Consider the following 93,898-nt stretch of genomic DNA (forward strand, 5'->3'; position numbering starts at 1 on the left):
AAGGGGCTTGCTGGAGCCCAAGAACCGTTCAGCATCTGTTTCGATCCCATCCTACGAAACGATATTGACCCTGAACTCGTCGCCACGAACGAGTGGGCGGGGTAGTGCAGAGGTTCCCTAACGTGTTATAGGGAGCAAAACTGCTGCATAACACCGACGGCTGTCTCCCTAACACCGGCGGCTCGATCGGGCGTAAAGCCGCGCCCAGCCTGCGTTTCCAGGCATTGACTGGATGTTTGTACAGTACTAAATTTCATGCAAATTGGCGCAACGTTCGTACCACGCACTTTGCCTGTGCGCGCGGGCGTGGGCAATCCCCCCCGAAAGGGGGCCCCAAGGGAGAGAACAAGATGCATGAAACCCATCCGGCGGCGGGCAGGCCGCCACGGCGCGGTGAGGCACTGCCGCCGTTGAAATCGACGCGGCTGCTCGATCAACTGCGGGAGCGCATCCGCGCCCTGCATTACAGCCTGCGCACCGAAGAGGCCTATGTGTACTGGTGCCGCGCCTTCATCCGGTTTCACCGGCTGCGCCACCCGGCCGAGATGGGTGGGCCGGAGGTTGAAGCCTTTCTCACCTGGCTGGCGAGCGAGCGGGGGGTGTCGGTCAGCACCCACCGGCAGGCGTTGTCGGCGCTGCTGTTCTTGTACGGGAAGGTGCTGGGCGTGCAACTGCCCTGGATGGACACCATCGCCCGGCCGCAGCCGCGGCGGCGGCTGCCGGTGGTGTTGTCGGCGCAGGAGGTGGCCGCCGTGCTGGCGTTGATGGAGGGCGAGCACCGTTTGCTGGCCCAGGTGCTCTATGGCACCGGCATGCGGTTGACCGAGGGCTTGCGCCTGCGGGTGAAAGACCTCGACTTTGCCCACCGGGCCATCGTGGTGCGCGACGGCAAGGGCGGCAAGGACCGCGTGCTGATGCTGCCGCGCACGCTGGAGCAACCGTTGCGCGAGCAATTGGCCCGGGCCCATGCCCTGTGGGTGGCCGACCGGCAGGCCGGCCGCGGCGGGGTGGAAATGCCTGATGCGCTCGCCCGGAAGTACCCCCGGGCCGGCGCCTCGTGGCCCTGGTTCTGGGTGTTTCCGCAGGCACAGCACGCGGTGGACCCGCGCAGCGGCGTGGTGCGGCGCCACCACCTGTACGACCAGACTTTCCAGCGCGCCTTCAAACGCGCATTGCAGGCAGCAGGTATCCACAAGGCGGCCACACCCCACACCCTGCGCCACAGTTTCGCCACACACCTGCTGCAGGCCGGCTACGACATCCGCACCGTGCAGGAACTGCTGGGCCATTCGGACGTGAGCACCACCATGATCTACACCCATGTGCTGAAGGTGGGCGGGGGCGGTGTGCACAGCCCCCTCGACCGCCTGGACACCCTGCTGACACACTGAGCCACCTGCCTCGGCTACGCTTGGCCCGCCGTATCCGCCGTCCCCATGCCCCGCTACATCGCCCACCTCGACATGGACGCTTTCTATGCGTCGGTGGAGCTGTTGCGCTACCCCGAGCTGCGCGGGCGGCCGGTGGTGATTGGCGGGGGGCGGCGGCACCCGCCCGAGGTGCTGGCCGACGGCACGCGGCGGTTCGCGGTGTTGCGCGACTACGCCGGGCGCGGGGTGGTCACCACGGCGACCTACGAGGCGCGGGCGCTGGGCGTGCACTCGGGCATGGGGTTGATGAAGGCCGCAGCGCTGGCGCCGCAGGCCGTGCTGCTGCCCACCGACTTCGACGCCTACCGCCATTACTCGCGCCTGTTCAAGGCCGCGGTGGCCGAGGTGGCGCCGGTGATCGAGGACCGGGGCATCGACGAGATCTACATCGACCTGACCGACGTGCCCGGCGCGCAGGAGGCCGTGGGCCACGACCCGATGGGGGGCGTGCGGGCGGTGGCGCTGGCCATCAAAAACAACGTGAAGCGCGCCACGGGGCTGAGTTGCTCCATTGGCGTGACGCCGAACAAGCTGCTGTCGAAGTTGTGTTCCGATCTGGACAAGCCCGACGGGCTGACGCTGCTGCGCCCCGGCGAGTTGGCCACGCGCATCTGGCCGCTGCCGGCCAAGCGCATCAATGGCATCGGGCCGAAGGCGAACGAGAAGCTGCGGGGCCTGGGCATCCACACCATCGGCGAGTTGGCCGCAGCGGACCCGGCCTGGCTGGTGCAGCACTTCGGGCCGCGCTACGGCACCTGGCTGCACGAGGCCGCTCACGGGCGCGACGATCGCCCGGTGGTGACGCACAGCGAGCCGGTGAGCATGAGCCGCGAGACCACCTTCGAGCGTGACTTGCATGCGCGGCACGACCGCGAGTTGCTGGGCAGCATCTTCACACGGCTGTGCGAGCAGGTGGCAGCCGATCTGGCCCGCAAGGGCTATGTGGGCAAGACGATCGGGGTCAAGCTGCGCTTCGACGACTTCAAGACCGTGACGCGCGACCACACGCTGGCCCACCCCACCGCGGACGCCCAGGCCATCCGCCAGGCGGCCGGGCAGTGCCTGAAGCGAGTGGATCTGACGCGGCGGCTTCGGCTGCTGGGGGTGCGGGTGGGTTCGCTATGCAAGGCGGGCGAGGCCCTGCCAAAGGCGCCAACACGGGGCACGCAGCCCCTGCCCCCTCGCGCGCAGGAGCCTGCACCGGCCTACACATTGCCGCTGTTTGGCGAGCCGGGCGGTGACTGATCCGCCGGGGGGCTTGCGCGGGTGCATCCAATTTGCGGCGGGGCGCGTAAGACACGGGCACAGGCGCCGCAAGGGTGCGGCGCCTCTAATGTGGAGACCCCCGATGCACCGAGTTTCTCGATTGTGGGCTGCGGCGGCGCTGTTGGCGCCGACCCTGGCCATGGCTCAAACCCCGATGGATTCTCCTGCTGGCCCCGGTCGGCAAGGCAAGCTGCTGCTGACGGGCGGCGTGAGCAGCATCGACGGTGTCGCCGGTGGCGGCCTCACGCCCTGGGCCGTGATCGCCGGCCCGGGCACGGAGGGTCAGTGGGGTGCCACAGCCCATGTGTCGCGACTGAAAACCCAGAAGTATGGGCTCACCACCTACGGCGCTGCCTTCGGCTGGGACGACCGGCTGGAGCTGTCGCTGGCCCGCCAGAACTTCGACGCCGGCGTGGTGGTGCCGGACACGACGCTCAAGCTCGACATCGTGGGTGTGAAGCTGCGGGTGGCGGGCGAAGCTATTTTGGATGCCGACACCTGGAGGCCCCAGGTCGCCGTGGGCCTGGAGTACAAGCATCTGGAGCCGGGCGCCGCCGTGGGTGGCGTACTCGACGCGGTAGGGGCCAAACGCCACGGGGTGGACGCCTATGTGAGCGCGACCAAGCTCTTCCTGGCGCAGGGGGTGCTCGTGAACGGCACCTTGCGCGCCACGCGGGCCAACCAGAATGGTCTGCTGGGCTTCGGCAGCGTTGAACACCCCAACTACAAGGTCCGTCCGGAAGTGTCGGTGGCCTGGCTGCTGCGCCGCGACCTGGCCGTGGGCGCCGAGTACCGCGCCAAACCCGACAACCTGGCTTTTGCCGGCCGCGCTTTCCGTGAAGAGGCTTGGCGCGATGTGTTCGTGGCCTGGGCGCCGACCAAGCACGCCTCGCTCACCTTGGCCTACGTGGAATTGGGCAACGTGGTGGGCCAGAAGAACCAGCGCGGAGCGTATGCCTCGCTGCAACTGGCCTATTGATCCAACGGACGCACTTCATTCCAAAGGACTATCCATGAAATTCATGCTCTCTTGTGCGGCTGCAGTGGCCGCCCTGGTTCTGACACCTCAGGCCTTGGCCCAAGCTGCGCCCGTGGCCGCGGCGTCGGCCGATGCGAGCCTGTACCACGATCTGGGCGGCCAGGCCGGCCTCACGCGGCTCGTGGACCGTTTCTGGGACGACCTGAAGGCCGACGCCCGCATGGCGCCCTTCTTCGTGAACGTGAACCCCACGCCTTTCAAGCAGCGCCTGGCCGAGCAACTTTGCGAGGTCTCGGGCGGCCCCTGCACCTATGGCGGCGCCGACATGAAGACGGCCCACAGCGGCATCGACGTGACACGCGCGGACTTCAATGCACTGGTGGAGGTGCTGCAGCGTTCGATGGATGCCCAGGGCATTGCCTTTCGGGTGCAAAACCGGTTGCTGGCCCGCTTGGCGCCGATGCATCGCGATGTGGTGAACGTGCGATGAGCCGATCCGCCCTGCTTCCCCTGCGCGCCGCGCTGGCGCTGGCTCTGGGCCTGGGCGGCGTGGCCTGCGCCGCCACGCTGCGTGTGACAGTGACTGACCGCCAAGGTGAACCCGCGGCGAACGTGGCGGTGGTGGTGCTGCCTGCCCGCCCCGCCCCCTTGCCCCCGCCCGCGGCCGCCACGACGGTGGTGACGCAGGAGCGGATGCAGTTCTTGCCGATGGTCACCATGGTGCATCCGGGCACCACGGTGCGCTTCACCAACCGCGACAGCTTCGACCACCACGTGCGCGGGGTGGGCCCGGCCCACAGCTTCGAGCTGCGCACCAACGCACGACCCGCACCGGGCGAGCCGGCACCGGAGGTCACGCTCACCCAGCCCGGGCCGGTTCGCTTGTCATGCCACTTGCACTCGACGATGCGCGGCGGGCTGTATGTGAGCGAATCGCCCTGGTTCGGTGTGACGGACGAGAACGGCCTGGCCGTGATCGCCGCCGTGCCCCCGGGGCCCTATCGCGTGAAGCTGTGGCACCCCGAGCAGTTCCTCGACCAGGCCGAGGTGCCGGGCGAGCTGCCGGCCGATGCCGCCACCCACACGCAGGCCGCCCAACTCAACTTTGCCCCGCGCAAACGTCGTCCGCGCTGAAGCGGCGCAAGGGGCGGCCGCGGTAGCATCCCGCCATGCCACCGTTGCCCCCCCGCTTTCCCTCGATCGAAGGGCTGCGCGCCTTCGAGGCGGTCGCACGCCTGGGCAGCTTCGAACGCGCAGCCGACGAGCTTCACATCACCGCCAGTGCGGTGAGCAAGCGCGTGGCCACGCTGGAGGAATTGCTCGACGCCCATTTGTTGCAGCGTACGACCAAGCCCTTGACTCTGACGACGACGGGCAAGGAGTACCTGGAACAGGTGCGAGCTGCGTTGGGCTTGTTGGCGGCCGTGCCGCTGCACCAACGCGCCAGGCGGGCTCAGACGCGGCTGCGGGTGTGCGCGCCGCCCACGTTTGCGCGACAGATCCTCGTGCCGCACCTGCAGGACTACACCGCGGCCCACCCCGAGGTGGAGCTGGAAGTGGTGCTGTCCATTCCCTACCTCGACCCGGGCACGATGGACGCCGACGTGCAGGTGCGCAACGGCGATGCCGCCGCCGCCGGGGGCACGCTGCTGATGGACGACGTGGTGACGCCGATGGCGGCCCCGGCCCTGCTGCAACGCCTGCCGCCGCTGCGCACCCCGGCCGACCTGCTGGGCGCGCCGCTGTTGCGCACCCCGCTGGAGCCTTGGGCGCCGTGGTTTGCCGCGGCCGCTGTGGAGGCCCCCGAACCTACTCAGGGCCCCAAGCTCGTGGACCTGGGTCTGCTGCTGGAAGCAGCCGTGAGCGGCCAGGGCATCGCCCTGGGCCGACCGAGCCTGGCGCGCCACTGGCTGGCCTGCGGAGCGCTGGTGCCGCCGTTCGCGCTCACGGCACGGCCGGCTCACCACTACTACCTGATGCCGCACGCGCGCAGCGGGGCCCCGGCCGAGTTTGCGGATTGGCTGCGCTCGGTGTGCGCGCAGGTCGCGCAAGAAGCGGCGGCGCTGCTGAGGCCAGCCGAACTTCCTTCGGGCAAGCCCTGAAGGAATTTCCGCGACAGGGGCCGCCGGCCGGGCTTAGCATCGGTCCGCCCCCCGAAAGGAGACTGCATGCCCACCATCACCCACATCGAAGACCTGCGCGTCCTGGCCCAAAAGCGCGTGCCGCGCATGTTCTACGACTATGCCGATTCCGGCTCGTGGACGGAGAGCACCTACCGCGCCAACGAGACCGACTTCCAGAAGATCAAGCTGCGCCAGCGCGTGGCGGTGAACATGGAAGGCCGCAGCCTGCGCACGCAGATGATCGGCCAGGACGTGGCAATGCCAGTGGCCCTGGCGCCCACGGGGTTGACCGGGATGCAGCATGCCGACGGCGAGATCCTGGCCGCCCGCGCGGCCAAGGCCTTCGGGGTGCCTTTCACACTGTCGACGATGAGCATCTGCTCGATCGAAGACGTGGCGCAGGCCACCGGGCGCCACCCGTTCTGGTTCCAGCTTTATGTGATGAAGGACCGTGACTTCATCGAGCGCCTCATCGACCGCGCCAAGGCAGCGAACTGCTCGGCACTGATGCTCACGCTGGACCTGCAGATCCTGGGCCAGCGCCACAAGGATCTGAAGAATGGCCTGTCGGCCCCGCCCAAGCCCACACTGCGCAACCTGATCAACCTGGCCACCAAGCCGCGCTGGTGCTTCGGCATGCTGGGCACGAAACGCCGCACCTTCGGCAACATCGTGGGCCATGCCAAGGGTGTGGGCGACCTGTCCTCGCTGTCGTCGTGGACGGCCGAGCAGTTCGACCCCAAGCTCAACTGGGGCGACGTGGAGTGGATCAAGAAGCGCTGGGGCGGCAAGCTCATCCTCAAGGGCATCCTCGACGAGGAGGATGCACGCCTGGCCGCCGATAGCGGGGCCGATGCGCTGATCGTGTCAAACCATGGCGGACGCCAGCTCGACGGAGCGCCTTCGTCCATCGAGGCGCTGCCGCCCATCGTGCAGGCCGTGGGCGATCGCATCGAGGTGTGGCTCGACGGCGGCATCCGCAGCGGCCAAGACGTGCTCAAGGCCATCGCACTGGGCGCACGGGGCACGCTGATCGGCCGGGCTTTCCTCTACGGCCTGGGCGCGATGGGCGAGGCCGGGGTGACCCGCTGCCTGGAAATCATCGCCAAGGAGTTGGACCTGACCATGGCGTTTTGCGGACGCACCGACATCCGCACCGTGGATCGCAGCATCCTGTGGCCCGGCACGTATCCGGTGGCACGCTGAGGTCTGGCCATCAGCCCTTGACGGCCTGCATTGCAGCTTGCACCAGCGCTCGCACCAGGGCCGTGTCCACGGGCTGGCGATGGCGGCACTTCAGATGTCGAAGGCCCTTGCTCGTGCCTTCGAGCTGCGGGAACTGTGCCGCCAACGCCGCCCCATTGAAAAACTGAAGATTGACGTGACCCTTGTGCGCCACGATGGCCAGCAGGTTGTGCCGCTCAACCATGAAGACCAGGTTGCCCCACTTGACCGACTGGGACAACTCAGGAGCCGCCTCGAGCACGGCGCGCTGCAAGGCCTGGGCCGTCTCCCGCTGCTCGGGACTGAGGGTGTCGAAATAGGCCGCCACGAGGGCGTTGGGGCGCACCGTCCCTCTCATCGCACTGCTCCTCGCGCGCAAGGCCTGAGCATCCCGGGTTCCCCCTGAGCATCGTTCCCCCTGCCTGCCTGTTCTTGTCGGCCCATGGTCGATCCATGGTAGCGCCGCACCCGATCAGGCGCCAGGTGGGCCGGCCCCCTCAGTGCGGGGTGACCGGGGCATCGAAGGCGTACCGCGCGAACAGGGCATCGGCCCGCGCCCGCAGCTGCGGGTTGCTCGACCGCAGACCACGCGCCAGACATTGCGCAGCATAGCGTCGGTCGAAAAGCATGCGCGCGGTCGACACCTCGTGCCCGGCCTCGGCCATCAAGGCCTTGAAGCAGGCCAGCTCCAGCAGGTCGTGAGGCCCGACGCCGCTCTGGGCCTGGGGCGTGAGCGGACGCACGAGCGCCTCGCGCAGCTCGTCGGGGGAACCCTCGAAATGCTTGAGCACCTCGAAGGCCGTCGTGCGGAACTCGGTGGGCAGTTCCTCGTAATGTTCGACCACCTCGGGCAAAGGCAGGAGCATGATGCGGGACTCCCTTGGCCGGCACCGAAATGCCGATGGATGGGACATGCCCGCACTGTAGAGCCGCCCGGGCAGGCGCAAAGCGCAAAAAAAGCGGCCAAACCCCAGGCTTCAAGTCTTGGGCAGCGTCACGCCGGTCTGGCCTTGGTACTTGCCGCCGCGGTCCTTGTAACTCGTCTCGCAGACCTCGTCGCTCTCGAAGAAGAGTACCTGCGCGCAGCCCTCGCCCGCGTAGATCTTCGCCGGCAGCGGCGTAGTGTTGCTGAACTCCAGCGTCACATAGCCTTCCCACTCGGGCTCGAAGGGGGTCACATTGACGATGATGCCGCAGCGCGCATAGGTGCTCTTGCCCAGGCAGATGGTCAGCACGTTGCGCGGGATGCGAAAGTACTCCACCGTGCGTGCCAGCGCGAAGCTGTTGGGCGGGATGATGCACACGTCGCCGTGGAAGTCGACGAAGCTCTTCTCGTCGAAGTTCTTCGGGTCCACCACGGTACTGTGCACATTGGTGAAGATCTTGAACTCGGGTGCGCAGCGGATGTCGTAGCCGTAGCTGCTGGTGCCGTAGCTGACGATGCGCCGCCCGTCGGCCGCCTGGCGCACCTGAGCCGGCTCGAACGGCTCGATCATCCCGTGCTGCTCAGCCATGCGGCGGATCCACTTATCGCTCTTGATGCTCATGTCGCTTCCCGGTGAGGTGCGGGGATTGTAGGCGGGTGGATTGCGGATTCCGGCCGCGACGCCATCAGATGTTCATACATCGCCCGCGCCGCCACCGAGAGTCCTCGGTCACGACGGCGCACGAGGAAAATCTGGCGTTTCAGGCCGCGCGCATGCAGGGGGCGCGTCACGAGATCAGGGTGTTCGAAATGGAACAGTGTGAGCTCGGGCACGACGCTAACACCCAGTCCTGCACGCACCATCCCGGCCACGGTGCTGAGCTGGTCAAGCTCCATCACCGTCTGCAACTGCTGCGGGTGGACCGCGGCCTCCACATACTGGCGCACGCTGCTGTTGCGAGCAAGCTGGATCATGGGGTGGGCAGCGAGGTCGGACAGGCGCAGCGCCGGTTTGGTGGCCAGTGGGTGGTCGCGCCGGCACACGAGGTGAAACCCATCGCTGCAGAAGGGCTCGGTGCGCAGCTCGGGAGTATCCACGCGGGTGGCCGCCAGCGCGAGGTCCGCGCGGCCCGTGCGCAGGCGTTCGATGCAGTCCTCCGACAGCACATCGGCAACGTCGAGCTCAATGCCCGGGTAGTCGGCATGGAAGCGTGCCAGCACACCGGGCAGCCAGCCCGCCGCAAGGGCGGGCAGCACGGCCAGAGACACGCGCCCGCGACGCCTGGCGGCCAGTTCGCGCATGTCGGCCAGGGCTTCGTGGGCTTCGCGAAGCACCCGCCGCGCCGATGATTCGAACACCGCGCCTTCGGCGGTGAGTTCCACGCTGCGCGTGGTGCGGTCGAACAGCCTCGTGCCAACCTCTTCCTCCAGCGAGCGGATCAGCGCACTGAAGGCGGGTTGCGACAGGTGCACCTGTGCAGCGGCCCGAGTGAAGCTGCGTTCTTCGGCCAGGGCCACGAAGGCGCGCAACTGGCGGAGGGACAGATTCATTTGCATAGTGGTTCAATCTATATCAATTTTCGAATTCACAGATCAAAAGCCACAGCCTAGAGTCACCGCCATGGCTTCCTCTCCTTTGCCCCTGCTGCGAGTCGGATCTGCTGCTGGCTTCTCCGGCGACCGCGTCGATGCCGCCGGCCCGGTGGTGCAGGCGCTGGCCGACAGCGCAGGCCCGTCCGTGCTGATCTTTGAGACCTTGGCCGAGCGCACGCTGGCCCTGGCCCAGCTCGCACGCCGTCAGGATCCGAACGCCGGCTACGAGCCGCTGCTGGATCTGATGCTGCGCCCGGTGCTGGGATCCTGCCTGGAGGCCGGCATCCGGATCGTCAGCAACTTCGGTGCGGCCCACCCCATGGGGGCGGCCCGCCGCATCCAGGCCCTGGCACGGGCGCTGGGGCTGCGCGTGCCGCGCATCGCGGTGATTGAAGGTGATGATCTCAGCGACCCAGCGCATCTCCCCATGCTGATGCGCGCTCTGGGCAAAGCCATCCCGCACGCACCGCTGGTGAGCGCAAACGCCTATCTGGGCGCCGAAGCCATTGCCGGCGCCTTGCGCGCCGGCGCCGAGATCGTGGTGGCCGGGCGCGTGGCCGACCCCTCGCTCACCGTGGGCCCAGCGCTGGCCCACTACGGCTGGGCCGCCGACGACTGGGACCGCATCGCCCGCGCCACCATGGCCGGGCACCTGCTGGAGTGTGGGGCGCAAGTCACGGGCGGCTACTTTGCCGACCCCGGCTACAAGGACGTGCCTGACCTGGCCCACGTGGGTTACCCCATCGCCGAGATCGACGCCAATGGGGACTGCGTCATCACCAAACCCGCCGGTACGGGCGGCTGCGTGGACGAGCGCACGGTGAAGGAGCAGCTGCTCTACGAGGTCCACGACCCAGCGGCCTACCTCACCCCCGACGTGGTGGTCGACCTGACCCATGCGCGCGTGGACACCCTGGGGCCCGACCGCGTGTGGCTCACCGGCGTGCGGGGCCATGCCCGACCCACGCACCTGAAGGTGAATGCCTGCTTCGAGAACGGCTGGCTGGCCGAGGGCGAGATCTCGTATGCCGGCCCGCGGGCCGAAGCGCGCGCACGGCTGGCGGCTGATGTGCTGCGCCAGCGCCTGGCCGGCCTGGGCCCGCTGCGCTTCGACTTCATCGGCGTGGCCAGCCTCTTCGCCGACGATGAAGGGCGCTGGCTCGCGACACAGCCCCCCGGCGAAGCCCGCGACGTGCGGCTGCGCGTGGCGCTCAACCATGCCGACCGCAACGCGGCCGAAGCCTTGACCCGTGAGGTGACGGCTCTGTACACCTGCGGCCCCGCCGGTGGCGGGGGGGTGCGCACTTCGCTGCGCCCACGCCTCGGTACGGCCTCGTGCCTGGTGCCCCGCGAGGCCGTACAGGCACGCTTCGTGATGGTTGACGAAAGGGGTGCCGCATGACGGACACCGTGCAGATCCCGCTTTACCGCCTGGCCCACGGCCGCGCCGGCGACAAGGGCGACCGCTCCAACATCAGTGTGATCGCGTGGCATCCGGCCCTGTGGCCCGTGCTCCTTGACCAGCTCACCGAGGCCGTGGTGGCCGAACGCTTTGCCCACCGCCGGCCCAGCACCGTGAAACGCTACGTGCTACCCGAGTTGCAGGCGATGAACTTCGTGCTCGACCACGTGCTCGATGGCGGCGTCAACGACGCGCTCAACCTCGACACCCATGGCAAGGCCCTGTCGTTCTGGCTGCTGGACCTGCGAGTGGACGTGCCGCTCGAGTTGCTGCCCCACCTGGCCGGGCCCGCGTCCCCGGTGCCCTGACGCTTCCCCCCAACCACACAAGGAGACAACACCATGACCCGACTATCCCGCCGCCGATGCATCGCCACCGCCGCCCTGCTGGCACTGGGCCTGGCTGGCACCGCCGCGAGGGCCTTTCCCGACAAGCCCGTGACCTTTATCGTGCCCTTCGCCGCCGGCAGCGCCACCGACCAGCTTGCCCGCGCCCTGGGCCAGTCGTTCACGGCCGACACGAAACAGCCGGTGGTAGTGGAAAACCGCGCCGGCGCCAGCGGCATGCTGGCCGCGCAGGCGGCTGCGCGCGCACCCGCCGATGGTTACACCGTGCTCATCACCACCAACACCACGCATGCGGCCAACGAGCACCTGTACAAGAAGCTCAGCTACGACCCGGTGAAGGACTTCGCACCCGTCACCGCGCTGGGCAAGGGCGGCCAGGTGATGGTCGTCAATCCGGCTTCACCGTTCAAGACCGTGTCCGACGTGATCGAGCACGCCCGCAAGAACCCCGGCAAGCTCAGCTTCGGCAGCGGCAGCTCGTCCAGCCGCATCGCTGGCGAGCTTTTCCAGCAGATGGCCAAGGTGCAGATCCTGCACGTGCCCTACAAGAGCAACCCCAACGCCATCACCGACCTGCTAGGCGGACAGATCGACCTGATGTTCGCAGATATGTCGACCGGCGTGCCGCAGATCCAGGCCGGTAAGCTGCGCGCCCTGGGTGTGACCGCTGCCAAGCGCTCGCCGCTACTGCCGCAGGCGCCCACCATCGCCGAAGCCGGTGTGCCTGGTTACGAGATGGGTTACTGGTTTGCGGCCTACGTGCCTGCCGGCACGCCGACCCCTGCGATCCAGAAGCTCAACGAGCTGCTCACCCGCGCGACGGCCAGTGCAGGCGCCAAAGCCTTCTTCGAAGCCAGCGGCTCTGAGGCCTTCACCACTACGCCCGAAGGTCTGGCCCAGTTCCAGGCCGCCGAGACGCGCAAGTGGGGCCAGATCATCAAGGCAGCCGGGATCGAGCCCGAGTAAAGCCTTGGCCGCTTCGGCCCGCTGCGCGGGCTGAGGCGCCCCTTCATCGAACCGTACAGAGGCGGAACGACCGCACCTGGGGCAGCGCTTTGCCTTTGCAAAGCAGGGCGCCGCCCCACAGACACAGGAGACAGACATGACACGACCGTTGGCATGGGCGCCGCCCTTTGCAGCCTATCTCCGGCAGGCCGTCTACAGCGGTTCGGGCGACACCACCTTGGCAACCAGCTATCGCTGTGAGTAAACGTCGAAGCGGCCTGCAGCACAACACGTGACGCAGGCCTCACAACCCTAGGGAAAACCAGCAGCCCCATCCATGGCCGTTCTCGGGATATTGAAGCCTGTGGCGGAGTCCAACCGCCAGGCGTTCGGCTTCCAGGGATATCTCCATGCGCACCGCTCTCGACCTCTTGACGCAATATGCCGCCTATCATCGCGACCGCCGCAACATCGCCACTCATTTCGTCGGCGTGCCCCTGATCGTGTTCGCGGTGGGCACTTTGCTGGCGCGCCCCGGCTTCGAGCTGGCGGGCTGGACATTCTCGCCAGCCTGGGTGCTGTTCGCGCTGACGGCCGCTTGGTATGTCAGCCGCCACCTGGTGCTGGGCCTGGTCACCAGCGCCGCCGTGGCGGGGCTGATCTGGCTGGGCCACCTGGCCGCCGCCGGCAGCACCAGCGCCTGGCTCGCCACCGGCATCGGCGCCTTCGTCGTGGGCTGGATCATCCAGTTCGTGGGTCACTACTACGAGGGTCGCAAGCCCGCCTTCGTGGACGATCTCATCGGCCTGCTGGTGGGGCCGATGTTCGTCGTGGCCGAGGCCATGTTCGCCGCCGGTTGGAACCGCGAAATGCTCGCGCGCATCGAGCAGCAGGCCGGGCCCACCGTGGTGCGCGACCTGGCCAACGCCCGGCCCTGACGGTCAGCCGCCTCGCCCTGGGGGGGGCGTCCAGGGCTGCGGCGGTGGCGGGGCCAGTTCGGGCTCGGCGATGAAGCGCTCGTGCCCGCTGTAGAGCAGAAAGTGGCGCTGCGTGCAGCGTGCGAACAGCGCCATGCCCAGTTGGACGGCCAGGCGGTGCCCCATCTCGGTAATGCCCGAGCGCGACACCACGATGGCCACGCCCATCTGGGCGGCCTTGATGACCATCTCGCTGGTCAGACGGCCGGTCGTGTAGAGGGTCTTGCCCTGCCCCTGCACGCCGTGCAACCACATCCAGCCAGCGATGGCGTCGAGCGCGTTGTGGCGACCCACGTCCTCGGTGAAGAGCAGGAGTTCGCTGCCGGCGAACAGGGCGCAGCCATGCACCGAGCCGGCGCTCTTGTAGATGGTGTCGTGCCGACGCATCGCGTCGAGCAGTTCGTACAGCGTGCCTTGGGAGATGCGTGTGTCGCTCAGATGGATGCGGTCGAGCTCGTCCATCAGGCCGCCGAACACCGTGCCCTGGCCGCAGCCCGTGGTGACGATACGCCGCGCGGTGCGCGCCTCGATGTCGGGCACGCCGCCGCGGGTGGTGATCGCGCAGGCGTTCACCTCCCAGTCCACTTGCACGCTGGCGATGTGCTCGATGCCGGGCACCAGACGCTGATTCTTCAGGTACCCCAGCGCCAGCAACTCGGGATGGGCACCCATGGTCATCAGCGTGACCAGTTCGCGCCGGTCGAGGTAGAGCGTGAGATCGCGTTCGGCGGGCATCTCCACCTCGCGCGGCTGGCCATGCTCGTCGACGACGGTGACCCGGTGCGTGAAACGGGTGGCCGCCTGGCTGAGCTCAGGGCGCAGGTCGGGACGGGCGGTCATGGACGGAAGCATACAGGGAAGGCTCCGCCGCGGCGCCGGCCCGGGCCGCACGGTGGCGCAGTCCGGACGCACATCAGGCCTGGGCGGCCGGCTTGCCGGGGGCTTCGCGGGTGCCGGAACGCTGAGCCGGGATCTTGCCGGCCTTGATGTCGTCGTACCACAGCTCGTGGTGCTCCTTGGCCCAGGCCTCGTCGACATAGCCGGTCTTCATGGCCTGGAAGGCGCCCTTCATGCCCAGCGTGCCCATGTAGATGTGCCCGAGGAAGGCGGCCATCATCAGCACCGCGGCACTGGCGTGGATCATGTGGGCGATCTGCATCTCGCCGCGCGTGTACAGCAGCCCCGGCACGAGCTTGTCGAGCACCAGCCCCGAGGCCACCACGATCAGGCCCAGCAGGAACACCCCGGCCCAGAACAGGAGCTTCTCGCCGGCGTTGAAGCGATGCGAGGGCACGTGGGCGCCGCTGAACAGTCCGCCGCCCTTGGCCAGCCAGGCAAGATCGTCCTTGCTGGGCAGGTTGTCCTTGATGAAGGTGAGGATGACCACGAGCAGGGAGACGGCGAACAGTGGCCCGGCGAAGTTGTGGATGTTTTTCATCGCATAGGCGAGCCAGCCGAACAGCGTGCCGCCCAGGATGGGCAGCAGGAAGAACTTGCCAAAGGCCATCACGATGCCCGAAACCGCCAGCGCGACGAAGGCGATGGCGTTGGTCCAGTGGGCCGCGCGCTCGAAATAGGTGAAGCGCTCGATCCGGCGGCCGGTCTCGGCCTCGCGCAGCCCGATGCTGCCCTTGGCGAAGTAGAACAGCGCGATGGCCAGCAGCACGATGAGCAGGAGCGAGCCGCCGTAGGGCAGGATCCACTTGTTGCGCACCTGCCGCCAAGCCTCGCCGGCGGTGGTGTACATCGACCCGGGATACTGCACGAAGGACTGGATCAGGACGCCGTTTTCCGTACCGGGCAGGCTGGTGTAGCCGCTTTGCTGCCCCGACTCGCGCACCGCGCGCCAGAAGGGCGCATTGTTGCCGGGTTGCGAGACTGCGCGCTGTGCGTTGGTGTCTTCGGGCTTGGGGTCGGCCGGAGCGACGAAGCCCTCGGGTGCGCCGCCGGGGGCCGCCGGCGCGGTGCCCTGGGCCGAGACGCCCAGCGACAAGGCCAGCATGGCGGCAATCGTCAGGCCCTGGAGGATGCGGAACATGGCGTCTCCTCTGTCGCGTGCACGCGGCCCGCTAGTTGATGCGCGTGTATTCGTTCTGCCCGGCCGCACGGCGGCGCATCTGTTCCTGCCAGGCCGCCTGGTCACCGGGCTTCCAGTCCGGGGCGACATAGGGATTGGCCGCCCCCTGCCAGGCCGGGGTGTCGCCGCGCTTGTAGGGTGCCTTGGCGGTCTGTTCGGTCTCGCCGCAGGCGCCCAGGCCCACGGCCAGCAACAGGCCCAGCGCGGTGATGTGCAGCCGGCTCATGACTTGGTCCCTTCCTTGGCGGGCGACTGGCCGCTGTGCGCGGGACGACCGTAGGCCGTGCCCCAGCCCCAGACCTCGCTGCCCTTGCCACGGTGCAGCACCCGGGTGCGGAAAATATCGGCCACCACGTCGCCGTCGCCGCCCAGCAGGGCCTTGGTCGAACACATCTCGGCGCAGGCCGGCAGCTTGCCTTCGGCCAGGCGGTTGCGGCCGTACTTCTCGTTCTCGGCCGCGCTGCCGCTGGCCTCGGGGCCGCCGGCGCAGAAGGTGCACTTGTCCATCTTGCCGCGCAGACCGAAGGTGCCGTTGGCGGGGAACTGCGGTGCACCGAAGGGGCAGGCGTACGAGCAGTAGCCGCAGCCGATGCAGATATCCTTGTCGTGCAGCACCACCCCTTCCTCGGTGCGGTAGAAGCAGTCCACCGGACACACCGCCATGCAAGGCGCGTCGCTGCAATGCATGCAGGCCACCGAGATGCTGCGCTCGCCGGGCAGGCCGTCGTTCATCGTGACCACACGGCGGCGGTTCACACCCCAGGGCAGGTCATGCTCGGCCTTGCAGGCGGTGACGCAGCCGTTGCACTCGATGCAGCGCTCGGCATCGCAGATGAATTTCATACGGGCCATGTGATTCTCCTGTCAGCCGGCCATCGCTCAGGCGCTCGCCCGTTCGATCTGGCAGACCGTGGTCTTGGTCTCCTGCATCATCGTCACGCTGTCGTAGCCGTAGGTCGTGGCCGTGTTGACGGCCTCGCCGCGCACGACCGGCGCCGCGCCCTCGGGGTAGTAGCGCAGCAGGTCCTGGCCCTGCCAGTGCCCTGAGAAGTGGAAAGGCAGGAAGACCGTGTTGCGATCGACCCGCTCGGTGACCAGCGCCTTGACCCGCAGCCGCGCGCCGGTGGGCGTGGACACCCACACCATCTCGCCCGGACGGATGCCGCGATCGTTGGCCGTGGCCGGGTTGATCTCGACGAACATGTCCTGCTGCAGCTCGGCCAGCCAGGGGTTGGAGCGGGTTTCCTCGCCGCCGCCCTCGTACTCGACCAGCCGGCCCGAGGTCATGATCAGCGGGAAGCGCTGGCCGATGTCCTTGTTCTGGTCCTGCAGGGTCTTGAACAGCGTGGGCAGGCGCCAGAAGGTCTTGTCGGCATGGGTGGGGTACTTCTCGACGAGGTCGGGCCGCGTCGAGTAGATCGGCTCGCGGTGCTGCGGGATGCCGTCGGGGAAGTTCCAGACGATGGCCCGGGCGCGGGCGTTGCCGAAGGGGTGGCAGCCGTGGTTCTTCATCACCACGCGGATGATCCCGCCCGACAGGTCGGTCTTCCAGTTCTTGCCTTCGGCAGCCTGCTGCTCTTCGGGGGTGAGCTCGCCCCACCAACCCAGCTTCTTGAGCAGCACGTCGTCGAACTCGGGGTAGCCGGTGGTGATGTCGGCGCCCAGGGAGTGGGAGCCGTCGCCCGCCAGCAGCGACACGCCATCGCGCTCGACGCCGAAGTTGGCGCGGAAGTTGCCTCCGCCGTCCATCACGTGCTTGGAGGTGTCGTAGAGATTCGGCGAGCCGGGGTGCTTCAGTTCGGGTGTGCCGTAGCAGGGCCAGGGCAGGCCGAAGTAGTCGCCGTCCAGCACGTAGCCGGTCTCCTTGTCGACCCCGCCCTTGGCCTTGAGCGTCTTGACGTCGAAGACGTTCATGTTGCGCATGTGGGCCTTCAGGCGCTCGGGGCTCTGGCCGGTGTAGCCGATGGTCCACACGCCGCGGTTGATCTCGCGCAGGATGGACTCGGGTTCGGGCTCCATCATGCCGCCCTTGCCCGCGACCATCTTGTAGTTCTTCACCAGCTCCTTGCCGAAGCCGAGCTTCTCGGCGAGCTGGTACATGATCATGTGGTCGGTGCGCGACTCCCACAGCGGCTCGATGACCTTCTCGCGCCACTGGATGGATCGGTTGGAAGCCGTGCACGAGCCCGAGGTCTCGAATTGGGTGGTGGCCGGCAGCAGGTAGACGGCCCGATTGGGATTGAGATCCTCGGGCTTGCCGGGCATGGCGGCCATGGCGGCCGTGGCCGACGGGAAGGGATCGATCACGACCAGCAGGTCGAGCTTGTCCATCGCACGCTTCATCTCCAGCCCACGGGACTGCGAGTTCGGCGCGTGGCCCCAGAATAAGAGCGCCTTCAGATTGCCGGCCTGCTCGATCAGCTCGGGCTTTTCCAGGACGCCGTCGATCCAACGCGACACCGTCATGCCCGACTTGGTCATCATGTTGGGCGCGTAGCGGGACTTCAGCCACTCGTAGTCGAGGCCCCAGACCTTGGCGAAGTGCTTCCAGGAGCCCTCGGCCAGGCCGTAGTAGCCCGGCAGCGAGTCGGGGTTGGGCCCGACGTCGGTGGCGCCTTGCACGTTGTCATGGCCGCGGAAGATGTTCGCGCCGCCGCCGGACACCCCGATGTTGCCCAGGGCGAGCTGCAGGATGCACGAGGCACGCACCATCGCGTTGCCGATGGAGTGCTGCGTCTGGCCCATGCACCACACGATGGTCGAGGGCCGGTTCTCGGCCATGGTCTTGGCCACCTGGAAGACCTCGGCCTCGGGCACCCCGCAGACCTCCTCGACCTTGTCGGGCGTCCACTTCGTCATCACCTCCTCGCGCACCTTGTCCATGCCGTAGACGCGGTCGGCGATGTACTTCTTGTCCTCCCAGCCATTCTGGAAGACGTGGTAAAGCACGCCGAAGAGGAAGGCGATGTCCGTGCCCGAGCGGATGCGCACGTACTGGTCGGCCTTGGCCGCCGTGCGCGTGAAGCGCGGATCCACCACGATCATCTTGCAGCCGTTCTCCTTGGCATGCAGCATGTGCAGCATCGACACCGGATGCGCCTCGGCGGCGTTGGAGCCGATGTAGAGCGCCGCCTTGGCGTTCTGCATGTCGTTGTAGGAGTTGGTCATCGCACCATACCCCCACGTGTTGGCCACACCGGCCACCGTGGTGGAGTGGCAGATGCGCGCCTGGTGGTCGCAGTTGTTGCTACCCCACAGGCTCATCCACTTGCGCAGCAGGTAGGCCTGCTCGTTGTTGTGCTTGCTCGAGCCCACCACGAAGAGCGCGTCGGGCGTGCTGCTTTCGCGCAGCTTGAGCAGCTTGGCCGCGATCTCGTCGAGGGCCTGATCCCAGCTGATGCGCTGATACTTGCCATTGACCAGCTTCATCGGGTACTTGAGGCGGTACTCGCCATGACCGTGCTCACGCACGGCGGCCCCCTTGGCACAGTGGGCGCCCAGGTTGATGGGAGAGTCGAACACCGGCTCTTGGCGCACCCACACACCGTTCTCCACCACCGCGTCGATGGCACAGCCCACCGAGCAATGTCCGCACACCGTGCGCCGGACCTCGACCTTGCGGCCCGACGCTCCCGTGGCCTGGCCCGGATCGGCGGCCTGTGCCTTTTTGACCAGGGTGAGCTGCGAAGCGGCCAGTCCCACACCCAGCCCAAGGCCGGAGCGGCGCAGGAAGGCCCGGCGATCCATCGTCGGCACGGCACGTGCAACGCCGCGGGCGAGGCTGGCCACGAGCGAGGACGAGCCGCGAACGGCCGGCGTGGCACTGGAGGATTTGCGGGTGAGCAGCATGGTGGCTCCTGACACAACGACTGGAGACGGCGACGAGACGGACGACGGAGCCCAGGCCACAGCCGGCCCCGCACCGCTCAGACGCGGGCGGTCTGGTAGTAGCGCTGAATGTGTTCCGTCAGCCGGTAGCCCGCTCGCTTGTCGGGTGGGGTGTCGGCTTGGGCCGCCGCGGGCGGATCCTCACGCGCGGGGATGACGGAAGCCACCGCGGCCACCGCGGCGATCGAGCCGGCCCCTGCAAACAGGCGGCGTCGGCTCATGGGTGCATGAGACGCTTTCATCGTGGTCTCCTGTCGGCGACCGGCTCGGCCCCAGAACGGGGATCGGCGGTCTTTGCAATGTGCACCCTATGTTATTCCTCTCACCCCCCGTGTAATGCGGGTTTGCGAGCATACGGGCCGCTTTTCGCACCAATAGCGCTCCATCGCAGGCTCTCATGTGCGCTGCTCGTGCATGCGGCGGTGCAGCACTTGCAGCAGGCTGAACATGCTGTCGTTGGACACACCGGGCTCGCACCGGCGCCGAGCATCTCGCGAGCATCTCAAAACGTGCCGGGGTAGGCCCCACCGTCGAGCAGCCAGTTCTGGCCCGTGATGTAGCCGGCCTGCTGGCTGCACAAGAAGGCGCACACGGCACCGAACTCTTCGGCCGTGCCGAAGCGTCGGGCCGGGATGCCTTGCAGGCGGCGCTGCAGGGCCTGGTCCGCATCGAGGCCGGCTTTGGCCGCACCGGCGGCCAGGGTCTTGCGCAGGCGATCGGTGTCGAAGGCTCCGGGCAGCAGGTTGTTGATCGTCACGTTGCGCGCCGCGATGCTGCTGCGCGCCAGCCCCGCCACGAAGCCTGTGAGGCCGCTGCGCGCGCCATTGGACAGCCCCAGCACGTCGATGGGCGCTTTCACGGCCCCCGAGGTGATGTTGACGATGCGCCCGAAGCCGCGCGCGGCCATGCCGTCCACGGTGGCTTTGATGAGCTCGATGGGCGTGAGCATGTTGGCCTCCAGGGCCTTCACCCACTCGTCGCGGCCCCAGTCGCGGAAGTCACCCGGCGGCGGCCCGCCAGCGTTGTTCACGAGAATGTCTACCTGCGGGCAGGCGGCCAGCGCTGCAGCGCGGCCTTCGGGCGTGGTGATGTCGCCCGCCACGGCCCGCACCTCGGCGCGGCCCAGCTTGCGCAGTTCAGCTGCGGCCGCCTCCAAATCGGCCGCCGTGCGGGCGGTCATCACCACGTTCACGCCTTCGGCGACCAACGCCGCGGCGCAGCCCTTGCCCAGCCCCTTGCTCGAAGCGCACACCAGCGCCCACTTGCCTGCAATGCCGAGATCCATCGTTTCCTATCTCCATTTCGTCAACAGCCACACACCCGCCAGCACCAGCACGGTGCCCACGGCAATCCAGGGAGTGAAGGGTTCGCCCAGCACCATCACGCCCAATGCCAGGGTGGACAGCGGTCCGATCATGCCGGTCTGAGCCGTGGCCGCTGCGCCGATGCGCTCGATGGCCATCATCACCATCAGCACCGGCGCCACGGTGCACAACGTGGCATTGAGCACGGCCAGCCAGAGCACCTCCACGGGCACGGCCGCAGCCGAGAGCGGGCGCAGCAGCAGGAACTGCACGATACACAGCGCGCAGGCCACCATGCTGGCCCAGCCCACCAGGCGCATCGATCCCAAGCGCTGCACCATCTCGCCGCTGTAGACCAGGTACACGGCGTAGGACACCGCGCTGGCGAAGACCAGCACGCCGCCCAACAGCACATTGGGCCCTTCGAAGTTGACTTCCTGGCCGAACACCAGCAGCACGCCGGCGTAGCTCACCCCCACGGCCGCTAGCTGGCGCGCACCGACCTTCTTCTTGAACAGCACCACGCCAAGCGCCAGCACCAGCGTGGGGTTGAGGTAGAGGATGAGACGCTCCAGGCTGGCGCTGATGTACTGCAGGCCCAGGAAGTCGAGGAAGCTGGCGAGGTAATAGCCGCAAAAGCCCAGCCCCAGGAGCCCCCACCAGTCACGCCTCGTGAAGGGCGGCTGGCCGCGTCCCGACCACCAGGCCAGCAGCGCGAACATCGGCAGCGCAAAGAGCATGCGGTACATGATCACCGTCACCGCATCCACTCCGTAGCGATAGGACAGTTTGACGATGATGGCCTTGCCCGAGAAGGCCACGGCGCCGGCCGCAGCCAGCAGCAAGCCTGCGGCCATCGGGGGCCGCGGTGTCGCGCCTTGCGCGTTGTCGCTCAAAACCCAACCGCCTGGCCGTCGCGCCGCGGGTCGCTGGCAGCGACGTAGCCTTCGACCGAGGGATCGCCCAGGCGCCAGATGAACTGGCCCGCCCCAAAGTCCTGGTAGGGATCTTGCAGCACCTCGATGCGGTGGCCGAGTTCGACCAAGCCTTGCACCGCGGCCGGATCCATCGTGGCCTCGACGTTGAGCGACAGACCTTCGTTATAGCGCCAGCGCGGCGCATCGCAGGCCGCCTGCGGGTTCTGCCCGTAGTCGAGCATGCGCACGAGGGTCTGCACATGCCCCTGGGGTTGCATGTTGGCGCCCATCACGCCGAAGCTCATCACCGGCTCCCCCTCGCGGGTGAGGAAGCCTGGGATGATGGTGTGGAAGGGCCGCTTGCCGGGCGCCACCACGTTGGGGCTGGCGGCCTCCAGCGAAAAGCCGTGGCCGCGATTTTGCAGTGAGATGCCGTAGCCCGGCACCACCACGCCCGAGCCGAAACCCATGTAGTTGCTCTGGATCCAACTCACCATCATGCCTTGCTCGTCGGCCGCGGTCAGGTAAATGGTGCCGCCGGTGGGCGGGTTGCCGGCGCCGAAGTCCTGCGCACGGTTCGGATCGATCAGCCGGGCGCGGCGGGCGAGGTAGGCATCATCGAGCATCTGCTCGACAGTGACTTCCATGTACTCGCGCTCGGCCACGTAGCGGTAGGTGTCGGCGAAGGCGAGCTTCATCGCCTCGATCTGCAGGTGCTGCGAAGCCGCCGAGTCGCGCGGCAGCGCGGCCACGTCAAAGTGCGACAGCAGCCCCAAGGCAATCAGCGCGGCGATGCCCTGGCCCGAGGGCGGGATCTCGTGCAGGGTGTAGCCACGGTAATGGCGCGCGATCGGCGTGACCCACTCGGCTTGCTGGGCAGCGAGATCGGACTCGGTGAGCGCAGCTCCGTGTTCGCGCGCAAAAGCCGCGATGGCCGCGGCGATTTCGCCGTGGTAGTAGGCCTCGCCGCGGGTCTGAGCGATCAGCCGAAGGCTGCGTGCGGCATCCTTGAACGTGAAATGCTCGCCCACCTCGGGAGCACGGCCGTGGGGCATGAAGACCTGTGCGAAGCCCGGCTGGCCTTCCAGCTCAGGCACGGCGGCGGCCCATTTGGCAGCCACCACCGCAGGCACGCAGTAGCCACGCTCGGCATAGTCGATCGCCGGCTCCAGCAAGTCGGCAAAGGGCAGCTTGCCGAAACGCTCGTGCAGGGCCACCCAGCCGGCCACCATGCCGGGCACGGTGACCGAGTCCCAACCGCGCTTGGGCGGGCGCAAGGCCTGTCCGCCGTGGCGGGCCGCGAAGTACTCGCGCGTCCAGGCCGCCGGCGCGCGACCGGCCGCGTTCAAACCATGCAACTGCCGGCCGTCCCAAACGATGGCAAAGGCATCGCTGCCCAGGCCGTTGCTCACGGGCTCGAGGATGGTCATCGCCGCCGCCGCCGCGATGGCGGCATCCACCGCATTGCCGCCTTTCCAGAGCATGCGCAGGCCCGCGCTGGCCGCTGCCGGATGGGACGTGGCCACCAGGTTGCGGGCAAAGACAGGCAGGCGCAAAGAGGGGTAGGGGGTGTCGTACAGGAAAGGTTTCATGGCAGGCCTCGGCCGAATCATCGGATGATTATGCGCGGCCTTGCCACACTGCGTCTATTGCGCTGCGCGCTGAGCCGCCGCATGCAGGCGGCGCAGCCCCACCCAGACGGTGGCGGCGATCAGCGGAATGGCCGCTGCGACGACGAGATCGACGCTGAGGGGCCAGCCCGCATCCTTGATCCCTTTGGCCACATAGCCAACCAGGCCAGCGCCGTAGTAGGTGATCGCCGCAATCGACAGACCTTCCACCGCCGATTGCAGCATGAGTTGGGCCTTCTGGCGGCGGTTCATCGCGTCCAGCAGGGCCTGGCTGCTTTGCTGTTGCTCGATTTCCACGCGCGTGCGCAGCAGGTTGCTGGTGCGCGAGATGCGCTCGGAGAGCTGCTGCTGGCGGCGCGCCGCCCAGGCGCAGGTCTGCATCGCCGGCCCCAGGCGCCGATCCATGAACTCGCCCATGGTCTGCAGGCCGGCCAGCCGGTGCTCGGCCAGCTCGTCGATGCGCCGCTGTACCAGCTCGAAGTAGGCGCCACTGGCCGAGAAGCGAGCATGGGTGCTGGCGTACAGGCTCTCCACCCGGCCAGCCAGGCGGGTGAGTTGGCGCAGCAGCTCGGGTTCGTGCGAGCGCTCGGCGCTGCGGATCTGGTCGGCGATCTGCGCCAGCTCACGCTCTGCGTCGGCCAGGGTGGAGGCGACTTGGCGCGCCGCCGGCAGCCCCAGCAGGGCCATCATGCGGTACGTTTCCACCTCCAGCAGGCGCTGGACGGTGCGGCCCAGGCGTCGGGGGTGCATGCTGGCAGCCACCACCACCACGCGCGCGAAGCCGTCGGCATGCAGTCGGAAATCCGTGTAGACCTCGGCCTGGCCGTCCATCACGATCGAGCCGACCAGGCTCTCCTCGGACAGCGCGCCGCGCACCAGGGGGTCGGAGCCGTCGTCGCGGGTGCGCGTGACCAGCACGTGCATGCCCACCAGCCATTGCCCCGGGATGCCGCGCAGCCAGTCCTGAGGCACCAAGCCCACGGCCGGCTCGTCGAAGCTCGTGGGCCGCTCGGTCAGGGCCCGCCAAAAGGTGTAGGTCTGAAACTCGGTGTGCTGCTCCCAGCGCAGGTGCACGCCCCCGATGTCCAGGCTGAGGTGGCTGGCGTCCTCGGCCGGCAGCGGCAGGTGGCGCGCGCGCAGCAGCGCGTGCAGGTGCTCGCGCGAGGCCGTCTGCCCCGGGGGCGTGAGCAGCGCCAGGTGCGACAGCGCCAGCGGCGCACACATCCGCTCATAAGGGCGCGCATGGACCTCGTTGTGCAAAACCTCCCGCAGGGGATGGGGCGTGAGCATCGGGCTTTTTCCTCCTGGGGCTGCATTATCGCGGCCCCGCACACGCACAAAGGCCGCCCTAAGGCGGCCTTTGCGGTGGACGGACCGACTGCTCCCGCGTCAGTCGGCTTCCTGGAAGGCTTCTTCGCGCTTGCGCCGGATCGCGGGCAGCAGCACGATCACCACCATGGCCAGGGCCGCCAGCAGCAGACCCGCCGACAGCGGACGGGTGACGAAGGCCGTCCAGTCGCCGCGCGACAGCAGCAACGCGCGACGCAGGTTCTCTTCCATCATGGGCCCGAGGATGAAGCCCAGCAGCAGCGGGGCGGGCTCGCACCCCAGCTTGTAGAAGGCATAGCCGATGATGCCGAACAGGGCGCCCATGTAGACATCGAAGCTGTTGTTGTTCAGCGTGTACAAGCCGATGCAGCAGAAGGTCAGGATCGCGGGGAACAAGAAGCGGTAAGGCACCGTCAGCAGCTTGATCCAAATGCCGATCAGCGGCAGGTTGAGCACCACGAGCATCAGGTTACCGATCCACATCGAGGCGATCAGGCCCCAGAACAAGCTGGGGTTGCTGGTCATGACCTGCGGGCCGGGTTGGATGCCCTTGATCGTCATCGCCCCCACCATCAGCGCCATCACGACGTTGGACGGAATGCCCAGCGTGAGCATGGGGATGAACGAGGTCTGGGCGCCAGCATTGTTGGCCGCCTCGGGGCCGGCCACGCCCTGGATAGCCCCTTTGCCGAACTGGCTGGGATCATTGGAGAGCTTCTTCTCGAGGGTATAGGCCGCGAACGAGGACAGCAGCGCGCCGCCGCCGGGCAAGATGCCCAAGATGGAGCCCAGCGCCGTGCCGCGCAACACCGCGGGCGCAGCCTCCCGGAAGTCTTTCTTGGTGGGCCACAAGCCGGTGACGTTCTTCGTGAAAACCTCCCGCTTGGACGAGTGCACCGACAGGTTGGCAATGATCTCGCCGAAGCCGAAGATGCCCATGGCGATGACGACGAAGTTGATGCCGTCGGACAGCTCGGGGATGTCGAAGGAGTAGCGCGGCACGCCCGAGATCACGTCGGTGTTGATCTGCCCGATCAGCAGCCCCAGCAGGATCATCGCAATGGCTTTGATGAGCGAGCCCGAGGCCAGCACCACCGAGCCGATCAGGCCCAACACCATCAACGAGAAGTATTCCGCCGGGCCGAACTTGAAGGCCAGCTCGGTGAGCGGCGGGGCGAAGGCGGCAATCACCAAGGTCCCCACCGTGCCCGCGAAGAACGACCCTAGCGCCGCCGACGACAGCGCGGCGCCAGCGCGGCCCTGACGGGCCATCTGGTAGCCGTCGAGGGCCGTGACCACCGAGGATGATTCACCCGGCACATTGATGAGGATGGCCGTGGTCGAGCCCCCATACTGCGCACCGTAATAGATGCCGGCCAGCATGATCAGCGCCGGCGTGGCGTCCAGCGCATAGATCGACGGCAGCAGCATCGCAATGCTGGCCGCCGGGCCGAGGCCGGGCAGCACGCCCACCAGGGTCCCGAACAGGGCCCCAATGAAAGCGTAGCCAAGGTTCTGGAGCGTCAGCGCGGTTTCGAAGCCCAGCGCCAGGTTCGCAAGCAGATCCATGGTGCGTGCTCCTCGAACTTATTGCGTGAGCCAGACCGGCCACAGGGGGATGACCAGGTTCAGCGCCCAAGAGAACACGAACCACGACAGCGCTGTCAACACGGCAGCGGCCAGGATGCTGTCGCGCCAGTTGAATTCATCACTGGCCAAGCTGGCTACGATGACCAGCAGCGGCAGGGACACCAACATGCCCAGACGTGGCAGCGCCGCCCCGAACAGCACCACCGATCCGACGATGATGAACAATTGCTTCCAGCCGATGTGCCCGATGGGTTCGCCGTCCTCGGTCTCGACGGTCAGCGAGCCGAAGGTGACCAGGGCGCCCAAGATGGCCAGCAAGATGCCCAGACCAAAGGGGAAATAGCCGGGGCCCGGGCGGGCGGAATTGCCGAAGCTGTAGTCGGTGGCGCCCCAGGCGAACGCGATGCCCACGACGATGAACATCAGTCCGGACACGAAGTCCTTCTGACTCTTGATCTTCACGATCGCTCCTCAGACGGTTATGGTGGTATTGGCAGGACTGCCGGCGATTCTAGGGAGCGGCCCGCAAACCGTTCCTGTGGAATACACGTAGCGGCGGGAGGCCTCCCGCCGACCCGGGCGCCGTGAAGCAGGCAGCTCGGGGCTGCGCGATCCGTGCCCTGCGTCTCAGGCTTCCCAGGCCGGGGTGGCGCGCAACACTTCGTCCAGCGTCGTCAGGCCCTCGGCCACCTTCATGGCGCCGGCCAGGCGCAGCGGGCGCATGCCGTCCTGGGTGGCCTGCTGTCGCAGGCGTGACAGGTCCGGCGTCTGTGTGAGGTGGGGCTTGAGGGCCTCGGTGACGGTGAGCAGCTCGTACAGGCCCGCCCGCCCCTGGAACCCGGTCATGCGGCACTCGATGCAGCCCACCGGCCGGTAGGGGCGGAAGGCCCCGCTCATGCGCCAGGGGGCGATGGCCGCGGCCAGGGTGTCGCGGCTGAAATCCTCGTCGGGCTGCTTGCAGTGCGGGCACAGGGTGCGCACCAGGCGCTGCGCCAGCACGCCCAGCACGGTGGCGCTGATCAGGTAGGACGGCACGCCCAGATCGAGCAGCCGGGTGATGGCCGAGGCGGCGTCGTTGGTGTGCAGCGTGGTGAACACCAGGTGCCCGGTGAGCGCCGCCTGGATGGCCATCTCGGCGGTTTCGAGGTCGCGCACCTCGCCCACCATGATGATGTCCGGGTCCTGGCGCATCAGGGCGCGCAGACCGCTGGCGAAGTGCAGGTCGAGCTGGGGCTGCACCTGGGTCTGGTTGAAGGCCGGCTCGATCATCTCGATCGGGTCTTCGATGGTGCAGACATTGACCTCGTCGGTGGCCAGGCGCTTGAGCGTGGCGTACAGCGTGGTGGTCTTGCCCGAGCCGGTGGGGCCGGTCACCAGGATCACGCCGTGCGGCCGGGTGACGAGCTGCTCCCAGCGCTGCGCGTCGTGGCTGGAAAAGCCCAGGGCGTCGAGGCTCTTGACCGTGGTGTCCGGGTCGAAGATGCGCATCACCAGCTTCTCGCCGAAGGCGGTGGGCAGGGTGGACAGACGCATCTCGACCTCATCGCCGCGCGGGTTGCGCGTCTTGATCCGGCCGTCGAGCGGGCGCCGCTTTTCCACCACGTCCATGCGGCCCAGCAGCTTGATGCGGCTGGTCATCGCAGCCATCACGGTCAGCGGCAACTGGTAGACGGTGTGCATCACGCCGTCGATGCGAAACCGCACCGCGCCCATGTCGCGGCGGGGCTCGAGGTGGATGTCCGAGGCGCGCTGGTCGAAGGCGTACTGCCACAACCAGTCGACCACCTGCACGATGCCCTGGTCGTTGGCATCGAGGTTCTTGGCCTTGCCCAGTTCGACGAGCTGCTCGAAGTTGGCCGGGCCGCTGACCTGGCCGTTCTTCGTGGCGGCCTTGACCGACTTGGCCAGGGTGTAGAACTCGGTGGTGTAGCGCGCCAGCTCGTTCGGGCTGGACACGACCAGCCGGATCTTCTTGCGCGTGTGCGCCTCGATCTCGGCCACCCAGTCGGTGTCGAAGGGCTCGCAGGTGGCCATCGTGATCTCGGCCAGACCCACCTGCACCGGCAGGCAGCGGCGCCGCTCGGCATAGTTGATCGACATCACGTCGGCCACACGGCCCACATCGACCTTGAGCGGGTCGATGCGCAGGTAGTCCAGCCCCGCGCGGCCGGCGAGCCATTCGGTGAGGGTCTCGGTGTCCAGCGGCTTGCCGGTGCCGCCATGCACCAGGCCCACGCTGGCCAGCCGCACCAGCGGATGCTGGGCGCTGGCGCCGGCGGCCAGGCGCTGCTGGGTGCGCTGGGCGTCACCAGGGGTGATCAGCCCGTCCTCGCGCAGCCAGTCGACGAGGATGCGCCAGTCCAGACGGCCCTGGTGAGGGGCCTTGCGGGGACGCTGGGCAGTGGCTGGGTCGGGCTTGGCGGTCATGCAGGAGACACGAGTTTCATCATGCGCGGCCATTTGCGGGCCGGCAGGCCGAATCGAGTTTCGAGGTTTTCGGCACGCTCGGCAAGCACGACCCGGGTCACGGGCGGCACACCGCGGCAGGCCAGCACGATGGTGTTGCCTTCGCGCGTCGGCCGCAGGCTCCACAGGGTCTCGCCGGCAAAGGCCGCGGCGATGTGCGCCAGGCTGCGCTCGAAGCTGGCGTGACGGCCAAAGAGGTTGACGCTCATCACGCCGCCGCTGGCCAGCAGGCGGTGGCATGCCCGGTAGAACGCCTCGTCGTCGAGCACCGGGCTGGCGGCCTCGTGGTCGTACAGGTCCACGCACAGTGCGTCGGCCGTGCCCGCATGCGCCGGGTCGGTCACGTAGGCGGCGGCATCGGCCTCGATCACATTCAGACGCCCGTCGTCGGGCGGCAGGCGGAACCACTGGCGGCACACGGCGATGACCTCGGGGTTGAGCTCCACCGCCGTGGTGCGCCAGCGCAGCTTCCTGTGGCAGAACTTGGTGATCGCCGCCGCGCCCAGGCCCAGTTGCACGGCGTGGCCCTCATCCAGGGCGTCGGTCGGGCGCAGCAGCATCCAGGCCATCATGCGCTGCACGTAGGCCAGCTCGATATCGTAGGGCTTCTTCACCCGCATCGCCCCCTGCACCCAGGGCGTGTCCAGGTGCAGATAGCGCACGCCGTCGGATTCGGACAGCGTGACGCTCGGGTGGTGCGGGGCGCTCGTGCGCTTCTTGGTGAGACTCATGCCAGTTGGTGCAGTTCAAAAACGGCCCGCCAGGCCGCCAGCTTGCGCTCGAAGCTCCAGGAGGCGTTGGCCGGGCTGGTGGAAGGCAGGCGGTGCACCGCCAGGCCCAGGCGGCGCGTGATGCGCATCGCCCGGGCGGATTCGCCGCCGTGGTGGGCCAGCGCCTGCAGGCCCGGGGCCCATTCGCGCAGGCGCGCCAGCGGGTTGAGTTCGGCCTCCTCGATGGCGCTGTCCAGACTGCCCTCGCGCCGGCAGCTCGCGTACACGTCCCAGATGCCCAGCCCCCGCTCGCGCACCACGTCCAGCCGCTGCGCATAGGGCAAGGCCCGCAGGTCCACCCCCCACAGGGCCGACAGCAGGGGCCAGAAATGATTCCGCGGATGCGCGTAGTACTGCTGCTCGCGCAACGACGCCACGCTGGGGAAACTGCCCAGCACCACGAGGCGGGTGTGGGGCGCCACCACCGGCGCCAGGCCCCGCAGGCGATCGGGAGCATTCATGCCTGCGCCAACCCCAGCACCTCGCGCGCATTGGCCGAGGTGGCCGCAGCCACCACCTCCAGGCTCAGACCGCGCAGCTCGGCCAGTGTACGGGCGATGCGCGGCAGCTCCGCCGGCTCGTTGCGGCTGGTGTGGCCGGCCGCACGCTGCTCGGCGGTGCGGTAGAGCCATTGCGGCGGGATGTCGGGTGCATCGGTCTCCAGCACCAGCGCTTCCAGCGGCAGCTCACGGGCCAGGGTGCGGATCTGCAGCGCACGCTCGAAAGTCATCGCACCGCCAAAGCCCAGCTTGAAACCCAGGTCGATGAAGGCACGTGCCTGCTGGACGCTGCCGTTGAAGGCATGGGCGATGCCGCCCTTCACGCGCAGGCGCCGCAGGTGCTTGAGCAGGGCGTCGGCCGAGCGGCGCACATGCAGGATCACCGGCAGATCGAACTCGCGGGCCAGTTGGAGCTGGGCCACGTACCCGCGCTCCTGCACGGTCCGGTCCAGGCCCGGCACGAAGTGGTCCAGGCCGATCTCGCCCACGGCCACCAGACGGGCGTCGCCGCGATGGCGCTGCAGCGCCGCACGCAGCATGTCCAGCGCATCGGCCGGCTCAGCCTGCACATACAGGGGATGCAGGCCCAGCGCATAGACGAAGCCGTGGCGATGGGCAAGCTCGCGCACGGCGTCGAGGTTGGCGGTGCTCACGGCCGGCAGGACCATGCCGTCCACGCCTTGCGAGCGCGCACGCGCGACCACCGCATCGCGGTCGCCGTCGAATTCGGCCGCATCGAGGTGGCAGTGGGTGTCGATCCACATGGCGCGTCTTCGTTCAGACGAGCACGCCCGCCTTCAGCCTGAGCCGGCGGTCGCAGCGCGCGGCGAGCTCCTCGTCGTGGGTGACCACGACGAAGGCCGTGCCCTGGTCGCGCGCCAGCGAGAGCATCAGCTCGAAGATGGTGTTGGCCGTCTCGCGGTCCAGGTTGCCGGTGGGCTCGTCGGCCAGCACGCAGGCCGGCTGCGCCACCAGGGCCCGGGCGATGGCCACACGCTGGCGCTCGCCACCGGATAGTTCGGCCGGACGGTGCTGCGTGCGCTCGCGCAGGCCCACGCGCGAGAGCATCGCCAGGGCCTGGTCTTGCGCCGGCGCCACCGGCATGCGCCGGATGCGCAGCGGCATGGCCACGTTGTCCAGCGCCGTGAACTCGGGCAGCAAGTGGTGGAACTGGTAGACGAAGCCCAGCTGCCGGTTGCGCCACTCCCCCTGGGCGGAAGGCCCCAGGCTGGCGAAATCGCGCCCCTGCAGCACCACGCGCCCCTGCGTGGGTGCATCCAGACCGCCCAGCAGGTGCAGCAGCGTGCTCTTGCCCGAGCCCGAGGCGCCGACGATGGCCAGCGTCTCACCCGAGCGCACCTGCAGGCTCACGCCGCGCAGCACGTGCACGTCCAGCGGGCCCTCGTGGAAGCGCTTGTGCAGGTCCTCGGCCTGCAGCACGGTCTCATTCATAGCGCAGCGCCTCCGCCGGTTGCACGCGGCTGGCGCGCCAACTGGGATACAGCGTGGCCACGAAGGCCAGCACGAGCGAGATCACGCCGATGGGCACGATGTCGCCCATCTGCGGGTCGCTGGGCATGCGGCTGATGAGGTAGATGCTGCCGGGCAGGAAGCTCGCGTTGAACAGCCGCTCGATGGCCGGCACGATCACGTCGATGTTGAAGGCCACCAGCAGCCCCAGCAGCAGGCCGCCCAGGGTGCCGATGACGCCGCTGGCCGCCCCCTGCACCATGAAGATGCCCATGATGGAGCGCGGCGTGGCGCCCAGGGTGCGCAAGATGGCGATGTCGGCGCGCTTGTCGGTCACCGTCATCACCAGCATCGACACCAGGTTGAAGGCCGCCACCGCCACGATCAGCGTGAGGATGATGAACATCATGCGCTTTTCCAGCTGCACGGCGTCGAACCAGTTGCGGTTGGTGCGCGTCCAGTCGCGAAGATAGAGGTCGCCGCTCAGTTGCAGGGCCAGCTCCTGCGCCACCTCGCGGGCGCGGTGCAGGTCGGCCAGGCGCAACTGCACGCCCGTGGGCCCGGCCACGCGGAACAGCCGGGCCGCATCGTCCAGGTGCATCAGCACCAGGCCGCTGTCGTATTCGTAGTGGCCGGCCTCGAAGGTGCCCACCACCGTCATCTGCTTCAGGCGCGGCACCACGCCGGCCGGCGTCACCTGCCCGCTGGGCGAGACGATGGTGACGCGGTCGCCCTCGCGCACGCCCAGCGAGCGCGCCAGCTCGGCCCCCAGCACCACACCCCAGCCGTCGGGCTGCAGGCGGGCCAGCACGGTGTCCTTGAGCTGGGCGGCCAGCGGCGTCACCGCGGGCTCGTGCTCGGGCGAGATGCCGCGGATGATCGCGCCGCGCATGTCCTCGCCGCGGGCCACCAGCGCCTGGGCGGCCACGTAAGGCGCCGCCCCCAGCACCTGCGGGTTCGCCAGGGCTTCGTTGGCCGTCTGTTCCCAGTTGGGCAGGGCCTGACCGTCGGCGGAGAACACCTCGATGTGCGCAATCACCGACAGCATGCGGTCGCGCACCTCCTTCTGGAAGCCGTTCATCACCGACAGCACGATGATGAGCGCGGCCACTCCCAGCGCGATGCCCAGCATCGACACGCCGGAGATGAAGGAAATGAAACCGTTGCGCCGGGTGGCGCGGCCGGCGCGCGTGTAGCGCCAGCCGATCTGCAGTTCGTAGGGCCAGTTCATGGGTCGCATGGGGGGTTCACCCGCGGGCAGGCGCCCGATGCTACCCGAGCCGGCCAGGGCGCCGATAATGGCGGGCCATGCATGTGCTGATTCCCTATGCCTCGGCGCTGGCCGAGGCGGCCCGCGCGGTGATGCGCGACCTTTCCCTGCCCCACCTGGGCCGCCTGCTGGCCCGCCTCGGGCCGGTCTGGCGCAGCGAGGGCGACGAGTACAGCCTGTCCATGCCGCATGAGCGCGCCCTGGCCCTGGCCTGGGGCTATGCCGGCCCCGACGGCGGCCTGCCCTGGGCGGCCCACGCCGCCGCGTCCGACGGCATCGCCACCGACGACCTGTCCTGGGGCCTGCTCACACCCGCCCACTGGCACGCCGGCGCCGACGAGGTGACCATGCTGCCGCCCGAGTCGCTGCAGCTCGACGAGGCCGGCTCGCGCGAGGCGCTCGAAGCCGTGCGTGAACTCTTCGAGGCCGAGGGCTGGGTGCTGGTCTACGGCGCCCCGTTGCGCTGGTACGTCGCCCACGAAAGCCTGGCCGAGCTGCCCACGGCCTCGATCGACCGCGTGGTGGGCCGCAACGTGGACCTGTGGATGCCCGACCACCCCCAGGCGCGTCTGGTGCGCCGGCTGCAGCAGGAGGTGCAGATGCTGCTCTACACCCATCCGCTGAACGAACGCCGCGAGGCGGCCGGCCTGCTGCCCATCAACAGCTTCTGGCTGAGCGGCTGCGGGGTGCGCCAGGAGGCGCGGCCTGTCGCCGACCTGATCGTGGACACCCGCCTGCGCGAAGCCCTCCTCCACGGCGACTGGGCCACCTGGGCGCAGGCCTGGCAGGCCCTGGACGCCGGCCCCCTGCGCGAAGCCTGGCAGCGCCTGCGCGCCGGACAGCCCGTGCAACTGACCTTGTGCGGCGAGCGCCACGCGCAGACCTGGGCTCCGGCGGCACGCTCGTGGTGGCAGGTGCTGCGGGCACGCTGGACACCGGCCTCGCCGGCCGACGTGCTGCAGTCCCTGTGAGCCGGAGCCGGCCATGAGGATCACCACGCGCGACGTCCCTCCCCGCACGGCCTGGGCACTGGAACAGGCCGGGGTGCACCCGCTGCTGGCTCGTTTGTATGCCGCCCGCGGCATCCGCAGTGCCGACGAACTCGACGACTCGCTGGCCCGGCTGCTGCCGCCGGAGCAGCTCAAGGGTGCGGCCCAGGCCGCCGCCTGCCTGGCCGATGCCCTGGCGGCCGGCCAGCGCATCTGCGTGGTGGCCGACTACGACTGCGACGGCGCCACCGCCTGCGCCGTGGCCCTGCGCGGCCTGAAACTGCTGGGCGCGCGGCCCGACACGCTCAGCTACGTCGTGCCCGACCGCGCCGTGCACGGCTACGGCCTCACGCCGGCCATCGTCGACCTGGCCCTGGCCCAGCGCCCCGACGTGCTCGTCACCGTGGACAACGGCATCGCCAGCCTGGAGGGCGTGGCCCATGCCCGTGCGCGGGGCCTGCGCGTGGTGGTGACCGACCACCATCTGCCGGCCCTGGTGAACGGCGAAGTCGTGCTGCCGGACGCCGACGTGATCGTGAACCCCAACCAGCCCGGCTGCCCCTTCGAGAGCAAGCACCTGGCCGGCGTGGGCGTGATGTTCTACGTGCTGCTGGCGCTGCGCGCCGAACTGCGCCGGCGCGGCGCCTTCGACGGCGCATCGCAGCCGCGCCTGGACACCCTGCTCGACCTCGTCGCCCTGGGCACCGTGGCCGACGTGGTCAAGCTCGACGCCAACAACCGGCGCCTCGTGGCCCAGGGCCTCAAGCGCATCCGCGCCGGGCGCATGCAGCCCGGCGTGGCCGCGCTCTTTGCCGCTGCGGGCCGCCGCGCCGAACGTGCCGGCGCCTTCGACTTCGGCTTTGCCCTGGGCCCGCGCATCAACGCCGCCGGCCGCCTGGCCGAGATGACCCTGGGCATCGAATGCCTGCTCACCGACGACCCCGGCCGCGCGACCGAACTGGCGCAGCTGCTCGACGGCATCAACCGCGAGCGCCGCAGCGTGGAAGCCGGCATGCGTGAGCAGGCCGAGGCCCTGCTGGAGCGCCTGATGCCCGCCGGCGACCCACCGCCCGCCGTGGCCCTCTACGACGCCGAGTTCCACGAAGGCGTGGTGGGCATCGTGGCCTCGCGGGTCAAGGACCGCGTGCACCGCCCCACCTTCGTCTTCGCCCGCGGCCAGGACGGCCTGCTCAAAGGCTCGGGCCGCTCCATCCCCGGCTTCCACCTGCGCGATGCGCTCGACCTGGTGAGCAAGCGCCATCCTGGTGTGCTGCGCAAGTTCGGCGGCCACGCCATGGCCGCCGGCTGCACCGTGGGCGAGGATGATTTCGTCACCTTCGCCCAGGCCTTCGCCACCGTGGCCAGCGAATGGCTGGACGACACGCTGCTCGCCCGCACCGTGGCCACCGACGGCCCGCTGGAGCCGCAATGGTTCCGCCCCGAGGTGGTGCAGATCCTGGAGCAGGAAGTCTGGGGCCAGGCCTTCGAGGCGCCGGTCTTTTGCGACGAGGTGGAGGTGGTGTCGCAGCGCATCGTCGGCGAACGCCATCTCAAGCTCACCGTGCGCCATGGCGGCAGCCTGCGCGACGCGATCTGGTTCGGCCACAGCGAGCCCCTGCCCGAACGCAGCCGACTGGCTTACCGTTTGTCCTTGGACGAATACAACGGTCAGCAGCGAGTGCAGATGGTGGTGGAAGCCCTGGCCTGACCCCTCGGTCAGGGGGCGTGTTGCGACTTGTCACGCCTGGACCCGGCGTGAGGCACTAGGCTGATGGGCTCCATTCGAAGGAGTCCCCGTGGCCCCCTTCCCGCGACCGCCTGACGCCCCCCTCGAAGATGCCGACCGGCGCCGCCTTCTGCTGCGTGCTGGGCGCTGCGCGGCTGCCGTGGCCGCCCTGTCGGCCTGCGGCGGCGGTGGCGATGCCGGATCTTCTGGTCCCCCACCGCCGCCCCCGCCTCCACCGGGTCCGCCGCCTCAAATCAGGAGCTTTGCCACCGGGCTCCAACAGCCCTGGGGGCTCGCCTTCCTGCCTGACGGCAGCGCGCTCGTGACGGAAAAGCCCGGGCGATTGCGCCGCGTCAGCCCCCAAGGCGAGCTGTCCGCCCCCCTGCTGGGCGTGCCGTCCGTGTACTACGGAGCCGGCACGCAAGGCGGCCTGCTCGATGTGGTCATCGACCCCAACTTCTCGAGCAACCGACGGATATATCTGTCCTATGCCGAGCCCGACCAAGGCGGCGCCGTCACCGGGATCGGCACCGCCGTGGCACGCGCCGTGCTGAGCGAAGACCATACCCAGCTCAGCCTGGTCGCGGTCATCTATCGACAAACGCCGCGCTTCAACGGCGACGGCCATTTCGGCTCCCGGCTCGCCTTTCGAGCCGATGGCACCCTCTTCGTCACCCTGGGCGACCGGCAGGTCCAAACCGATGCTCCCCAGCGCACCGACAATCACCTCGGCAAGGTGGTGCGCATCGACACCAACGGCGGCAACCCCGGCAACAACTTCAGCGGCCTGACTTGGAGCCTGGGCCACCGCAACCCGCAAGGCGCCGCCGTCCACCCTGGCACCGGCGAGCTGTGGATCAGCGAACACGGCCCGCTGGGCGGCGACGAAATCAACCGCGTGGTGCAAGGTGGCAACTACGGCTGGCCTCTGGTGAGCTACGGCTGCGACTATGACCAGACCCCGGACCCCTCGTGCCGCATCGGCGGCGGCACCCATGCCCCGTCCTTCGTCGAACCTGTTCATTACTGGGTCCCCATCTCCTGCGCCCCCTCGGGCATGTGCTTCTACACCGGCGACCGCTTCCCCGAATGGCGCGGCAACCTCTTCGTCGGCACGATGGCCGACCAGCGCAGCCTGCGACGGCTCACCCTCAGCGGCAACACCGTCACCGCCGAGGAACAACTGTTCCGCTCGCTCGACGTGCGCGTACGCGACATCAAGCAAGGCCCCGACGGCTGGCTCTACATGCTGGAAGAAACCAACGGTCGCATCCTGCGCATCGAACGCTGAAGCCCCCGACGGCCGCAGGGAACCCGCGCCCGGTGGCAGACTCCGACGGGAATCGTCCCGCTCGGAGCCGTCCATGACCTTCCAACACCTGCTCCTGGCCGCCGCGCTCGGCCTGGCCACCGTCGCGGCCCAGGCCCAAACCCTCAAGCCCGTCAGCGTGGCCCGCGGCCTGCAGCACCCCTGGGGCCTGGCTTTCCTGCCCGATGGCCGCATGCTCGTCACCGAACGGCCGGGCCGGCTGCGCATCGTCTCGCCCGACGGAGCGCTCAGCCCCCCTGTGAGCGGCGTGCCCCAGGTCGATGCGCGAGGCCAGGGCGGCCTGCTCGACGTGGCGGTCGATCCCGAGTTCGCCAGCAACCGCCTCGTCTACCTGAGCTACAGCGAACCCGGCGAAGGCGGCAACAGCACCGCCGTGGCCCGCGGGCGCCTGGAAGGCCATGCGCTCACCGACGTGCAGGTGATCTTCCGCCAGCAGCCCAAGATCAACAGCGCCGCCCATTTCGGCTCGCGCCTCGTGTTCGCGCGGGACGGGCGCCTCTTCATCACCCTGGGCGACCGCTTCGGCCAGCGCGACGAGGCGCAAAACCTCGCCAACCACATCGGCAAGGTGGTGCGCATCGAGCGCGACGGCCGCGTGCCCGCCGACAACCCCTTCGTGGGCCGCAACGACGCCCGCCCCGAAATCTGGAGCTACGGCCACCGCAACGTGCAAGGCGCCGCGCTGCACCCGGCCACCGGCCAACTCTGGACCCACGAACACGGCCCCCAAGGCGGCGACGAACTCAACCTCACCCTGGCCGGCCGCAACTATGGCTGGCCCGTGGTCACCTATGGGCGCGAATACGGCACCGGCTTCAAGATCGGCGAAGGCACCAGCAAGAGCGGCATGGAAGACCCGCTGCGCCACTGGCTGCCCCGCTCCGTGGCCCCCAGCGGCATGGTCTTCTACACCGGCGAGCGCTACCCGCAGTGGAAAGGCAACCTCTTCATCGGCACCCTGCGCGAACAGGCCCTCATCCGCCTCGAACTCGACGGCACGCGCGTGGTGCGCGAAGAACGCCTGCTCACCAACCTGCGCGAACGCATCCGCGACGTGCGCCAGGGGCCCGATGGGTGGCTCTATGTCCTGACGGACAACAACGATGGGCAGGTGCTGAGGTTGGAGAACTGAGCGCCGAGGCGACTTCTAGTTCTCCACTCGCCCGTCAGCTCTCGTGTATTGACCCAGCAGAACCTGCTCAGGTCAGACCGGCAGCAGGCCAGCTTGACGAACCCAGTGTCACGCCAACAGCGGCAACGGCGGCGAGTGAATGGGGCCCTGCTAAGCGGTTGATACTTGCGCCCGCACCGAAGCCCGAGTGCAACAAGGCCGCCTGTCGATGTGCAGTCTGTTCTCTGTGGCGCTGTCACCAAGGCACTGCGCCGACTGGTGAGTGTCGGCCACCGGCTGCTCATCGTCTACGAGGCCGGCCCCTGCGGGTTCTGCAGGATCGAAGCAGCTCATTGGAACTGCTCGTCAAGGTCTCTCGAACCATGCAGAACCCGGACAACATCGATCCCGTCAGGTCGCGGCTCGAAGAAAACGACGTATCTCCCGAACGGCAGACTACGCATTCCAGGTGACAGCTCGTCGCGAGGACGTCCCATCTTGGGCTGCGTGGCCCAGAGCATGAAGCATTCGTCCAGCCGATCGATCCAGCGATCCGCGTCAACGGGGCTGTCCTCGGCAATGTAGGCCCAGATCTCAAGGATGTCGGCTTCGGCCTGCGGTCGGAGCGTGACACGCGCCATCTACGCAGCGCTCGACTTGGCTGCCTTGCGGGCCCGCGCCTTCTGCTTCAGCACAGAGGCATCCCAAGCGGCGCTTGGCCCACTGTCCAAGCCTTTGCGGACCTCACGACGCAGCTCTTCCAGCTTCACCTGCCGGAGGCGGTCTCGCTCTTCCATCAGACGAAGTGCCTCTCGCACGACCTCGCTGGCCGAGGTGTACAGGCCCGAACTGACCTTTGCGCGCACCATCTCCTCAAGCTGAGGGGTGAGGTTGACGTTCATGCCCATGGTTCATCTCTTGTGGCCGGGAGCATTGATGCTATCAGGATATGTCAAAGATTGACATCGTTCCGAATCGTCAATCTGCAGCTGCATAACCGCGCCGAGACTGCGCAAGGCCGTCTGTCGAATGTCGTTCTGTGCTCTGTTCAGGCCTTCTACATGTCGTCATGCGTGATGCCCGCGAAGCCAGCCTTGAAGAACCTCACTTGCCCCCGTTTGCTCGACGTAGCGGGAAGTTCCAGGCGTACAACCCATTTGTATCTAGACAATGACTGAGCGCTTGCCAAGCGTTCAGCCCGTTCGCGCAGCGTCCGCAAGCCGCACTTTGCCTGCGCCCACGGGTGCGGGCAATACCCCTCCAAAAGGGGGCACGAGCGACGTCATTGGCCAGGCTGGCCCGGCTTTTTTCCGCGCAGCTCTTGGCACGCCGGCCGTCTGTGGATGCCCCCTGGCGCGTCTCGGCGGCCCCGGCTTCCTACAATGCAGATGTGAATTTCTCGCCTGCCGGCGTGCTCAACGCCGATCTTCATTGCCATTCCAACGTCTCCGACGGCACGCTCAGTCCAGAGGATCTGGCCGCGCGGGCACGGGCCAATGGGGTGCAGTTGTGGGCCTTGACCGACCACGATGAGGTCGGCGGGCAGCACCGGGCGCGGGCAGCGGCCTTGAGTTTGGGGCTGCCCTATCTCACAGGCACCGAGATTTCCGTGACCTTCGCGGGTGAAACCGTGCACATCGTGGGCCTGGGGTTCGATCCGGACGATGCGGCTGTGGTGGAGGGTCTGGCGCGAACGCGCGCAGGGCGTCGGGCCCGGGCGCAGGAGATGGCCGAAGGGCTGGCAAGGGTGGGCATCCACGGAGCCTATGAGGGAGCGCTGAAGTACGTGGGCAACCCCGAGCTGATCTCGCGCACGCACTTTGCGCGCTTCCTGGTGGAGGTGGGCGCCTGCCGCGACACGCAGGAGGTGTTTCGCAAGTACCTCACCGAGGGCAAGCCCGGCTATGTGCCGCACCGCTGGGCCAGCTTGCGCGATGCCGTGGGTTGGATCGTGAACGCCGGCGGCGTGGCCGTGGTGGCGCACCCGGGGCGCTATAAGTTCACGGTCAATGAGGAATACGCGCTGTTCAGCGAGTTCCGCGAGTTCGGCGGGCGCGGCGTGGAGGTCGTCACCGGCAGCCACACTCAGCAAGACTACGTGAAGTACGCGGCGCTGGCCGAGGAATTCGGTTTGTACGCCTCGCGCGGCTCCGACTTCCACTCGCCCGACGAGAGCCACACCGACCTGGGCGCCTTGCCCTACCTGAGTGGCACGCTGCGCCCGGTATGGGAAGCGCTGGCCGATCGCATCCAATGGCCTTCTTGAAGGCCCGCCGTTGGGGGTGGGGCGCGCGCTGCGCTCAGGCCGCCGAGCGCTGCCCGCTGCGCCGCGGCGCCAGCGTGGACCGCAGGCGCTGGTCCACGGCCTGGCAGGCTTCGCCGCTGAACTGGCGCTCCAGCGCGTCGAGCAACGCGCGCGTGCGCGCCGGCATCAGGCGCCGGCCCGGAAACACCGCCCAGGCCACCGTGGCGGGCAGGTGCCAGTCGGCCAGCAGGGGCTGGAGTTCACCGCTGCGCACATAGGGTTCGGCAAAATCGTCAGGCACGGCAGCGATGCCCGCCCCGGCGCGGGCCAGGCGCATCAGGAGTTCGGGCGAGTTGATGGTGGCCCGCCCCGGAGGGATGCCCTCCCAGCGCATCTCGCCGCGGCTGAGCACCCAGGGCGCCGGATCGCCATGGCGGCTGAGCAAGTGCAAGGCCTCGTGCTCCATCAGGGCCTCCGGCTCGGTGGGCGCCCCTTGTCGAGCGATGTAGGCCGGCGAGGCGTACAGACCCACCGACAGCACCGCCAAGCGGCGCGCGGCCAGCGAGCCTTCTTCGGCCAGGTCGCCCATGCGGATGGCCAGATCGAAGTTCTCGCCGATGAGATCCACGCGCCGGGGGGTGATATCCACCTCCAGTGTGATGGCCGGGTAGCGGGCGATGAAATCGGCCAGCATCCGGCTGAGCACCAGGTTGGCGAAGTCGCCCGGCATGGACACGCGCAGGCGGCCGCTGGGCTCGGCCTGGCGATGTTGGGCGAGCAGGGCCGCGGCCTCGACCTCTTCGGCCACTTGGCGGGCATGGGCCAGCACATGGTGGCCGAAGTCGGTGAGGGTGAGTTTGCGGGTCGTGCGCAGCAGCAGCCGCTCGCCGAGTTGGGCTTCCAGCGCCGCCAGCCGCCGCGACACGGTGGACTTGGGCAGGCCAGTGCGCTCGGCGGCGCGGCTGAAGCTGCCCTCGTCGGCCACGCGGGCGAACAGCAGCAGATCGTCGGCCTGAAGCTTCATGCCGCCCTCATTGTTCCATCAATGGTTCAATATTATCCGCAAAATGGTCTTCCGGACAGATTTTGGGACAACTAGAGTTCAGGACATTGCCCCATGACCCATCTCAAGGAGCTTCGTCATGAACATCTTGCAAGTGAATTCCAGCGCCCGCATCGAGGGCTCATATTCGACCCGGCTGGCCAGCGCGCTGGTCGAGCGGCTGCGTGAGCGCCACCCGCAGGCGCGCGTGACCGTGCGTGACCTGGCCCGCACGCCCCATCCCGTGCTGGACGAGGCGGCTCTGGGCGCCCTGTTTACCCCCGCCGAGCAGCGCACGCCCGAGCAGGCCGCCCGTGTGGCCCTGGACGATGCGCTGATTGCCGAAATCCAGGCGGCCGACGTGGTGGTGCTGGGAGTGCCGATGTACAACTTCGGGGTGCCGGCCCAGTTGAAGAACTGGATCGACGCGATCTCGCGCGCCAAGGTGACTTTCCAGTACACCGAGAACGGCCCCGAAGGTTTGCTCAAGGGCAAGAAGGTGTATGTCGTGCTCACGCGCGGCGGCATTTATCGCAACCAGCCTTCGGACAGCCAGGTGCCTTATCTGCGGACCGTGCTGGGCTTTCTGGGCATGACCGACGTGGAATTCATCTACGCCGAGGGTCTGGCGATGGGCCCCGAGGCCGAGCAGAAGGCGCTGGCGAACGCACAGGCCGAGATCGACGCCGCGCTGGCCTGACCCGGCCCCGCCCTGACGGCCTTTTCGAGAGGAGCCTGTCATGACCGTCATCACACCGACCGAGCGCCGCGGCGTGGTCGAGCACCCCCGCAGTGTGGAGCGGCTGGTGGCTGGCGTGCCCACCTCCGACGGTGCGGGGGTGAAGCTCACGCGCGTGCTGACCCAGTCGCTGCAGCGCCGGCTCGACCCCTTCCTGATGCTCGATGCCTTCGGCACCGACCGGCCCGAGGATTACATCGGCGGCTTTCCGGATCACCCGCACCGCGGTTTCGAAACGGTGACCTACATGATCGCCGGACGCATGCGCCATCGCGACAGCGCCGGCCACGAAGGCCTGCTCAGCCACGGTGACGTGCAATGGATGACCGCCGGGCGCGGCGTGATCCATTCGGAGCTGCCCGAGCAGGAGGAAGGCCGCATGGAGGGCTTCCAGCTCTGGCTGAACCTGCCCGCGCGCGACAAGATGTGCGACCCGTGGTACCGCGACATCCGCAGCCAGGACATCCCCGAGCACACCGCACCGGGGTTGAGGGTGCGAGTGATCGCTGGGCACAGCCATGGCGTGGCCGGCGCCGTGCAGCGCGAGGCCACCGAGCCGCTGTACCTGGACGTGCACCTGGCGGCCGGCACACGCTTCGCGCAGCCCGTGCCGGACGGGCACAACGCCTTCGTTTACGTCTACCGCGGCCAAGTGGCGATCGGGGACACGCAGGTGAGCGCCGGCCACATGGCCCTGCTGCGCAACGAGGGCGATGGCGTGGCCCTGCGGGCCACGACCGACAGCCGTGCCTTGCTGCTGGCCGGCAAGCCCCTGCATGAACCCATCGTGCAGTACGGACCGTTCGTAATGAACAGCCAGGAGCAGATCTTCCAGGCGGTGCAGGACTTCCGCGCCGGACGCTTCGGCGGCTGACCTCGCGGGTCAGGCCGTGTCGGTCACCGCCGGATCGTCGCAGGCCTTGGCGGCGAGCTTGCGCCGCACCGGCAGCTTCACCGGCGCCGGGACGGCCGGATCGGGCAAGGCTGCAACCTGCTCGAGCAAGGCGTGCAAGGCGTCGAGCGCCTGGGGCCCGAGATGGGCCTCGATGGCCCGGTAGCGCTCGTCGATGCGGCCGAGCATGCGTTGGACCAGGCGCCGCGCCTTGGGCGTGAGTTCGACGATGATCTTGCGCTGGTCCGTCGAGATGCGAAAGCGCCGCACCCAGTCGTCTCGCTCCATGCGCTCGAGCACCCCGGTGAGGCTGGGCCCCGGAATGCAGGCCGCCGCAGCAATCTGGCCCACCTCCAGTTCGCCCCGGTCGGACAGCACGCGGATCACCCGCCATTGCTGCTCGGTCACACCCGCCACCTTGAGGTTGGGGCGGAAATAGCGCATCACCGACTCTCGCGCGCGCAGCAGCGCATCGGGCAGGTTGCGGTGGCCGATGGCGGGGGGCATGGGCATCCTTGGTGGGTCAGTGTGAAGCAGATACTTCACTTATTCTAAGGATCGCCCTCGGTCATAAACAAATGCTTCACAGCCCCAAAGGGCCTCGGCTCGTTTGGCGGCCTGCAGCCAGGCCGGTGCGTCGCTGCGCGCCAAGGTCACAGGCGCGCCGCCAGGCGCGTGCCCTGCTCGATGGCGCGCTTGGCGTCCAGTTCGGCCGCCTCGTCGGCCCCGCCGATCAGGTGCACGCGCACGCCGGCCGCGCGCAGCGGCTCGGCGAGGTCGCGCAGCGGCTCCTGGCCCGCGCACAGCACGATGTGATCCACCTCCAGCCAGGTGGGATCCTCGCGCTTATCGCCGTGGCTGATGAGCAGGCCGCGGTCGTCGATGCGCTCGTAGTGGACGCCGCCGATCATGCGAACGCCCTTGTGCTTGAGCGTGGTGCGGTGGATCCAGCCGGTGGTCTTGCCCAGGCGGTCGCCCAGCTTGCCGGCACGGCGCTGCAAGAGTGTCACTTCCCGCACGGGCGCAGAGATGCGCGGCTGCACGCCCTCGACGCCGCCGCGGGCCAGCGCCGGGTCGCCCACGCCCCATTCGGCGAGCCATTCGTGCAGGTCCAGCGTGGGCGAACGGCCGTCGTGCACCAGATGCTCGGCCACATCGAAGCCGATGCCCCCGGCCCCGACGATGGCCACGCGCCGCCCCACGGTGGCGCCATGGCGCAGCACGTCGATGTAGCTGAGCACCTTGGGATGGTCCTGCCCGGGGATGCGCGGGTCTCGCGGACGCACGCCTGTGGCCAGCACCACCTCGTCGTAACCGGCCCGCGCCAGGGTGTCGGCTTGGACCACGGTGTTCAAGTGCAGCCGCACGCCGCTCAGCTCGACCCGGCGGCGGAAGTAGCGCAGCATCTCGTGGAACTCCTCCTTGCTCGGCACGACCTTGGCCATGTTGAGCTGGCCGCCGATCTCGCCGGCGGCGTCGAAGAGATCCACCTCGTGCCCGCGCTCGGCCAGGGTGGTGGCGGCCGACAGCCCGGCTGGGCCGGCGCCCACCACCGCCACACGCTTGCGTGCCGCCGTGGGACGGATCACGAGCTCGGTCTCGCGGCAGGCGCGCGGGTTGACCAGGCAGCTGCTGAGCTTGTTGACGAAGACATGGTCCAGGCAGGCCTGGTTGCAGGCGATGCAGGTGTTGATCTCATCGGCACGGCCCTCGCGCGCCTTCTTCACGAACTCGGGGTCGGCCAGCAAAGGCCGCGCCATCGACACCATGTCGGCGCACCCTTCGGCCAGGATCCGCTCGGCCACCTCGGGCGCGTTGATGCGGTTGGTCGCCACCAGCGGCAGCCTCACCGCGCCACGCAGCTTCTTCGTCACCCAGGCGAAGGCGCCGCGAGGCACGCTGGTGGCGATGGTGGGAATGCGCGCCTCATGCCAGCCGATGCCGGTATTGATGATCGTGGCGCCGGCGCGTTCGACCGCCTGGGCGAGCATCACCACCTCGTCCCAGGTGCTGCCGCCGGGCACGAGGTCGAGCATCGACAAGCGGTAGATGAGGATGAAGTCGGGCCCCACGGCCTCACGGCAGCGTTGCACGATCTCCACCGCCAGGCGCATGCGGTTCTCATAGGGGCCGCCCCACTCGTCTTCACGGTGGTTGGTGGCCGCGGCGAGGAACTGGTTGATGAAGTAGCCCTCGCTGCCCATGATCTCCACGCCGTCGTAGCCGGCCTCGCGGGCCAGCACCGTGCAGCGCACGAAGGCGCGGATCTGACGCTCCACGCCTCGCGCGCTCAGCTCGCGTGGGGTGAACGGCGAGATCGGCGACTTCAGCCGCGAGGGCGCCACCGCCAGCGGGTGGTAGGCGTAGCGGCCGGTGTGCAGGATCTGCAGCGCGATCTTGCCGCCTTCGGCGTGCACGGCCTCGGTCACCGCCCGGTGGCGCCGCGCCGCGCCGTGCGTGGCCAGCCGGCCGGCAAAGGGCTTGGCCCAGCCCTCCACATTCGGCGCAAAGCCGCCGGTGACGATGAGCCCTACCTCACCGCGCGCCCGCTCGGCGAAGTAGGCCGCAAGCTTGTGGAATTGCCGCCCGTCCTCCAGGCCGGTGTGCATCGAGCCCATCAGCACACGGTTGCGCAGGGTCGTGAAGCCCAGATCCAGGGGCTGCAGGAGGTGGGGATAGGCAGGCGAGGTGGCGCTCAAGACGGGCTCCATGACTCAGTGAGACGAGCGCAATTATCGAACGATCGTTCGATGGTGAAACGGCAGGAATCCGCGGCTCGTCCGCCCGCCAAGGTCGGCGGCATTCCGGGGCCCTTGCGGGCGGTATGATGGGAGTCGAGGCTGCCTTGCCGCAGCTGCGCCCTTTCATGCTCAAAACGCTTCGCGCCCAACTGATCTTTGCCAGCGCTGCCATCTTGGTGCTGATGTCGGGCCTGTTGCTTTGGGCGGCGCAAACGGCCCTGCGGTCCACGCTGCAAGATCAGTTTGCTCAGCAGCTCCAGGTGGCTCGGCCCCTGCTGGTCGCGGCATTGTCCCCCTTGATGGCAGCGCGCGACTACGCTGCGGTGCACGAGGTGGTCCGGCAGAGCGTGTCCCACCAAGGTCTGGCGTTCCTGGAGGTGCTGGACGCCGACGCCCGGGTCGTCGCGGGCTCGCCCCGACCACCGGACACCCCGGAGCTGGGCGCATCGGAGGCACCGCTCGAAATCGAGGGGCAGGTCTACGGCCACGTGCGATTCGGCGTGCACACCGAGGGCCTGCAGACGGGCTTGCTCCAAGTGACCCGTGACAGCGTGCTGATCGGTGCGCTGGTATTGGCACTGGGGGTGGTGCTCATGGTGGGACTGACGACCTGGCTGACCCAGCATTTGCGCTCGCTGGCCCAGGCCAGTCATCGAATGGCGCGGGGCGAGTCGGTGGACCGCATCCCCGCAGGCGCGGGTCCGCGGGAATTGCGCCAGCTCGCCCAGGCGTTCAATCAGATGACCGGGGCTTTGCAGCAGCGCATGCAGGCCCTGGGAGACAGCGAGCGGCGCCAGCGCTCGCTGGTGGATGACCTGGAAGGGCTCAATGCCGAGCTCGAAGCCCGGGTGGCGCGCCGCACGGCCGAGCTCCAGGCCGCACGAGATGCCGCCGAACAGGCCAACCGGGCCAAGTCGGAGTTCCTCTCGCGCATGAGCCACGAACTGCGCACCCCGCTCAACGCCATTCTCGGCTTCGCCCAGGTGCTGCGTGCCCGTGCGAACGAACTGCCGCCGCTGGCCGCCGAGCCGCTGCGCCACATCGAGGCGGCCGGCTGGCACCTGCTGCAGATGATCAACGAAGTGCTCGACCTGGCACGCATCGAATCGGGCCGCATGAGCGTCTCGCTGGAAAGTGTGGATCTGGCCGAGCTGCTGCAGCAGGCCCTCCAAGCCATCGAGCCCCTGGCGCAGCGCAAGGGCGTGGAGCTGCACACCGCCGCGACGCTGCCGGCGCCGTGCTGGGTACGGGCAGACCGCACGCGTGCGCGCCAGGTGCTCGACAACCTGCTGTCCAACGCGGTGAAGTACAACCGTCCACAGGGCCGGGTCACGGCCCGGGTGGATGCCGGCACCGAGGGTTGGGTGGTCGTGTCGATCATCGACACCGGACGGGGCATGGATGCGCAACAGCTGGCCCACCTGTTCGAGCCTTTCACCCGCTTCGTGCCCCCCGGCGAAGGCATCGAGGGCACGGGCATCGGACTGCTCATCACCCGGCGACTGCTCGAGGCCATGGGGGGCGGCTCGATGTGCAGTCCGAGCCTGGCGTGGGATCGTGCTTCCGCTTCGAGCTGCCGGCGGCCCAGGCCCCGCAGGCACCGGCCCCCACCTCGGACGACAAACTGGCCGACGCCGCCACGGCGCCCCAGGTGAGTCTGCGCACCGTGGCCTATGTGGAGGACAACCCCTCCAACGTCGAAGTGTTCCGGCAGGTGCTGGGGCTGCGCCCGGGTCTGACCCTGGTGACGGCGGGCGACGGCATCTCCGGACTGGCCCTGGTGCGCGCACACCGCCCCGACCTGGTCGTGATCGACATCGACCTGCCCGGCATGGACGGCCTGGAGCTGTGCCGGCGCCTGCGCGCCGACCCGCAAACGGCCCACATCCCCAAAGTGGCGCTCAGCGCCAATGCCATGCCGCGCGATGTCGAGCAGGCCCACGAAGCAGGTTTCGAGGCCTATCTCACCAAACCCATGGACGTGCCGGCACTGATCGCGCTGCTCGACCGGCTGCTGCCGGGGCCTGCGTCTCCCACAGGGAGCCCGGCGTGACCCGGCGTAAGTGTGTTCACCCCCCTATGCACCGCCGCCGCTGGCTGGGTGTCATGGCCGCCGCGGCCTGCGGATGGGCTTGTCCGGCCGCGGCCACCCCGGGAGGACCGCCCCTGCGCATCGGCCTGGCGCCCTATCTGCCGGCGCCCCGGCTGATGCTCTTGTTCCGCCCCTTGCGCGAACACCTGGAGGCCCAGCTGGCCCGAGCGGTGCAGTTCTACACGGCCCGCGACTTCCGCCAGCTGGCCGCAGACACCCGGGCTCGCGTCTTCGACGCGGCGATGCTGCCGGCCCACCTGGCAGCGCTGGCCATGAGCGACTGGGGCTACCTCCCCTTGTCGGGCACTCTGGCCCATACGCAGGTGATCCTGCTCGTGCGCAAGGACAGCCCCGTCCAGACCGCGCAGGATCTGCGCGGGCAGGCCATCGGCACGCTCGACCCGCTGTCCCTGGTGGCCGCCGTGGCCCTGCGCTGGCTGACCGAACAGGGCCTGGCGCTGGGCACGGGGGCGCAGGCGGTGCGGGTCGCGGTGCAGCCCACCGTCAGCAGTGCGTTGCATGCCCTGGCACGCGGGGAGGTGGCCGCCGTGGCGGTGGCCGAGGCCCAGTTGCACAACCTCAGCGCCGACACGCCGATCGATCACCGCCGACTGGTGGAGCTACGCGACATCCCCGGGCCCGTCTTCGTGGCCTCGCCCACCCTGCCCGACGTCCAGCGGCTCGCGCTGGTCCGGGCGCTGCTGAGCTTCCAGCCCGATCCTGCCGCCGCGCTGACCGCGGCCAACACTCGCCACCATGCGTTGGAGCCGACGGCCCTGGCCAACCTGCAGGCCTATGTGCAGGTGGCGCGGCGCCTGATGAGCGAGCCGACCGGCACCGCACGCTGACACAGCGGTGCCCGCACACAGCCCGCCGGCTCGCAAGGCAGGCCAACGCCGGGCTCACGTGCTGGCACGCACCACCACCTCGTAGCCCAGGCGCACGCACGCCGGCGCAGGCACCTCGCCACGAATGAGCTGCAACAGCATGCGCGCCCCCGCCGTGCCCACCTCGGAACGCGGCGTGCGCACGGTGGTCAGCGCCGGCAGCATCTGGTCGCTGCCGGCCAAATCGTTGAAGCCGGCCACGGCCAGCTGGGTGGGCACCTTCACCCCCAGGCGTTGGGCGGCCAGCAGCCCCCCTTGGGCCAGGTCGTCGTTGTTGAAAAAGACTGCCTGCGTGTCCGGCCGCAAGCGCAGCAGCTGCTCGAGCAAGCGCGCGCCCAACGCGATGGACGAGCGCTCGGGGCTGAGCAGCTCCAGCGACGGGTCGTAGCACTGCGCCTGCCGCAGCGCGCGGCGGTAGCCCTCGGCCCGTTGCATCGTGCGCGGGTCGAGCTGGGCGGCGATGAAGGCGATGCGCCGGTGCCCGCGGGACAGCAGGTGACGCGTCAGGTCGGCCCCCGCGTCCGTCTGCGAAAAGCCCACGCAGAACACGCCCGGAGCGTCGGTGGTTTCCATCAAGTGCACACAGGGCACGCCGCTGGCCGCGATCAGCCGCCGCGCGGCCTCGGTGCGGTCGAAGCCGGTCACCAGCAGCCCCGCCGGCCGATGGGCCAGATAGCTGCGCAGCAACTGCTCTTCTTCCAGGGCATCGTAGTGCGTGACCCCGATCAACGGCTGGTAGCCGGCCGGGAACAGCACCCGGTGCACCGCCTCCAGCAGGTCCACGAACAGCGTGTTGGACAGCATGGGCACCAGCACGGGCACCTGTGTGCTGCGCTGCGAGGCCAGGGCCCGCGCCGCCGGATCGGGCACATAGCCCAGGCGCTCGACGGCCGAACGCACCCGCGCCACCAGCTCGGGCGCCACGCCCCGCTCGCCGCGCAGCGCCCGCGACGCGGTGATGGGGCTGACCTCCGCCTCGCGGGCGACGTCCTGCAGGGTGACACGACCGCTGGAGCGGCGCTTGCGCGAAGAAAGATCCAAGGGTTAACCCTAGGTGTGGGATTGTGATCTTCATCTAGGATAGCGCTACCAAACTGCCTGCACAAGCCCTTCGACGTCCCTTCCCCAGTCCGTCGTCCCTTTGCGGCACTTTCTCCCGCCTTCAGCGCCCTTGCTCACTGTTACGCACTTGATGGATAGCGCTACCAAATCGTTCTCTTCCCCAACTGCATCCGCCTTGGTGGTGATGGGCGTGGCCGGTTGCGGCAAGTCCAGCCTCGGCCGGGCCTGTGCCGAAGCGCTGGGCTGGCCCTTGCTGGAGGGTGACGACTACCACTCCCACGAGAGCGTGGCGAAGATGAAGGCCGGCATCGCCCTCACCGATGCCGACCGGGAAGGCTGGCTCGCCCGGCTGGGACAGATGCTGGCGGACCGGCCGCAAGGCGCAGTGCTGACCTGCTCGGCGCTCAGACAGCGCTACCGTGACCAGCTCCGCGCCGCCCGGCCGGGGCTGCACTTTGCCTTCCTCGATCTGGACGAGGCCACCGCCCGCGAGCGCGTGGCCGCCCGGGCGGGCCACCTCTTCCCGCCCAGCCTGGTGGCCAGCCAGTTCGCCACGCTGGAGTCCCCCGTGGGCGAACCCGGGGTGCTGCACCTGGATGCCACCTTGCCGCTGGAGCGCTTGCGCGACCAGGTGCTCGCCTGGCTGCGCCACCCGACGGAGACCTCTGCATGACCTCTGCCTCCTCCTCGCCCTCGTCGCGGCCGCCCCACTGGGCTGCCACGACCCTGCGCCGACTGGCCGAGGCGGCCATGGCCCTGAGCCTGCTCGGCATGGTCCTGGCCGTCTTCTTCAACGTGGTGCTGCGCTACTTCTTCAACACCGGGCTGGCCATCTCGGAGGAGCTGTCACGGCTGCTCTTCGTGTGGCTGGTGTGCATCGGCGCGGTCCTGGCCATGGCCGAAGGCAAGCATTTGGGCTTCGACATGGTGACCAGCCGCCTGCGAGGCCGAGCGGCCGCGGCCTGCCGCTGGCTCACCCGCGCGCTCATCGCCGTGGCGCTGTACCACCTCGTGACCGGCTCGTGGCAGCAGGTGCTCGCCGGCATGGACTCGCGCAGCCCCGTCATGAACTATCCGCTGGCGCTGGCGGCCGCCGGCACGCTGGTGATGGGGGCGTGCATGGCCGCTTTGCTGGCCGTGGACTGCGCGCAAGCCCTGCGCCGCGGTGAAGCCCCGGAGGAACAGGCATGACCATCGCCATCTTCCTGGCCGTGCTGTTCGCCAGCATGACGGTGGGCGTGCCCATCGCGTTTGCGCTGATGCTCACCGCGCTGGCGCTGATGGTCCACCTGGACTTCTTCGACGCCCAATTGCTCGCTCAAAACGTGCAGGCCGGCTTCGACAGCTTTCCGCTGCTGGCCGTGCCCTTCTTCATCCTGGCCGGCGAGCTGATGAACGCCGGGGGCCTGAGCCGGCGCATCATCGATCTGGCGCGCGTCTTCGTGGGCCACATCCAGGGCGGCCTGGGCTATGTGGCGATTGCCGCCTCGGTGATGCTGGCCTCGATGAGCGGCTCGGCCATCGCCGACACCGCCGCCCTGGCCACGCTGCTGCTGCCGATGATGCGCAGGCAGCACTACCCCGACGGCTCCAGCGCCGGCCTGATCGCCTCGGGCGGCATCATCGCGCCCATCATCCCGCCGTCGATGCCCATGGTGATCTATGGCGTCACCACCAACACCTCGATCAGCAAGCTCTTCCTGGCCGGCATCGTGCCCGGCGTGCTGATGGCCGCGGCCCTGGTGCTGGTGTGGCGGCGCATCTCGGGCCGCTGCGCGCTGCCGGTGGCCGAGAAGGCCCCCTGGAGCGAACGCTGGCGCGCGCTGGCACGCAGCGTGTGGGCCCTGATGCTGCCGGTCATCATCATTGGTGGCCTGCGCTTCGGCCTGTTCACCCCCACCGAGGCCGCGGTGGTGGCGGCGGTCTACGCCCTGCTGGTGGCCACGCTGGTGTACCGCGAACTCACGCTCGCGGGCCTATACCCGGTGTTCGTGTCGGCAGCCAAGACCACCGGGGTGGTGATGTTCCTGTGCGGCGCGGCCACGGCGGCGTCGTACATGATCACCCTGGCCGACCTGCCCGGCGACTTGGCGCGCAGCTTCGGCCCGCTGCTGGAGCACCGCGTGCTGTTCATGCTGGTGGTGGCCGTCTTCCTGCTGGCCATCGGCATGGTGATGGACCTCACGCCCACCATCCTGATCCTCGGCCCGGTGCTGGCGCCCTTGGCTGCGCGGGCCGGCATCGACCCGGTGTACTTCGGCTTCATCTTCATCTTCATCGGCAGTCTGGGCCTGCTCACGCCGCCGGTGGGCACGGTGCTCAACGTGGTGGCCGGCGTGGGCCGGCTGCGCATGGAACCGGTGGTGCGCGGCGTGCTGCCCTTCCTGGTCGTGTACGGCGCCCTGCTGCTGCTGATGATCCTTTTCCCGCAGATCGTGCTGGCGCCGCTGCGCTGGCTCACCTGATTTTTCCTGGCGACCCCGGTCGCGTTCCCGACCTTTCCTCAGAAGGAGACCTCGCATGAAACTCAAACTCGCTGTCGCCGCCCTCGGTGTGGCCCTGCTGGCCGCCGGCCAGGCCTGGGCCCAGGACATCAAGCCGCGCATGATCCGTTTTGGCTACGGCCTCAATGAAGACTCCAACCAGGGTCGCGCCGTCAAGCTCTTCGCCCAGGAGGTGGAGAAGGCCTCGGGCGGCAAGATGCGTGTGCGCGCCATCGGTGCCGCGGCGCTGGGCTCGGACGTGCAAATGCAGCAGGCCCTGATCGGCGGCGCCCAGGAGATGATGGTGGGCTCCACCGCCACGCTGGTAGGCATCACGAAGGAAATGGCCATCTGGGACACGCCCTTCCTGTTCAACAACAGCGCCGAAGCCGATGCCGTGCTCGACGGCCCGGTGGGCCAGAAGGTGATGGACAAGCTGCAGGAAAAGGGCCTGGTGGGCCTGGTGTACTGGGAGAACGGCTTCCGCAACCTCACGAACAACAAGCAGCCGGTCACCAAGCTGGAGGATCTCAACGGCATCAAGCTGCGCGTGATGCAGAACAACGTCTTCCTCGACAGCTTCAAGAGCCTGGGGGCCAACGCCATTCCCCTGCCCTTCTCGGAACTGTTCACCGCGCTCGAGACCCGCGCGGTGGATGGCCAGGAGAACCCGTACAACACCATCCTGTCCAGCAAGTTCTACGAGGTGCAGAAGTACCTCACCGTCACGAACCACGTCTACAGCCCCTGGATCGTGCTGGCCAGCAAGAAGTGGTGGGACGGCCTGAGCCAGGCCGAGCGCAAGGTGCTGCTCGACGCGGCCGTGAAGAGCCGCGACTTCGAGCGCAAGGACACGCGCGAGGAAGCCGCCAAAGCCCTGGCCGAGTTGCGCGCCAAGGGCATGCAGGTCAACGAGCTGTCGCCCGCGGAAGCCAACCGCATGCGCGAGAAGCTGACCGCCGTGCACGCCAGCATCGCCGAACAGGTCGGCCGCGACCTGTGGGCCGAGACCCAGGCCGCGCTGGCCAAGGTGCGCGGCGGCAAGTAAGCGGCGACCCCCCCCTGCACGACGCCCGCGGCCCGCGCCGCGGGCGTCGTCGTTTCCACAGCATCAGCCAGGTGTCAGCACTCGCTGCTATCCTGACGGGCTCGCGGTTTCGCCCCTGTCACCACTGTGATGAACCCCCTGATCAAGCGCTGGACCCAGTACTTCGTGCGGGGTCTGCTGGCCGTGCTGCCCCTGGCCCTGACGGTCTACGTGCTCTACGTCTTCCTGGCTTGGACGGACAGCATGGCGCGATGGCTCACCTATCCCTTCTTCGGCGACACCTACATCCCCGGCCTGGGCCTGCTGCTGGCGGTGGTGGCCATCGGGGGGCTGGGCTTCGTGATCTCGCTGCCTTCCGTGCGCAGTCTGGCCTCTCTGATCGAGTTTCCCTTCACCAATCTGCCGGTGGTCAAGAGCATTTACTCCTCGCTCAAGAGCTTCGCCGACTACTTCGCGCCGCAGCACAAGCAGGCCGCCCAGCAGGTCGTGGTGGTGCGTTTTCCGGGCGGCGGACTCGAAATCATCGGCCTGGTCACGCGCAACAGCCTGGACGGCCTGCCCGAGGGCGTCAGCAAGGACGACCGCGTGGCCGTCTACCTGCCCATGGGTTACATGATCGGCGGCTACACGGTCTTCGTGCCGCGTGCCTGGATCACGCCGATCGCGATGACGGTGGAAGAGGCGATGCGCTCGGCGCTGATCGCCTGGATGGCGCGCTCCGGCCAGCCCCCGATACCAGCCCCACCGCCGCGCTGACCGGCCGGTCCGATGCCCAGGCCGATGCATCCTCCTTTGAGCCTGGCCTTGATGATGGCTGCCGGCCCACTGGCCGCCTGGCCCCAAACGGCCGAGGCCGATCGCCTCCCGCCCCAGGCCCTCGAGCCGGTCGTCGTCACCGGCTCGCGCGAGCCGACACCGCGGCGTGCCTTGCCCGCGGCCGTCGATACGGTGGAGGCCGGCACGATCCAGGAGGGTCAGTGGCGCGTGAACGTCTCGGATGCGCTGGTGCGCGTGCCCGGCGTGGTCGCCAACAACCGCCAGAACTACGCCCAGGATTTGCAGGTGTCGATGCGCGGCTTCGGCGCCCGCGCCAGCTTCGGCGTGCGCGGCGTGCGCCTGATCCAAGACGGCATCCCGCTGACCATGCCGGACGGTCAGGGACAGACCGGCCTGTTCGACCTGGACGGCGCCCGGCGCATCGAGGTGCTGCGCGGCCCCCTGTCGGTGCTGTACGGCAACGGCGCCGGCGGCGTGATCCAGGCGGTGTCCGACCTGGACCCGGGGCAGACCTTCGCCGGCGGCGGCCTGTGGGTGGGTGAGGATGCCAGCCTGCGTACGATGGTGGAGGCCCGCAGCGACCTGCCCGAGGGCCGCGGCGTGGTGGCCGGCCACCTCAGCCGCTTCCAGACCGACGGCTACCGTGAGCACAGCCGCACACGCCGCGATGCGCTGAACCTGCGCGCCCGCACCGTGCTGGGCGAGCGCAGCAGCCTCACGCTCATCGTCAACCACCTGGACCAGCCCGACACGCTCGACCCCCTGGGCCTGACCGCCGAACAACTGGCGCAGAACCGGCGTCAGCCCGGCAACAACGCGCTGGCCTTCGACACCCGCAAGTCGGTGCGGCATTCACAGGCGGGCCTGACCTGGCGGCTCGACCTGTCCGACACCCAGAACCTGCGAGTCTCCGCCTACGGTGGCACCCGTCAGGTCGAACAGTACCTCGCCTTCGCCGGTGCCGGCCCCACGTCCTCGGGCGGGGTGGTCGACCTGGACCGGCAGTTCGCCGGCGCGGGGTTGGAATGGCAGGGCCGATTCGGCCCGGTGCTGTGGATCGCCGGGCTCGACCACGACCGCAGCCAGGAACACCGGCGGGGCTTCGTCAACGACGGCGGCACGGCCGGCGACACGCGCCGCGACGAGGACAACGATGCCTCGAACACCGATGCGCGCGTGCAGGCCCGCTGGACGCCGCGCCCGGGCTGGACGGTGGTGGGCGGGGTGCGCCATTCACGGGTGCGCTTCGGGATCGAGGACCGCTACATCACCGGCACCAACCCTGACGACAGCGGCTCGCGCACCTTTCGTCGCGACAGCGCGATGCTGGGCCTGAACGTGGAAGTCCGCCCCGGCTGGCATGTCCACGCCAGCACGGGACGCGGCTTCGAGACCCCCACCCTGGCCGAGATCGCCTACCGGCCCGACGGCCAACCAGGCCCCAACCTGGCCCTGCAGCCCGCCCGCCACGATACCTGGGAGCTGGGGCTCAAGGCGCGTCTCGCGCCGGGCCACGAGGCGGCACTCACCGGCTTTCGCACCCGGGTGCGCGACGAGATCGTGATCTTCGGCAACGTCGGCGGGCGCAGCAGCTTTGCCAACGCCGGCCGGACTTGGCGGCGCGGATGGGAAGCCTCGTGGCAGGCACGGTGGTCGGCACGCTGGGAGAGCACCCTGGCGCTCACGTGGCTGCAGGCGCGGTTCGACCAGTACGTCTCGGCCGGCCAGGATCTGAGCGGCAACCGCCTGCCCGGCGTGCCGCAACGCTCGGCCTTCGCCGAACTCGTATGGCGGGCGGCCCCGGCCTGGCACCTGGGCTTGGAATGGCGGGCCGTGGACGCCATCCCCGCCAACGATGCGAACTCGGCCTTCGCGGGGGGCTACGGCGTGGCCCATCTGCGGCTGGGTTACGAGGCCGACCACGGTCCCTGGCGGCTGCACGCCTTCGCACGTGTGGACAACATGGCCGACCGACGCTACGTCGGCTCGGTCATCGTCAACGCCACCAACGCCCAGTTCTACGAACCCGCGGCCACCCGGCGGTTCAGCGCCGGCCTGAGCCTGCAGCGCCACTGGCCCTGAGCGTCGCCGACACCGGCCCGGCGAGGGCGCGGGCCACGTCTCAGGCGGCCACGCCGTCGGGCGGCACCATCGCCGGCGCCGAGCGCAAGGCCGCGTCGATGAGGCGGTGCATCTCCTCGGCATCGTCTGCATGGCGTGCGGCCACGGCGCGGATCGCTTCGTGGTCCTGCTCGAAGGCCTCCACCAGCTGCGGGTCGAAATGGGTGCCCCGGCAGCCGCACACCACCGCCACGGCGGTGTCGTGCGGCAAGGCCTCCTTGTAGCTGCGCACGCTGATGAGCGCGTCATACACGGTGGCCAGAGCCACGATGCGCCCGGCCAAGGGAATCGCCTCGCCCGCCAGTCCGCGCGGGTAGCCCGTGCCGTCCCAGCGCTCCTGGTGCGTCAGCGCGATCTCCTGGGCCATCGTGAGCAAGGGGCAAGGCTCTTCGAGCTGCGCCTGCGCGCTGGCCAGGGCCGCATGGCCACGCAGCGTGTGGGTCTTGACGATCGCAAACTCCTCGGGCGTCAGGCGGCCGGGCTTGCGCAGCAGGTGGGCGGGCACCTCGAGCTTGCCGATGTCGTGCAGGGGCGTGGCACGCACCATCAACTCCAGCCGCTCGTCGTCCAGCTCGGCCGCCCGGCCGGTGACCCGCCGCCAGCCCCGCCCCAGAACACGCACATAGCCCTGCATGCGCAGCAGGTGGCGGGCGGTCTCGTGGTCGCGCCTTTCGGCCAGGAGGGCCAGCGTCCACAGCAGCGCGTCGCGCTCGTGCGCCACGGCCTGGCTGCGTTGCTGCAACGCCGCCTCGAAATGCCGGTGGCCTTCGCGCAACAACGCGGCCAGCTGGTGAAGCTGCAAATGCGGGCGCAGGCGCGAACGCAGGCGCGTCTCGGTCCACGGTGGCTGGAGCACATCGGCCACCCCGAGCGCCAGCCAGTCCTCCACCGGAGGGTCCGGCGCCTGAGCGGCCAATGCGATGACGGGAGCCCCCCGGCACGAAGGCTCCGCACGCAGCACCTCGAGCCGGCCGACCAGACGCTCGGGGTGTTGCGTCGCATCGATCATCACCAGCGCCGGCAGCACATCGACAGGCAAGGCATCGACCAATCGCGCCTGCGGCTCCAGCGCTGCCTGCAGCGCCGGCCAATCTTTGGCCGGTCGGCCCACGATCAGAACCCAGGCTGGGTGCGGTGCGTCTTGCGGCATGGATCCCCCGGATGCGCCGCATCGTGCGCCGCGCACGCCGTCTTGACAACCCCGGTTCCGGGGCTGGACAGCCTCGACCACCGCCCCGCTCCTTCGACCATCGGCTGTGACGCATTACTCGGGCGAAGCTTGCCAGATCAACGCCCCCCCCTGCGGGGGGGTCACTGCGCAGCGGCCGCGACCGATAACCAGATCAACATCCCGACGAACGAGGCCCCATCATGCGCGTCAATCTGCCCGTCACCCAACAGGAATATCCCATCCCGCCCGGCTCCACGCTGGTGCCCACCACCGACCTGCAAGGCCGCATCCTCTACTGCAACCCCGCGTTCATCGAGGTCAGCGGTTACTCCCGCGAAGAACTGTTGGGGCAAGCTCACAACCTGATCCGGCACCCGGACATGCCCGAGGAGGCCTTTCGGGATCTGTGGGCCACCATTCAACAAGGGCTGCCCTGGCGGGCGGTGGTCAAAAACCGCCGCAAAGACGGCTCGCACTACTGGGTGATGGCCAACGTGACGCCGCTGATCGAGGACGGACGACCCGTGGGCTACATGTCGGTGCGCACCGTCCCCAGCCGCGACGAGGTTCAAGCCGCTCAAGCCCTGTACGAGCGCATGCGAGCCGAGCAAAAGGCCGGCCAGCGCGTGCACGTGCTGCATCGAGGTCGGGTGCTGCGCAACACCCTGGGCGGCCGGATGCGGCGGTGGACCGAATGGGGCCCGGCATCCAAGCTGTGCGCGGCGGTCGCCGCGAGCGCCGGCGGCGCATTCATGCTGGGCACGCATTTCGGGCCCTCGCTGGGCGGCAGCGCCGGCGGCCCCGCATGGGCCGCCGGTGCCGTGCTCGCATCCGTGCTGGCGGCCACACTGCACCCTTACCTGCAGCGCGTGCTCATCGGTCCTCTGAACGATCTGCTGACCATCGCCAACCGCATGGCCGCCGGCGATCTGACCCAACGCATCGACCTGCGGCGTCATGATCTGTTGGGTCAATTCGGACAGGCCCTCAACCAGCTCAATGTCAACCTGATGTCCATCGTGCGCGACGCCCGCAACGAAGTCGATCGCATCCAAGCGGCGGCCACCGAAATCGCTGCCGGCAGCCAGGAGCTTTCGGCGCGCACCGAGTCTCAAGCCAGCAGCCTGGAGGAAACGGCCTCATCGATGGAGGAAATCACCGGCACGGTACGGCAAAGTGCCGACGCCACAGGACAGGCGGTGGAGCTGGCCAGCGAGGCCCAGCGCATCACCGAGCACAGCAGCGGCGCGCTGGACGAGGTGACGCGCACCATGCGCGCCATCAGCCAGTCGTCGCACCGAATCGCCGAAATCCTCCAGGTCATCGACAGCATTTCGTTCCAAACGAATCTCCTGGCGCTCAACGCCGCCGTCGAGGCCGCCCGGGCCGCCGACCATGGACGCGGCTTTGCCGTCGTGGCCGGCGAGGTGCGCGCGCTGGCCCAACGCACCAGCATGGCCGCCAAGGAAATCAAGTCCTTGATCGACGAGTCGGCCCAGCAAGTCCGCGCAGGTGAGCAGCAAGTCGGCACCGCACGTGTCACCATGGACGAAGCCTTGCATGCCGTGCAACGGGTGCGCTCGCTCATCGCCGAGGTCAGCACCGGGGCCCAGGAGCAGCTCAACGGGATCTCCCAGGTCAACGAGGCCGTGGCCCACATGGACACCATCACTCAACAAAACGCCGCCATGGCCGAGGAGCTGTCTTCGGCGGCGGCCGGTTTGAAAGCCCAAGCCCACACGGTGGCCGCCGCTGTGGGGGTCTTCCGGCTCGAAGGCACCGCGCGCATGCCCAGCGCCGACGCGGTCAGCCTGCGCAAGCAGATGAAGCTTCAGGCCCAGGCCTCGCTGAAGCCCGCTTGAGACCCATTACACTGCGGTGAGCGTCGCAGGGCCCGTCCGTCCCGGCGGGCTTGCGTGTTCGCTGGTTCGAGGAGAGCGCATGTCCACTGCTTCTGACGCATCCCCCTGCTTTGGCCTGCGCGGCCGCGTCACCCTCGTCACCGGCGCTGCCCAAGGCATCGGCCAAGCCTGCGCCGAACGTTTTGCGCGCGAGGGGGCGCCGCTGGTCCTGCTCGATGTCGATGACGCCCGCGGCGAGGCCCTGGCTGCGCACTTGTCCGCGCAAGGCGCAGCGGCCCTGTACCGACACTGCGACGTGGGCGACAAGGCCCAGGTCGATGCCGCCGTGGCCGCCGCCGTCGAACGCTTCGGGCGCATCGACGTGCTGGTCAACAATGCCGGCATCTTTCGCGCCGCGGACTTCCTCGACATCACCGAGGCCGACTTCGATGCCGTGCTGCGCGTCAACCTCAAAGGTGCCTTCCTGATGGGGCAGGCCTGCGCGCGCGCGATGGTGCGCCAGGGCCAAGGCGGAGCCATCGTCAACATGAGTTCGGTCAACGGCGTGATGGCCATCCCCAGCATCGCCAGCTACAACGTCAGCAAGGGCGGAATCGACCAGCTCACGCGGGCGATGTCCCTGGCCCTGGTGGACCACGGCATCCGCGTCAATGCGGTGGCCCCCGGCACGATCGCCACCGAACTCGCTCGCCAGGCGGTGCTGGGCAGCGAGGAGGCCCGCTCGCGCATTCTCAGCCGCACGCCGATGAAGCGCCTGGGCGAGCCGGCCGAGGTCGCCGACGCCGTGGCCTATCTCGCCAGCGACGCCGCCAGCTACATCACCGGCGAGATCCTCTATGTCGACGGGGGCCGGCGCGCACTGAACTACACCGTGCCGGTGAGGCCGGGCGCGTCCTGATCCTGTCGAACGCCGACACCGCCAGCGTCGCTCCTCGCACAAGCCCCACGACGGGGTGGGCCCATCCGGGGTGAGACGTGCACGCGGGGCGGTGTCGGGGCACACTGTGCTGAATCTGCGTCCTCGACGGCGCGCCCGACCCGAACCGCACGATGAGAATCCTTCACACCATGCTGCGCGTGGGAAACCTGCAACGCTCGATCGACTTCTACACGAAGGTGATGGGCATGCAGTTGCTGCGCACCACCGACCGTCCTGAACAGCAATACTCGCTGGCCTTCGTCGGCTATGGCTCCAACCCCGAGCATGCCGAAATCGAGCTCACCTACAACTACGGCGTCGAACGTTACGAGCTGGGCACGGCCTATGGCCACATCGCCATCGAGGTGCCCGACGCCTACGCCGCCTGCGAGAAGATCCGCGCCCACGGAGGCCAGATCACGCGCGAGCCCGGCCCCGTCAAAGGCGGCAGCACCGTGATCGCCTTTGTGACCGACCCCGACGGCTACAAGATCGAGTTGATCGAGCGCAAGCCCGCGGCCTGATCACGGGCGCAAGGTCAGGCTTTCTCGCGCCAGCTGGGTGATGCGCGCCCAGTCGCCGGTGCGAATCGCCTCGGGCGGCGTGAGCCAAGAGCCGCCGCACACCTTCACGTTGGGCAGGGCCAGGAACTGCGGCGCCGTCTGCGGCGTGATCCCGCCCGTGGGACAGAACACCACGTCATGAAAGGGGCTGGCCCAGGCCTTCAGCAGCGGCACGCCCCCCGCCGCGGTGGCCGGGAAGAACTTCAGGAAGTGCAGGCCGTCGGCGTTGGCGGCCATCACCTCGCTGCTGGTGGCCACGCCGGGCAGCAGCGGCAAGCCGGCCTCGCGGCAGGCGCGGCCGATCTCGGGCGTGTAGCCCGGGCTCACCGCAAAGCGCGCCCCCGCCTCCACCGAAGCCCGCACGTCCTGCGGCCGGCGCACCGTGCCCACGCCCACGATGGCCTCGGGCACGTCCCGCGCGATGGCCTGCACGCACTGCAGCGCCACCGGGGTGCGCAGCGTCACCTCCAGCACCTTCACGCCGCCGTCCACGAGGGCACGCGCCAGCGGCACGGCATCCTCGACACGGTCGAGCACGATCACGGGAATGACGGGGCCGTGGTCGGCCAGTTCCAAGGGGTCGAGCATCATGTTCATCGCCAAGTGCACGCGCCTTCCTCGGCGCTCAAGACATTGCGCCGCATACCGGCAAAGAGTTCACGGCCCAGGCCGCGGCCATGGGCATGGGCCAGCTCGGCGGGTTGCGAGGCCCCCTCGCGCGCGGCCCAGGTGGCCTCATCGACCAGCGCATCCAGCGTGCCCGCCACGGCATCGAGACGGATGAGGTCGCCGTCGCGCACCTTGCCCAGCGGTCCGCCGGCCACCACCTCGGGGCTCACATGGATGGCCGCCGGCACCTTGCCCGAAGCACCGCTCATGCGACCGTCGGTCACCAACGCCACCTTGTAGCCCTTGCCTTGCAGCACCGCCAGTGGCGGCGTGAGCTTGTGCAGCTCGGGCATGCCATTGGCGCGAGGGCCCTGGAAGCGCACCACCGCGACCACGTCGCGTTCGAGCTCGCCACGGTTGAAGGCCGCCAACAGATCCTCTTGACTGTCGAACACGCGCGCGGGGGCCTCGACGACGTGCCGGTCTTCGGGCACGGCCGAGGTCTTGATCACCGAACGGCCCAGGTTGCCGCGCAGCAGCTTCAGGCCGCCCGTGGGACTGAAAGGCCGGTCGGCGCGGCGCAGCACCGTGTCGTCGCCGCTGTCGCCCGGCAGATCCTGCCAAGCCAGACCATCGGGGGTGCGCACGGGCACGCGGGTGTAGGCCGCCAGGCCGCCCTCGGCGACGGTGGCCACGTCGGCATGCAGGCAGCCGTGGTCGATCAGCTCGCGAATCACGAAGCCCGGGCCGCCGGCGGCCTGAAACTGGTTCACATCGGCGCTGCCGTTGGGGTACACGCGCGCCAGCAGCGGCACCTCGGCGGAGAGGTCGGAAAAATCGTTCCAGTCGATCAGGATCCCCGCGGCCCGCGCCACCGCCACCCAGTGGATCAGGTGATTGGTGGAGCCGCCCGTGGCCAGCAACGCCACCATGGCATTGACGATGACGCGCTCGTCCACCAGCCGGCCGATGGCCGTGTGCTCGGCCCGCTCGATGTTGCGCAAGGCGGTACGCACCGCCTCGCGGGTGAGTTCCTCGCGCAACTGGGCATGCGGATGAATGAAAGCCGCGCCCGGCACATGCAGGCCCATGGCCTCCAGCAGCATCTGGTTGCTGTTGGCCGTGCCGTAGAAGGTGCAGGTGCCCGGGCCGTGGTAGGCGGCCGATTCGGCGGCAAGCAAGGCCTCGCGGCCGACCAAACCCTGGGCGAACTGCTCGCGCACCTTGGCCTTGTCGTTGTTGGATAGGCCCGAGCTCATCGGGCCGGCCGGCACGAACACGCAGGGCAGGTGGCCGAAGTGCAACGCCCCGATCAGCAGGCCCGGCACGATCTTGTCGCACACCCCCAGCAGCAGCGCGGCGTCGAACACATCATGCGACAGCGCCACGGCCGTACCCATCGCGATGGTGTCGCGCGAGAACAGGCTCAGTTCCATGCCGGGCTGGCCCTGGGTGACCCCATCGCACATGGCCGGCACGCCGCCGGCCACCTGGACGGTGGCGCCCCGGCGGCGCGCCTCGTCGCGGATCACGGCCGGAAAGCCCTCATAGGGCTGGTGCGCCGAGAGCATGTCGTTGTAGGCCGTGACGACGCCGAGGTGGGGCACCCTCTCGGCCACGACACGCAGCTTGTCCGACGCTGGCAGCGCCGCAAAGGCATGCGCCACATTGGCACACCCCATGCGGTCGGCCCCCCGAGGGCGGCGGGCCATGCCTTCGACCACCTCGAGGTAGGCGCGCCGCGTGGCGGTGCTGCGCTCGGCGATGCGCTGAGTGACTTCTTGAATGACGGATTTCATCGCAGGGATGGCACGCCTGAAGCGTGCGGTTGTAACCAATGCCTCAATTCTTAGGTAACTTGGTTACAGCGTCAAATCAAGACGCACTTCCCCTACGCTGGGGTGGACTTGCGCAATGCGCCGCCGCGCCTGCCGAGCCCCGCCGTTGTCCGGATCCCACAGGACGCCTGCGGGACGTCGGGACTTGCGGTACAACCATCGCTGGCCGGCCGCTGCATCGTCGTTCTGGCCCGCCACACGCCCGTGAACGCCCTCTTCGCCCACCCTCCCGACCTCGGCAGCGTGCCCATCCTGCGCGATCCGCAGGTGATGCTGGAACAGACCCTGTCGCAGTGGCCTGGCGGCGCCGATCTGTGGGTGTTCGGCTATGCCTCGCTGATTTGGAATCCGCAGATCGAGCACGACCAGCGCCTGCCAGCCCGCGTGCACGGCTACCACCGGCGGCTGAGCATGTGGTCGCGCATCAACCGGGGCACGCCGCTCGAGCCTGGCCTCGTCTTCGCGCTGATGCCCGGCGGGGCCTGCCGAGGCATGGTGTTTCGGGTTCCCCGCGCCGTGGCGCGGCGCGAGCTGGACAAGCTATGGCAGCGCGAGATGCCCACCGGGGTCTACGATCCGCGCTGGCTGCCTTGTCGCACCCCGCAGGGTACCGTGCGCGCCCTGGCCTTCACGCTCAGCCGCGACAGCCCCAACCACACCGGCGAGCTCGACGAGGCGCGCTTGCTGCACATCCTGCGTCACGCCCGCGGCCGCTATGGCACGACGCTGGATTACGTGGTGCGCACGGAGCGCTGCCTGCGCGAGCACGGCATCCATGACCGCGCCCTGGCCGGCCTGCTGGCGCTGGCCCGCCGGCACGGGTTGATCGACGATTGACGCCCAGCCGACGGCCGCGCCTTCAGAGCGAGCGCAGTTGCCGCTGAGCCGCCGGCACCCCACCGGACACCGGCAGACGGGTCTGGACCGACAGCAGGTCCTCGCGGGTGTCGATGTCCACCAGCACACCGGGATCGTCCACCTCCACCGCTGCGGCCGGATAGCGCGCCAGGATACGGCGGGCGCCCTGGTCTCCGTCCAGCACGGCCAGCTCGGAGTACAGCTCGGCCGAGAACGCCACCGGGTGGCCGCGCTGCCCCTGGAACTGGGCATAGGCCACGGGGTGGCCTGCCAGCGCCGCCGCCACGGCCCGCAAGGTCGTCGGGCGCACCAGGGGCATGTCGCCGGGCATCACCAACCATCCGGCAGCATCGCCGCGCGCGCGCACGCCCGCAGCGATCGAATAGCCCATGCCCAGATGCTCGCCCGCCCCATCCGAGCCCGAAGGCACCACGACGACATCCTGCGTGGCCACCCAGCCCTTGACCATGTCCCGCAGGTCGCGAGTGGTCACCACCACCAGCCTCAGGCTGCTGGCCAGCACCTGCTGCAGTGTGGCTCCCAGCACCGTGGTGGGGCCCAAGGCCTGTGTGAGCTTGTGCCCCGGTCCCTCGAAGCGCGACCCGGCCCCCGCCGCCAAGACGATGACCACGGGCGCAGACGGCATGAAAATCCTCCTGATGTTGATGGGGTGGCGCACCGCAACGGCACACCGGCCCTATGGAAGCCCAGTCGGCGCGCCGGCGCCACTGGGGACAGCCCGGTTGGGGTCAAGCCCTAGGGACCGACCCGCTTGGGGTCGTTGCCAATGGTCGCAGCGCCGCACGCAGGCGGTGCCTATACTGCCCGACATGGACAAACGCCTGGCCGATCTGCGCAAGAGTTATGAACGCGCTGAACTCGATGAACGCAGCGCCGACCCCGATCCGCTGCGCCAGTTCCGCCGCTGGCTCGACGAGGCCCTGGCCGCGCAACTGCCAGAGCCCAATGCCATGACGCTGGCCACCGTCGGCGAGGACGGCCGGCCATCGACCCGCATCGTGCTGATCAAGGGCTGCGACGAGCGCGGCATCGTCTGGTTCACCAACTACCACAGCCGCAAAGGCCGCGAGCTGGCGGTCCATCCGTATGCAGCCCTGCAGTTCCACTGGGTGGAGCTCGAGCGGGTGGTGCGTATCGAGGGGCGGGTCGAGAAAGTGGCCGAGGCCGAATCGGACGAATACTTCCGCTCGCGCCCGCTGGACTCGCGCATCGGCGCCTGGGCCTCGCCTCAGAGCGAGGTGATCGAATCCCGCGCCGTGCTGGTGGCCCATGCGGCGCGCTACGCAGCGCAGTTCGCCCTCGACCCCCCACGGCCGCCGCACTGGGGCGGCTACCGGCTGGTGCCCGACCGCTGGGAGTTCTGGCAGGGCCGCAAGTCCCGTCTGCACGACCGGCTGCGCTACCGGCTGGACGAGCGCGGACAGTGGGTGCGCGAGCGCCTCGCCCCCTGAAAAGGGCAGCACGACGCCGCCCCCTCCTCACACGGCCGCGCGCCTGTCCAACATGCGGTCGATGGCAGCCAGGAATCGCGCCACATCGATGGGTTTCGTCCAGTAGTCCACGAAACCCGCGGCCCGGGCCCGCTGCACGTCTTCGGGCATCGCATTGGCCGACAGCGCAATGCATGGCAAGGCAGCGGTGCGCGGCTCGGCTTGCAAGCGGCGCAATACCTCGTGCCCGTCCATGTCGGGCAGGTGCATGTCCACCAGCACGGCATCGGGACGCAGCGTGTGCGCCAGCGCCACGCCGCCCGCGCCGTCACCGGCCACGCTGAGCCTCACCGCCGGGCGCAAGGCCAGCACCTCGCGCACCAGCGTGACGTTGACCTCGTTGTCCTCGATGTAAAGCAGCTCGAGCGCCGGCTGCGCAGGCTCGGCCTGCGGCCGTGGCGCCACCGGCGGGGCAGGTGTCGGCGCCTGGTCGGCCGCTGCCGAGGCCGCTTGCAGAGCCCGCGGCAACCACACCTCGAACTCGCTGCCCTCGCCCAAGCGGCTGCGCACTTCGATGCGCCCGCCCATGTGGATCACGAGCTGCCGGGCGATCGACAGGCCGATGCCGGTGCCCTCGATCCCCTCTCGCTCCACCCCCAGGCGGTTGAAGGGTTCGAACAGTCCCTGCACCTGCTCGGGGCTCATGCCCCGGCCGGTGTCGCGCACGACCAGCGTCAGCCAGTCCGCCCCTGCGCGCGCCATCACCTCCACGCGCCCACCCACCCGGTTGTACTTGATGGCGTTGGACAGCAGATTCATCAGCACCTGGCGCAGACGTTGCCGGTCGGCCCACACCCAGCCGACCAGCGTCCCGGTAAGCAGCTCGATGCCGTGCGCGCGGGCCATGGGAGCCACCAGCCCCAGTGCGTCGGCCACCACCGCCGACACCTCCAGCGCCTCGGGGCGCAGGGCCACGGCGCCCGACTCGATGCGCGCCAGGTCGAGCATGTCATCGATCAGGGCCAGCAAGTGTCGGCCAGCCGCATGGATGTGGTCCACCCGCTGCCGCTGAGCCGAGCTGAGGGCCTGCACCGCATCGGCCTGCAGCACCTGCGCAAACCCCAGCACCGCATTGAGCGGGGTGCGCAGTTCGTGGCTCATGCGGGCCAGGAATTCCGACTTGGCCCGGCTCGCCTGTTCGGCCGCGGCCTTCTCCCGCAGGGCCTGCTCGGTGCGCTTGAGTTCGGTGATGTCCCAGTTGACCCCGAGCATGCGCACCGGCTGGCCGCTCTCGTCGCGCAGCACATGCCCGCGCGTGGCCAGCCAGTGCTCGCTGCCGTCGGGCCAGACCACACGGAACTCGAAAGCCGTGCGGTCCAAGGCGCCTGCACGCACCTGGTCGTAACGGGCCCACATCGCCGAGCGGTCGTCCGGGTGCACGCACAGCTCGCGCAGCATCTCCACCGGCCGCGGATCGTTGGGAGACAGGCCGCGCAGCAGGTACATCTGAGCGTCCCAATGACTGGTGCCGCTGCGCAAGTCACGCTCCCAGGTGCCGATGCCGGCCTCGCGGGTGGCCAGGGCCGCACGCGCCTGCGCCTGCTGCAGCGCCAGCTCGGTACTGCGACGCTCGGTGATGTCCATGGCCACCCCCAGCACGGCCACGACGCGGCCGGACTCGTCGCGCTGCGCCGCGCGGCGCGTCAGCAGCGTGCGGTAGTCCCCCCGAGCATCGCGGTAACGGGCGATGACGTCGACCGCATCCTCGCCGTCGAGCACCCTCTGCAGCCCTTCGGCCAAGGCTTCGCGGTCGTCCTCATGAACCAGCGAGCGCACTTCCTGCAGCGGCAGCCTCACCCGCCCCGGCTTGCCCATCAACGCCGCCGCCCGCTCGTTGACGATCAGTTCGTCCGTGGCCGGGTCATGCACCCAAATGATCAACTGGGCCAACTCGACGGCCAGCTGAAACTGGGTGCTGAGCTGGCGCATCTGCGCCCCCCGCTCGAAGCTTTCGGTGTCGTCGACGACCACGCCCAGAACGCGCTCGGGACGCCCCTCTCCGTCGGCCAGCACCCTCCAGAGCGAATGTACGAACCGGATCCCACCGTTGCGGGGCAAGATGCGGTAATGCGCATGGTAGACACCCGGCGATTGCACGCTGGTGAGCCAACTCTGCAACAGAGCATCGCGATCGTCGGGATGGATGAAAGCCGCCAGGTTCTCCAGCGCCGGCACCGGTTGGTCTGGAGCAAGCCCCATGAGGCGGTACATGTGCTCATCCCACCGGGCCGACCGACCGTCCAAGCTGCGTTCCCAAAACGCGATGCGGCCAGAATCCTGGGTCATCTCCAGGCGCTGCACCAAGCTGCGCTGCGGCTCGGCGCCGGCCTCGGCGACCGCCTCGAGGCGCCCCAGCCAGCACGCCGGGCCCTGCGGCCCACGCCAGACCCTCAGATGCAAGCGCGCCCCGTCGAGCACCTCCAGCACGTTTTCCGCAGGGTCTGGTTCCAGCCACAAGCGTTGGAGCCGCTCTCGGTCGCGAGGCAGCAAGAGGGCCCCCAGATCGACCCGATCCCCCTGAGAGTCGCCATGCCGGTGCAGCCAGTCCCGCCACGCGGCATTGCTGGTCAGAATGGACCCACGCGGGTCAGCAATGAACAAAGGCTCGCGCGCCATGTCCAGCACGGCCTGGACAGCCGGGCCCAGGGCCAAAGGATCAGAACCGCAATCGGAAGCAGGACCGGACGACATGCAAGTCCCAAGGGCGTTTCGCGCTGCGTCTCAGTGTAATGGGCCCGTCGTCGCTGTCGCTCGGCGCGACGGCGCTTGAGGCGCCAGCATGGTCAATTGTTGGCAATGTCACCCCTCAGCGCGCCGGTTGCGCCTCGGTGAGACGGTAGAACAGTCCGTAGGGGTCGTTGTCCAGCACGGACAGCCGTCCCTCGACCACCACTGGATCCACGCTGTAGCGCACAGGCGTCTTGGCGCGCACCTCGACCAGGCCCTCCGGGCCGGCCGGGATGCAGAACGAACAGGTGGTGGGCACGGCCGACAGCAGGAAGTGGTGCTGACGCTCGCTGGCGTCCAGCGGCATCATGAACCCCTGCACCTTCACGATCTGCCGGTCCAGGGCCCTCACGTCGGCCGGGAAGATCGGTCGCAGCCGCTGGCGTTCAGCCCGGGTCTTGACCGACCCGAGCAGCTTCCACGACAGCACGCCTTCGCGCTCCTGCAACGGCGGAATCGGGCTGTCCGGGCTGTGGTAGCCCGGGCCGCTGCCCAAGGGCGGCGCCGGCGCGGCGCCTCCCAGCGGGGCGGCGAGCTGAGCCCAGGCCCCCGGGGCCGCCAGGGCCGCCAGGCTGCAGACGAAACGGCGACGGTCGGTCATGGGGCGGCGCTCAGTGGACGTGGCGCATGCCGCAGTGCTTGCCGATGCCCAGGCCCTTGCAGGCCGCCTGCAGCTCCTTCAGGCAGGCGTCCTCGCTCTTGCCGGACTCCAGGCACCGCGCAGCCGCCTCGTGGGCGGCCGCCATGGCGCGGTGGCGCTCGATGTCCTTCTTCACATGGTCGGACAAGGCCGGCGACGGCTGGGCCCAGGCCCCTGCAGCGCCCAGCATGAGGGGGAGGGTCAGCATCAGCGAGGACAGAACACGAGCAATCATGACGGAAGACTCTCCATGACAAAGACCAGACATTCGACGTCGATCCGCCGCCCGTCATCGCGGGGCTTGCAGCAACCGCATCACGTCGAGCCGGTAGGCTTGCCAGGCGGGCAGGGCCGCGCTCAGCACGGCCACGCCCAAGGCCCCGGCCACCACCGCCCATTCGGCGCCCAGCCAGGTCCAGCCGCTCAGCGCCACCGACTGCCGCTGCGCCAACGCCCAGCCTAACAGAGCCGTCAAGCCATGGCCCAAGGCCAGGCCCAGCAGCAAGCCTCCCGCGGCCAGCCACAAGGCCTGGGCCAGCACCACCGCAGCCACCTTGTGCGGCGGCGCCCCCAGCATGCGCAGCATGGCCAGGTCGTTGGCGCGTTCCCGCACGGCATGGTACAGCCCGATGAACACCGACAGCGCCGCCACGGCCAGCAGCACCAGCCCGAACCCGCGCAGCACCTCGGCCCCCACCCCCACGATGCGCAGCAGGCGGGCCGTCTCCAGCGCGGGCGAAGCCGCCTGCAGCGCCGTCTCGGCATTGATCAGCCGTGGCAGGCTCACGGCCGCCAGCGGGCTGCGGTAGCGCAGCAGCAACAAGGTGACCTCGCGCTCGGCCTCGAGGTAGCGCCGGTCCTCCTCGTCCAGCGCAGTCTCGGCCTCGTGCACCTCCCACACCGACTCGGTGGAAGTGAGGATCAGCCGGTCGAGCACCCTGCCGCTGCGTTCGAGCACCCCCACCACGGTGTAGGGGGTGTCACCATGGGCCTCGCCCTCGCGGCCCAGCCCGTGCACGCCCACGAAGCGATCGCCCAGGCGCAGGCCCGTGCGCGCCGCCACCTCGGCCCCGAGCAACGCCTCCAGCGTCCCCGCCCAAAGCCGGCCCTGGGCAAGCGTCGCCCCGTAGTGCTCCAGGTAGGCCGGTTCGGTACCCACGATGCGAAACCCCCGGTAGCTGTCGCCCAGCGAGACCGGGATGACCGTCTCGACCAGCGGATGCGACCGCCAGCGCTGCACCGCCTCGGCCGGGATGTTGCCGGTGGGCACGTCCAGGTGGAACACCCCGGACAGGATAAGCTGCAGCGGGCTGCCCTTGGCGCCCACCACCAGGTCGATGCCGGCCAGATCGCGCCGCAGGCCCTGCTCGACCTGCTCGCTGACCAGCAGCACCACACTGATGGCCGCCAGCCCCAGACTCAGCAGCAGCAGGTGCAGCAGCGTCGCCAGCGGACGGGCCCAGAGGTAGGTCCACGACAGGCGTGCGAGGTTCACAGGCGCAGCTCCACGGGATCGTCGCCCGCCAGCGCCTGCACCACGCGGCGGTCGTGGGTGGCAATCACCAGGGTCGCGCCTGGATCGCTGCGCAGCTCGCGCAGCAGCGCCAGCACGCTGGCGGCCGCCTCGTCGTCCAGGCTGGCCGTGGGTTCGTCGGCCAGCAGCACGCGGGGCTCGCGCAGCACCGCGCGGGCCAGGGCCACCCGCTGGGCTTGCCCCCCACTGAGCTCATGGGGGCGGCGCCCGGCCAGGTCGGCCACGCCCAGGCGCCGCAGTACCTGCGGCACCCGCACACCCGCCTCGGTGGCCGCCCCCCCGGCCCACAGGGCCAGAGCCAGGTTGTCGGCCACGCTCAGGCTCTCGCTCAGATGCAGCCGCTGCGGCAACACACCCAGCCGCGCTGCGCGCCAGGCATCGCGCTGGCGAGGCGACAGGCGGTGCAGCGGCGTGCCGTCGACCTCGATCTCGCCGGTGGCGGGCGTCAGCAGCCCGGCCAGCAGGCCCAGCAAGCTGGACTTGCCCGTGCCCGACGCCCCGCGCAGCAACAGCACGCGGCCACCGTCCAGCCGCAGGTCGGGAAAGCGCAGCAGCGGGCCGCGCGGATGCTGCAGGCTCAGGTCGCGCCAAACGATCATCCCGAGCGCACCTTGTCAGCGAAGGTCCGGCGGAACTTCTCGACCTTGGGCGCGACGACATGGGCGCAATAGCCCTGCTCGGGATGCTTCAGAAAATAATCCTGGTGGTAGGGCTCGGCCGGCCAGTAGTTGTCCACCGGGGCGACCTCGGTCACGATGGGATCCTTCCAGGCCCCGGCCGCCGTCAGCTCGGCGATCATCGCGCGCGCCACCCGTTCCTGTTCGGCGTCGTGGAAGTAGATTCCCGAACGGTACTGGGGCCCCACATCGTGGCCCTGGCGGTTCGGCGTCGTGGGGTCGTGGATGGTGAAGAAGATCTCGAGGATCTCCCGCAGGCTGATGCGTTGCGGATCGAAGCGCACGCGCACGACCTCGGCATGGCCGGTCTGTCCCGAGCACACCTGTTCGTAGCTGGGGCTGTGCCAACTCCCGTTCGAATAGCCCGACTCCACGTCGAGCACGCCCTCGACGCGGTCGTACACCGCCTCCAGGCACCAGAAACAGCCTCCGGCCAGGGTGATCTCTTGCTCTTGCGCTTGGGACATCGCCAGGCTCCAAAGCCGCCAAGCTTACCCAAGCTCGCCGCCGGCCTCGGCTTGGGGGGACGAGCCGCGGGGGCTTTCCTGCACAATCCCGGCGTCACGCTCTTGCCTCGATTGCGGCCCATGTCCGACAGCCTCGCGCCCTACCTGCCCTACCTGCTGGCCCTGATCCTGCCCCCGGGGGTGTTCATCGTGCTGCTGCTGGTCGGCCTGCGACAGTTGCGTCCGCGCCGTGCGTTGGGCATCGCACTGGTGCTGCTAGCCTGTACCGGACTCTGGCTGGGCTCGACCACCGGCTGGGCCTGGGTCACCCAATCCTTCGTGCTCAGGGTGCCGCCGGCGCTCGGCCCCCTCGACCTCGACGAGCTGAAGACGCAGGCCAAGGCCCAGGCCAAGGGCGAGCCCTCCGTGGCCATCGTCGTGCTAGGCGGCGGCGTGGTGCCTCGTTCTCCGGACTACCGCCTGTCGGACTTGTCGTTCATCGGCCTGCAACGCTTGCGCTACGGCCTGTGGCTGGCGCGTCAGACCGGTCTGCCGGTCGCTTACAGCGGCGGCCTGCCCCACGGGATGCCCGCCTCCGTCACCCCGGAGGCGCGGGTGGCCGAACGCATCGCGCGGGAAGAGTACGGCATCACTTTGCGCTGGGTGGAGGACAGCTCGCGCGACACCCGCGAAAACGCCGGCCGCACGGCGGCGCTGCTGCGCCAGGCCGGCGTGCGCAAGATCGTGCTCGTGACCCATGCCTGGCACATGCCCCGCGCGCAGCGAGCCTTCGCCGAAGCCCTGGGCGGCAGCGGCCTGCACATCCAGCCGGCGCCGATGGGCCTGCTGCTGCCCGACACCTCCCCTCTGGCCCGCTGGACCCCGAGCCTGGACGGCCTGATCGAGAACCGTCACGCCTGGCGCGAATGGTTGGCACGGCTGCTGGGCCGCTGAGACGGCGCTCAAGGAGCGCCCATGAAGAAACCCCTCCGAACCTGTCCGGCCGGAGGGGTGGTGGCGTGACGCCACGTTTCGGGGCTCCGGAGGGAAGAAGTCCGGGGCTCCTTACGCGCAGAGACTGCGCATCGGAAACACCTGCAACCGTGCAGGCCATTCAACGATACCGAAGCCGCCCGCCACACGCCAGTACGCAATTCCAATGAGCGCGAAGGTCTCCATTACCGCACCCCATGGCCTGCCGGGGGAGGCCTTATGAGAACAGACGGTCGTACAGCGCGTCCATGCGAGAACGCACCTGCGCGTCCATCGTGATCGGCCGCCCCCATTCGCGGTCCGTCTCGCCCGGCCACTTGTTGGTCGCATCGATGCCCATTTTGCCGCCCAGCCCCGACACCGGGGAGGCGAAGTCCAGGTAGTCGATCGGCGTGTGTTCCACCAGCGTGGTGTCGCGCACCGGATCGGCCCGGGTGGTGAGGGCCCAGATCACGTCAGTCCACGAGCGGATGTCCACGTCCTCGTCGGTGACCACGATGAACTTGGTGTACATGAACTGGCGCAGGAAGCTCCACACCCCGAACATCAGGCGCTTGGCGTGGCCCGCATAGGCCTTGCGCATGCTGATGATCGCCATGCGGTAGCTGCAGCCTTCGGGCGGCAGGTAAAAGTCCACGATCTCGGGAAACTGCTTGCGCAGGATGGGCACGAAGACCTCGTTGAGCGCCACCCCCAGCACCGCCGGCTCGTCGGGTGGCTTGCCGGTATAGGTGGAGTGGTAGATCGGCGATTCGCGCATCGTGATGCGCGACAGCTCGAACACCGGGAACCAGTCCTGCTCGTTGTAATAACCGGTGTGGTCGCCGTAAGGCCCTTCCAGCGCGTGCAGATATCCCCCTCTTTCCTTCAGAGGGACACCATGGGGCGACGTGCCCGTGTACCCCGCGGCTGCCGCCGGAATGTGCCCCTCCAACACGATCTCGGCGCTGGCGGGCACCTGCAGTCGGGTAGAGCCCTCGCCCACGGTCGTGTCCACCACCTCGGTGCGCGAACCGCGCAGCAGGCCGGCGAACTGGTATTCCGACAAGGTGTCCGGCACCGGCGTGACCGCACCCAGGATGGTGGCCGGGTCCGCTCCCAGGGCCACCGCGATCGGGAAGGGCCGGCCCGGGTGGGCCAGCGCGAACTCCCGGAAATCCAGCGCCCCGCCCCGGTGGGCGAGCCAACGCATGATGAGCTGCCGCGGCCCGATCACCTGCTGGCGGTAGATGCCCAGGTTCTGGCGCGCCCGCGGTTGCGGCACCGACTGCGGCCCGCGCGTCACCACCAGCCCCCAGGTGATCAGCGGCGCCACGTCACCCGGCCAGCAATGCTGGATGGGCAGGCGCGAGAGATCCAGCTCCGCCCCTTCCCAGACCACCGACTGGCACGGCGCCTGCCGCACCACGGCCGGCTTCATGTCCCACAGTGCCTTGGCCATCTGCACCAGCCGGCCGGCATCCCTGAGCCCGCGCGGCGGCTCGGGCTCCTTCAGCCGGGCCAGCAGTTCACCGATGCCCCGCAGGGCCTGCACGTCCTCCTCCCCCATCCCGAGGGCCACACGTTTGGGGGTGCCGAAGAGATTGCCCAGAACGGGGATGCGGTGACCCACCGGCTGTTCGAACCACAGTGCCGGCCCACCCGACTGGAGGACACGGTCGCACAAGGCTGTCATTTCCAGGTGAGTGGACACTGGCTCGTGAACGCGCCGCAGCTCGCCCATGGCCTCCAGCTTGCCAAGAAAGTCACGCAAATCACGGTACTTCATAACTTTGTATAATTAACAAGCGGATTCAAAGGCTTGACTGGTTATTTCGAGGCTTCCTAGAATCCGGCCGTCTCCCATCAGGGATAACCCGCACCGGCTGCCGGTGCACTTCACGCTGCCAATGCCATCAACCGCCCACCCGGGCCTTGCATCCTGCAGGGGCCTCACTTTCTAAGGTGGCGGGGCATTATCTCCGCGGGCCAGGCCGAGCCACGACACCGGTCGTCCGGTCCCCGCGGACGGAAAGGAGTGACATGACAGCGACCCACACCCTGCGGCACCGCGTGTCGCAGACGACGCAGTCGATGGCCCGCTGCTTCTCGGTCTTCGTCCGGGACGTCGGCCAGGGCCTGCTCGACATCAGCCACAACGGCCTGGCGCTGCTGGGCCTGCTCGTGCTGGGCGCGGCCCTCTTCGGCCTGGGCCGGCCCGACCTACGCCACCAGTTGGAACAGCACGCCCTGGGCTGGCTGCTCCAGCGCCAGGAAGCGCGTCTGAGCGAAGACGAGAGCCTCGTGGCGGCGTTGGCCGAACCCGAGGCCATCCGGCGCGTCACGGCCGCAGACCCCCGCGAACTAGGCAAGGAGCAAGCCGCAATCGTCCAGTGGATCTCGCGGCGCTACCGTGTGGCGCCCGAGCCGGTGGCCCGGCTGGTCCAGGAGTCCTGGGAGGTCGGTGAGCGCACCGGCCTGGACCCGACCCTGCTGCTGGCCGTGATCGCCATCGAATCGAGCTTCAACCCCTTTGCTCAGAGCCCGGTGGGCGCCCAAGGGCTGATGCAGGTCATGACCCGCGTCCACGACGACAAGTACGAGGCCTTCGGCGGCACCCATGCGGCCTTCGACCCCGTGAGCAACCTGCGCGTGGGCGCCCAGATCCTGCGCGAATACATCAGCCGCGCCGGCAGCCTGGAAGGTGGCCTGAAGTGGTACGCGGGCGCGGCCAACTTGCCCCACGACGGCGGTTACGCCGCCAAGGTGCTGTCCGAGCGCAACCACCTGCGCAATGTGGCCCAGGGCCGCCCAGTGCCCATCACGGTACCCCAGCTCGTGCGCACCAGCGCTCCGGCCGCGGCGCCGGCCGCCGCCTCCTCACCCGAGGCCAACGCGGCCCACCAGCCCGACACCGACACCCGCGTGGCCCAAGCCTCCTGAATCTCCAGCCCGGGGCGCTGCGGCACCGAAGCCCACAGGCGCCCCGCCCGGACCCGGGGGAGGGTCTCCAGTACATCCAGTACACTCAGGGCGCTGCACGACTGGCGATAAGGCCCGCCCCATCTGGAGCGAGCGCCTGAGGTGGTGAACCACCGGGAAGTGCAGCCGGCGGTCGCACCCAGCACCGCCGTTTCGCCGTTCGCCTGGGCAGCCCTCCGATCCAGCACACGGTGTGCGGGTGCGTTCTCGCGGCCGCCGCCAGTGCGACGAGGGACTTCATCGCACTGAAGAGGACTGCCATGTTCGACCGCTCCATCTCTACCGTTGCCAACGTCGATCCCGACGTCTGGGCCGCCATCCAGCAGGAAAACCAGCGCCAAGAAGAACACATCGAGCTGATCGCCTCCGAGAACTACGCCTCCCCGGCCGTGATGGCCGCCCAGGGCAGCCAGCTCACCAACAAGTACGCCGAGGGCTACCCAGGCAAGCGCTACTACGGCGGTTGCGACTACGTCGACATCGTCGAGCAGCTCGCCATCGACCGCCTGAAACAGCTGTTCGGCGCCGAACATGCCAACGTCCAGCCCAACTCCGGCTCCCAGGCCAACCAGGGTGTGTTCTTTGGGCTGCTGCAGCCGGGCGACACCATCATGGGCATGAGCCTGGCCGAGGGAGGCCACCTGACCCACGGCATGCCGCTGAACATGTCGGGCAAGTGGTTCAAAGTCGTCAGCTACGGCCTGAACGAGAAAGAAGAGATCGACTACGACGCGATGGAGCGTCTGGCCCACGAGCACCGACCCAAGCTCATCATCGCCGGGGCCTCCGCCTACAGCCTGCGCATCGACTTCGAGCGCTTTGCCCGGGTCGCCAAGGCCGTCGGGGCCTACTTCATGGTGGACATGGCCCACTACGCCGGACTGATCGCCGGCGGCGTCTACCCCAACCCCGTGCCCTTCGCCGACGTGGTGACCTCCACCACCCACAAGAGCCTGCGCGGCCCGCGTGGCGGCATCATCCTGATGAAAGACCATGTGGCCAAGCAGATCAACAGCGCCATCTTCCCCGGCATCCAGGGTGGCCCGCTGATGCACGTCATCGCGGCCAAGGCCGTGGCCTTCAAGGAAGCCCTGTCGCCCGAGTTCAAGGCCTACCAGCAGCAGGTGGTCAAGAACGCCCAGGCCCTGGCCGAAACCCTGATGGCCCGCGGCCTGCGCATCGTCAGCGGCCGCACCGAAAGCCATGTGATGCTGGTCGACCTGCGCCCCAAGGGCCTGACCGGCAAGGAAGCAGAAGCCGTGCTCGGCCGCGCGCACATCACCTGCAACAAGAACGGCATCCCCAACGACCCGCAAAAGCCCATGGTCACCAGCGGCATCCGCCTGGGTTCGCCGGCCATGACCACCCGCGGCTTCACCGAGGTCGAGGCCGTGGCCACCGCCCACCTGATCGCCGACGTGCTGGACAAGCCCCAGGACGAGGCCAACATCGCCGCGGTGCGTGCCAAGGTCCACGAACTGACCCGCCGCTTCCCGGTCTACCGCTGAACCCGACCCGCCGCCTGCCATGCGCTGCCCCTTCTGCGGCCACGAGGAAACCCAGGTCGTCGAGACCCGCGAGTCCGACGAGGGGGACGTGATCCGGCGGCGGCGGCGCTGCATGGGGTGCGACAAGCGCTTCACCACCTACGAGCGCGCGGAGATCGAATACCCATCCATCGTCAAGAAGGACGGCCGGCGCACCGAGTTCGACCCGGCCAAGCTGCGCGCCTCGATGACGCTGGCTCTGCGCAAGCGCCCCGTCAGCGCCGAAGCGCTCGACCAGGCCGTCTCGCGCATCGAGACCTCGCTGCTGCACAGCGGCGAGCGCGAGGTCAGCAGCACCCGCGTGGGCGAATGGGTCATGCGCGAGCTCAAGCGCCTGGACAAGGTGGCCTACATCCGCTTTGCCTCCGTCTACCGCAGTTTCGATGACGTCAGCGAGTTCATGAACGCGGTGAGAGAAACTTCACGGCGCGGTCGCTGAGGCCGCACTCGCCGCTCCGTACGTCGGGATCGGGCCGCCATTCGTCGGCACGACCCGCCTCCCCCGACCCATCGCTGCTAGCCTACAGGGACGCCATCGGGTCCGGCCTCGCCCGCGTCGGGCCCGGCCGGTGGCCTACGCACACGACAGGTGGCATCTTGAGGCTGCAGCTTTCCACACGATCCTCGGCAAACCGGCAAACTGCGCGGGGTTTCACGCTGGTCGAACTGATGGTCGCCCTCGTGGTCATGGCCATCGTGCTGGGAATCGGCGTCCCCAGCTTCCAGAACATCATGGAACGCAATCGAGCCGCCTCCCAGACCAACGAACTCCTCGGAGCGCTGCAGACTGCCCGTAGCGAAGCCATTCGCCGCAATGCCACGCACCGGTTTTGCACCTCGTCCAGCGGCTGGGTCGTCCGCACTCCCGCATCGACCACCGCGATCCGTGAGGGCAACCTGCAGGCAGGCACCACCGTCACCGAATACTGCGCCGACTTCCGTGCCGACGGCCTGTCCTATGAATGCACCTGCTCCAGCAACACGACGGGCACCACCCTCATCACGGCCGGCCAGCTCACGGTGACCACCGACTCGCAGACCCGAAGCATCCGCATCCGCACGGGATCCATCCATGTCGAATAAGCGCATCGAGCCCCCGGTGGTGCGCCACCGCCCCTCCGTCTCCCCCGCTCATGGCGTCGGCCTGATCGAGGTGCTCATCGCCGTGCTGGTGCTTTCCATTGGTCTGCTCGGGATTGCGGGCCTGCAGGCACGTGCCTTGAAGAACAACCAGAGCGCCTTCGAGCGCAGCCAGGCCGTGACTTTGACCTACTTCATGCTCGACGCCATGCGGGCCAATGTCGATGCCGCGCGGGCCGGGAACTACGACCTGTCACGCACCTGCACCGTCCTGGCCGGAGGAACGCTGATCGCGAACGATCACAGAGCCTGGTTGCAGGCCCTGAAAAACACGCTCGGCGATCACGACTCCACCTGCGGCCAGATCAGTTGCCAGGGTGGTGCCTGCACGGTGCGGGTCTTCTGGGATGACAGCCGCGGTACGGGCGGCGGAAGCACGCAGACCGTCGAAACCACCAGCGTGCTCTGATGGAACACACCATGATCTCCACCAATAACATCACACGAGGTCATCCATATCGCCGTTACCGCGGCATCGGTCTGGTGGAACTGATGATCGCATTGACACTAGGCCTGTTCCTCATGGCCGGCGTCATCAGCATCTTCATCACCAACCGCCAGGCGTTCCGTACAACGGAGCAGTTATCGCGCATGCAGGAAAGCGCCCGCACCGCGTTCGAGCTAATGGCACGCAGCCTGCGCGAGGCAGGCGGAACCCCCTGCGGTCGTGGAGTGCCCACTGGCAATGTCGTCAACGGCGCGGGCACCACCTGGTGGGCCAACTGGGCCGACGGCCTGCGAGGCTATGACGACGCCGTCGCCGCGGGCGGTGTCGCTTTCGGGACCGGCACCGGCCAGCGCATCAACGGCACCGACGCGTTCTTCTCCATCTATGCCAACGCCAACACAGGCAATCCGATCACGAATCACAACCCCACCGCCGCCTCGTTCCAACTGAATTCCGCGGGACATGATCTGGTCGACGGGGACATCGTGCTGGCTTGCGACTACCGGCAGGCTGCCATCTTCCAGCTCACCAACGTCAACGCATCAAATGCCACCGTTGTGCACAACACGGGCGTTTCGGGTGTGGCCCCCGGCAACTGCAGCAAGGGGCTCGGCGTCCCCACCGACTGCTCGAGCGTGAACGGCACGGCCTACACCTTCCAGGGAGGCCATCTGGTCAAGCTTTCCAGCGAGATCTGGTATGTGGGCGCCAATGGACGTGGTGGCCGCTCGTTGTATCGCGCCCGGCTGTTCAACAACGCGGGAACGGCCAGCGTGCGCAACGAAGAAATCGCAGAAGGCGTGACGAACATGCAGATCGTCTACTTGGAGGCGAACAACGCCGGAGTGCTGCCCGATGACTATGTCGCCGCCAGCAGCGTCACGTCCTGGCCCCGCGTGGTGGCCGCCCGCATCACCCTGACCCTCCAGAGCCGTGAAGCCGTGGGCACCGATGGCGCCGCCCTGACACGCCAGATGGTCCACGTCGTCAGTTTGCGCAACCGCCTGCCATGAAACCGCAACCTTCACTTCTCCTCCAGCCGGCCACCCGCCCTCGAGGGGCAGCTCTGATCATCTCACTCGTGATCCTGGTCGTGATCACCTTGCTCGGCGTTGCCAGTCTGCGCAATGTGGTGCTCGAAGAGAAGATGGTCACCAACTACTACGACCGCAGCCTGGCCTTCCAGGCTGCGGAAGCCGGTCTGCGCGCAGGCGAGGCGCTGGCGCTGGCCCAATCGCAGCAGATTCCCCCTCACCCGATCGCCATGACTCTGACCACACCGACATCGGCGTCGCAGTGCAGCTCATCGTGCAACGGTGGGGTGTGCTCGGCTCCGGGTCAGTACTGTCATGAGCGGTGGAACATGAGTGGCTTCACCGGCTGGGTCAATCTCACCGGCACCACGCTGACGGCACAGGCCGGCAGTGCGCCTCAGTACTTCATCGAATTCCTGGGTAGCAATTTCCCCTGCGACCCGACCGACCCGGTGAACAACCTGAGCTGCACCCGCTACCGCGTGACGGCCCGCAGCAACGCCGGCGACGGGCGAGCCGTCGTGATGTTGCAGTCGGTCTACGCAACCCAATGAGTCTAAACAAGGGATTCCGATCATGAGCAACCGGCCCTTCCCCCTTCAGCAAGGCCCGAACTGGCGTCAGCGGTTCGCCGTGTCGATCCTCACGGCCTGTGCGGTCGCCACCCCCGCGCTGGCCACCGTGGACTTTCCGCTGACGCCCTTGCAGATCGGCTCGACTGTCCCACCGAACATCATGTTTCAGTTGGACGACTCCGGCTCGATGCAGTTCGAGATCATGCCGGATGAGCGCATCCCTGGCGGAAGCCGGAACGTCTACTACCTGTTTCCTCCACCGACGAACCTCTACGGGGCAGCGACTTATGTGGTCAGCTCCACCAACCAAAGATCGCGGGTGCTCGCGTTCGATTCTGATGCGGTGCATAACGTGCTCTTGCGCTCGAGCACTCATAACACCACCTTCTACAACCCCACCATCACCTACACCCCCTGGCGCCGCGCCGATGGAACGAGTTTCGGCAACAGCCCCCCTCACGCGGCTGCCTGGAACCCTACGAATGCCGCCGCGGGAACAGTCGATCTTCGATCCCAGCAAACGGCAAACGCGCGGTGGTTCACCTGTAGCGACGCGAGCGACACCTCGTGCACGGCAGCAGATGAATCTCAGTCCTACTATCCAATCACCTATTACGTCGAAACGTCGCGAAACTTTGCAAATACCGATCGCCGCAAGTTCGATCAGTATCAGTATCGAAACGGGCGCCTGTGGCGCAAAAACCTGCGTAACGATAATGAATCTGCTGTGGACTCCGTTACCTGGGGGACGGGCGACAATGCCGTCACTCGTACGGCTACCGAGGAAATCCAGAACTTCGCCAACTGGTTCACGTACTACCGTTCGCGCATTCTGGCGGCCCGTGCAGGGGCCTCTCAGGCCTTTGTGAACCTCGGCTCGGGATACCGGGTGGGCTTCATCACCATCAATGAAGCCACGCGCACCGACGTTTCCAGCAACACCCGAACGCGTGCTTACATGCCCATTCCGACGACGGGAGGATTTGAAGGTACGAACAAGGCTGACTTCTACCAGCGCCTGCTGGAAACCCCCATTCCCGCTCAAGGCACGCCTCTGCGCACGGCCTTGGATTGGGCCGGGCGCTACTTCCAGCGCACTGATGACAGCGGCCCGTGGGGGTCTGGTTCGGGCACTAGCCAGGTGACTTGCCGGCGCAACTACAACATCCTGACCACCGACGGCTACTGGAATGACAACCCGGACCTGAGCCACATCGGCAACTCCGACAACACCAATGGCGCGGTCCATCGGTCGGCGCTGCCCAACCGAAGCGACGGCGGCTACACGGCGGCCCGGCCCTATCGCGACGACCATTCCAACACGCTGGCGGACATCGCGATGCACTATTGGAAGAACGACCTGCGGACCGACATGGATAACAACGTGCCAGGCGTGACCGGAGATGCCTTCTGGCAACACATGGTCACCTTCGGCCTGTCCATCGGTGTGCAGGGGTCGCTCGACCCCAACAGCGACCTGCCTTCGCTCACATCTGGCGCCCGAAGCTGGCCCAATCCCACGACGAACGACAGACACAAGATCGACGATCTCTGGCACGCCACCGTCAACTCCCGTGGCGCCTTCACAGCCGCCCGCAACCCGGACGAGTTCCGTCGGGGCCTGGTCACTGCCCTGGCCAACATCCAGGACCGCACCGCATCGGCGTCCAACGTGTCGGCCAACAGCACCCAGCTCAATGAAGGCTCCAGGGTCTACCAGGCCAGTTTCGAGGTCCGCGATAACGAATGGATGGGGGATTTGAAGGCTTTTGCCATCTCCACGTCCGGGCTGAATCCCACCCCGCTCTGGCAAGCGAAAGAGCTCCTGAGAAGCCGAACGCCATCGAGCCGTCGCATCTACACCCACAATGGGTCGGCAGGTACCGAGTTCATCTGGGGCAACCTGAACGCCGCACAGCAAAGCGCGCTCGGCAGTGAGTCGATCGTGAACTACCTGCGGGGCGATCGGTCCCTCGAGTATGACGGCATCGATGCCACAGCCCGCCCCCTGCGGCCCAGGACACAGCTGCTGGGAGACATCATCAATTCGTCCCCGGTCTACAGCACGGACAGCCGAACACTCTTCGTGGGGGCCAACGACGGCATGCTACATGCCTTCAATGCGGACAACGGCTCCGAAGTCTTTGCGTATGCCCCGGGCATGATCGTGCCGCGCCTGCGCGCCTTGTCACAGCGCACATACCTGCATCAGTACTTCGTCGATGGTGAGATCGCGATATCCGAGCGGTCCCAGACGTCAGGACGCAACCTCCTGATCGGCGCCTTGGGCCGAGGGGGGCGGGGGCTTTTCGGACTCGACGTCACCGATCCGGCGAGTTTCTCGGCCAGCAACGTACTGTGGGAGCTGTCGGAGAGCAGCGAGCCCGATCTGGGCCATGTATTGGGCAAACCGATCATCGCGCGAACCAACTCGGGCGACTGGGTGGCATTGGTCGGCAATGGTTACAACAGCGCGAATCTGCGCGCCGTCCTACTGGTCATCCGCCTGTCCGACGGCAGGGTGCTCTCGAAGCTGGATACGGGCATCGGATCCAGCGCCAGCACCAACGGTCTGTCCACCCCTGCAGTCTTCGATGCCGACGGCAACGGCACGGTGGACTATGTCTATGCCGGCGATCTGCTAGGCAATCTTTGGAAATTCGACCTGAGTGGATCTTCCTCCAGCAGTTGGTCGATCGCCAACAGCGGTCTGCCGATGTTCACCGCCATCGGCCCGGATCTTCGACCGCAACCCATCACGTCGAAGCCGGCCGTGGTCGTCAACCGTACCACGACGAGCAGCACATATGGCCGTCGATACGTGCTCTTTGGAACCGGGCGATTCCTGACCGCGGACGACACGACCTCGATGTATGTGCAGTCCATCTATGGTCTGATCGACGAAGACTCGACCATCTCTGGGCGCAGCCAGTTGCGGCAACGCACCATCACCGCCACTGGCATGATCAATGACCGCGCTGTACGCACCTTCTCCACGGCCTCGGCCGGAGACATGAATGGCTTGCGGGGGTGGTACATGGATCTTGTCGCGCCGCCCAGTACACCCGAGGGCGAGCGTGTGGTGTCGGGAGCCGTGGTGGCCAACTTGGCCTACCCCACCTTGCTCGTGGCCTCGATCATTCCCGAGCCCAGTGAATGCAGCAACACCGGGCGGGGCTATCTGAATGCCATTGATCCGTTCAACGGTGGGGCACCGCCGGTGACCATCTTCGATGCCAACCGCGACAATGCCTTCAATGCGTCGGACATGCTCAATGGAGGCATCGTCGGCTCGGTGGACCTGGGCGTCGGTATGGGGACGGAGCCGGTCATCGTGGGCAATCGCGCAGTGCAAGGGGGATCGAATGTGGCCAGTGGCCCCAGGGAAATCGGTCTCAACCTGGGAGGTCCCTCACGGGTCGGCCGCATCTCCTGGCGTGAGATCGTCCGATGAGTCTCGTCGATTCATCCTTGTCGTCTCGGGTCCGAGGAATCATCATGCAACCGTCCCATCCTGAGCCGCAGCCACGCGGCTTCACGCTCATCGAGGTGATGATCGTCGTGGCCATCATCGGCATCCTGGCCGCGATCGCCTACCCCAGCTACCAGCAGCATGTGGTCAGCACGCGCAGGGCAACCGCGCAGAGCTGCCTGGTCGAGTTCGCTCAGTTCATGGAGCGCTTCTACACCACCAACATGCGCTACGACCAAACTGCCGCAACCCCCGCTGTGGCTGTCACGCTGCCCGCGACTCAATGCAGCACCGACTTGACCAACTTTTACTCCTTCGTTTTTGCCGACGGCCAGCCGACGGCCACGACCTACACCCTGGAAGCCCGGCCGCAGGGAGCTCAGGCAGCCGGGGATGCCGGGTGCGGCACGCTGACGCTCACGCATACGGGTGCCAAAGGGCGGACGGGCAGCGCCAATCTGGGTTCGTGCTGGCGCTGACCGGCCGGCACGCCCTCAATCGCATCCCGAGCGGTCAGCCCGTTCCTGCCTGACGCGGCCGGTGGCGCTCATCACCAGTTGCATGGAGGCTCCCGACGATGGCGCACATATCGTGAATGTGCCGGCCAGAAATGCCCCATGGGCCTGAACGGGACGGCCACTGGGGTCGAACAGCACATATCGCTGCATCACACCGTTCACCCGAACCAAGAGGTCTGGTGGCAATTCATGCCATGCCAGGATCTCCTCCCCCTCGTCCCATCGGCCGTTGGAATTCGAGTCCAGGTGAAGCCGCCAGCCCTGATCCCATCGGCCTTCCAAGGGGGTCAGTGCGGTGCGCCGACCCCTGGAAATGGCGGCAGCGCGGGCCAAGGCCAGGTGGGCTTCGAGCTGAGAAAGCGCAGCCTGCACACGTTGGCGGTGCCACCATTGCGCAACAGGGGAGGCGGCCGTGATGGTCAGGATGGCCATCACCGCCATCCCCACAATCAATTCGATCATGGACCCTCCCCGCCCCACGCGGCGCGGTCTCGGATAAGCTTTCATCCTTTCCCCCCTGAGGAAATGGCCAATGTCCGGTCTGTGCCGGTCGTCCCGATGGGGCGCCTTGTCGTGGGCGCTGCCAGCGGTGCATGAAGCTCGGGCGGGAGTCTATGTGGATGCTTCGGTGAGTTCTCTCCCCCAGACAGGTGATCCCGGCGATGCGCGGCACATGCGCGAGGCCCTGGCCCAGGCGGCGCAGGCGCTGCGGGTGTGCCCGCCCAACCCCGCAGTGGGCTGTGTCATCGTGCTGCCCGACGGCCAGCGGGTGGCCGCCCACACGCAGGCCACCGGCCAAGCCCATGCCGAGGCCCAGGCCCTGGCCTTGCTACGTGCGCGCGGGCTGTCGGCCCGGGGGGCGACGGTCTATGTGACCCTGGAGCCTTGCTCCCACCACGGCCGCACCCCCCCGTGTGCCGACGCGCTGATCCGCGAAGGCGTGGCCCGGGTGGTGGTGGCTGTCCAGGATCCCAACCCCTTGGTGGCCGGCCAGGGGATCGAGCGGCTGCGAGCCGCGGGCGTGCAGGTGGACGTCGGCTTGATGGGCGAGCAAGCGCGCGAGCTGAACCTCGGCTTTTTCTCCCGCATGCTGCGCGGCCGCCCGTGGGTGCGCCTGAAGGTCGCGGCCTCGCTGGACGGGCGCACGGCCCTGGACGACGGGCGCAGCCAGTGGATCACCAGCCCCTCGGCCCGTGCCGACGGCCATGCCTGGCGTGCCCGTGCCGGCGCGGTGCTCACCGGCATCGGCACGGTGCTGGACGACGACCCGCGCCTGGACGTGCGCGAGGTGGACACGCCCCGCCAGCCGCTGCGGGTGGTCGTTGACTCCCGGCTGGAGACCCCGCCGACGGCCCGCATCCTGCCGCCACCGGGAGAGGCGCTGATTTACCACGCCGAGGACCACCCGGCCCGGCGCGCCGCCCTGGAGGCGGCCGGTGCCCGGTGCACCCGCTTGAGCGGCCCAGGCGGCAAGGTGGACCTGGGCGCGATGCTGGCCGATCTGGCGCACCGCGGCATCAACGAACTGCACGTGGAGGCCGGGCACAAGCTCAACGGCTCGTTCGTGCGCGAGGATCTGGTCGACGAGTACCTGGTCTACCTGGCGCCCCGGCTCATCGGCCAAGGGCGGGAGATGATGCGCTTTGGCCCGCTGGCTTCGCTGGACGACGCCCCGGCGTTGGCCTTCCTCGACATCGAGCGGGTCGGCCCGGACCTGCGCCTGCGCGCTCGGCCGCCGGGGCGCGATCGTTTCTGAGCAGGCTTGACCCGCCAGACGGCATGCCGACCGGCTCCCTGCGACAATGGGGCCCATGTTCACCGGCATCATCAACGGCATCGGCCGCATCCTCGAGGTCACGCCCCTGGGCGACAGCCCCGCCCATGGCAAGCGCCTGCTCATCGAAGCCCCGCGGGGCTACCTGGACGATGTTCAGCTCGGCGACAGCATCGCGCTCAACGGCGCGTGCATGACCGTCACGAGCTTCGACACCGGCGCTGCGCGGTTCACGATCGACATCTCGGCCGAAAGCTTGGCCAAGACGGCGGGACTGGATGCGCCGGGTTGGGTCAACTTGGAAAAGGCCCTGCGCGCCTGCGACCGCCTGGGCGGGCACCTGGTGAGCGGCCATGTGGACGGCCTGGGCACGGTGACGCACTTTGCGCGCGTGGGCGAGTCCTGGGAGCTGCGCCTGCTCGTTCCGGCCGAGTTGGCCCGGTTCCTGGCCTACAAGGGCTCGGTCACGGTCAACGGCGTGAGCCTGACGGTCAATCGCGTCAACGACCGCCCGGACGGTGCCGAGATCAGCATCAATCTCATTCCGCACACGGTCGAGCACACTACGCTGGGGCGGCTCGCCCCTGGCGCGCGCGTCAACCTGGAGATCGACCTGATCGCGCGCTATGTCGAGCGCATGTTGGGTGCTGCCCAGCCGGCGCTCGACTGAACCCGGCCCCTACAATCCCACCCCTATGCCCATCTCCCCCATTCCTGAGCTTGTCGCCGAGCTGGCCGCCGGCCGCATGGTCATCCTGGTCGACGAGGAGGACCGCGAGAACGAAGGCGACCTGGTGCTCGCCGCCGACCATGTCACGCCCGAGGCCATCAACTTCATGGCCAAGTACGGACGTGGCCTGATCTGCCTGACCCTCACGCGCGAGCGTTGCGAACGGCTGCAGCTGCCGCCGATGGCCACGCGCAACGGCACCAAGCACGGCACGGCGTTTACGGTGTCGATCGAGGCCGCCACCGGCGTGACCACTGGCATTTCGGCGGCCGACCGGGCCCGAACCGTCCAGGTGGCCGTGGCCCGAGACGCCAAACCCTCCGACCTCGTGCAGCCCGGGCACATCTTCCCGCTGCAGGCCCAGGACGGCGGCGTGCTCATGCGTGCCGGCCACACCGAGGCTGGCTGCGACTTGGCGGGCATGGCCGGCCTGACGCCGGCCGCGGTGATCTGCGAGATCATGAACGACGATGGCAGCATGGCCCGGCTGCCCGACCTCGAGGTTTTCGCGCAAACGCATGGCCTGAAGATCGGCACCATCGCCGACCTGATCGAGTACCGCAGCCGTAATGAATCGCTGATCGAGCGGCTGGGCCAGCGATGGCTCAACACGCCGCACGGCGGCTTCGACTGCACCGTCTACCGTGACCGATCGGGTGGATTGCACCTGGCCCTGGTCAAGGGGCGATGGACGCCGCAAGACGAGGTGGTGGTGCGGGTGCATGAACCGCTGTCGGTGCTGGACCTGCTCGATGTGGGCGAATGCACGCATTCTTGGCCGCTGGGCCGGGCCTTGGCCAGGCTGCAGCAAGAGGAACGTGCCGTGGCCGTGCTGCTCAACTGCGGTGAAGGCACCGAGGAGCTGCTGCGCCACCTTGCGCCCGGCCAGACGACCCCGCCGCCGCGCTCGCCGGCGCAGATGGACCTGCGCACCTACGGCGTGGGAGCCCAAATTCTGCGCGACCTGCAGGTCACGAAGATGAAGCTGCTGGGCAGCCCGCGACGCATGCCCAGCATGGTGGGCTACGGCCTGGAAGTGACGGCCTTCATCGGCCCGGATCAGTGAACGACTGCGAAGAAGAAAGGCTCAGGCATGCAAGGCGCTGACAAGGGCCGCCCGGCCCGATTGGAAGGTGAGGATCTGTGCATCGGCATCGTGCAGGCCCGCTTCAATGAATCCATCACAAACCTGCTGGCCCTGCACTGCCGCAATGAACTCGCCGCGCTGGGTGTGGCTGACAAGCATATCGAGCATGTCACCGTGCCTGGCGCGCTGGAAGTGCCGGTGGCCCTGCAGGCGCTGGCCGAGAGCGACCGCTTCGACGCCCTGATCGCCCTGGGCTGCATCATCCGCGGCGAGACTTACCATTTCGAGCTCGTGGCCAACGAAAGCGGTGCGGGCGTCACGCGCGTCTCGCTCGACTACGAGCTGCCCATCGCCAACGCCATCCTCACGGTGGAGAACGAGGCCCAGGCCTGGGCGCGGGCCGCCGAAAAGGGGCGCGACGCGGCCCGCGTGGCCGTGGAAATGGCCAACCTGCTGGAAGACCTGTCGTGACTGCAAGCTCCTCGAAGACCCGCCGTGCACCAGCCAAGTCGGCACGCCGCCGATCGCGCGAATTCGCGCTCCAAGGGCTGTATGAATGGCTGCTCTCGGGTAGCGACCCCGGGGTGATCGACGCTCACGTGCGCGAGCAGGATGGTTTTCCCAAGTGCGACACGGCCCACTTCGACGCCTTGCTGCATGGCTGCATCGTGGAAGCAGCCGACCTGGACACCGTACTGGCGCGCCATGTGGACCGCAAGACCAGCGAGCTCTCGCCGGTGGAGCACGCGGTGCTGCTGATCGGCTGCTACGAACTGCGCCATTGCCTGGACATCCCCTACAAGGTGGTCATCAACGAAGCCGTCGAACTGGCCAAGAGCTTCGGTGGCACCGATGGCCACAAGTACGTCAACGGTGTGCTCGACAAGGCCGCGACCGATCTGCGCCCGGCCGAGGTGCAAGCCGCACGCCCCCCGCGTGCCTGAGGCCTGCCGCCCATGAAGTTCGCCTCGCGCACCGCGCACATCGCGCCCTTTTACGTGATGGAATGCGCCAAGGCCGCCGCGGAACTCGCGCGCAGCCCGGCCTGCCGCGACGAGCCGATGATCTACCTGAACATCGGCGAACCCGACTTCACCGCCCCACCCCTGGTGCGCGAAGCTGCCGAGCGCTGCCTGCGTGATGGCCGCACCCAGTACACCGATGCCCTGGGCCTGCTGCCCTTGCGCGAACGCATCAGCGCCTGGTATGCGCAACGCTTTGGCGTGGATGTGCCCGCACGGCGCATCGTGCTGACGGCCGGGGCCTCCGGCGCACTGCAGCTCGCCTGCCTGGCCCTGGTGGAGCCCGGCGACGAGATCCTGATGCCCGACCCGAGCTACCCGTGCAACCGGCATTTCGTGTCGGCCGCGGAAGGCCGGGCGGTGATGCTGCCCAGCGGCCCCGAACAGCGCTTCCAGCTCAGTGCCGCGGCCGTCGAGGCCGCCTGGACCGAACGCACCCGTGGCGTGCTGCTGGCCTCGCCGTCCAACCCCACGGGCACGTCCATCGCCCCGGACGAGATGCATCGCATCGTCGCCCAGGTGCGCAGCCGCGGCGGGGTCACGATCGTCGACGAGATCTACCTCGGCCTGAGTTACGACGAGGCCTTCGGCGTGAGCGCACTCACGCAGGGCGACGATGTCGTCACGATCAACAGCTTCTCGAAGTACTTCAGCATGACCGGCTGGCGCCTGGGCTGGATGGTGGTGCCCGAGCCCATGGTCGCCGTGGTCGAGAAGCTCGCGCAGAACCTTTACATCTGCCCGTCCGCCGTGGCGCAGCATGCGGCATTGGCCTGCTTCGAGCCCGAGAGCCTGGCCGAGTATGAACGCCGCCGTGCCGAGTTCCGCGCCCGGCGCGACTTCCTCGTGCCCGCCCTCAACCGCCTGGGGCTGACCGTGCCGGTGATGCCCGATGGTGCCTTCTACGCCTGGGCCGACTGCTCGGCCTTCGCGCCCGACAGCTGGGACCACGCCTTCGAGCTGATGCACCGCGCCCACCTGGCCATCACCCCGGGGCGGGATTTCGGCCAGGCCGACACGAAGCGCTACCTGCGCCTGTCCTATGCCACGGCCATGGCCCAGCTCGAGGAAGCCGTCGCCCGGCTGCAACGCTGCCTGTGAGGCCCCCCGGGGCCGGGCTTCGCCCAGACCGGGACACACAACTTACCGCCGGAAGCACTTTTCGCGGGCATTTCTCACACTGGGCTCGCGCGACTCGCCTCGGGCTTGGTCTAAGCTGCGCACGTGGATTTCCAGAAGACCATCTTCGCCTTGACCCCGGAGCAAGCCCGGTCGCGGCGCTCGCGCGCCGGGCAGGATTCGTCGCAGTCTTTCGATTCCACCCAGCAGCTCGACACTGCCCACGGTTCACTGTTTGGCGAACCCGAGGGGCCCATGGGAGGCCCTGGATCGAGCCGGGCCGGCCCGGCATCGATCCCCCCTGACGAGCTGCCCACGATCGGCCACATTGGGCGCTACGCGCTGAAGTACCGCCTGGGCGAAGGCGGGCTCGGCACGGTCTATGCCGCCCAGGATCCGCTGCTGTCGCGTCTGGTGGCCATCAAGACCCTGGGGCTGGAGCTATCTGCCGAGGCCCGCGAGCGCTTCCACAGCCTCTTCCTGAACGAGGCCCGCGCGGTGGCCAGCCTCAACCATCCGCACATCGTCACCGTCTTCGATGCCGGCACCAGCCCGCAAGGGGCCTACATCGCGATGGAGCTGCTCAAGGGCAAGGATCTGCGTCAGCTCCTCAAAGAAGGCTGGCGGCCGCGGCCGGTGGAGGCGGCGCTGATCGTGCGCCGAGCCGCCGACGCCCTGGCTTACGCCCATGCCAAAGGCATCGTCCACCGCGACGTGAAGCCAGCCAACATCTTCATGACCGGCCGCACCCAGCCGAAGGTGCTGGACTTCGGCATCGCGCGCGTGGCCAGCCAGCAGGAGTCAGGCACCGAAGACGACTTCGCGGCCGGCTCGCCCTACTACATGGCCCCCGAACAGGTGCGCCACGACCCGGTGGACCGCCGTTGCGACGTCTACTCGCTCGGGGTGGTGCTGTACGAGCTGCTGTCCGGCGTGCGTCCCTTCCAGGGAGCGACGCTGTCGGAGATCGCCGAGGCGGTGCTGCATCACCAGCCGGCGCCGCTGCACGAACTCAACCCGGCGGTGCCGCCGGCGCTGTCGCAGATCGTCGCGCGGGCGATGGCCAAGGATCCGGAACACCGCTACCGCTCGGCACGGGCGCTGTCGCGCGAACTGCGGCACTGGATCGAGGAACAAGCCGACGCCGAGGAGCACGACGACACCTTGGCCCGCGAACACCACCGCCGGCGCCTGGGCCGGCTGGCGCTGGCCGTGGCGGCCGGCGTGTCTGCCGGTGCGGCCTTGTGGCTGAGCCTGGCCTGGTGGACCGACGAGCCAGTCGCAGCCACCCCGCCCGCCGCGACCCTGCCCGCACCGGCCCCGTTGCCCGACCCGGCAGCCAGTGCCGCCCTGGCCGCCGTGGCCGAGACCCCACCCCCCGGGCCTGCGGCCGACATGGCCAGGCCCGAGGACGCGGCCGCCCCCGCCCAGGCGCCTTCGGCTCCGGCCGCGGTCCCGGCAGCGGTTCGTCCCGCGGCGGCCCGCGAGCGCCCGTCCTCCTCCGGGTCTGCCGCCCCCCGCCAGGCCAGCCGCAGTCCGGCCGCCGCGGCAACGACAGGGGCGCCACTGGCCACCGGCGAGGTGGTGCTGGCCATCAGCCCTTGGGGCCAAGTCGAGGTGAACGGAGCCCCGGCCGGCATCGCCCCGCCGCTGAACCGCCTGACCTTGACCGAAGGGCGGCACACGATCACCATCCGCAACGACGCCTTCCCGCCGCACCGGGTGACCGTGACCGTGAGCCCCGGCCAGCCCGTGACCCTGCGGCACAAGTTCGAATCCGCCTCCGGTCCCTGACGTGATGAAAGCCCTGACGAGTACGTTGTTGGCTGCGCTGGCCCTGGCAGGCTGCGCCCCCCTGTCCGTGACACCTTCCGTGGTGGGGGTGACCGAGCTGGCCGCCCGGCCGGCCGAAGGCGCCTTGCTGGCTGGGCTGAGGGCCTACGACGATGCCCAATATGCCGAAGCCGAGCGCCGGCTGAACCAGGCCCTGCAGGCGGGGCTGGCCTCGCCCAAGGACCAGGCCGCCGCCCACAAGCACCTGGCCTTCATCTATTGCACCACCCAGCGCCAGGCCCAGTGCGAGCAAGCCTTCCGGGCCGCGCGAGCCGCCGACCCCAGCTTCGATCTGAGCAAGTCCGAGGCAGGCCACCCGCTGTGGGGGCCGGTCTTCCTCAAGAGCCGGCAGTAAGCCGCGGCCCTTACCGCGCGCGGCGATAATAGCGGTTTTGCCGGCCCGCCCCCGCCGGGCCAGGGCCTGCCCCGTCCATGCCAGCCTCCATCGCCGACCCTGCCTGCGTCGTCCATCGCCATCCGGTGCGCGTTTACTGGGAAGATACCGACGCTGGCGGTGTGGTCTTCTACGCCAACTACCTCAAGTTCTTCGAGCGTGCGCGCACCGAATGGCTGCGCGCGCGGGGGTACTCGCAAGAGGCGATGCGGCGGGAAACGGGTGTGATGTTCGTGGTCACCCACACGGCCGTGCGCTACCTGCAACCCGCCCGTCTGGACGACTTGCTCGAGGTGAGCGTGGCCGTCTCCTCGGTCAAGGCCGCCTCGATGGTGATCTGGCAGCAGGCGTTACGTCATGGAACCTTGCTGGCCGAAGGTGAGATCAGAATCGGGTGCGTCGATGCGCAGACCCTGCGCCCGCAACGCATCCCCAAGGAACTGCTTCAGGAACTCGAATGACCCACCAGGATCTGTCGATCATCCAACTCATCGCGCAGGCCAGCCTCATCGTGCAACTGGTCATGCTGCTGCTCATGTTCCTCTCGCTGGCCAGTTGGACGGTGATCTTCGGCAAGTTCTTCGGCCTGGGTCGCGTGCGCGGGCTCAACGAGGAGTTCGAACGCGAGTTCTGGTCCGGTCGCAACCTGCACGACTTGTACCACCTGGCCAGCGACAACCCGCGCAAGGGCGGGCCGATGGAACGCATCTTCGCCTCCGGCATGCGTGAATTCCTGAAGCTGCGCGAACGGCGCGTCACCGATGCGGGGGCGCTGCTCGACGGCGCCCGCCGCGCCATGCGCGCCAGCTTCCAGCGCGAGATGGACGCCATCGAGCACCACCTGTCCTTCCTGGCCACCGTGGGCTCGGTGGCGCCCTACATCGGCCTGTTCGGCACGGTGTGGGGCATCATGCATGCCTTCACCGGCTTGGCCAACCTGCAGCAGGTGACGCTGGCCACCGTGGCCCCCGGCATCGCCGAGGCCCTGGTGGCCACCGCGATCGGCCTGTTCGCCGCGATCCCCGCGGTGATGGCCTACAACCGCTTCGCGCGTCAGATCGACCAGGTGGCCATCCGCATGGAGACCTTCATCGAGGAGTTCTCCAACATCCTGCAGCGCAACGTGGGCCAGTGGCCCCAGGGGCAGCCCACGGGCGCGCCCGCCCACTGACCGGGAGTCAGCGATGCCTGCCGTTGCCTCCCGTTCCGGTGCCCGCCGCCGCACCATCAGCGAGATGAACATGGTGCCCTTCATCGACGTGATGCTGGTGCTGCTGATCATCTTCATGGTCAGCGCACCGCTGATCACCACCGCCGTGGTGGACCTGCCCACCGTGGGCCGTGCGGCCGCACCGCCGCAGCGGGTGGTCGAGGTGGTGGTGGGCACCGACGAGGCACTGCGGCTGCGCGTGGACGGCAAGGAGACGGGCCGCACCACCCTGCCCCGCCTTGAGCAGGACGTGCGTGCCGCGATCCAGGGAGTGGACCATGCCCCCATCGTGATCTCGGCCGACCGCAGCGTACGCTACGAAGCGGTGGTCAACGTGATGTCGCGGCTGCGCGCCGGCGGCTTCGAGCGCGTGGGCCTGCTCGTGCGCCAGCAAGGCGGCTGACCCTGCCTTAGGAGCCGTACCGTCCATGACGTCTTCCAGCGAACGCGACGACCTGCTGCCTCCCTCGCCAGACGCCCGCGGCCGTGGTCTGGCGATCGCGCTGGGCATGCACGCGGCCCTGATCGGGGCCCTGGCACTGGGCGTGAACTGGAAGTCCAGCGCCCCCGATGCCGTGGAAGCCGAGCTGTGGGCCGCCGTGCCGCAGGCCGCAGCGCCGCCGCCCGCCCCGGCTCCCGCGCCCCCTCCCCCCCCGCCGGAGCCGGCGCCGGCGCCGGCTCCGGCCCCCCCGCCCCCCGCGCCCGACCGCGAGGCCGAGCTGGCCATCGAAAAGCAGCGCAAGGAGGCCGAGGTCAAGCGCCAGCGCGAGCTGCAGGAAGCCGAACGCAGGAAGCGCGAGGAGGCCCAGCGCCGCGAAGCCGAACGCAAGAAGCAGGAAGAAGCCGAGCGGCTCAAGCGCGAACTGGCCGAGAAGCAGCGGCTCGAGCAGCAACGCAAGGCCGAGGCCGAAAAGCGCC

At 68.5% G+C, this 93,898-nt stretch carries 93 protein-coding genes, 1 pseudogene and 1 riboswitch; of the genes and pseudogenes, 54 read left to right on the forward strand and 40 right to left on the reverse strand.

Annotation, left to right across the window (positions count from 1 at the left end; genetic code table 11):
* Nucleotides 1–350 precede the first annotated feature (350 nt).
* The 7 genes from ACK4ZD_RS05645 (at nucleotide 351) to ACK4ZD_RS05675 (ending at nucleotide 7,004) form a co-directional block, all read left to right on the forward strand.
* On the forward strand, nucleotides 351–1,391 hold the full coding sequence (locus ACK4ZD_RS05645; protein WP_265135566.1) for an integron integrase: 1,041 nt from the start codon (nucleotides 351–353) through the stop codon (nucleotides 1,389–1,391).
* Between the two features lie 45 nt (nucleotides 1,392–1,436).
* Nucleotides 1,437–2,675: a DNA polymerase IV gene (dinB, locus tag ACK4ZD_RS05650; RefSeq protein WP_409659548.1), complete on the forward strand. Its 1,239-nt coding sequence runs from the start codon at nucleotides 1,437–1,439 to the stop codon at nucleotides 2,673–2,675.
* A 103-nt stretch (nucleotides 2,676–2,778) separates the two neighbouring features.
* Complete coding sequence (locus tag ACK4ZD_RS05655) at nucleotides 2,779–3,675, forward strand: DUF3034 family protein (RefSeq protein ID WP_409659549.1); 897 nt, start codon at nucleotides 2,779–2,781, stop codon at nucleotides 3,673–3,675.
* Nucleotides 3,676–3,709: 34 nt separating this feature from the next.
* Nucleotides 3,710–4,165, forward strand: coding sequence for a group I truncated hemoglobin (locus ACK4ZD_RS05660; protein WP_409659550.1), 456 nt, complete (start codon nucleotides 3,710–3,712; stop codon nucleotides 4,163–4,165).
* Nucleotides 4,162–4,809: a plastocyanin gene (locus ACK4ZD_RS05665; RefSeq protein ID WP_409659551.1), complete on the forward strand. Its 648-nt coding sequence runs from the start codon at nucleotides 4,162–4,164 to the stop codon at nucleotides 4,807–4,809. Before ACK4ZD_RS05660 ends, ACK4ZD_RS05665 begins: the two co-directional genes overlap by 4 nt.
* A gap of 35 nt (nucleotides 4,810–4,844) precedes the next feature.
* Nucleotides 4,845–5,777, forward strand: coding sequence for a LysR family transcriptional regulator (locus ACK4ZD_RS05670; protein WP_409659552.1), 933 nt, complete (start codon nucleotides 4,845–4,847; stop codon nucleotides 5,775–5,777).
* A 66-nt stretch (nucleotides 5,778–5,843) separates the two neighbouring features.
* Nucleotides 5,844–7,004: an L-lactate dehydrogenase gene (locus ACK4ZD_RS05675; protein ID WP_409659553.1), complete on the forward strand. Its 1,161-nt coding sequence runs from the start codon at nucleotides 5,844–5,846 to the stop codon at nucleotides 7,002–7,004.
* A gap of 10 nt (nucleotides 7,005–7,014) precedes the next feature.
* Here ACK4ZD_RS05675 and ACK4ZD_RS05680 read toward each other — a convergent pair whose 3' ends face one another.
* The 4 genes from ACK4ZD_RS05680 to ACK4ZD_RS05695 form a co-directional block, all read right to left on the reverse strand.
* A complete protein-coding gene (locus ACK4ZD_RS05680; RefSeq protein ID WP_409659554.1) occupies nucleotides 7,015–7,380 on the reverse strand; it encodes a DUF1801 domain-containing protein in 366 nt (121 codons plus the stop codon).
* Nucleotides 7,381–7,519: 139 nt separating this feature from the next.
* Nucleotides 7,520–7,888 carry a hypothetical protein gene (locus ACK4ZD_RS05685; protein ID WP_409659555.1) on the reverse strand — a complete coding sequence of 123 codons (369 nt, stop codon included), beginning with the start codon at nucleotides 7,886–7,888 and terminating at the stop codon, nucleotides 7,520–7,522.
* A 111-nt stretch (nucleotides 7,889–7,999) separates the two neighbouring features.
* On the reverse strand, nucleotides 8,000–8,569 hold the full coding sequence (gene dcd / locus ACK4ZD_RS05690; RefSeq protein ID WP_409659556.1) for a dCTP deaminase: 570 nt from the start codon (nucleotides 8,567–8,569) through the stop codon (nucleotides 8,000–8,002).
* Entirely contained in the window at nucleotides 8,566–9,498 is a 933-nt protein-coding gene (locus ACK4ZD_RS05695; protein WP_409659557.1) for a LysR family transcriptional regulator, read from the reverse strand. Before ACK4ZD_RS05695 ends, dcd begins: the two co-directional genes overlap by 4 nt.
* 70 nt (nucleotides 9,499–9,568) lie before the next feature.
* Here ACK4ZD_RS05695 and ACK4ZD_RS05700 point away from each other — a divergent pair, with 70 nt between their 5' ends.
* The 4 genes from ACK4ZD_RS05700 to ACK4ZD_RS05715 all read left to right on the forward strand — a co-directional run bounded on the left by ACK4ZD_RS05700 (nucleotide 9,569) and on the right by ACK4ZD_RS05715 (nucleotide 13,232).
* The gene (locus ACK4ZD_RS05700; RefSeq protein ID WP_409659558.1) at nucleotides 9,569–10,942 is read left to right on the forward strand and encodes an acyclic terpene utilization AtuA family protein; all 1,374 of its coding nucleotides are present in this window, start codon (nucleotides 9,569–9,571) and stop codon (nucleotides 10,940–10,942) included.
* A complete protein-coding gene (locus ACK4ZD_RS05705; RefSeq protein WP_409659559.1) occupies nucleotides 10,939–11,310 on the forward strand; it encodes a hypothetical protein in 372 nt (123 codons plus the stop codon). Before ACK4ZD_RS05700 ends, ACK4ZD_RS05705 begins: the two co-directional genes overlap by 4 nt.
* 33 nt (nucleotides 11,311–11,343) lie before the next feature.
* Nucleotides 11,344–12,315 (forward strand): Bug family tripartite tricarboxylate transporter substrate binding protein, encoded by a 972-nt coding sequence (locus tag ACK4ZD_RS05710; protein ID WP_409659560.1) that lies wholly within the window; start codon nucleotides 11,344–11,346, stop codon nucleotides 12,313–12,315.
* Nucleotides 12,316–12,704: 389 nt separating this feature from the next.
* Nucleotides 12,705–13,232, forward strand: coding sequence for a DUF962 domain-containing protein (locus ACK4ZD_RS05715; protein WP_409659561.1), 528 nt, complete (start codon nucleotides 12,705–12,707; stop codon nucleotides 13,230–13,232).
* Between the two features lie 3 nt (nucleotides 13,233–13,235).
* Here the strand turns inward: ACK4ZD_RS05715 and ACK4ZD_RS05720 are convergent, their stop codons facing one another.
* The 18 genes from ACK4ZD_RS05720 to ACK4ZD_RS05805 form a co-directional block, all read right to left on the reverse strand.
* Complete coding sequence (locus ACK4ZD_RS05720; protein WP_409659562.1) at nucleotides 13,236–14,111, reverse strand: formate dehydrogenase accessory sulfurtransferase FdhD; 876 nt, start codon at nucleotides 14,109–14,111, stop codon at nucleotides 13,236–13,238.
* Nucleotides 14,112–14,184: 73 nt separating this feature from the next.
* A complete protein-coding gene (locus ACK4ZD_RS05725) occupies nucleotides 14,185–15,309 on the reverse strand; it encodes a formate dehydrogenase subunit gamma (RefSeq protein ID WP_409659563.1) in 1,125 nt (374 codons plus the stop codon).
* Between the two features lie 31 nt (nucleotides 15,310–15,340).
* On the reverse strand, nucleotides 15,341–15,574 hold the full coding sequence (locus ACK4ZD_RS05730) for a hypothetical protein (protein ID WP_409659564.1): 234 nt from the start codon (nucleotides 15,572–15,574) through the stop codon (nucleotides 15,341–15,343).
* On the reverse strand, nucleotides 15,571–16,200 hold the full coding sequence (fdh3B, locus tag ACK4ZD_RS05735; protein WP_409659565.1) for a formate dehydrogenase FDH3 subunit beta: 630 nt from the start codon (nucleotides 16,198–16,200) through the stop codon (nucleotides 15,571–15,573). Before fdh3B ends, ACK4ZD_RS05730 begins: the two co-directional genes overlap by 4 nt.
* Nucleotides 16,201–16,227: 27 nt before the next feature.
* Nucleotides 16,228–19,197 (reverse strand): formate dehydrogenase subunit alpha, encoded by a 2,970-nt coding sequence (locus tag ACK4ZD_RS05740; protein ID WP_409659566.1) that lies wholly within the window; start codon nucleotides 19,195–19,197, stop codon nucleotides 16,228–16,230.
* Nucleotides 19,198–19,274: 77 nt separating this feature from the next.
* Complete coding sequence (locus tag ACK4ZD_RS05745; protein ID WP_409659567.1) at nucleotides 19,275–19,457, reverse strand: formate dehydrogenase; 183 nt, start codon at nucleotides 19,455–19,457, stop codon at nucleotides 19,275–19,277.
* A 281-nt stretch (nucleotides 19,458–19,738) separates the two neighbouring features.
* Entirely contained in the window at nucleotides 19,739–20,521 is a 783-nt protein-coding gene (locus tag ACK4ZD_RS05750; protein ID WP_409659568.1) for an SDR family oxidoreductase, read from the reverse strand.
* A 6-nt stretch (nucleotides 20,522–20,527) separates the two neighbouring features.
* Nucleotides 20,528–21,397 (reverse strand): DMT family transporter, encoded by an 870-nt coding sequence (locus tag ACK4ZD_RS05755; RefSeq protein ID WP_409659569.1) that lies wholly within the window; start codon nucleotides 21,395–21,397, stop codon nucleotides 20,528–20,530.
* Between the two features lie 35 nt (nucleotides 21,398–21,432).
* Nucleotides 21,433–23,049, reverse strand: coding sequence for a gamma-glutamyltransferase family protein (locus ACK4ZD_RS05760; RefSeq protein ID WP_409659570.1), 1,617 nt, complete (start codon nucleotides 23,047–23,049; stop codon nucleotides 21,433–21,435).
* A gap of 54 nt (nucleotides 23,050–23,103) precedes the next feature.
* The gene (locus ACK4ZD_RS05765) at nucleotides 23,104–24,378 is read right to left on the reverse strand and encodes a DUF3422 family protein (protein ID WP_409659571.1); all 1,275 of its coding nucleotides are present in this window, start codon (nucleotides 24,376–24,378) and stop codon (nucleotides 23,104–23,106) included.
* Nucleotides 24,379–24,477: 99 nt separating this feature from the next.
* On the reverse strand, nucleotides 24,478–25,986 hold the full coding sequence (locus ACK4ZD_RS05770) for a tripartite tricarboxylate transporter permease (RefSeq protein WP_409659572.1): 1,509 nt from the start codon (nucleotides 25,984–25,986) through the stop codon (nucleotides 24,478–24,480).
* A gap of 18 nt (nucleotides 25,987–26,004) precedes the next feature.
* Entirely contained in the window at nucleotides 26,005–26,469 is a 465-nt protein-coding gene (locus ACK4ZD_RS05775; RefSeq protein ID WP_409659573.1) for a tripartite tricarboxylate transporter TctB family protein, read from the reverse strand.
* Nucleotides 26,470–26,634: 165 nt separating this feature from the next.
* A complete protein-coding gene (locus tag ACK4ZD_RS05780; RefSeq protein WP_409659574.1) occupies nucleotides 26,635–28,434 on the reverse strand; it encodes a GspE/PulE family protein in 1,800 nt (599 codons plus the stop codon).
* Nucleotides 28,431–29,204, reverse strand: a complete 774-nt coding sequence (locus ACK4ZD_RS05785) for a methyltransferase domain-containing protein (protein WP_409659575.1) — start codon at nucleotides 29,202–29,204, stop codon at nucleotides 28,431–28,433. Before ACK4ZD_RS05785 ends, ACK4ZD_RS05780 begins: the two co-directional genes overlap by 4 nt.
* Nucleotides 29,201–29,704, reverse strand: coding sequence for a DNA-deoxyinosine glycosylase (locus ACK4ZD_RS05790; RefSeq protein WP_409659576.1), 504 nt, complete (start codon nucleotides 29,702–29,704; stop codon nucleotides 29,201–29,203). The genes ACK4ZD_RS05785 and ACK4ZD_RS05790 overlap by 4 nt, the downstream gene beginning before the upstream one ends.
* A complete protein-coding gene (locus ACK4ZD_RS05795; RefSeq protein ID WP_409659577.1) occupies nucleotides 29,701–30,507 on the reverse strand; it encodes a TatD family hydrolase in 807 nt (268 codons plus the stop codon). The genes ACK4ZD_RS05790 and ACK4ZD_RS05795 overlap by 4 nt, the downstream gene beginning before the upstream one ends.
* 13 nt (nucleotides 30,508–30,520) lie before the next feature.
* On the reverse strand, nucleotides 30,521–31,195 hold the full coding sequence (lolD, locus tag ACK4ZD_RS05800) for a lipoprotein-releasing ABC transporter ATP-binding protein LolD (protein WP_409659578.1): 675 nt from the start codon (nucleotides 31,193–31,195) through the stop codon (nucleotides 30,521–30,523).
* Nucleotides 31,188–32,444 carry a lipoprotein-releasing ABC transporter permease subunit gene (locus ACK4ZD_RS05805; RefSeq protein ID WP_409659579.1) on the reverse strand — a complete coding sequence of 419 codons (1,257 nt, stop codon included), beginning with the start codon at nucleotides 32,442–32,444 and terminating at the stop codon, nucleotides 31,188–31,190. Before ACK4ZD_RS05805 ends, lolD begins: the two co-directional genes overlap by 8 nt.
* Before the next feature lie 77 nt (nucleotides 32,445–32,521).
* Between ACK4ZD_RS05805 and ACK4ZD_RS05810 the strand changes: the two genes are divergently transcribed.
* The 4 genes from ACK4ZD_RS05810 (at nucleotide 32,522) to ACK4ZD_RS05825 (ending at nucleotide 37,660) form a co-directional block, all read left to right on the forward strand.
* Complete coding sequence (locus tag ACK4ZD_RS05810; RefSeq protein WP_409659580.1) at nucleotides 32,522–33,454, forward strand: hypothetical protein; 933 nt, start codon at nucleotides 32,522–32,524, stop codon at nucleotides 33,452–33,454.
* A 13-nt stretch (nucleotides 33,455–33,467) separates the two neighbouring features.
* Nucleotides 33,468–35,180 (forward strand): single-stranded-DNA-specific exonuclease RecJ, encoded by a 1,713-nt coding sequence (gene recJ / locus ACK4ZD_RS05815; RefSeq protein ID WP_409659581.1) that lies wholly within the window; start codon nucleotides 33,468–33,470, stop codon nucleotides 35,178–35,180.
* Between the two features lie 178 nt (nucleotides 35,181–35,358).
* Nucleotides 35,359–36,489 carry a PQQ-dependent sugar dehydrogenase gene (locus ACK4ZD_RS05820; protein WP_409659675.1) on the forward strand — a complete coding sequence of 377 codons (1,131 nt, stop codon included), beginning with the start codon at nucleotides 35,359–35,361 and terminating at the stop codon, nucleotides 36,487–36,489.
* A 73-nt stretch (nucleotides 36,490–36,562) separates the two neighbouring features.
* Nucleotides 36,563–37,660 (forward strand): PQQ-dependent sugar dehydrogenase, encoded by a 1,098-nt coding sequence (locus ACK4ZD_RS05825; RefSeq protein ID WP_409659582.1) that lies wholly within the window; start codon nucleotides 36,563–36,565, stop codon nucleotides 37,658–37,660.
* Between the two features lie 329 nt (nucleotides 37,661–37,989).
* On the opposite strand, the gene ACK4ZD_RS05830 is transcribed toward ACK4ZD_RS05825, so the two are convergent.
* Together ACK4ZD_RS05830 and ACK4ZD_RS05835 are read right to left on the reverse strand one after the other, a co-directional pair.
* Nucleotides 37,990–38,280: a type II toxin-antitoxin system RelE/ParE family toxin gene (locus ACK4ZD_RS05830; protein ID WP_409659583.1), complete on the reverse strand. Its 291-nt coding sequence runs from the start codon at nucleotides 38,278–38,280 to the stop codon at nucleotides 37,990–37,992.
* Complete coding sequence (locus tag ACK4ZD_RS05835) at nucleotides 38,281–38,541, reverse strand: type II toxin-antitoxin system ParD family antitoxin (RefSeq protein WP_409659584.1); 261 nt, start codon at nucleotides 38,539–38,541, stop codon at nucleotides 38,281–38,283.
* A 488-nt stretch (nucleotides 38,542–39,029) separates the two neighbouring features.
* Between ACK4ZD_RS05835 and ACK4ZD_RS05840 the strand changes: the two genes are divergently transcribed.
* On the forward strand, nucleotides 39,030–39,905 hold the full coding sequence (locus ACK4ZD_RS05840) for a 3',5'-nucleoside bisphosphate phosphatase (protein WP_409659585.1): 876 nt from the start codon (nucleotides 39,030–39,032) through the stop codon (nucleotides 39,903–39,905).
* Between the two features lie 34 nt (nucleotides 39,906–39,939).
* Here ACK4ZD_RS05840 and ACK4ZD_RS05845 read toward each other — a convergent pair whose 3' ends face one another.
* Nucleotides 39,940–40,908, reverse strand: a complete 969-nt coding sequence (locus tag ACK4ZD_RS05845) for a LysR family transcriptional regulator (RefSeq protein ID WP_409659586.1) — start codon at nucleotides 40,906–40,908, stop codon at nucleotides 39,940–39,942.
* 118 nt (nucleotides 40,909–41,026) lie between these two features.
* On the opposite strand from ACK4ZD_RS05845, the gene ACK4ZD_RS05850 reads away from it, so the two are divergent.
* Entirely contained in the window at nucleotides 41,027–41,626 is a 600-nt protein-coding gene (locus ACK4ZD_RS05850) for an FMN-dependent NADH-azoreductase (RefSeq protein WP_409659587.1), read from the forward strand.
* Between the two features lie 40 nt (nucleotides 41,627–41,666).
* Nucleotides 41,667–42,539: a pirin family protein gene (locus ACK4ZD_RS05855; RefSeq protein ID WP_409659588.1), complete on the forward strand. Its 873-nt coding sequence runs from the start codon at nucleotides 41,667–41,669 to the stop codon at nucleotides 42,537–42,539.
* 9 nt (nucleotides 42,540–42,548) lie between these two features.
* Here the strand turns inward: ACK4ZD_RS05855 and hpaR are convergent, their stop codons facing one another.
* Nucleotides 42,549–43,064 (reverse strand): homoprotocatechuate degradation operon regulator HpaR, encoded by a 516-nt coding sequence (gene hpaR / locus ACK4ZD_RS05860; RefSeq protein ID WP_409659589.1) that lies wholly within the window; start codon nucleotides 43,062–43,064, stop codon nucleotides 42,549–42,551.
* Between the two features lie 146 nt (nucleotides 43,065–43,210).
* Complete coding sequence (locus tag ACK4ZD_RS05865) at nucleotides 43,211–45,268, reverse strand: FAD-dependent oxidoreductase (protein ID WP_409659591.1); 2,058 nt, start codon at nucleotides 45,266–45,268, stop codon at nucleotides 43,211–43,213.
* A gap of 155 nt (nucleotides 45,269–45,423) precedes the next feature.
* On the opposite strand from ACK4ZD_RS05865, the gene ACK4ZD_RS05870 reads away from it, so the two are divergent.
* The 3 genes from ACK4ZD_RS05870 to ACK4ZD_RS05880 are packed head-to-tail and all read left to right on the forward strand — an operon-like array spanning nucleotide 45,424 to nucleotide 48,238.
* Nucleotides 45,424–46,953 carry an ATP-binding protein gene (locus ACK4ZD_RS05870; protein WP_409659593.1) on the forward strand — a complete coding sequence of 510 codons (1,530 nt, stop codon included), beginning with the start codon at nucleotides 45,424–45,426 and terminating at the stop codon, nucleotides 46,951–46,953.
* The gene (locus tag ACK4ZD_RS05875; protein ID WP_409659595.1) at nucleotides 46,950–47,351 is read left to right on the forward strand and encodes a response regulator; all 402 of its coding nucleotides are present in this window, start codon (nucleotides 46,950–46,952) and stop codon (nucleotides 47,349–47,351) included. Before ACK4ZD_RS05870 ends, ACK4ZD_RS05875 begins: the two co-directional genes overlap by 4 nt.
* Nucleotides 47,352–47,377: 26 nt before the next feature.
* Entirely contained in the window at nucleotides 47,378–48,238 is an 861-nt protein-coding gene (locus ACK4ZD_RS05880; protein ID WP_409659597.1) for a phosphate/phosphite/phosphonate ABC transporter substrate-binding protein, read from the forward strand.
* Between the two features lie 54 nt (nucleotides 48,239–48,292).
* On the opposite strand, the gene ACK4ZD_RS05885 is transcribed toward ACK4ZD_RS05880, so the two are convergent.
* Complete coding sequence (locus ACK4ZD_RS05885; RefSeq protein ID WP_409659599.1) at nucleotides 48,293–49,318, reverse strand: LacI family DNA-binding transcriptional regulator; 1,026 nt, start codon at nucleotides 49,316–49,318, stop codon at nucleotides 48,293–48,295.
* A 151-nt stretch (nucleotides 49,319–49,469) separates the two neighbouring features.
* Between ACK4ZD_RS05885 and ACK4ZD_RS05890 the strand changes: the two genes are divergently transcribed.
* The 6 genes from ACK4ZD_RS05890 (at nucleotide 49,470) to ACK4ZD_RS05915 (ending at nucleotide 55,729) form a co-directional block, all read left to right on the forward strand.
* Nucleotides 49,470–50,012 (forward strand): gluconokinase, encoded by a 543-nt coding sequence (locus ACK4ZD_RS05890; RefSeq protein WP_409659601.1) that lies wholly within the window; start codon nucleotides 49,470–49,472, stop codon nucleotides 50,010–50,012.
* Nucleotides 50,009–50,530: a TRAP transporter small permease gene (locus ACK4ZD_RS05895; protein WP_409659603.1), complete on the forward strand. Its 522-nt coding sequence runs from the start codon at nucleotides 50,009–50,011 to the stop codon at nucleotides 50,528–50,530. The genes ACK4ZD_RS05890 and ACK4ZD_RS05895 overlap by 4 nt, the downstream gene beginning before the upstream one ends.
* Complete coding sequence (locus ACK4ZD_RS05900) at nucleotides 50,527–51,804, forward strand: TRAP transporter large permease (protein ID WP_409659605.1); 1,278 nt, start codon at nucleotides 50,527–50,529, stop codon at nucleotides 51,802–51,804. Before ACK4ZD_RS05895 ends, ACK4ZD_RS05900 begins: the two co-directional genes overlap by 4 nt.
* Before the next feature lie 55 nt (nucleotides 51,805–51,859).
* Nucleotides 51,860–52,870, forward strand: a complete 1,011-nt coding sequence (locus ACK4ZD_RS05905) for a TRAP transporter substrate-binding protein (RefSeq protein WP_409659607.1) — start codon at nucleotides 51,860–51,862, stop codon at nucleotides 52,868–52,870.
* A gap of 129 nt (nucleotides 52,871–52,999) precedes the next feature.
* A complete protein-coding gene (locus ACK4ZD_RS05910; RefSeq protein ID WP_409659609.1) occupies nucleotides 53,000–53,626 on the forward strand; it encodes a DUF502 domain-containing protein in 627 nt (208 codons plus the stop codon).
* A 24-nt stretch (nucleotides 53,627–53,650) separates the two neighbouring features.
* The gene (locus ACK4ZD_RS05915; protein ID WP_409659611.1) at nucleotides 53,651–55,729 is read left to right on the forward strand and encodes a TonB-dependent receptor family protein; all 2,079 of its coding nucleotides are present in this window, start codon (nucleotides 53,651–53,653) and stop codon (nucleotides 55,727–55,729) included.
* A 40-nt stretch (nucleotides 55,730–55,769) separates the two neighbouring features.
* Here ACK4ZD_RS05915 and ACK4ZD_RS05920 read toward each other — a convergent pair whose 3' ends face one another.
* Entirely contained in the window at nucleotides 55,770–56,918 is a 1,149-nt protein-coding gene (locus ACK4ZD_RS05920; RefSeq protein WP_409659613.1) for an HD-GYP domain-containing protein, read from the reverse strand.
* Between the two features lie 221 nt (nucleotides 56,919–57,139).
* Here ACK4ZD_RS05920 and ACK4ZD_RS05925 point away from each other — a divergent pair, with 221 nt between their 5' ends.
* The 3 genes from ACK4ZD_RS05925 (at nucleotide 57,140) to gloA (ending at nucleotide 60,244) form a co-directional block, all read left to right on the forward strand.
* The gene (locus ACK4ZD_RS05925; protein ID WP_409659615.1) at nucleotides 57,140–58,801 is read left to right on the forward strand and encodes a methyl-accepting chemotaxis protein; all 1,662 of its coding nucleotides are present in this window, start codon (nucleotides 57,140–57,142) and stop codon (nucleotides 58,799–58,801) included.
* Nucleotides 58,802–58,880: 79 nt separating this feature from the next.
* Entirely contained in the window at nucleotides 58,881–59,699 is an 819-nt protein-coding gene (locus ACK4ZD_RS05930) for an SDR family NAD(P)-dependent oxidoreductase (RefSeq protein WP_409659617.1), read from the forward strand.
* 152 nt (nucleotides 59,700–59,851) lie between these two features.
* Nucleotides 59,852–60,244, forward strand: a complete 393-nt coding sequence (gene gloA, locus ACK4ZD_RS05935; protein ID WP_409659618.1) for a lactoylglutathione lyase — start codon at nucleotides 59,852–59,854, stop codon at nucleotides 60,242–60,244.
* Here the strand turns inward: gloA and ACK4ZD_RS05940 are convergent, their stop codons facing one another.
* Both ACK4ZD_RS05940 and edd read right to left on the reverse strand, forming a co-directional pair.
* Nucleotides 60,245–60,874 (reverse strand): bifunctional 4-hydroxy-2-oxoglutarate aldolase/2-dehydro-3-deoxy-phosphogluconate aldolase, encoded by a 630-nt coding sequence (locus ACK4ZD_RS05940; protein WP_409659677.1) that lies wholly within the window; start codon nucleotides 60,872–60,874, stop codon nucleotides 60,245–60,247.
* Nucleotides 60,875–60,876: 2 nt separating this feature from the next.
* Nucleotides 60,877–62,691, reverse strand: coding sequence for a phosphogluconate dehydratase (gene edd, locus ACK4ZD_RS05945; protein WP_409659620.1), 1,815 nt, complete (start codon nucleotides 62,689–62,691; stop codon nucleotides 60,877–60,879).
* 309 nt (nucleotides 62,692–63,000) lie between these two features.
* Between edd and ACK4ZD_RS05950 the strand changes: the two genes are divergently transcribed.
* Nucleotides 63,001–63,567, forward strand: a complete 567-nt coding sequence (locus tag ACK4ZD_RS05950; RefSeq protein ID WP_409659679.1) for a gamma-glutamylcyclotransferase — start codon at nucleotides 63,001–63,003, stop codon at nucleotides 63,565–63,567.
* Nucleotides 63,568–63,589: 22 nt separating this feature from the next.
* On the opposite strand, the gene ACK4ZD_RS05955 is transcribed toward ACK4ZD_RS05950, so the two are convergent.
* Entirely contained in the window at nucleotides 63,590–64,234 is a 645-nt protein-coding gene (locus ACK4ZD_RS05955; protein WP_409659622.1) for an NTP transferase domain-containing protein, read from the reverse strand.
* A 184-nt stretch (nucleotides 64,235–64,418) separates the two neighbouring features.
* On the opposite strand from ACK4ZD_RS05955, the gene pdxH reads away from it, so the two are divergent.
* Nucleotides 64,419–65,060 (forward strand): pyridoxamine 5'-phosphate oxidase, encoded by a 642-nt coding sequence (pdxH, locus tag ACK4ZD_RS05960; RefSeq protein WP_409659624.1) that lies wholly within the window; start codon nucleotides 64,419–64,421, stop codon nucleotides 65,058–65,060.
* Nucleotides 65,061–65,087: 27 nt separating this feature from the next.
* Here pdxH and ACK4ZD_RS05965 read toward each other — a convergent pair whose 3' ends face one another.
* The 6 genes from ACK4ZD_RS05965 to msrA form a co-directional block, all read right to left on the reverse strand.
* A complete protein-coding gene (locus ACK4ZD_RS05965) occupies nucleotides 65,088–67,790 on the reverse strand; it encodes a PAS domain-containing protein (protein ID WP_409659626.1) in 2,703 nt (900 codons plus the stop codon).
* A 115-nt stretch (nucleotides 67,791–67,905) separates the two neighbouring features.
* The gene (locus ACK4ZD_RS05970; RefSeq protein WP_409659628.1) at nucleotides 67,906–68,427 is read right to left on the reverse strand and encodes a DUF3299 domain-containing protein; all 522 of its coding nucleotides are present in this window, start codon (nucleotides 68,425–68,427) and stop codon (nucleotides 67,906–67,908) included.
* Nucleotides 68,428–68,437: 10 nt separating this feature from the next.
* A complete protein-coding gene (locus tag ACK4ZD_RS05975) occupies nucleotides 68,438–68,701 on the reverse strand; it encodes a hypothetical protein (RefSeq protein WP_409659630.1) in 264 nt (87 codons plus the stop codon).
* A gap of 54 nt (nucleotides 68,702–68,755) precedes the next feature.
* A complete protein-coding gene (locus ACK4ZD_RS05980; protein WP_409659632.1) occupies nucleotides 68,756–69,961 on the reverse strand; it encodes an ABC transporter permease in 1,206 nt (401 codons plus the stop codon).
* Complete coding sequence (locus tag ACK4ZD_RS05985) at nucleotides 69,958–70,599, reverse strand: ABC transporter ATP-binding protein (protein WP_409659633.1); 642 nt, start codon at nucleotides 70,597–70,599, stop codon at nucleotides 69,958–69,960. Before ACK4ZD_RS05985 ends, ACK4ZD_RS05980 begins: the two co-directional genes overlap by 4 nt.
* On the reverse strand, nucleotides 70,596–71,144 hold the full coding sequence (gene msrA, locus ACK4ZD_RS05990; RefSeq protein WP_409659635.1) for a peptide-methionine (S)-S-oxide reductase MsrA: 549 nt from the start codon (nucleotides 71,142–71,144) through the stop codon (nucleotides 70,596–70,598). Before msrA ends, ACK4ZD_RS05985 begins: the two co-directional genes overlap by 4 nt.
* Before the next feature lie 120 nt (nucleotides 71,145–71,264).
* Between msrA and ACK4ZD_RS05995 the strand changes: the two genes are divergently transcribed.
* Nucleotides 71,265–72,077 carry a YdcF family protein gene (locus ACK4ZD_RS05995; RefSeq protein WP_409659636.1) on the forward strand — a complete coding sequence of 271 codons (813 nt, stop codon included), beginning with the start codon at nucleotides 71,265–71,267 and terminating at the stop codon, nucleotides 72,075–72,077.
* Between the two features lie 256 nt (nucleotides 72,078–72,333).
* Here ACK4ZD_RS05995 and ubiD read toward each other — a convergent pair whose 3' ends face one another.
* Nucleotides 72,334–73,884 carry a 4-hydroxy-3-polyprenylbenzoate decarboxylase gene (gene ubiD / locus ACK4ZD_RS06000; RefSeq protein ID WP_409659638.1) on the reverse strand — a complete coding sequence of 517 codons (1,551 nt, stop codon included), beginning with the start codon at nucleotides 73,882–73,884 and terminating at the stop codon, nucleotides 72,334–72,336.
* Nucleotides 73,885–74,138: 254 nt separating this feature from the next.
* Here ubiD and ACK4ZD_RS06005 point away from each other — a divergent pair, with 254 nt between their 5' ends.
* From ACK4ZD_RS06005 to ACK4ZD_RS06045, 9 genes are all read left to right on the forward strand, one after another.
* A complete protein-coding gene (locus ACK4ZD_RS06005; protein ID WP_409659640.1) occupies nucleotides 74,139–75,038 on the forward strand; it encodes a transglycosylase SLT domain-containing protein in 900 nt (299 codons plus the stop codon).
* An 87-nt stretch (nucleotides 75,039–75,125) separates the two neighbouring features.
* Nucleotides 75,126–75,254, forward strand: a riboswitch (ZMP/ZTP riboswitch).
* Between the two features lie 83 nt (nucleotides 75,255–75,337).
* Nucleotides 75,338–76,585, forward strand: coding sequence for a serine hydroxymethyltransferase (gene glyA, locus ACK4ZD_RS06010; protein ID WP_409659642.1), 1,248 nt, complete (start codon nucleotides 75,338–75,340; stop codon nucleotides 76,583–76,585).
* Nucleotides 76,586–76,604: 19 nt separating this feature from the next.
* On the forward strand, nucleotides 76,605–77,063 hold the full coding sequence (nrdR, locus tag ACK4ZD_RS06015) for a transcriptional regulator NrdR (protein WP_019560971.1): 459 nt from the start codon (nucleotides 76,605–76,607) through the stop codon (nucleotides 77,061–77,063).
* A gap of 158 nt (nucleotides 77,064–77,221) precedes the next feature.
* On the forward strand, nucleotides 77,222–77,707 hold the full coding sequence (locus ACK4ZD_RS06020; protein WP_409659645.1) for a GspH/FimT family pseudopilin: 486 nt from the start codon (nucleotides 77,222–77,224) through the stop codon (nucleotides 77,705–77,707).
* Between the two features lie 16 nt (nucleotides 77,708–77,723).
* The gene (gene pilV / locus ACK4ZD_RS06025) at nucleotides 77,724–78,173 is read left to right on the forward strand and encodes a type IV pilus modification protein PilV (protein ID WP_409659647.1); all 450 of its coding nucleotides are present in this window, start codon (nucleotides 77,724–77,726) and stop codon (nucleotides 78,171–78,173) included.
* Between the two features lie 11 nt (nucleotides 78,174–78,184).
* Nucleotides 78,185–79,225 carry a PilW family protein gene (locus ACK4ZD_RS06030; protein WP_409659649.1) on the forward strand — a complete coding sequence of 347 codons (1,041 nt, stop codon included), beginning with the start codon at nucleotides 78,185–78,187 and terminating at the stop codon, nucleotides 79,223–79,225.
* Nucleotides 79,222–79,800, forward strand: coding sequence for a PilX N-terminal domain-containing pilus assembly protein (locus ACK4ZD_RS06035; protein WP_409659650.1), 579 nt, complete (start codon nucleotides 79,222–79,224; stop codon nucleotides 79,798–79,800). The genes ACK4ZD_RS06030 and ACK4ZD_RS06035 overlap by 4 nt, the downstream gene beginning before the upstream one ends.
* A gap of 22 nt (nucleotides 79,801–79,822) precedes the next feature.
* Nucleotides 79,823–83,275: a pilus assembly protein gene (locus ACK4ZD_RS06040; protein WP_409659652.1), complete on the forward strand. Its 3,453-nt coding sequence runs from the start codon at nucleotides 79,823–79,825 to the stop codon at nucleotides 83,273–83,275.
* A 44-nt stretch (nucleotides 83,276–83,319) separates the two neighbouring features.
* On the forward strand, nucleotides 83,320–83,772 hold the full coding sequence (locus ACK4ZD_RS06045; RefSeq protein ID WP_409659653.1) for a type IV pilin protein: 453 nt from the start codon (nucleotides 83,320–83,322) through the stop codon (nucleotides 83,770–83,772).
* Between the two features lie 15 nt (nucleotides 83,773–83,787).
* Here ACK4ZD_RS06045 and ACK4ZD_RS06050 read toward each other — a convergent pair whose 3' ends face one another.
* Complete coding sequence (locus tag ACK4ZD_RS06050) at nucleotides 83,788–84,243, reverse strand: GspH/FimT family protein (protein WP_409659655.1); 456 nt, start codon at nucleotides 84,241–84,243, stop codon at nucleotides 83,788–83,790.
* Between the two features lie 241 nt (nucleotides 84,244–84,484).
* Between ACK4ZD_RS06050 and ribD the strand changes: the two genes are divergently transcribed.
* The 12 genes and pseudogenes from ribD to ACK4ZD_RS06110 all read left to right on the forward strand — a co-directional run.
* On the forward strand, nucleotides 84,485–85,567 hold the full coding sequence (gene ribD, locus ACK4ZD_RS06055; RefSeq protein ID WP_409659680.1) for a bifunctional diaminohydroxyphosphoribosylaminopyrimidine deaminase/5-amino-6-(5-phosphoribosylamino)uracil reductase RibD: 1,083 nt from the start codon (nucleotides 84,485–84,487) through the stop codon (nucleotides 85,565–85,567).
* 55 nt (nucleotides 85,568–85,622) lie between these two features.
* The gene (locus tag ACK4ZD_RS06060; RefSeq protein WP_409659657.1) at nucleotides 85,623–86,255 is read left to right on the forward strand and encodes a riboflavin synthase; all 633 of its coding nucleotides are present in this window, start codon (nucleotides 85,623–85,625) and stop codon (nucleotides 86,253–86,255) included.
* 25 nt (nucleotides 86,256–86,280) lie between these two features.
* Complete coding sequence (gene ribBA / locus ACK4ZD_RS06065; RefSeq protein ID WP_409659658.1) at nucleotides 86,281–87,381, forward strand: bifunctional 3,4-dihydroxy-2-butanone-4-phosphate synthase/GTP cyclohydrolase II; 1,101 nt, start codon at nucleotides 86,281–86,283, stop codon at nucleotides 87,379–87,381.
* A 27-nt stretch (nucleotides 87,382–87,408) separates the two neighbouring features.
* A complete protein-coding gene (ribH, locus tag ACK4ZD_RS06070) occupies nucleotides 87,409–87,873 on the forward strand; it encodes a 6,7-dimethyl-8-ribityllumazine synthase (RefSeq protein ID WP_409659660.1) in 465 nt (154 codons plus the stop codon).
* The gene (gene nusB / locus ACK4ZD_RS06075; RefSeq protein WP_409659662.1) at nucleotides 87,870–88,346 is read left to right on the forward strand and encodes a transcription antitermination factor NusB; all 477 of its coding nucleotides are present in this window, start codon (nucleotides 87,870–87,872) and stop codon (nucleotides 88,344–88,346) included. The genes ribH and nusB overlap by 4 nt, the downstream gene beginning before the upstream one ends.
* A 12-nt stretch (nucleotides 88,347–88,358) precedes the next feature.
* The gene (locus ACK4ZD_RS06080) at nucleotides 88,359–89,525 is read left to right on the forward strand and encodes a pyridoxal phosphate-dependent aminotransferase (RefSeq protein ID WP_409659664.1); all 1,167 of its coding nucleotides are present in this window, start codon (nucleotides 88,359–88,361) and stop codon (nucleotides 89,523–89,525) included.
* A gap of 123 nt (nucleotides 89,526–89,648) precedes the next feature.
* Nucleotides 89,649–91,337: a serine/threonine-protein kinase gene (locus ACK4ZD_RS06085; protein WP_409659666.1), complete on the forward strand. Its 1,689-nt coding sequence runs from the start codon at nucleotides 89,649–89,651 to the stop codon at nucleotides 91,335–91,337.
* Between the two features lie 4 nt (nucleotides 91,338–91,341).
* Nucleotides 91,342–91,731, forward strand: coding sequence for a TssQ family T6SS-associated lipoprotein (locus ACK4ZD_RS06090; protein ID WP_409659668.1), 390 nt, complete (start codon nucleotides 91,342–91,344; stop codon nucleotides 91,729–91,731).
* Between the two features lie 77 nt (nucleotides 91,732–91,808).
* The gene (gene ybgC, locus ACK4ZD_RS06095; RefSeq protein WP_409659670.1) at nucleotides 91,809–92,231 is read left to right on the forward strand and encodes a tol-pal system-associated acyl-CoA thioesterase; all 423 of its coding nucleotides are present in this window, start codon (nucleotides 91,809–91,811) and stop codon (nucleotides 92,229–92,231) included.
* Nucleotides 92,228–92,941: a protein TolQ gene (tolQ, locus tag ACK4ZD_RS06100; protein ID WP_409659672.1), complete on the forward strand. Its 714-nt coding sequence runs from the start codon at nucleotides 92,228–92,230 to the stop codon at nucleotides 92,939–92,941. The genes ybgC and tolQ overlap by 4 nt, the downstream gene beginning before the upstream one ends.
* A gap of 13 nt (nucleotides 92,942–92,954) precedes the next feature.
* The gene (locus tag ACK4ZD_RS06105; RefSeq protein ID WP_409659674.1) at nucleotides 92,955–93,383 is read left to right on the forward strand and encodes a biopolymer transporter ExbD; all 429 of its coding nucleotides are present in this window, start codon (nucleotides 92,955–92,957) and stop codon (nucleotides 93,381–93,383) included.
* A gap of 25 nt (nucleotides 93,384–93,408) precedes the next feature.
* A pseudogene (locus ACK4ZD_RS06110) lies at nucleotides 93,409–93,898 on the forward strand (protein TolA); the annotation flags it as partial.

The sequence above is a fragment of the Caldimonas sp. genome, from assembly GCF_046291045.1.
In the GTDB taxonomy this organism is placed as follows: Bacteria; Pseudomonadota; Gammaproteobacteria; order Burkholderiales; family Burkholderiaceae_C; genus Caldimonas.

What these genes read in the sequence shown, in the direction of transcription:
- ACK4ZD_RS05645 (WP_265135566.1), top strand. Translation starts at nt 351, where the DNA reads ATGCATGAAACCCATCCGGCGGCGGGCAGGCCGCCACGGCGCGGTGAG.
- dinB (WP_409659548.1), top strand. Translation starts at nt 1,437, where the DNA reads ATGCCCCGCTACATCGCCCACCTCGACATGGACGCTTTCTATGCGTCG.
- ACK4ZD_RS05655 (WP_409659549.1), top strand. Translation starts at nt 2,779, where the DNA reads ATGCACCGAGTTTCTCGATTGTGGGCTGCGGCGGCGCTGTTGGCGCCG.
- ACK4ZD_RS05660 (WP_409659550.1), top strand. Translation starts at nt 3,710, where the DNA reads ATGAAATTCATGCTCTCTTGTGCGGCTGCAGTGGCCGCCCTGGTTCTG.
- ACK4ZD_RS05665 (WP_409659551.1), top strand. Translation starts at nt 4,162, where the DNA reads ATGAGCCGATCCGCCCTGCTTCCCCTGCGCGCCGCGCTGGCGCTGGCT.
- ACK4ZD_RS05670 (WP_409659552.1), top strand. Translation starts at nt 4,845, where the DNA reads ATGCCACCGTTGCCCCCCCGCTTTCCCTCGATCGAAGGGCTGCGCGCC.
- ACK4ZD_RS05675 (WP_409659553.1), top strand. Translation starts at nt 5,844, where the DNA reads ATGCCCACCATCACCCACATCGAAGACCTGCGCGTCCTGGCCCAAAAG.
- ACK4ZD_RS05680 (WP_409659554.1), bottom strand. Translation starts at nt 7,380, where the DNA reads ATGAGAGGGACGGTGCGCCCCAACGCCCTCGTGGCGGCCTATTTCGAC.
- ACK4ZD_RS05685 (WP_409659555.1), bottom strand. Translation starts at nt 7,888, where the DNA reads ATGCTCCTGCCTTTGCCCGAGGTGGTCGAACATTACGAGGAACTGCCC.
- dcd (WP_409659556.1), bottom strand. Translation starts at nt 8,569, where the DNA reads ATGAGCATCAAGAGCGATAAGTGGATCCGCCGCATGGCTGAGCAGCAC.
- ACK4ZD_RS05695 (WP_409659557.1), bottom strand. Translation starts at nt 9,498, where the DNA reads ATGAATCTGTCCCTCCGCCAGTTGCGCGCCTTCGTGGCCCTGGCCGAA.
- ACK4ZD_RS05700 (WP_409659558.1), top strand. Translation starts at nt 9,569, where the DNA reads ATGGCTTCCTCTCCTTTGCCCCTGCTGCGAGTCGGATCTGCTGCTGGC.
- ACK4ZD_RS05705 (WP_409659559.1), top strand. Translation starts at nt 10,939, where the DNA reads ATGACGGACACCGTGCAGATCCCGCTTTACCGCCTGGCCCACGGCCGC.
- ACK4ZD_RS05710 (WP_409659560.1), top strand. Translation starts at nt 11,344, where the DNA reads ATGACCCGACTATCCCGCCGCCGATGCATCGCCACCGCCGCCCTGCTG.
- ACK4ZD_RS05715 (WP_409659561.1), top strand. Translation starts at nt 12,705, where the DNA reads ATGCGCACCGCTCTCGACCTCTTGACGCAATATGCCGCCTATCATCGC.
- ACK4ZD_RS05720 (WP_409659562.1), bottom strand. Translation starts at nt 14,111, where the DNA reads ATGACCGCCCGTCCCGACCTGCGCCCTGAGCTCAGCCAGGCGGCCACC.
- ACK4ZD_RS05725 (WP_409659563.1), bottom strand. Translation starts at nt 15,309, where the DNA reads ATGTTCCGCATCCTCCAGGGCCTGACGATTGCCGCCATGCTGGCCTTG.
- ACK4ZD_RS05730 (WP_409659564.1), bottom strand. Translation starts at nt 15,574, where the DNA reads ATGAGCCGGCTGCACATCACCGCGCTGGGCCTGTTGCTGGCCGTGGGC.
- fdh3B (WP_409659565.1), bottom strand. Translation starts at nt 16,200, where the DNA reads ATGGCCCGTATGAAATTCATCTGCGATGCCGAGCGCTGCATCGAGTGC.
- ACK4ZD_RS05740 (WP_409659566.1), bottom strand. Translation starts at nt 19,197, where the DNA reads ATGCTGCTCACCCGCAAATCCTCCAGTGCCACGCCGGCCGTTCGCGGC.
- ACK4ZD_RS05745 (WP_409659567.1), bottom strand. Translation starts at nt 19,457, where the DNA reads ATGAGCCGACGCCGCCTGTTTGCAGGGGCCGGCTCGATCGCCGCGGTG.
- ACK4ZD_RS05750 (WP_409659568.1), bottom strand. Translation starts at nt 20,521, where the DNA reads ATGGATCTCGGCATTGCAGGCAAGTGGGCGCTGGTGTGCGCTTCGAGC.
- ACK4ZD_RS05755 (WP_409659569.1), bottom strand. Translation starts at nt 21,397, where the DNA reads ATGGCCGCAGGCTTGCTGCTGGCTGCGGCCGGCGCCGTGGCCTTCTCG.
- ACK4ZD_RS05760 (WP_409659570.1), bottom strand. Translation starts at nt 23,049, where the DNA reads ATGAAACCTTTCCTGTACGACACCCCCTACCCCTCTTTGCGCCTGCCT.
- ACK4ZD_RS05765 (WP_409659571.1), bottom strand. Translation starts at nt 24,378, where the DNA reads ATGCTCACGCCCCATCCCCTGCGGGAGGTTTTGCACAACGAGGTCCAT.
- ACK4ZD_RS05770 (WP_409659572.1), bottom strand. Translation starts at nt 25,986, where the DNA reads ATGGATCTGCTTGCGAACCTGGCGCTGGGCTTCGAAACCGCGCTGACG.
- ACK4ZD_RS05780 (WP_409659574.1), bottom strand. Translation starts at nt 28,434, where the DNA reads ATGACCGCCAAGCCCGACCCAGCCACTGCCCAGCGTCCCCGCAAGGCC.
- ACK4ZD_RS05785 (WP_409659575.1), bottom strand. Translation starts at nt 29,204, where the DNA reads ATGAGTCTCACCAAGAAGCGCACGAGCGCCCCGCACCACCCGAGCGTC.
- ACK4ZD_RS05790 (WP_409659576.1), bottom strand. Translation starts at nt 29,704, where the DNA reads ATGAATGCTCCCGATCGCCTGCGGGGCCTGGCGCCGGTGGTGGCGCCC.
- ACK4ZD_RS05795 (WP_409659577.1), bottom strand. Translation starts at nt 30,507, where the DNA reads ATGTGGATCGACACCCACTGCCACCTCGATGCGGCCGAATTCGACGGC.
- lolD (WP_409659578.1), bottom strand. Translation starts at nt 31,195, where the DNA reads ATGAATGAGACCGTGCTGCAGGCCGAGGACCTGCACAAGCGCTTCCAC.
- ACK4ZD_RS05805 (WP_409659579.1), bottom strand. Translation starts at nt 32,444, where the DNA reads ATGAACTGGCCCTACGAACTGCAGATCGGCTGGCGCTACACGCGCGCC.
- ACK4ZD_RS05810 (WP_409659580.1), top strand. Translation starts at nt 32,522, where the DNA reads ATGCATGTGCTGATTCCCTATGCCTCGGCGCTGGCCGAGGCGGCCCGC.
- recJ (WP_409659581.1), top strand. Translation starts at nt 33,468, where the DNA reads ATGAGGATCACCACGCGCGACGTCCCTCCCCGCACGGCCTGGGCACTG.
- ACK4ZD_RS05825 (WP_409659582.1), top strand. Translation starts at nt 36,563, where the DNA reads ATGACCTTCCAACACCTGCTCCTGGCCGCCGCGCTCGGCCTGGCCACC.
- ACK4ZD_RS05830 (WP_409659583.1), bottom strand. Translation starts at nt 38,280, where the DNA reads ATGGCGCGTGTCACGCTCCGACCGCAGGCCGAAGCCGACATCCTTGAG.
- ACK4ZD_RS05835 (WP_409659584.1), bottom strand. Translation starts at nt 38,541, where the DNA reads ATGAACGTCAACCTCACCCCTCAGCTTGAGGAGATGGTGCGCGCAAAG.
- ACK4ZD_RS05845 (WP_409659586.1), bottom strand. Translation starts at nt 40,908, where the DNA reads ATGAAGCTTCAGGCCGACGATCTGCTGCTGTTCGCCCGCGTGGCCGAC.
- ACK4ZD_RS05850 (WP_409659587.1), top strand. Translation starts at nt 41,027, where the DNA reads ATGAACATCTTGCAAGTGAATTCCAGCGCCCGCATCGAGGGCTCATAT.
- ACK4ZD_RS05855 (WP_409659588.1), top strand. Translation starts at nt 41,667, where the DNA reads ATGACCGTCATCACACCGACCGAGCGCCGCGGCGTGGTCGAGCACCCC.
- hpaR (WP_409659589.1), bottom strand. Translation starts at nt 43,064, where the DNA reads ATGCCCCCCGCCATCGGCCACCGCAACCTGCCCGATGCGCTGCTGCGC.
- ACK4ZD_RS05865 (WP_409659591.1), bottom strand. Translation starts at nt 45,268, where the DNA reads ATGGAGCCCGTCTTGAGCGCCACCTCGCCTGCCTATCCCCACCTCCTG.
- ACK4ZD_RS05870 (WP_409659593.1), top strand. Translation starts at nt 45,424, where the DNA reads ATGCTCAAAACGCTTCGCGCCCAACTGATCTTTGCCAGCGCTGCCATC.
- ACK4ZD_RS05880 (WP_409659597.1), top strand. Translation starts at nt 47,378, where the DNA reads ATGCACCGCCGCCGCTGGCTGGGTGTCATGGCCGCCGCGGCCTGCGGA.
- ACK4ZD_RS05890 (WP_409659601.1), top strand. Translation starts at nt 49,470, where the DNA reads ATGGATAGCGCTACCAAATCGTTCTCTTCCCCAACTGCATCCGCCTTG.
- ACK4ZD_RS05895 (WP_409659603.1), top strand. Translation starts at nt 50,009, where the DNA reads ATGACCTCTGCCTCCTCCTCGCCCTCGTCGCGGCCGCCCCACTGGGCT.
- ACK4ZD_RS05900 (WP_409659605.1), top strand. Translation starts at nt 50,527, where the DNA reads ATGACCATCGCCATCTTCCTGGCCGTGCTGTTCGCCAGCATGACGGTG.
- ACK4ZD_RS05905 (WP_409659607.1), top strand. Translation starts at nt 51,860, where the DNA reads ATGAAACTCAAACTCGCTGTCGCCGCCCTCGGTGTGGCCCTGCTGGCC.
- ACK4ZD_RS05910 (WP_409659609.1), top strand. Translation starts at nt 53,000, where the DNA reads ATGAACCCCCTGATCAAGCGCTGGACCCAGTACTTCGTGCGGGGTCTG.
- ACK4ZD_RS05915 (WP_409659611.1), top strand. Translation starts at nt 53,651, where the DNA reads ATGCATCCTCCTTTGAGCCTGGCCTTGATGATGGCTGCCGGCCCACTG.
- ACK4ZD_RS05920 (WP_409659613.1), bottom strand. Translation starts at nt 56,918, where the DNA reads ATGCCGCAAGACGCACCGCACCCAGCCTGGGTTCTGATCGTGGGCCGA.
- ACK4ZD_RS05925 (WP_409659615.1), top strand. Translation starts at nt 57,140, where the DNA reads ATGCGCGTCAATCTGCCCGTCACCCAACAGGAATATCCCATCCCGCCC.
- ACK4ZD_RS05930 (WP_409659617.1), top strand. Translation starts at nt 58,881, where the DNA reads ATGTCCACTGCTTCTGACGCATCCCCCTGCTTTGGCCTGCGCGGCCGC.
- gloA (WP_409659618.1), top strand. Translation starts at nt 59,852, where the DNA reads ATGAGAATCCTTCACACCATGCTGCGCGTGGGAAACCTGCAACGCTCG.
- ACK4ZD_RS05940 (WP_409659677.1), bottom strand. Translation starts at nt 60,874, where the DNA reads ATGATGCTCGACCCCTTGGAACTGGCCGACCACGGCCCCGTCATTCCC.
- edd (WP_409659620.1), bottom strand. Translation starts at nt 62,691, where the DNA reads ATGAAATCCGTCATTCAAGAAGTCACTCAGCGCATCGCCGAGCGCAGC.
- ACK4ZD_RS05950 (WP_409659679.1), top strand. Translation starts at nt 63,001, where the DNA reads ATGCTGGAACAGACCCTGTCGCAGTGGCCTGGCGGCGCCGATCTGTGG.
- ACK4ZD_RS05955 (WP_409659622.1), bottom strand. Translation starts at nt 64,234, where the DNA reads ATGCCGTCTGCGCCCGTGGTCATCGTCTTGGCGGCGGGGGCCGGGTCG.
- pdxH (WP_409659624.1), top strand. Translation starts at nt 64,419, where the DNA reads ATGGACAAACGCCTGGCCGATCTGCGCAAGAGTTATGAACGCGCTGAA.
- ACK4ZD_RS05965 (WP_409659626.1), bottom strand. Translation starts at nt 67,790, where the DNA reads ATGTCGTCCGGTCCTGCTTCCGATTGCGGTTCTGATCCTTTGGCCCTG.
- ACK4ZD_RS05970 (WP_409659628.1), bottom strand. Translation starts at nt 68,427, where the DNA reads ATGACCGACCGTCGCCGTTTCGTCTGCAGCCTGGCGGCCCTGGCGGCC.
- ACK4ZD_RS05975 (WP_409659630.1), bottom strand. Translation starts at nt 68,701, where the DNA reads ATGATTGCTCGTGTTCTGTCCTCGCTGATGCTGACCCTCCCCCTCATG.
- ACK4ZD_RS05985 (WP_409659633.1), bottom strand. Translation starts at nt 70,599, where the DNA reads ATGATCGTTTGGCGCGACCTGAGCCTGCAGCATCCGCGCGGCCCGCTG.
- msrA (WP_409659635.1), bottom strand. Translation starts at nt 71,144, where the DNA reads ATGTCCCAAGCGCAAGAGCAAGAGATCACCCTGGCCGGAGGCTGTTTC.
- ACK4ZD_RS05995 (WP_409659636.1), top strand. Translation starts at nt 71,265, where the DNA reads ATGTCCGACAGCCTCGCGCCCTACCTGCCCTACCTGCTGGCCCTGATC.
- ubiD (WP_409659638.1), bottom strand. Translation starts at nt 73,884, where the DNA reads ATGAAGTACCGTGATTTGCGTGACTTTCTTGGCAAGCTGGAGGCCATG.
- ACK4ZD_RS06005 (WP_409659640.1), top strand. Translation starts at nt 74,139, where the DNA reads ATGACAGCGACCCACACCCTGCGGCACCGCGTGTCGCAGACGACGCAG.
- glyA (WP_409659642.1), top strand. Translation starts at nt 75,338, where the DNA reads ATGTTCGACCGCTCCATCTCTACCGTTGCCAACGTCGATCCCGACGTC.
- nrdR (WP_019560971.1), top strand. Translation starts at nt 76,605, where the DNA reads ATGCGCTGCCCCTTCTGCGGCCACGAGGAAACCCAGGTCGTCGAGACC.
- ACK4ZD_RS06030 (WP_409659649.1), top strand. Translation starts at nt 78,185, where the DNA reads ATGATCTCCACCAATAACATCACACGAGGTCATCCATATCGCCGTTAC.
- ACK4ZD_RS06035 (WP_409659650.1), top strand. Translation starts at nt 79,222, where the DNA reads ATGAAACCGCAACCTTCACTTCTCCTCCAGCCGGCCACCCGCCCTCGA.
- ACK4ZD_RS06040 (WP_409659652.1), top strand. Translation starts at nt 79,823, where the DNA reads ATGAGCAACCGGCCCTTCCCCCTTCAGCAAGGCCCGAACTGGCGTCAG.
- ACK4ZD_RS06045 (WP_409659653.1), top strand. Translation starts at nt 83,320, where the DNA reads ATGCAACCGTCCCATCCTGAGCCGCAGCCACGCGGCTTCACGCTCATC.
- ACK4ZD_RS06050 (WP_409659655.1), bottom strand. Translation starts at nt 84,243, where the DNA reads ATGGCCATCCTGACCATCACGGCCGCCTCCCCTGTTGCGCAATGGTGG.
- ribD (WP_409659680.1), top strand. Translation starts at nt 84,485, where the DNA reads ATGCGCGAGGCCCTGGCCCAGGCGGCGCAGGCGCTGCGGGTGTGCCCG.
- ACK4ZD_RS06060 (WP_409659657.1), top strand. Translation starts at nt 85,623, where the DNA reads ATGTTCACCGGCATCATCAACGGCATCGGCCGCATCCTCGAGGTCACG.
- ribBA (WP_409659658.1), top strand. Translation starts at nt 86,281, where the DNA reads ATGCCCATCTCCCCCATTCCTGAGCTTGTCGCCGAGCTGGCCGCCGGC.
- ribH (WP_409659660.1), top strand. Translation starts at nt 87,409, where the DNA reads ATGCAAGGCGCTGACAAGGGCCGCCCGGCCCGATTGGAAGGTGAGGAT.
- ACK4ZD_RS06080 (WP_409659664.1), top strand. Translation starts at nt 88,359, where the DNA reads ATGAAGTTCGCCTCGCGCACCGCGCACATCGCGCCCTTTTACGTGATG.
- ACK4ZD_RS06090 (WP_409659668.1), top strand. Translation starts at nt 91,342, where the DNA reads ATGAAAGCCCTGACGAGTACGTTGTTGGCTGCGCTGGCCCTGGCAGGC.
- ybgC (WP_409659670.1), top strand. Translation starts at nt 91,809, where the DNA reads ATGCCAGCCTCCATCGCCGACCCTGCCTGCGTCGTCCATCGCCATCCG.
- tolQ (WP_409659672.1), top strand. Translation starts at nt 92,228, where the DNA reads ATGACCCACCAGGATCTGTCGATCATCCAACTCATCGCGCAGGCCAGC.
- ACK4ZD_RS06105 (WP_409659674.1), top strand. Translation starts at nt 92,955, where the DNA reads ATGCCTGCCGTTGCCTCCCGTTCCGGTGCCCGCCGCCGCACCATCAGC.